Genomic DNA, 112,918 nt, shown 5'->3' with positions numbered 1-112,918 from the left:
CGCTCTCCGGTGTCACCGACCTCACCAAGGCATTCGGCGGCGGCGAGCTGCGCAACTTCGCGGTCGACCGCCAGCTCATCAAAAGTGGTTACACCCAGGTCGTCGTCGATGTGCGTGGTACCGGTTTCTCGCAGGGTGTGTGGGACATGCTGCGCGAGCGCGAGCAGCAGGACACCGTCGAGGTGATCGACTGGGCCTCCCGTCAGCCGTGGTCGAACGGCCGTATCGGGATGAACGGCATCTCGTATTCCGGCATCAACCAGGTGCAGGTCGCCGAGAAGCAGCCGCCCGCGCTGAAGGCGATCTTCCCGGTGGTGCCCGGCAGCGACCTCGTCAACGACGTGCTCGCGCCCGGCGGCGGCTTCGGCTTCAACTTCATTCCGCTGTGGCTCACGGCGATCAACGGCCTCAAGCTGCTTCCGGATCTGGCATCGGTGGTCAACGGCCAGTTCGACACGCAGTGGCTCGCCGATCGGGCGAAGGATCCGCTGACCTTCATGGACGTGCTGCTCAACGTCTACACCACCACCCGCATCGAGGATCTCGATCCGCGCGCGAAGGAACTGCTGACCGGCACCTCGACAGCGCGAGAGGGCTGGCTGGGCGATCCGAGCAAGATCCAGGTGCCGACCTTCGTGACCGGCGGCTGGCACGACCTGTTCACTTACTCGGAATCCAAGATCTACAACGAGATTCCGCTGCCCGCAGGCCAGAAGCAGCTGCTGATGGGCAACACCTATCACATCAATTCCGGCAACGAATACGGCAAGCCCGGCCTGCCGCCGCGGCTGGACGTGTTGCAGCGGGCCTGGTTCGACAAGTGGCTCAAGGGCATCGACAATGGCATCGACAACTACGGCCCGGTCACGCTGCGTCAGCAGGGCGGCGGCTGGATCACCACCGATTCGTTCGCCGATCCGGATGCCGCCGAGGCGTCGCACGATGCGGTGCACCGCAGGATGTATCTGTCCGCCGACCGCAGTGGCACCGCGAACAGCCTGTACGACGGATCGCTGCTGCCGCAGGCGAGCCCCGACTCGGCGCGGCTGACGGTCGCGCCCGGCCTGACTACCCTGTGCTCCAACGACGCAGCGCAGGGTAGCGCGGGCGCGCTCTCGATCATCGACGGCTGCGCCAAGGACTCGCGGGTCGCCGAGACGAACGGGCTGACGTTCACCAGCGCGCCGGTCGCCGACACCACCACGATCTCCGGCCGGATCGCAGTGCGGCTCAACACCGTTCAGGATGGCGCGGACGGCTACTGGGTGACCACCGTGAACGATGTCGCGCCGGACGGGCAGTCGACCGTGCTCTCCTCCGGACAGATCATGGCGTCGCTGCGCGAGGTCGATGCGGCCAACAGCAGCAAGTCCGCCAACGGCGACTACACCGACCCGCGCGCCTACACCTCGCTGGACCGCCGTCAGCCGACGGTGCCCGGCCAGGAGACCACCCTCGACATTGCGCTGCCCGCCACCGAGGCGATCTTGAAGCCGGGTCACCGTCTGCGCGTCGATGTGTTCGCGGGCAACTTCCCGAAGGGTCTGCCGGTACTGCCGATGCTGCTCGACACGGGCTTGAAGCCGCAGCATGTGCAGCTGGATCCGAACCGTCCGAGCTTCGTCAATATCCCGCTCCGCGGTAATTCCGGCTGGTGATATCGGCATCGGAGCACTGAAAAGGACGCCTTCCTCGAATCATTCGAAGAGGGCGTCCTTTTTTCAGGCACTATCGGCCTCGCTCAGTCCTCAACCGCGAAGGCGGCATCCAGCGGCGGGAAAATTGCCCTGGCATCCTGCCCGCTGAACCAGAGGCCGACGGTGAATACCGATGTCGCCTCCAGGTATTTCGCACGGTGCAGGCCACCGGACGAAACCGGTTGCAGCTTCAGGTCTTCGGCCAGGGCGCAGACCTGCCGCACGGCGGCCGGGTCGTCACCACAGATCGGGACACCCAGCCTGCGGCCCTCGAATTCTCTTGCGTCCGAAGCCCATACCTCCGCGGCGCAGACATTGAACGCCTTCACCACGTGCGCGCCGTGTGCGGTCGCCGCAATGCGCTCGGCGACCGCGTCTTCGGAGAGCACGAATGCGGTCACGCCCGCCGGTGCGGCCGCGTCCGGCATGAACGCATTGGTGCAATCGATCACCGTGCGGCCCACCAGTTTTCCGCCGACTTCGCCCAATACCGTGTCAAGGGCGCTTACCGGCAGTGCGAGCAGGACAACCGCACCGAACTCGGCGGCGTCCACCACGCTGCCCGCTCGTGCACTGTGTCCGATCGTGGCGACCAGTTGGTCTGCCGCGGCTTGCGAGCGCGCCCCGATGACGATGTCGTGCCCGGCCGCTGCCCAACCCCCGCCGAGCGCCTGTGCCATCTGCCCGGCGCCGATGATTCCGATTCGCATCTCAACTCCTGTATGTGTCTGGATGTCTTCGGAAATGACGCTAGGAAAGTCGATGGGCACCTCCGGGTGCGCAACGGCGGTGGCAGGCTCGAGTCATGACAGTCGAACCTGCCGCGCCGATCGTCGCGGAACCCGCGCAGTTCGCGCCGTACGGCGATTTCGAAGCCGACTGCCCGGCCAGGATGGCGGTCGACCTCTTCGGCAACTCGTGGCTACCGGTGATCGTGTACATGCTGCGCGAGGGTCCGATGCGGCCGGGCGACCTGCGCACCGCCATCGGCGGCATCAGCCAGAAGATGCTCACCCAGACGCTGCGTCGGATGGAGCAGATGACCCTGATCGAACGCCGCCGCTACGCCGAGGCCCCGCCGCGGGTCGAGTACGAGCTGACTGCGGCGGGACGTGATCTGCTCAATCCGATCTATGCCCTCGGCGAGTGGGTCGATCGACACGGGAGCGCGGTCCGCGCCGCGATGTCGGGCGCCGACGACGAGGACTGAGCGCGGCCCGGGGTCCGGCCGCCACACGAGCTATGTCCGCTGGATATGACCGATTTCCGCTCGTGTCGCGCGCCGCCCTCCGCAGGCCTAACAACGCGTAAACGCGCGGCTAACAGGGCAGGAAGTGCCCATGACCTGCGCGAAACTTCTCGTACCCAGAGTTGGGTTGCCGGTCGGCGACCGTACGATTCAAGGGTGAGTGTTCCGCAGGCCGTACTGTTGGCAGTCCTCGCGGCTGTCGTCGGACTGGCAGTCGGCGGGCTACTGATCCCGTTCATGAACGCCAGGCAAGCCGCGCGCAGGCAGGCCGACTCGGGGCTCACGATGTCGCAGGTGCTCGACCTCATCGTTCTTGCCTCCGAGAGCGGCATCGCAGTGGTCGACGAGTATCGCGACGTGGTGCTGGTGAACCCGCGCGCCGAGGAACTCGGCCTCGTCCGCAACCGGCTGCTCGACGAACGTGCGTGGGCCGCGGTGGAGAAGGTCCTGGCCACCGGTGAGTCCGCCGAATTCGACCTCACCGCGAAGAACCCGATGCCGGGCCGCAGCAGGATCGCGGTGCGCGGCGTGGCCAGGCAGTTGTCGCGCGAGGAGACCAGCTTCACCGTGCTGTTCGCCGACGACGACTCCGAGCAGGCCAGGATGGAAGCCACGCGCCGGGATTTCGTCGCGAATGTCAGCCACGAGCTCAAGACCCCGGTCGGTGCGATGAGCCTGCTCGCCGAGGCCATGCTGGAATCCGCCGACGACCCCGAGGCAGTGCGCCACTTCGGCCAGCGGGTGCTCGGCGAATCCAGGCGCCTGGGCAAAATGGTGACCGAATTGATCGCGCTGTCGCGGTTGCAGGGCGCGGAAAAGCTGCCCGAGCTCGAAGTGGTCGACGTGGACACGGTGGTGATGCATGCGGTCGACCGCTCGCGCACCGCGGCGGAGGCGGCGGGCATCACCGTCAGCACCGACCGGCCCAGTGGGCTCGAGGTGCTCGGCGACGAAACCCTGCTGGTCACGGCCCTGTCCAACCTGGTGGAGAACGCGATCGCGTATTCGCTGGCGGGCTCACACGTGTCGGTAAGCCGGTCGCTGCGCGGCGATCACGTCGCGATGGCCGTGACCGATCGTGGCATCGGCATCGCCAAGGAAGATCAGGAACGAGTTTTCGAACGCTTCTTCCGGTCCGACAAGGCGCGCTCGCGCGCCACCGGCGGTACCGGGCTCGGGCTGGCTATCGTCAAGCACGTAGCCGCCAACCACAACGGTGAGATCACCCTGTGGAGCAAGCTGGGCACCGGTTCGACGTTCACCTTGCGAATACCCGCCCATCTCGAGGCCGACAGCGACGATGAGGTCGACGGCTCCGTGGTGAGCATGAGAGAAATCAGCCCGCGCCCTTCGGGGCCGAGCAGACCCAATGGTGTGGAGGCACGCAGATGACGAGTGTTCTGATCGTCGAGGATGAGGAGTCGCTGGCCGATCCGCTCGCGTTCCTGCTGCGCAAGGAGGGTTTCGAGGTCACCGTCGTCGGTGACGGACCGTCCGCGCTCGCCGAATTCGACCGCTCCGGCGCCGACATCGTGCTGCTGGACCTCATGCTGCCCGGCATGAGCGGCACCGACGTGTGCAAGCAGCTGCGCACCCGCAGCGGGGTCCCGGTCATCATGGTGACCGCGCGCGACAGCGAGATCGATAAGGTGGTCGGGCTCGAGCTCGGCGCTGACGACTACGTGACCAAGCCGTACTCGGCACGCGAACTCATCGCACGCATTCGGGCCGTGCTGCGCCGCGGCGCGGGCGACGAACTCGACGGCGGCAACGAGAGCGGCGTGCTGGAAGCCGGGCCGGTCCGGATGGATGTCGACCGGCACACCGTGCACGTGAACGGCAAGCAGGTCACCCTGCCGCTGAAGGAATTCGACCTGCTCGAATATCTGCTGCGTAATTCCGGCCGGGTGCTGACCCGCGGCCAGCTGATCGACCGGGTCTGGGGCGCCGATTACGTCGGTGACACCAAGACCCTCGATGTCCACGTCAAGCGCCTGCGCTCGAAGATCGAGGGCGATCCGGCCAAGCCGGAACATCTGGTGACGGTGCGCGGCCTCGGCTACAAGCTCGAGGCGTGACGTCCGATTTGTGAGGCGAATCCGCCGAGGCCCCCGCGGCGAAGGAGGGCAAGAACCTGATCATGAGCCCGTACGGCGTCACCCGCACCATCGCCTGCCGCGGCACCAGCGCCGCGGACGTCTACGACTGCATGCAGGAAGACGCCCTCGGCTGGATCAGCCTGCGCAAGACCGACACCCCCGTCGGCCCCACTTGGCTCTACCTGCCCTGAGATCGCGGCGACGCCGAGGTTGTCATTGAGCGCCTCAGGGGTGTTGGCGGGCAGGAAGTCGGCGGTGAAATCGGCGTATTTGGCCGGGTCGCCATTGGGTTCCGCGTGCGCGGCGCCGCTCATGGCAAGGGCGGCTCCGACGGCGATGGTTGTCAGGGTGACGGCTTTCTTCAACATGACCGCACATCAAACCCCATATTGGTGACGCTCGCATGGCGCACAGGTGAACCACCCGCTATGGAAACCTCACGCCGATTGGTCGGAAACCGGTGCGTCTGCCTTTATTCGGTTGGCATGCACGGTCGCCGGATGAATTGCAATCAGGCCGAGTCCTGCTCTGCGCTTGCAGTGCCTGGCCAATTCCTCGTAGGCGGGTTTGCCGAGCAATTCTTTGAGCTCGGGCGCGTAGGACTGCCACACCGGGCGTGCGCCCACGTGAGCGTCGGGGGAGCCGGAGCAGTACCAATCCAGGTCCATGCCGCCGGGGCCCCAGCCGCGGCGGTCGTATTCGGTAACGGTGGTGCGCAGGATCTGTACACCGTCCGGGCGGTCGACCCAGTCCTGGGTGCGCCGGATCGGCAACTGCCAGCACACGTCCGGCTTCACCTCCAGCGGCTCGATGCCTTTGCGCAGCGCCATGGTGTGCAGTGCGCAGCCGACGCCGCCCTCGAAGCCGGGACGGTTGAGGAAGATGCACGCACCGTCGAATCGCCGGGTCCGCAGCGCCGGCTCGTCTTCCAGGTCGTCGAGCTCGAGAAAGCCCTTTTTGACGACTCTGCCTTCGGCATTCTTGGCATGGTCCATCAACTGCCAGTCGCCGGGTGTGAGCATTTTCACAGCGCGTTCGAGGCGCTTGCGATCGTCCTTGTCGGACAGGAAGGCGCCGTGCGAGCAGCAGCCGTCGTCCGGGCGATCGCTGAGGATTCCCTGGCAGGCCGGAGTGCCGAAGACGCACGTCCAGCTCGACAGTAGCCACGTCAGATCGGCGACGATCAGATGCTCGTCGTTTGCTGGATCGACGAACTCGATCCATTCGCGGGGAAAGTCGAGATCGACCTCGGGGCTCGGTTCGATCTTCTCCGCTGGTCGGGGCCGGGCCGGGCCGTTTGCGGATGCTCGTGCCGTCACACCTCGAGACGCTAACAGTTCGGTCGCCTCGTCTAAAGCCCCGGTTCACCCAGTACCGTGTTCATGTGCGGCTTGGGGTACTCGATGTCGGAAGCAATACCGTCCATCTGCTCGTGGTGGACGCCCATCGTGGTGGCCACCCGATGCCGATGAGCTCGACAAAGGCGACATTACGGTTGTCGGAAAACATGGACGGCGCAGGTCGGATCACTGTCCAGGGGGCCGAACGGCTTATCGCGACCGTCGCCGAATTCGCCAGCATCGCCGAGACCTCCAAGTGCGTCGAGCTGATGCCCTTCGCGACCTCGGCGCTGCGCGAGGCCACCAACTCCGAAGAGGTGCTCGCCAGGGTGCTGGCCGAGGCCGGCGTCGAGCTGCGGGTACTTTCCGGCGTCGACGAGGCCAGGTCGACTTTCCTCGCGGTGCGCCGCTGGTACGGCTGGAGCGCGGGCCGCATCCTCAATCTCGACATCGGTGGCGGCTCGTTGGAAATGACCAATGGCGGCGACGAGGAACCCGATGTCGCGCTGTCGCTGCAACTCGGCGCCGGTCGGCTGACTCGCGAGTGGCTACGCGAGGATCCACCGGGCAAGCGCCGCGTCGCCGTGCTGCGCGACTGGCTCGACGCCGAGCTGGTGCTGCCCACCAAACAGCTGCTGGACGCGGGTAAGCCGGACCTTGCCGTCGGCACGTCGAAGACCTTCCGCTCGCTGGCTCGGTTGACCGGAGCGGCACCCTCTTCTGCGGGACTGCGGGTGCGCCGTACACTCACCAGCTCAGGTCTGCGCCAACTGATTGCTTTCATCTCACGAATGACAGCGTCGGACCGTGCAGAATTGGAAGGCGTAAGTTCCGATCGGTCACAGCAATTGGTGGCTGGCGCATTGGTCGCGGAGGCGAGTATGCGGGCACTATCGCTGGATACCCTCGAGATTTGTCCGTGGGCACTGCGTGAGGGGCTGATCCTGCGCAAACTGGATACCGACATGAACGGCGGACCCCGAGCGACGAGCTCACCGGGACCGGCTGCCGAGACCGGCAGGCCCGCACCCGGTGGTGGTGCCGCGCTGTCGGGCCCGATCGAAACGGTGTCGCCATGAGTGATGACTCCAAACAGCTATCGGTCGCCGAACTGCTGGCCCGCAATGGTCAGGAGGGTTCGGCGTCCTCCGGTGGCGGTGGCAGGCGTAGGCGCAGCGGCCGTGGGATCTCGGTCGCGGAGCTGACGGGCGATCTGCCTGTCATCCCGGCAAGCGGCGGTCGCTCCTCGCATGCCGCGCCCGACGAACCGGCGCTCGACGCGCCGTCGTATGAGCCTGCCGCGTATGAACCCGCGTATGAACCGTCGGCCTACCAGCCGTCGGTGCGCGAGCCCGCCGCATACGAACCCGCGGCATATCAGCCGTCGGCGTTCGAAGCGCCTGCACCGGAACCGGTTTCGTACGCCCCCCCGCCGCCCGCGCCGGAGCTGCCGAGCTATTCGCCGATGTCGGGGCCGATCACGCGCTACGACCCGTTGTCGGATTACACTGCGCCCGAGCCGGATCCGTTGCCCGGCCGCTCGAGCCGGGTCATGCCGGGGCGGGACATGCCGGCTTCCCGACATGCCGCGCCCGCCGACCCGTTGTCATCGCATGCCGCGCCCGACCCCTATGCCCCCGTCGATCCGTACGCACCGGTCGATCCCTATGGGGCCGATCCGCTGTCGGGCGACAGCGTGCCGCCGCTCGATTCCGGTCGCACCGGTCGCAGGCGCAGGCACGATCCCGACGAGGTAACCACCGAGGTACGGCCGCGGCGCGAGGCAGGTCGAGCCGACCCGCTCGCCGATCGTGGGTCGCTCAACGGCCATGCGGGAACCAGCGGAGCCAAAACCGGCAGGGCCGCTCGTCGCCGTGCGGAGGAAGCACTCGACGTCCGCCGCGCGGAGGAGGCACTCGACGTCGGGCCGTCGCCCGCGCCGTGGTCGCCCGCGCCCAACGGGTTCGCACCCGAATCGGCGCCGCTGCCGCTTTCGCCGTTGCCGGAGGCCCCGCCGCGAGGCAACCGAGCCCCGAGTCCGGAGCCGCCTCCCGAGCCACCGCGAAGATCATCCCGACGCTCTGCCGATGCCGGCCTGCCCGCGTGGTCGGCACGAAGACACCACGCGCCGACCCCGAATAACAACGATCTCGCGCCCGAATCCGGTGGGATTTCGACTGCAGGATGGTCGCTGGCCAGCCAGGATCAGCAGCTGGTTTCCGGTCAGACGGTGGCGGGTGACCTGCTGCGCGACGAGGTCGAGCGGGCTGAACGCGAGGAGGCCGCGCGCGCGAGTAGACGCGAGGGCGGTCGAGGTAAGCGTGGCCGCGGGAAACGCGATGCGGGCCGCGCCCTCGACATCATCGACCTGGACGATATGCAGGGCCGCACCGATGTGCACCCGCAGTTCGAGGTGGATGCGGACCCGCTGGAGGACGACGAGGACGACCTCGACGAGTATCCGGATTCGGAGCGGTCGGGGATCATGTCGCCGCGCCGTTCGCGGGTCGCGCGCAAGGCCGAGTACGACGCCAATCGGCGGCAGTGGATGATCCTCGGCGGGCAGAGCACCGGCGCCGCGGTCGCCGGCATGTTGCTGTTCAAGGGGTTCGAGCGGATGTGGGAGATGCTCCCCTGGGTGGCGCTGGCCCTGGCGATGATCGTGATTCTCGGCCTGGTGGCGCTGGTGCGGATACTGCGCAGGACCGACGACATCCTCAGCACGGTGATTGCCGTCGTCGTTGGCATCTTTGTCACGCTCGGACCGCTAGCCTTTCTTCTCAGTACGAACTGAGTAGGAGCTGCTGTGGGGAACATCGGGCAGGCAGACGACACACAGGTGGGAAGTGTGGTCGGCGCGGACGTACTGGGTACGGGCGTGCGCACCGAACCCCACTCGCCCGGCGAGCCCGCGTGCGTCGGCGGACAGCGGCAGATATTGGTCGGCCTTTCGACGGCGTCGGTGTATCCGCAGAACACCGAAGCGGCCTTCCGCTACGCGGCCGAACTCGGTTACGACGGCATCGAGTTGATGGTCTGGGCCGAGCCCGCCAGTCAGAGCATCGCCACTGTGCAGGCCTACGCCCGCAAATACTCCATGCCCGTGATCGCGGTGCACGCGCCGTGCCTGCTCATCTCGCAGCGAGTGTGGGGCTCGGATCCGGTCGCCAAGCTGGAGCGCAGTGTGCGCACCGCCGAGGCGCTCGGCGCGAGCACCGTGGTTGTGCATCCGCCATTCCGGTGGCAGCGCCGTTATGCAGAGGGCTTCGCCGACCAGGTCGGTGAGCTGGAGGAGCACAGCACCGTCATCGTCGCGGTCGAGAATATGTTCCCGATGCGCGCGGACACCCTGTTCGGTCGTGGCGCCGGTTCGGTCAAGCGGCTGGAGCGGCGCGGCGGGCCGGGGCTCGGCGTGACCGCGTTCAGTCAGTCCTACGATCCGACCGATGTCGGATACCGGCACTACACCCTCGACCTCTCGCACACCGCGACCGCGGGCGCCGATCCGCTGGCGCTGGCCGGGCGGATGGGGCATGGCCTCGCGCATCTGCATCTCGCCGACGGCCGCGGTGCCGCACACGACGAGCATCTGGTGCCCGGCGAGGGCACCCAGCCCTGTGTGGAGGTGTGCGCGGCCCTGGTGCGCACCGGTTTCTCCGGGCATGCGGTCGCCGAGATCAATACCCAGAGCGCACGCACGACTCAAGACCGTGCGGCGATGCTGCACCGCACGCTCGCGTTCGCCAGAGAGCATCTCAATGGCATGGCGCCTGCTCCCGCGCCCGCGCCGAGCCACGCCGGCCAGGTGTGACGAGGTCGTTCGCCCACCGCTCGCCGGAGGGGAATGCGGACGCCGAATCCGGTCGTTCTACGCTGTACGAACGCCAGGTATCGGATAAGCGTGGTGTCTCGGCTATCGCCGCGGACCGCCGATGCGGCACAGGAACGACAGGAGTGACGATGCCGGAGCTGACCGTGGATCTCGAGCGGGACACCGAGACCGACGCGCCGTTCAGCCGCGTATGCGCGCTGACCGAACTGTCCGCGACCACCCCCGACACCGGTCGCTACCTCGGCGTCATCGACAAGATCTGGACGATCGGCAAAAAGGTGCACGGCGGCACCATGGTCGCGGCCAGCGCCGCGGCGGCCACCAACTGGCTGCGCGCCTCCGATCCGGCACTCGCCGCGATGGCGCCCATCGCGGCCAGCTCCGACTTCCTCGGCGCTCCGGAGCCCGGTGCAGTCGAGTACGAGGTACGCATCCGCAAAGTGGGCCGTCAGATCTGCCTGGCGGATACGACCCTGATCCAGGACGGGCGCAGCCTGGTGCGAACCGCGTTCACCTTCGGCCACCTCGACGACGCCGATCCGCTGTACGCACCGCAGCACGGCGATATGCCCGCCGCGCCGCCCGCCGACGCCGTCGGGTACGAATCCGGCTCACCGATGGGCAGCATCGTGCACGTGGGCCAGGGCGCGGAGCTCTACATCGACCGCGAGTGGGCCAGGTTCCTGGACGGCGAGCAGGCCGAACCGCGGCTGCGGCTGTGGATGCGCCCACGCGCGGGCGATCAGCGCGATCCCGATGTCTCGATGTTCTTCGCGATGATGTCGGCCGACATGAGCCCGCCGGTCCCGATGAATCTCGGCCACTTCGGCTGGGCTCCGACCATCCAGATGACCACCTACCTGCGCCGCCGGCCCGCCCCCGGCTGGCTGCGGATCATCGCGACCACCCACGAGGTCGGCGGCCGCATGTTCGACGAGGATCAGCTGATCCTCGATTCCACCGGTGCGGTCGTCGCGCAAAGCCGCCAGCTGGCGCTGATTCCGCAGCGCTGAGCGCGGTCTAACCTTTACCCCCATGACGAGAATTGCGGTGATCGGTGGAGGTCGCATCGGGGAGGCGTTGGTCGCCGGGTTGCTCGAGTCGGGTCGCGCCGGCAAGGACCTGGTTATCGTCGAGACGCACGCGGATCGCGCCGCGCTGATCGCCGATCGGTTCGGCGTGCGGGTCACCGAGTCGGTGGCCGATGCGGTCATCGGCGCGGATCTGCTGGTGATCGCGGTCAAGCCGGGTGACGTCGACACGGTGCTGACCCAACTGGGCAAGGCCGAACTCGATGCAGACCGGGATCAGGTGCTCGTCTCGCTTGCGGCCGGCGTGCCGACCGCGCGACTCGAGGCCAAGCTGCCCGCAGGCTTTCCCGTGGTGCGGGTGATGTCGAATACCCCGATGCTGGTCGGCCAGGGCATGAGCGTGCTCGCACCGGGGCGCTATGCCAGGCCGGAGCAGCTGGCCGAGGTGGCCGACCTGCTCTGCGCGGTCGGCAAAGTGGTGACCGTCGCCGAGTCGCAGATGGACGCGGTCACCGCGGTGTCGGGTTCCGGACCCGCGTATTTCTTTCTTGTCGTCGAGGCGATGGTGGACGCGGCCGTCGGCCTCGGCCTCGCCAGGGACGTCGCGACCCAGCTCGTGGTGCAGACCATGGTCGGGTCCGCCGCTCTGCTCGACGATGCCGAGCAGAGCGCCGTGGAACTGCGCGCCGCGGTGACCTCGCCCGCGGGCACCACGGCCGCGGCGCTGCGTGAGTTGGAACGGGGCGGGGTCCGGTCCGCGATCCTGGAGGCACTGCACGCGGCCAAGCAACGGTCTGCGGAACAGGGCAGGTCTACCGAGTGACCGCTTGGTTCCCTGCAAGCAAAGCTTATTTCTCACACCCGTCGCAGTAATCCCACTGGTCCCGCTAAGCTTCAAGGAGCACGTGCGTGTCTGTTCCGCCGGTGGGGAAGCCGGCGGCGCGGACGTGCCGGAGGTCAATGGTGCAATGATGTCTAACAAGATGTCTGCAAATAGCTCAGGGACGTCGCCTGGCGGCTCCGGACCATCTACCAGCCGGGCAGGTTCCCGGTCGCAAGGCAGTTCGGTATCTCCAACGCAACCCGTGCTCGGTGGCGGCACCCAGTTCCTCACCGTCGCCGAGGTGGCAAATTTGATGCGGGTATCCAAAATGACGGTCTATCGGCTCGTGCACTCGGGTGAGTTGCCCGCCGTGCGGGTCGGTCGGTCGTTCCGGGTGCATGCCAAGGCGGTCCACGACTACCTGGAGACGTCCTACTTCGACGCTGGATGAGGCGGTTTCGTTCGCCTCGGGGTGTCCCGGTAGGATGAACCCTCGGTTCGTGTTCGCCTGCCGGTGGCACCGTTTCGTGGTGTCCGGTGGCCGTCGGCGGCGCGGATGCCGAGTACGGCGTACGTGATTGACGTGCGCGCCGAGTAGAGAGAACGCGAGGAACAACCCTATGGGTTCTGTGATCAAGAAGCGTCGCAAGCGCATGTCGAAGAAGAAGCACCGCAAGCTGCTTCGCCGCACCCGCGTTCAGCGGCGCAAACTCGGCAAGTAGGCCGCTGCGCGTTAGCTGGGGAGCCCGTCACCGATCTGGTGGCGGGCTTTTCGTTTTGAAACGCTCAAGTTTGAAAACGGTTTGTGTATCGGGTGACTGAAGTCATCGTTAGATCCTCGTTAACAATCTCGGCGCGTCGTATGGCAGCGGTTACGCTTGAACCGCATTAAATGAAATGGGGGCTGTCGAGTTGGGATCCGGTGCTGTGGGATCTGAGATAAGAGACGGACACACACCCAAGGTTGCGCTGGTCACCGGCGCCAGCCGGTTCTTCGGCGGCAATGTGGTGGCCAGGCTCGCCCAGGACCCCGGCATCGAACGCATCATCGCCGTCGACACCATGACCCCGAGCCGTGAGCTCTCCCGCCGCATGGGCCGTGCCGAATTCATTCGCGCCGACATTCGAAATCCGTTGATCCGCAAGGTAATCGATGGCGGCCAGGTGGACACCGTCGTGCATGCCGCGCTGCTGGCGCGGCCACCCGCCGGTTTCAGCAGGGCGGTGATGAAGGACCTCAACGTCCTGGGCGCCATGCAGTTGCTCGCGGTCTGCCAGAAGTCGCCGTCGGTGCGGCGAGTGGTGGTGCGCTCGACGTCGGCGGTGTACGGATGCAGTGCGAAAGACCCTGCGAAATTCACCGAAGAAATGAGTGCACGCATACCGCCGAGCGGCGGATTCGCGCGCGACATGATCGAAATCGAAGGATTCGTCCGCGGGCTTGCCCGGCGCCGCCCCGATATGGCCACCGCGGTTCTGCGTTTCGCGCCGATCGTCGGTCCGCGGCTGGCGGGGCGCGGTGTGCAATATCTGCGTTCGCCGGTTGCACCGACCGTGTTCGGCCGCGATGCCAGGATGCAGCTGGTCCACGAGCAGGACGCAATCGCCGCTTTGGCGCATGCTGCCAAAGTTTCGGCCGTCGGCGCATACAATATTGCGGGTGACGGCGCCCTTGCTCTATCGCAAGCGGTGCGGCGGGCAGGCCGCATCGAGCTTCCGATCCCGTTCCTGGTGTTCCGCACGGCGGGACGCGCGTTGATGGGCCCGCTGATGCGCGAATTCAGCAGCGAACAACTCGATTATTTTCATTTCGGCTGTGGCCTGGACACCACGCGCATGCGCACCGAACTCGGGTTCGTGCCGCGCTGGACGACGGTGCAGGCGTTCGACGACTTTATCGGGGGCGCAGCGTTGCGGCCCGTCATCGATCCCGCATGGATCGATGCCGCAGAAAATAAACTGCTCGGCCTGCTCGGGGCCGGTACGGGAGCACAACCATGAACGATGTCGCGAAAGTCATCCAGCTCCACGACGTGAATATCGAGGCGCGCCCGCGCCCGACCGTGCGTCGCTGGCCGGAGCCCACGGTCGGTGAGTCGTCGTCGGGCCAGGTGACCTCGCTGACCGAACGGCTTGCTGCCACCGAACCGCCAGTGCCGCAATCACTGTCGGACATGTTGCGCGGCGCCCTCGGCAAACAGATCGGCAAGACCGCGGATTTCGCGCGGCGCAGGCTCACCGGCGATTACCAGGTCGACGAGTTCGGCTTCGACGAGCACCTACTCGAATCGCTGCTCCTGCCGTTGCTGCGTCCCATGTCGGATTTCTGGTTCCGGGTGCAGGTCAGCGGGATGGAGAACATTCCAGAGGTGGGTGGCGCGCTGATTGTCGCCAATCACGCGGGCACTGTGCCGCTGGACGGACTGATGCTGCAGCTGGCGGTGCACGACAAGCATCCGAAGCAGCGGGCGCTGCGCTTGCTGGCCGCGGACCTCATTTTCGAGACGCCGGTGCTCGGTTCGCTGGCCCGCAAGGCGGGCCACACCCTGGCTTGCCGTCCGGACGCCGAACGACTGCTGCGCTCGGGTGAGCTGACCGGCGTATTCCCCGAGGGCTTCAAGGGCGTCGGCAAGCAGTACACCGATCGCTACAAGCTGCAGCGCTTCGGCCGCGGCGGATTCGTCGCCGCTGCGGTCCGCACCGGCACCCCGATCATCCCGTGCTCGATCGTCGGTTCCGAGGAGATCTACCCGAAGCTGGCCGATATCAAGCCGCTGGCGAGGCTGCTCAACCTGCCGTACTTCCCGGTGACTCCGCTGTTCCCGCACTTCGGTCCGCTCGGCGCGGTCCCACTGCCGTCCAAGTGGTACATCGAGTTCGGCGCGCCGATCTCGACCAACGGCTACGAGGCCGAAGCCGCGGACGACCCGATGACCATGTTCGAGGTCACCGATCAGGTCCGCGAAACCATCCAGCAGACCCTCTACAAACTGCTGACCAAGCGCCGCAACGCTTTCAGCGGATAGTCAGTGCTCGCGGCGGCGAGTGATTGCCGCTGCCACCGCACCACCGGCGGCGCCCAGCGCCAGTGCGGTCGGCACGCCGATCTTGGCGGCCTTGCGGCCGGTCCGGAAGTCACGGATTTCCCAGCCGCGATTCTTGGCGACCTCCCGCAGATCCGAATCCGGGTTGATCGCCACCGCCGTGCCGACCAGCGACAGCATCGGCACGTCGTTGTGGCTGTCGGAATAGGCGGTGCACCGCTTGAGGTTCAAGCCTTCTCGGACTGCGAGGGTGCGCACCGCGTGCGCCTTGCCGAGGCCGTGCAGGATGTCGCCGACCAGCCGGCCGGTGAACTTTCCGTCCACACTTTCGGCGACGGTGCCGAGGGCACCGGTCAGCCCGAGCCGTTTTGCGATCACCTGCGCCAGCTCGACCGGCGTCGCGGTGACCAGCCACACCTGCTGGCCCGCGTCGAGGTGCATCTGCGCGAGAGCCCTTGTCCCCGGCCAGATCTTGTCGGCGATGATTTCGTCGTAGATTTCCTCGCCGAGTGCGGCGAGCTCCGCGGTCGGGCGGCCCGCGATGAATGCGAGCGCTTTTTCCCGGCCGCTTGCCATATCGGTGCTGTTCTCTTTGCCGGTAACGCGGAATTTGACCTGTTTCCAGGCGACGTCGACCAGGTCGGAGGTCTTGAAGTATTTGCGTGCGGCCAGACCACGGGCGAAGTGCACGATCGACGCGCCCTGCACCATGGTGTTGTCGACATCGAAGAACGCGGCCGCGGTGAGATCGCGCGGCACCTCCGGTCCGGTCGTCTCCTGTTCGGCGGCCGCCAGGTCGGCGTCGTGCAGCGTCAGCGCGGCATCCGCGCTCGCCTCGCCTGCCAGGTTGGCCCGCAGCTCTTCCTCGCTCGGGCCGAAGGGGCTGCGGGAGATCCGCGCAAGCTGGTCCTGGAGGCTCTGGCCGAGCCTGCCCTGGTTCCATCGCACCGGAAACTCGCCGAATCGTCCGGCGATGAATCCGGCCTTCGTCCCTGAACTGTGGGCCACCTTCGATTGTTCCGGCACCAGTACCTCCGCCCGTCGCGCGAACCACGTCCACAGTAGCCGGAAGCGGTGACAGTCACGGGCTTACCGCGCGCACCGAACCGGGCGTGGTGAGGCGATTTAATATCCGTCATGACCAATCCCACACATTCGGTGACTTTGCTGACGAGACCCGGCTGCGGGCTGTGTGTCACCGCACTGGAACAGCTGCGGGTGATTTGTGCCGACTTCGGGATCGAGCCCGCGACGGTGGATGTCGATGCGGCCGCCGTTACCGACCCTGGCCTGCGCGCGGAGTACGGTGACCGGCTGCCCGTCGTGCTGCTCGACGGCCGTGAGCACAGCTATTTCGATGTCGACGAGCCCCGATTGCGGTCCGATTTGACCCGCTGAGGGAAAGCTGATCCTGTCCGTTTCCGCCGCGCTGCTGGTCGCGGCGGAAAATGAGGCCAAATTCACCGACTTTGTGCAGGGCTTCACAAGCGGTTACGGTGGTGGCACGCGACCCCCATGCCCAGGCTGCGGACCCACCGCGTAATGACACCCAGCATTCCGATACTTCGATCATGGCACCGGACCGCCCCGGGCAAGAGGTCGAACAGCGAACCGGACCTGAGCAGTCCGGAACGAGGAGCCGACGACGTGACAGAGCAGCATGAGACGCCAGGCGGCGTCTCCGGCAGGGCTCTGCAGAAGGACATCCCGCAGGCCACTGTTGCGCGGCTTGCCACCTATCTCCGGGTCCTCGCCATGTTGGCCGACGACAGTGTTGCCATCGTATCGAGTGAGGAACTGGCTGTCGCGGCGGGTGTCAATTCCGCCAAGTTGCGCAAGGACCTTTCCTTCCTCGGGCCCAATGGCGTTCGGGGTGTCGGCTATGACGTGGCGAAGCTGCGCAGCAGGATCGAGGATGTGCTCGGGCTGTCGCAGGGACATCGGGTGGTGCTGGTCGGTGCCGGCAATCTGGGCCGGGCACTGGTCGGCTACGGCGGTTTCCAGCGCCGCGGCTTCACCGTCGTCGGCATGTTCGACAGTCACCCCGAGGTGATCGGCCTGCAGGTCGCCGGTCTGGTGGTGCGTGACGTCGCCGAACTCGCAGAGGCCGTCACCGTGCTGCAGCCGACCATCGCGGTGATCACCGTTCCCGACGACGCGGCGCAGGCGGTGTGCGACTGCCTGGTCGGTGCGGGATTGCAGTCGATTCTGAGCTTCGCCCCGTGCGAGCTGACCGCGCCCGACGGCGTCGAGGTTCGCCGGGTGGATCTGGCCGTCGAGATGCAGATGCTTTCCTTCGACGCTTCGCGCAACGCACCGCCGTTGCCCGAAGTGGCACGTGCCGTATCGGGCCGCATCACCCATCGCGCGCATCCGGCACTCAAGCATTCGACCTCGCATTCGGCAACGGAGCCAAGCAGCAAGGGATCGGTGGTTACCCCATGAGTGTTCTTTTGGTCGGGATTTCGCATCGGAGCGCTCCCGTCTCGGTGTTGGAGAAGGTTGCCATCACCGATGCCGACCGCCCGAAGCTGGTCGACCGAATGCTCACTTCCAGCCACGTTTCCGAAGCGATGATCGTCTCCACCTGTAACCGGGTCGAGGTCTACGCGGTGGTCGACGCCTTTCACGGCGGTCTCGCCGAGATCGGCGATCTACTGACCAAGCATTCCGGGCTGCCGCTGCCGGATCTGACCAAGCACGCCTACGTCCGCTACAGCGAAGCCGCCGCCGAGCATCTGTTCGCGGTGGCGAGCGGCCTCGATTCGATGGTGATCGGCGAGCAGCAGGTGCTCAGCCAGATCCGCAGTGCCTACGCCTCCGCCGATTCGCAGCAGGCCGTCGGCCGGACCATGCATGAACTGGCCCAGCACGCATTGCGGGTCGGCAAGCGGGTGCATTCGGAGACCGGCATCGATCGAGCGGGCGCCTCGGTGGTTTCGGTGGCGCTGGATCGGGCCCAGCAGGTGCTGCGGGCGGCTGCCAACGGTTCGCAGGCGGCAGCCTCGGTAACCACGGAAGGATCCGCTGCCGTCCTATCCGGCACCGCGCTCGCGGGCCGGACCGCCGTTGTCGTCGGCGCCGGTGCGATGGGCGGCCTTGCCGTGGCGCATCTTTCGCGCGCGGGCATCGGTCGCATCATCGTGGTGAACCGCACCATCGAGCGGGCCAGCAGGCTTGCGGAGACCGCGGCGTCCTACGGGGTCGATTCGGCGGCGATGGAGCTGTCGCGGCTGACCGAGGCCATGGCCGCCGCCGATGTCGTGATCACCTGTACCGGCGCGGTCGGCGCTGTGGTGACCTTGGCCGACACCCACCGCGCCCTCGCCGATCGCGAACGCGCCGAATCCGCTTCGACCGAACGGCCATTGATCTTCTGCGACCTCGGCCTGCCCCGTGATGTCGAGCACGCGGTTGCCGGGCTGCCCGGCATCACGGTGATCGACATCGAGACGCTGCAGCGCGACCCCGCTGCCGGAGCCGCTGCCGACGACACTGCCGCCGCCCGCGCGATCGTTGCCGATGAACTCGCGAAATACCTTGCCGGCCAGCGGATGGCCGAGGTGACGCCGACCGTGGCCGCACTGCGGCAGCGCGCGGCCGAGGTGGTCGAGGCCGAACTACTTCGTCTCGATTCACGGCTGCCGAGTCTTGCCGACCCGGAACGCGACGAGGTGGCGCGCACGGTGCGCCGCGTGGTCGACAAGCTGCTGCATGCGCCGACGGTACGGGTCAAGCAGCTGGCCTCGACGCCGGGCGGCGACAGCTACGCCGAGGCGCTGCGGGAATTGTTCGAGCTCAAACCTGGTGCGGCGCAAGCGGTCGCCGCGCCGATGGAGATCAACGCGATCGGCGGCGAGCACGGGTCCTTCCGGTTCGCGGGCGACGGCGACATTGTGCTGGCCGACGACTTCACAGCAGGCCACCTCGGCGAAGAACGGGGGCAGTCCGCATGACCATCGTGCAGGAAGAGGACAACGTGACCGCAGGCAGCATTCATGCGCCGTGGCGGATCGGCACGCGCGGCAGTCTGCTCGCGCTCACCCAGTCGGGCACTATTCGCGACGCGCTGATCGCGGCTGGGCAGGCGGCAGAGCTGGTCGTGATCAGGACCGCAGGCGACAACAACGCGACCGACCCGGTCGCGAAGATCGGCGTCGGGGTGTTCACCTCCGCGCTGCGTGACGAGTTGGCCGCCGGATCCATCGATATCGCGGTGCACTCGTACAAGGATCTGCCGACCGCGCTCGACCCCCGTTTCACCATCGCCGCCATTCCGGTGCGCGAGGATCCGCGTGACGCTCTGGTCGCCCGCGACGGCCTCGTGCTCGGTGAGCTGCCTGCCGGTTCCCGGGTCGGCACCTCCGCGCCGCGGCGCGCGGCGCAGTTGCGTGCGCTCGGACTCGGTCTCGACATTGTGCCGCTGCGCGGCAACCTGGACACCAGGCTGCGCAAGGTCGCCGAAGGCGAGCTCGATGCGGTCGTCGTCGCTAGAGCGGGGCTCGCCAGAATCGACCGTCTGGACGCCGTCACCGAGGCGCTGGAGCCGGTGCAGATGTTGTCCGCTCCTGCGCAGGGTGCGCTCGCTGTCGAATGCCGCAGCGACGACACCGCATTGCTCGCGGTGCTTGCCGGACTCGACGACGCCGCCACCCGGGCGGCCATCATCGCGGAGCGGGCCCTGCTCGCCGAGCTGGAGGCGGGCTGCACCGCGCCGATCGGCGCGCTCGCCGAGGTCGTCGAATCGCTCGACGACGACGGCCGGGTTGTCGACGAACTCTCGCTACGCGGATGCGCGGCGGCCATCGACGGTTCCGAGGTGCTGCGGGCTTCCGTGGTCGGCGCCCCGGAGCGGGCGGCCGAATTGGGTCGAGCACTCGCCCGTGAGCTGTTGGAGCTCGGCGCGCGTGAGCTGCTCACCAGCGTGGAACCGGAGACACCCGGTTCCCCCACACAGGCGGTGAATCTGCCCGCCACAGACTTTGTCGATCCCAGCCCAATGGAGAACAGCCGATGAGCAGCCGAGCTACCAAGAAGCATCCCGGTCGGATCCTTTTCGTCGGGTCGGGTCCCGGCGACCCGGCATTGCTGACAGTGCGCGCCCGTGAGGTGCTCGGCCGGGCAGCGCTGGCGTTCACCGACCCCGATGTGGACAAGGGCGTGCTCGCCCTGATCGGGACCGCCGTCCAGGCGGATCAGGACGGTGAGCGTCCCGTCGACGTGCGTCCGGCGCTCGGCGAACCCGCCGAGGTGGCCAAAACGCTGATCGCCGAAGCCCGCAACGGCCATGACGTGGTCCGCGTCGTCTCCGGCGACCCGCTGACCACCGACGCCGTTATCGCCGAGGTCACCGCGGTGACCAGGTCGCACATGGTCTTCGAGGTACTGCCCGGTCTGCCCGGCGGCTCGGCGGTGCCGAGCTACGCGGGCATCGCGCTCGGGTCCGGGCACACCGAGGCAGACGTGCGCGGCGAGGTCGACTGGGCCGCACTCGCGGCCGCGCCCGGCCCGCTGGTGCTGCACGCGTCCTCGGGGCACCTGGCCGAAACCGCCAGCGCCCTTGTCGAACACGGCATGGCGCCGCAGACCCCGGTCGCGGTGACCGTGCGCGGCACCACGCGCCAGCAGCGCACCATCGAGGCGACCCTCGCCACGCTCAACAGCGCCGCTTCCGAGCTGGTCGGCCCGCTGGTGGTGACCATCGGCAAGGTGGTCGCGCAGCGCTCGAAGATGTCCTGGTGGGAGTCGCGCGCGCTGTACGGCTGGACCGTGCTCGTGCCGCGCACCAAGGACCAGGCAGGCGAGATGAGCGAGCGGCTGGTGACGCACGGCGCCATCCCGATGGAGGTGCCGACCATCGCGGTCGAGCCGCCGCGCAGTCCCGCCCAGATGGAGCGTGCGGTCAAGGGTCTCGTCGACGGCCGCTACCAGTGGGTGGTGTTCACCTCCACCAACGCGGTGCGCGCGGTGTGGGAGAAGTTCGCCGAATTCGGCTTGGACGCGCGGGCGTTCTCCGGTGTGAAGATCGCGTGTGTCGGCGAGGCCACCGCGGAGAAGGTGCGCTCGTTCGGCATCAACCCGGAGTTGGTCCCGAGCGGTGAACAGTCCTCCGAGGGCCTGCTCGCCGATTTCCCGCCCTACGACGATGTTTTCGATCCGGTGAACCGAGTGCTGTTGCCGCGCGCGGACATTGCCACCGAAACCCTCGCCGAGGGTCTGCGTGACCGCGGCTGGGAGATCGACGATGTCACCGCCTACCGGACTGTGCGCGCGTCGCCGCCGCCCGCCGAGACCCGCGAGATGATCAAGACCGGCGGCTTCGACGCGGTCCTGTTCACCTCGTCCTCGACAGTGCGCAACCTGGTCGGCATCGCGGGTAAGCCGCATGCCCGCACCATCGTCGCCTGCATCGGCCCGAAGACGGCCGAGACCGCCATCGAATTCGGTCTGCGCGTCGACGTGCAGCCGGAGGTCGCTCAGGTCGGCCCGCTGGTCGAGGCGCTCGCCGAGCACGCCGCACGGCTGCGCGCCGAGGGTCTGCTGCCGCCGCCGCGTAAGAAGAGCCGCCGCAGCCGGTAACCGGATTGTCGGACGAAACGCCCACCGCGCTGTGGGCGTTTCGTTTTTCCACCGGCCGCCGGGTCGAATGCCGGGCAGCTCGGCGGGATCAGCGGCTGTAGCGCATCAGGGTGCGCACCAGCCTGCAGGTGGTGTCCGATGGTGGGCGGATATCGATGAGTTCCGCGGTGCGCCGAATGCGCTCGTTGCTTGCCTGGCTCGGGAGATAGATGCCTGAATCGAGCAGCGCGATGGTCAGCCGCATGGCCTTGAGCCTGCGGTTGTGGCTGACGTACCACTTGCGTGGGCGGCCTGCCGGCAGCGGCCGCTTCTGGAGCGGAACATACGGCCGGTCGATGATGACGGTTTTCGACTTGGGTGCGGTAGCGGGCATCGCCAGTCCTCCCGTAGTGGTGCGTTTTCGAGTGCGAATCTCTCGAACACTTCTTCGATTCTACCTCTGGGCACCGACAAAAACCGCTGGCCACAAGGACTTTCGCGGTTGGTGCAGTAGTGGGAAGAGCGCCGCTGAAACACCAGGGAGGCGGCAGGCGTATCGTGCGGTTCATGACCGGAATGGACCGCCCGCGGCGGTTGCGCCGTACCCCCGCTCTGCGCCGCCTCGTTGCCGAAACGACTCTGCAGCCACGGCAATTGGTGCTGCCGATGTTCGTGGCCGATGGCCTGGAAGAACCGCGGGAAATCAGTTCGATGCCGGGGGTGGTGCAGCATTCGATGGATTCGCTGCGCAAGGCCGCCGTCGAGGCGGTGACCGCGGGTGTCGGCGGGCTCATGCTGTTCGGGGTACCGCGTTCGGAGGACAAGGACGCCACCGGCAGCAAGGCCAGCGATCCGGACGGCATCCTCAACCGGAGCCTGCGTGCGCTGGCCGATGAGGTGGGCGGCTCGACGGTGCTCATGGCCGACACCTGTCTCGACGAGTTCACCGATCACGGGCACTGCGGTGTGCTCGCCACGAACGGTGCCGTCGACAACGACGCGACCCTGCACCGCTACGTGGAGATGGCGCTCGCGCAAGCAGACTCCGGCGCCGACCTGCTCGGTACCAGCGGGATGATGGACGGCCAGGTCGGCGCGATCCGGCGCGGGCTGGACGCGGTCGGGCACACCGACACCGGCATCCTCGCCTACGCCGCCAAATACGCCTCGGCCTTCTACGGTCCGTTCCGCGAGGCCGTCGGCTCCTCGCTGGAGGGCGACCGGCGCACCTACCAGCAGGATCCGGCCAACCGCAAGGAGGCGATCCGGGAGCTCGAGCTGGATCTGGCCGAGGGCGCCGACATCGTGATGGTGAAGCCCGCGATGTCCTACCTGGACATCCTTCGCGATGTCGCCGATCGCTCGTCGGTTCCGGTCGCCGCGTACCAGATCTCCGGCGAGTACGCGATGATCACCGCCGCCGCCCAGCGCGGCTGGATCGACCGCAGGGGCGCGATCATGGAGTCGTTGCTCGGCATCCGGCGGGCGGGCGCGGACATCGTGCTCACCTACTGGGCAACCGAGGCCGCACACTGGCTGTCGTGACGAACCCGATAGGCCCGATGGGCGCTGTGCCGCAGCCGCCCGCACCGCCGGAGGACATCCGGACTGCGCGTCAATTGTGGTGGGGCGTTGTCGTTTTCGGCATTGTGCAACTCGCGGGCTCGATGCTGGCCGCGGTGCAGAATCGGCACGAATTCGCCAAGCAGATGTTCGATCAGATGCAGGAGAGCGATCCGAAATTCACCATGGCCACCGCCGACCTGATGGTGTCTTTGGCGTACGTGGTCGCGGTGCTGCTCGGCCTGACCATCGCGGCGGTCGCACTGGTGCTCGCGCACCAACTGTTCCTCGGCAAGCTGTGGGCGCGGACGCTGCTGACCTTCGTCGGCGTCTGGCTTGCGCTCACGGCGGTCGGCACTATGTTCGCGCTCGGTTCGGGGACCGCGGGTGTGGCCTCCCTGGTGGCGGGCGGCGCGGGCATCGTGCAGGGCGTGCTCGCGGCGGGTGGGATCTACCTGAGTCACCGTCCGGAATCGACCGCGTACTTCCAGCTGAAGCGCAGGTGAACGGGCGGGTCGAGCAGGCGGTCGAGTTTGTCGGGGAAACGCCGGCATGTATCGTGAGGGTTGTCACAGTGGACTTGGGAACCGGTAGTTGCTTGTCAGGCGTTCGCTTACCTTTCGTGAGTGCGTCGACCAGATGGCTCCGGGGGATCGGAGGCATAGATGCGTGTGGTTATCCAACAGCCGCAGAGCATTCGGCGAGAATTGCTCGTCCTCAGCCTGCTGATTCTGTTCGGGGTGCTCACCGTCGCGGTACTGCTGATTCCCGGCATCGTCGGCTGAATCGTCCGCGTTCGATGGTCCTGCCCGTCGGCGCGACCGGGAGCATGACGTGAGCGATGTGGGGGACGGCTCCGGCATTCTGTTCGCCGAACCGGGCGCGCGCTGGCGCTCGGTGTCCTACGGGCCGGGTCTGTGTCTGATCATTCTTTTCATCGAATTGGTGACCGCCACTGCGGTGCACTGGTTCGCCTTGATTTTCTGTGCCGCGCTGATCGCGGGTTTCGTTGTGTTGCAGGTGATCGCGGGTCGACGCCATGTGAGCGTCGAACTTACCGACAGCATCCTGCGCGAGGGCACCGAGACGCTCCCGCTGAGCGCCGTCGCCGCGGTGCTCCCCGAGCGCGACGAGGACTCCTGGGACGATGAGGACTGGGAGTCGGCGCGCGCGCTCGGCGAGCTGAGCGGGGTGCCGCGCCGCCGTGGCGGGATCGGACTGCGGCTGGTCGACGGTAGCTTCGTGCAGGCCTGGGCCAAGGATCACCGTGGATTGCGGGCCGCGCTCACCGAGGCGCTCGACCGGCAGCGCGGCACCCCAGGCATCGACGCCACCGACGGCATTGCCGATAGTGTCGACGAGGTCGATAGTGTCGAAGACCCCGGCGGCGCCGATGACCGACACAGCGAGAACGGAGCAGATCGTTGAGGCGAGAAATCGTAGTGTTCGGTGAGGTAGTCGTTGCGGTGCTGTGTCTGGTCGTTGCGGTGCTCAGCTGGCGAAACGGGTTGGTCACCACGTCATTCGCCGCCGCGGGCGACCTCCCGGCCCACAGTGCGACCCGCTATGTCGGTCCGTGGCTGCTGCTGGCGGCTTTTCTGGTCGCCATAGCCGGTATCGCCGGCATCGACGCGGGCGCACGGGCGCTGCGCGTCGTCGCCGTGCGTCCGTCGCCCCGAGGCTGACCGAGCCGGGCAACCACCGGCGATCATCGCCGCCGCTGCTGTTCTACCGCGCCGACCGCGGGAACATCGAAGCCATGCAGCCGACAAGCCACACGAGGAAGATCGCTCTGGGGGTTGTGGCAGGCGGCACGATCGGCGTCGCCACGATGCCTCCCGCCGCTGCCGTCCCCGCCGAGGTCGCGCCGGTGCCGCCGGCCCTCGGCGCCACTGCGCAGGCGCCGCTGCACCTGTTGCCCCGCGCCGCTGGCCTGTCTGGCGACCAGCGGCTCAGCCGGAGTTCTGCATCGGGATCGCCTGATGCGGCACGCTCTGGCGCGCAACCCGCCGACTCGGTTACCGTGCACGTGCAGCCACGGCTGCTGTGGGCGGTAGCACGGCGCACAACGCTGGATATAGCGAATCTTTGTGTGGCCGTTAGGATTTCGCTGTAATTCATATTGCGTCGATAAAGGAATGCCGATGATCGGATTTGCTGGAAAGCTGGGTGCCGGGGTGGCCATCGCCGCCGCGGTCGGGATCGGTGCCGCGCCGGCGGGCGCCACTACATTGCCGCTGGAGCCCGCCGCGGTCGACACCGCCATGGTCGCGCCGGTCTTCGGGCCGGAGACCGGCTCCGCAGGCATCTACAACGAGATCATGTGCCGGCTGCACACCATCTCGGCCTCGGTGCCGTGCATGTACACCTGAGCCGGAGACCGGCTCGAGTGCATGACCGGCCTCCGCTCAGTTCCACTGCTGGTAGATGTCCAGCACGCGACCGTCGTGGGTGCCGGGGGCGTTGATATACAGCGTGATGGTGCCGTCCGGGTAATTTGCGGCCTCCGTCATGACCTGGCGCAGCGAGGCGTGGACGTTGCCGCTGTCGTCGTGGTAGATCTTGGTGTCGTTCTTGAGGCCCGCGCCGATCCGGTTCGGTGGCACGAGCATGGAGACCAGTGCGGGCAGCGGCCCGTCGGCGATGGCCGCGGTCTCCTGGTGGCTCAGATGCAGACCGACCCGGTCCGGCTGGCCGAACGGTTCCGCGGCAGCGGCGGTTGCTGTGCCGAGCAGTGCGGCGGTGGTGCAGGCGGTGAGAACCGCGGCGGTGAAGATGGCAAACCGCATAGACAGACCCTTCTGGCTGGTAGATGGTGCCCGAATGTGGTGTGAGACGCACCGAGATTACGCATCAGCAATCATTCGGCGACCGATATTCGAGGAAACATGCTCGGCGTGTTGCGCAGGAGCGCCGCATCGGTGCGCGACGCGCGCTGCGGTGTGGATCACTCCACTACACCCTGTCGTCGACTCGATCGGATCGGGCTGAGAGACTGGACGTCGTGAGTTCTTCTCCGCGCGCGACCAGATCATCGGTGCCGGTTTCCGCTCAGCTCTTCGAACGGGCGAGTTCGGTGATCCCCGGTGGTGTGAACTCCCCGGTGCGGGCGTTCAAGTCCGTTGGTGGCACACCGCGATTCATCGCTTCCGCCAACGGCTATACCCTCGTCGACGCCGACGGCCACGAGTACGTCGACCTGGTGTGTTCGTGGGGGCCGATGATTCTCGGCCACGCGCACCCCGCGGTGGTCGAAGCCGTGCAGCGCGCCGCGACCGGCGGGCTGTCCTTCGGCGCACCGACCGAGGCCGAGATCGAACTCGCCGAGCTGATCGCCGAACGGGTCGCGCCGGTGCAGCGGGTGCGGTTGGTGAACTCCGGCACCGAGGCCACAATGAGTGCGGTGCGACTGGCCCGCGGCTACACCGGTCGCGCGAAGATCATCAAGTTCTCCGGCTGCTACCACGGGCACGTGGACGCGCTGCTCGCCGACGCCGGGTCCGGTGTCGCCACGCTCGGCCTGCCGACCTCGCCGGGCGTCACCGGCGCGCAGGCGGGCGACACCATCGTGCTGCCCTACAACGACATCGACGCCGTCACCGCCGCGTTCGCAGCGAATCCCGGCGAGATCGCCTGCGTGATCACCGAGGCGGCCGCGGGCAATATGGGTGCGGTCGCGCCGCTGCCCGGGTTCAACGCGGGCCTGCGCGCACTGACCGAAGAGCACGGTGCGCTGCTGATCATGGATGAGGTCATGACCGGGTTCCGGGTCAGCCGCGCAGGCTGGTTCGGTCGCGAGGGCGTCGCAGGTGACCTCTACACCTTCGGCAAGGTGATGAGCGGCGGCCTGCCTGCCGCCGCGTTCGGCGGTCGCGCCGAGATCATGAATCACCTGGCCCCGCTCGGCCCGGTCTACCAGGCGGGCACCCTCTCCGGTAATCCCGTCGCCGTCGCGGCGGGCCTTGCCACGCTGCGCGCCGCCGACGATGCGGTGTACGCCGCGCTCGACCGCAATGCCGAACGGCTCGGCGGCCTGTTCACCGAGGCCCTCAGTGCCGCGGGGGTCGAGCATCAGGTGCAGTTCGCGGGCAATATGGTGAGCGTGTTCTTCGCCGACCGTCCGGTCATCGACTACGCCGCCGCCAAAGCCAGCCAGACCTGGCGTTTCCCCGCCTTTTTCCACGCCTTGCTCGACGGTGGCGTGTACGCGCCGCCGAGCGCGTTCGAGGCCTGGTTCGTTTCCGCGGCGCTCGACGAGGACGCGTTCGACCGTATTGCCGCCGCCCTGCCCGCCGCCGCACATGCGGCCGCGGCCGCCACACCCGAAGGATCCCGCGCGTGAGCTCCGACCCCGATCAGCCAGATTCCGAAGAGCGCGAAACACCAGCCGCCGCCGATAGCGATCCCGGCGTCGAGACCATCGTGCACGTGCTGCGCCACGGCGAGGTGCACAACCCGAAGGGCATCCTCTACGGCAGGCTGCCCGGCTTCCAGCTTTCGGTGACCGGACGCGCGCAGGCCGGTGCGGTCGCGCGGGCGCTGTCCGATCACGACATCTCGCTGGTGATCGCCTCGCCGCTGCAACGCGCGCAGGAGACCGCCGAGCCGATCGCCGCGCAGCACGACCTGATCGTGCGGACCGATGAGAACCTCATCGAAGCGGGCAACACCTTTGAGGGTCTGCGGGTGTCGGTCGGTGACGGCGCGCTGCGCAAGCCGCGGCACTGGTGGAAGCTGCGCGATCCGTTCACGCCGTCCTGGGGCGAGCCGTACCTGCAGATCGCGCACCGGATGCTGGCAGCGGTGAACAAGGCGCGGGTCGAGGCGGCCGGACACGAGGCCGTGCTGGTCTCCCACCAGCTACCGGTGTGGACGCTGCGCCGGTTCCTGCAGGGGCAGCGGCTCTGGCACGATCCCCGGCACCGGCAGTGCTCGCTCGCTTCACTGACTTCCCTTGTGTACCAGGGCGATACGCTCGTCGACATCGTTTACTCCGAGCCTGCGGGCGGTTCGGACCCCACGGTGCACGGCGCATGAGATCGGCCACCGCGTTCTCCCGGCCCGTGGCCCGGCGCCTCGCGCCGGTCCTGGTCGCCTGCGTGTGCTTCGTCGCCGCGCTGGCCGGCTGCTCGACCGGGACAGACGCGGTGGCCTCCGGCGGCACCTTCGAGTTCGTCTCACCCGGTGGCAAAACCGACATCTTCTACGACCCGCCGAGCGCACGGGGCACCATCGGCACACTGGCCGGCCCCGACCTGATGACCGCAGGCAAAACCACCTCGGTCGAGGATTTCGCCGGCAAGGTGGTCGTGCTCAATCTCTGGGGGCAGTGGTGCGGGCCGTGCCGTGCCGAGGCTCCTGCCCTGGAAGAGGCCTACGAGGCGACCAAGGACAAGGGTGTCGTTTTCCTCGGCATCAACGTCCGTGATCCGCAGCAGGACAAGGCCCAGGATTTCGTGGTGGACAACAAGATCGGCTATCCGTCGATCTATGACCCGTCCATGCGCACGTTGCTCGCCCTCGGCGGCAACTTCCCGACCAGCGTCATCCCGACGACGCTCGTTCTGGATCGTCAGCACCGTGTCGCCGCCGTTTTCCTCCGGTCGCTCCTGGCCGAGGATCTCCAGCCCGTACTCGAACGTATCGCCACAGAGGACTCTCAGTGAACCGCACCCGCAGCCCGCGCTCCTGTCGCCCGCGGCAGGCCGCCCGACTCATCCGTGGAACATGGACCGTCGACGATCGCTGGGCGGGCGTGGCCTCGGTGCCGCGCAGCGCCGCGGCGGCATCGATGATGGATGTCAGCTGGGCCGAGGTCGACCCAGCGCCGGCGGACACCGAACGGCAGGTGCCGATGCGCCGTGACGCGGAGCAGGCCGAGGAGGTGCAGTCGTGAACCGCGATCGCCGGATGCGCGGCGGCCGCGCCTGTCGTCCGCGGCAGGCCGCCCGGCTCGTTCGTGGCACCTGGCGGGTCGATGACCGCTGGGCCGGTGTCGCGATGGTGCCGCGCAGTGCCGCGGCGGAATCGTTGCGGGATGTTGCGCGCGACGATGCGCCGACGGTCTCCGCCGCGCCGGCCGCCGAGCAGGCGACCACTGGCGATCCGCGAGGAGCGGAGTCGGCGTGATCGTGCTTGCCGGAGTGGGGGAGTCGTTCCAGCAGACCGCGGCGACCGGACCGCTGCTGCTTGCGCTCGGCGCCTGCATGCTGGCGGGACTCGTGTCGTTCGCTTCACCGTGTGTGGTGCCGTTGGTGCCCGGCTATCTGTCGTATCTGGCTGGGCTGGTCGGTGCCGAGGCGCCGCCTGTCACCCCTGCCGAAGCCAAAGGTCGCGAGGGTAAGTCCGGTTCGGTGGCCGTTGCCGATCGGGCCGTCGTGTCCGCACCGCAGGTGGCGCGCAGTGGCCGGATGCGGGTCGCGGGTGCGGCCGGTTTGTTCGTCGCCGGTTTCACCGTGGTGTTCGTGCTCGCTACCGCGACGGTTTTCGGCGTGATCCAGACCTTGAACGTGAATCGTGAACTGCTGCAACGCATCGGCGGTGTGGTCACCATCCTGATGGGCCTGGTGTTCATCGGCCTGGTGCCGGCACTACAGCGCGACACCAGGATGGAGCCGCGCAGGCTGACGAGCATCGCGGGCGCGCCGCTGCTCGGCGCGGTGTTCGCGCTGGGTTGGACGCCGTGCCTCGGGCCGACCCTGTCCGGTGTAATGGCGGTGTCCGCGGGCACCGACGGGACGACCGCGGTGCGCGGGGTGGCTCTGATCGTTGCCTACTGCCTCGGCCTCGGCCTGCCGTTCGTGATCCTCGCCTTCGGTTCGGCGAGCGCGCTGCGCGGCGTCGGGTGGCTGCGCCGCAATTCCCGCACCATCCAGATCATCGGGGGCATCCTGCTTGTTGCGGTCGGCATCGCGCTGGTCACCGGCGCGTGGGACCAGTTCGTCGCCTGGGTTCGCGACGCATTCGTCTCCGAGGTGACGCTACCGATATGACCGTGATCGACAGACCGGAGGCGCCGCACACTCCGCCCCGCCAGTCACTGCCGGGTCGGGTGTGGGCGCTGGTGCGCAACACCTGGCGCGGGCTCACCAGCATGCGCACCGCGTTGGTGCTGCTGTTCCTGCTCGCGTTGGCCGCGATCCCCGGCGCATTGCTGCCGCAGCGCAGCCTCAACGAGCAGAAGGTCGCCCAGTACATCGCCGACCGACCGACGCTCGGGCCGTGGATGGACCGGTTCGAGCTGTTCGACGTGTTCTCCAGCTTCTGGTTCACGGCCATCTATGTGCTGCTGTTCATTTCGCTGGTTGGCTGCATCCTGCCGCGCGTGTTCGACCACTACCGGGCGCTGCGCACGCCGCCGGTGCGCGCACCGCGCAATCTGGCCAGGCTGCCGCACCATTACGCCGAGACGGTCGAGCGGTCTGCCGACGAGGTGATCGCGCATGCCCGTCGGCAGTTGCGCGGCTGGCGCACCGAGGTGCGCGCCGGTGGGAGCGTCCGGCCCGGAGGCGGCAGCCTGCCCAACCACGCAGGGCCCGGCGAGCGAAGCATCGAGCAGAGCGGGCGGGCCGGGGAGATCACTCTTTCGGCCGAGAAGGGGTACACCCGCGAGCTGGGCAATCTCGTCTTCCATCTGGCTCTGGTCGGGCTGCTGGTCGCCATCGCGGTCGGCAAGCTGTTCGGTTACGAGGGCAGCGTTATCGTCATCGCGAACAACGGTCCCGGCTTCTGCACCACCTCGCCCGCGGTGTTCGACTCGTTCCGTGCGGGCAATGTGAACGACGGCACCGGCATGACTCCGATCTGTGTGCGGGTCAAGGACTTCAAGGCCGACTACCTGCAGAACGGCCAGGCCGAGATGTTCACCTCGAATATCGAATACCAGGCCGGTGCCGACCTCCAGACCAACACCTGGCGCACCAGCACGATTCAGGTGAACCACCCGCTGCGTGTCACTGGTGACCGGCTGTACCTGCAAGGGCACGGGTTCGCGCCGACGTTCACCGTCACCTTCCCGAACGGGCAGACCAGGACCGAGACCATCCAGTGGCGACCCGAGGACGCCCGGACCTTCCTGTCCAGCGGAGTGCTGCGGATCGATCCGCCCGGCGGCATGTACGCCACCGAGGCCGAGCGCCGCAAGAATCAGATCGCCGTGGAGGGCCTGTTCGCGCCGACCGCCCTGCTCCACGGAAACCTGCTGACCTCGTCGTTCCCCGTCATGAACGATCCGGCCGTCGCGGTGGACGTCTATCGCGGCGACACCGGCCTCGACACCGGAAAGCCGCAGTCGCTGTTCTCACTCGACTCCGAGCAGATCAAACAGGGCAGGCTGACCAAGGAGGCCAGGGTGAACCTGCGCCCCGGCGAATCCACCACCCTGTCCAACGGCGCCAAGGTGACCTTCGACGGTGCACAGGAATTCGTGAACTTGCAGGTGTCGCACGATCCCGCGCAGCAGTGGGTGCTGGTGAGCGCGTTGGCCATGATGGCCGGGCTGCTCGTTTCGCTGCTGGTGAAGCGGCGGCGCGTCTGGATCCGCGTCTACCCCGCCGGTACCGAAGCCGGTACCGTTGACCAACGACGCACCGTAGTAGAAATGGGCGGGCTCGCGCGGACCGATCAGGCCGGCTGGGGTGGCGAGTTCGACACATTGCGTGCGCGCCTGCTGGATCAGCAGTACGGCACCGAGAACACGGGAGAGTGACCATGCCGATCGACGAGAACATCGCGCACTACAGCGATCTCGCCTTCAAGTCGGCGATCGTGGTGTACGCGCTGGTGCTGGTGCTGCTCATCGTGCAGTACGCCTCGGCGCGGACGCTGCAGGTCGTCGAGCGCGAGCTCGTCACCGCGGGCGGTTCCGGCGCGGACCGGCCCGCCGTCCCCGGCCGTATCGAGACGCCGCAGCCCAAGCCGCTCGCGGAGCGCGCAGGCAATATGGCGTTCTCGGTGCTCGTCGTCGCGATCGCACTGCACGTGGCCTCGATCGTGTTGCGCGGCTTCGCGACCCACCGCTTCCCGCTCGGCAACATGTACGAGTTCGTCACCATGGCGACCGCGGCGGCCGCCGTCGTCGGCATCCTCTTCCTGCGTGAACAGCGCTACCGGGCCATGTGGGTCTTCCTGCTCGTCCCGATCCTGATCCTGATGTTCCTCGCGGGCACCATGCTCTACGCCGACGCCGCCCCCGTCGTCCCTGCCCTCAAATCGTTCTGGCTGCCCATCCACGTCACCATCGTCAGCATCGGCAGCGGCGTGTTCCTCGTCTCCGGCATAGCCAGCCTGCTGTTCCTCTTCCGCCTGCGCCAGCCCGAGGGCCAAGAATCCGCCACCATCCTCGGCACCATCGCCCGCCGCCTCCCCGACGCCCGCGCCCTCGACCGCCTGGCCTACAAAACCACCATCATCGGGTTCCCCCTGTTCGGTGCGGGAGTCATCCTCGGCGCCATTTGGGCCGAAGCGGCGTGGGGGCGGTTCTGGGGCTGGGACCCGAAGGAGACTTGCTCCTTCATCGCCTGGGTTCTCTACGCTGCGTATCTGCACGCCCGAGCGACCTCCGGCTGGCGCGATACCAAGGCCGCGTGGATCAATATCGCAGGGTTCGTCGCGATGCTGTTCAACCTCTTCATCATCAACATCGTGATCTCGGGGTTGCACTCGTACGCGGGCCTGAACTGAGCGATTTCGCTGCTGCTTCGCAGGAGGTCGAACGGTACCCTGAGGAGCATGACCGCGGCCTTCGATGACATGAACCTCCGCGACCTCGTCGGCCTATTGACCGAAGAGGAGCAGCAGGATCTGCGACCTGTTGTGCTTCGCTTGGTGGCCAGCCACGGTCAACCGGTCACAGACCGGGAAGCAGCGACCGAATCCAGACGTCTCTCGTTCGCTGGGACAGTCGAGGCCGAACCCGACTTCGCTTCCACGTCCCAGGAAGTGTTGTGGCGTGACCTCGGCGGCCGTGAGCGATCATTTGTGACACCGGGCCGCTTCTCGCAATCGCCAACAAGAACGACAGTGAGCACTCGGCTTGTTACGCCGCCTCGAGCGAAGAGCGGGGCCCGCTGATTGTTCCCTCGACCATAGTCACTGAAGTCTGCTACATGCTCGCCAAGCTCGGCGCGCAAGCCGAGGCCGGTTTCCTCCGTTCTTTGGCGGCCGAAGAACTCCAGGTTGAACAACTCCTCCCCGCCGACTATGCGCGCATGGCAGACCTTGTAGTCCAGTACGGAAGTTTCCCGCTCGGTGCGGCAGACGCGTCGGTCATTGCCATCGCAGAACGGTTCGGGATCAAGAGGGTGGCAACACTTGATCACCGTCATTTCCGTCAGGTAGTTCCAAAACACTGCGCCGCTTTGGAACTCGTGCCGGGCGAAGAGAAATTGACCAGACGTCAACGGTAGTTACGTCGCCGACCGGGCCTGCCAGTATCGATCACAGTTCCAGGTACAGGTGTCACACGTGGCCGGATCTGGTCGATCTGGCTCGGCACGCGGCACTCGTGCCGTTCCAGGTTTCACCGGGCTGGATTCGCTGCGCTGACCAGCGCAACCTCGTGAAACCGCGAGGCAACCGCGGTGAATCCGGGCGGGCGCATTCTTTATCTCGACAGCGACCACGGGGTCGCGGATTCGAGGAGAAAGACATGATGACCAGCCCCCGCCCACCAGCGATCACGGCGACCGGACTGCGCAAGTCCTACGGTGATCACCAGGTGCTCGACGGCATCGATCTGAATGTGCCTGCCGGGACCATCTTTTCGTTGCTCGGCCCGAACGGGGCCGGGAAAACCACCACGGTGCAGATCCTTTCGACACTGATCGGTGCCGACGACGGCGAACTGCGGGTCGCAGGCCACGACGTCACCCGCGAACCCGATGCGGTTCGCGCCGCCATCGGCGTCACCGGTCAGTTCGCCGCGGTGGACAACCTCCTCACCGGCGAGGAGAACCTGGCGATGATGGCGACACTGCACCATCTCGGCCGGGCCGAGCGCAAGCGCCGAATCGCCACGCTGATCGAGCAATTCGACCTGGTGGACGCCGCGAAGAAACCGGCATCGACCTACTCCGGCGGCATGCGCCGCCGGCTCGACATTGCGATGGGCCTGGTCGGCGACCCGCAGGTGCTCTTCCTCGACGAGCCGACCACCGGGCTCGACCCGCGCAGCCGTCGCTCGGTCTGGCGGTTGGTCCGCGAGTTGGTCGCGGGCGGCACCACCGTCTTCCTCACCACGCAGTACCTGGAGGAAGCCGACCAGCTGGCCGACCGGATCGCGCTGATCGATGGCGGCAGGGTGGTCGCCGAAGGCACCCCGGAGGAGCTCAAGCGCCTGGTCCCGGGCGGGCACATCAACCTGCGGTTCACCGAGCCGCGTGCCCTTGCTGTCGCCGCGCAGATGTTCGGCGTCCTCGCCCGCGACGAGGACGAGCTGACGCTGCAGGTGCCGAGCGATGGCGGCGTCGATTCGCTGCACGCCCTGCTGGACAAGCTGAAAGCCGCGTCGATCCACGCAGCCGAACTCTCTGTACACACCCCCGATCTCGATGATGTTTTCCTCGCCCTCACCGGCAAGCCGAAGGAGTCCGTGCGATGAGCACCACCATGAAGTACGCCGTGACCGACTCGTTGATGATGGTGCGCCGCAGCCTGCTGCACATCGTGCGCTATCCGTCGATGACCTTGCCGCTGATCATCTCGCCGGTCGTGTTTCTACTGCTGTTCGTCTACGTCTTCGGTGGCACCCTCGGCGCCGGACTCGGCAGCTCGGGCGGTCGCGCCGACTACGTCAACTACGTGACCCCTGGCATCCTGCTGCTGACCGTGGCGGGTGCGGCGACGGCTACCGCGGTGTCGGTCTGCACCGATATGACCCAGGGCATCGTGGCGAGGTTCCGCACCATGGCCATCTTCCGGCCATCCCTGCTGACCGGGCATGTCGTCGGCAGCGTGGTGCAGACCCTGCTCAGCGTCGCGACGGTCATTGCGGTCGCCGTGGTCATCGGTTTCCGTCCCACTGCGAGCCCGGCCGAATGGCTTGCCGCAGTGGGCATCCTGTCCCTGCTGATCATGGCGATCACCTGGGTCGCCGTCCTCATGGGCCTGGTCAGCGATAGCGTGGAGACCGCGAGCAACCTGCCGATGCTGCTGATGCTGCTGCCCTTCTTCGGCAGCGGGTTCGTCCCCACCGACTCGATGCCGTCCTGGCTGGGCTGGATCGCTGAGCATCAGCCGTTCACCCCCGTCATGGAGTCGCTGCGCGGACTGCTGATGGGCACGGCTATCGGCAACAGCGCGTGGATCGCCATCGCCTGGTGCCTGGCCATCACCGCCGCGAGCTTCTTCGGCGCGAAGCAGCTGCTGAACCGCGAGCCCGGCCGCTAAGCGGCTGTGCCCATCAGGCCCTCCGTTTCCGCAGTGCGGCAAGGGCGGCGGAACGCAAGCCGAGTATGTCCAGGGCGGCGTATGTCGAGACACCCTCGACATACGCCGCCTCATCTGCGTTTGCGGCGCACTCTCTGGCTCGCTTACTCGACATGGTCGGATGGATCTGCCGCGGTGGATCGAACCGTTCGGCCAACGCGATCAGGCGGGCGCCGTCCGCCGTCCGGCCGCGGTCGATATCCACCATCGCCAATGCCAAAAGAACTGCGCCACAAGCTGTCAGCTCCGCCAGATAGCCGCCCGGCTGGGTCACCGGATGCTCCAGTAACGCGGTCACCTGCCAGGGCAGATCTTCGACGAGAGCGCCGACCAGATCCAGCCGGCTGTGGTAGGCGTGTGCCAGGACCATCGCCGACCGAGCCTCCAACGCCCACACCTGCACACCGCGCGGATCGGGACGGTAGAAGGGATGCGAGGTGCTCGCTACCAGCTCGGCAATCCCCCGCCAGCGCCGCAGTCCATCATCGATATCGCCGCGGGCGAGCCGAATTTCGGCATCGGCAATCACCTTGTACGGCTGCGCGAACGGGTCGGCATGGTCGGCAACCTGCGTCAACCACTGCTCGGCGCCTTCGATATCCCCGAGCTGCAGTGACGCCATGACCAGCCCGACAATCAGATCGACGCGATCCGGCCTCGGCCCATGGTCCACGAGCTGCCGCAGCGCTCGTTCCACCTGCTGCCGCGCCAGCTCCCCCTGCTCCGACAGCAGCGCGAGTTTGCCGATCCGGCAACGTGCCTGGAACTGCATCCAGGTATTCGACGTGCGCTCGAAGGCGGCGAGCATCCGCCGGGTCGCCGCGAGTGCCTCGTCGCGGTCACCTGTCTGCTCCGCGCGGAAGCTCGCGACGAGGTGGGCAACGCCGGCGAGCAGCGGTTGATCACTAGCGCACAGCCGATCCAGTGCGGCGGAGTCCGGACCGAGCAGCTCGGGTCCAGCGCGGAAAATCACCGCAACGGCGCGCACCAGGGTGTCCGGCGGCGCCGCGGGCAGGCGGCGCAATACCAGCATCGATCGCAGCTCGAAACCACTCTGGGTGACGGCACTCAACGCGCAGACGGTCGCCGCCGTACGGGTCACCTCCACATAGTCGGGTTCAGGCCGGTAATGCGAGAGCACCCAGGCACATTCGCCCACCAGCTCCACGATCCACGCGTAGTGGGATCCGACGTACCACCAGGCACCCAACGCCGCCCAGGTGGCGGCCACCGTCGGCCCGTCCGAGCGATCCAGCCCGAGCCGCAGGGCCCGCACCAGGTTGTCCTGCTCGGCGCGCACGGGGTTCTTTTCCCCTTGGTCGGTGAAGGCGATCTCGTTGGCGCCGACACCGAATTCGCGTGCCCAGGCCAGGAACCCGGCCAACGCACGCTCGCCCTCACCCGCATCGGCCCGCCGAGCCGCACCGAAATCCCTGACGGTCTCCAGCATCCGGAACCGGGTGCCCGAGCCGACCTCGGTGATCTGGATCAACGAATGGTCGACCAGATGCTCGAGCATCTCCAATGTCTCATCCAGGCCGTCTGTGTCGCCCGAGTCGCCGCTGAGCAATCGGTTCGCCGCGATAGCGGTGAATCCGTTGGGAAAGACCGACAACAACCGCATCGCTGCCTGCGCTTGCTCGTCGAGCAGGTTCCAGCTCCAATCGACCACCGCATGCAGCGTCCGATGCCGTTGTGGCGCATCGCGGGAGCCGCTGCGTAGCAGCGCGAACCGGTCAACCAATCGGCCCGAGATCTCGGCGACCGACATCACCCGCACCCGCGCCGCCGCCAGCTCGATGGCCAATGGCAGCCCGTCCAGCTGGGCGCATAGTGCCGCCACCTCGGCTGGCGGCAGCGCGATGTCCGGCCGCACCGCGCGGGCGCGCTGCCCGAACAACTCGGCCGCCGTCGCAGGCGCCAGCTCAGGAAGCAGATGGACCGCCTCCGAGGTCAATCCCAGCGGCGCCCGGCTGGTGACGAGGATGCGCAGGTCTGCTACCAGTGACACCAGCGGACCGACCAGTGCGCTGACTCCCTCGAGAACCTGCTCGCAGTTGTCCAGGATCAGTAGGGTGGGACCGGACCCCAACGATTTGGCGATGGCGGAGATGACGCTGTTGCCAGTCGATGGCCCGGCCTGCGACGCATCACCCGCTCCCAGCGCACCGGCCACCTCGGTGGCGACCATGCCGTCGTCCTCGACACCGGCGAGCGGGACGAGGTGCACTACCCGCTGCTCGGCCAGCCTGCCGACGGCATGGGCCATGCGAGTCTTGCCGAGGCCGCCGGGGCCGACGAGGGAGACGACTCGCGCGGATCGCAGCAGCGCGGTCACCGCCGCGATGTCTGTTTCGCGGCCGAGCAACGGGTTCGGATCGTGCAGGATGCCGTGGCGAACCACAGGTTCGTTCGCCCTCAGCAGCTGTTTATGAATCGTCTGGAGCACGGTGCCCGGATCCGCGCCGAGCTCGTCGCGCAACATCCGCCGGTAATCGTCGTATCGGGCGAGCGCGGCAGCGGGCCCCGCGGTGTCGGCCTCCGCCCGCAACAGCTCGGCCAGCACCTCCTCGTTGCGTGGCTCGCTCGTCGCGGCGTCGGTCAGCGGCCCGACGGCTTCGGCGTACCTGCCCAACCGGGACAACGCCAACGCGAACACGATCAGCAGGGTCCGATACGCGGGCTGCTTGGCAATGCGCAACTCGGACAACGGATCCGCGCCCGAGGCGTGCTCGACGACCCCGTTCCACAGCGCGAGTCCGGCCGCTGCCTGATCGAGTGCCGCCACGTGGTCAGCTGCCCTGGCATGGCGTTGCGCTGCCGCCGCGTGCACTTCCAGCGCTGTCGCGTCGATCTGCTCGGGACTCAGCGTCAGCCGATAGCCGGTGGGCGTGCTCGCAATAAGGTCGGCGCCCAGCTGCGATCGCGTCCGCGACACCAGCACCTGCAACGCCTTGGCTGGATTCTCGGGCGCGTCCTCCGGCCACACTCCGGCAATCAGCCGAGCGGCGCTGGAGCCGTTGCGTAAATCCATTGCCAGCAGAGCGAGCAACCCGCACGTCCGCGCGCCGCTGATCTCCTGATCACGTAGCGCCACTCCCGACAGCAAGGTCATCTCGATACCCACCCGCACACCGTAATCGCCGGCGCGCCGGGTGGCCCGTCGAGCAAATCCGGACCCGCTACCAGGACGAACTAGTTTTCGCCTGCGGTATCCGGTTGTGCGGGCGCGTTGCGTCGTGGATCGGCCTACCCGTGCGCTGATAAGAGCGGTGTCGAACACGCGGCACCGCTGGCGAGCGAACGGGCAGCATCCTCACATGCGGGCGACGCAGACGACGAATTTGCGCTCTTGGTAGACGATTCCGCGGTCACCCTTCGAGCAGCGGTTGACGTCGACGGTGTTGTGTTTGATCTCCACCACGCGCCCGCCGTTGGGGGTGCCTCGGGCGGCGCAGTCGATGCGTTTCGATTCGTTGGGGACCAGTTCCATGCAGCCGCCTACCACCCAGTCGATGTCCAGGCAGAGGGCGGATTCCGGGGTTTGCTGGAAGGTACGGTCGGCGTCGCTCGGGCACTGGGCAGTTTTGTCGATGACCTTGTAGGTGGAGCTTCCACTGCCGCAGGCGGCTTTGCCGAGGGTGGTGGTGTCGCCCGCGCCGGTGATTTCCACGCAGTCGCCAGGATTCACCTGCAGCCGAATGAGCTGTTTGCCGGTCTCGCCGCGAGCTCCAACGGTGGTGGGCGGCGGGGTCGTCAACGGGAACTCTTCGATGGACGGTGCCGCCGATGTGGCTGCTGTGCTTGTGCTTTCGTTGGCTTGCGCCTGTTCTTTGACATCGGGATCGTGATCGTTCATCGACACCGCGATCATTGCGACGAGGGCTGCCGTCAACGCGGTCGCAGCAACGAAGACCGTCAATACGACGGCGGCACGGATACGTTGGCGCGACACGTGAGATCCTCCAGAGCTGTTGCGCTTCGAACATACCCCGCCGAGGTTCGAAGTTGTGAAACTTGCAGTTTGCAGATCACGCAAATGCATACACTATCCAGCGGGTGCGCGTCGAGTTGTTGTCCGACATCGTATTTCGGCCGGTGCCACAATCTTCGCAAAATCGCGACATTGGTCGAACGACCAGGTCACGATGGGGCAACGATGACCTACGGTAGGTATATCTATTGCCATGTATGGCAACAAGATACTGTCGCTGTACACGTCATCCGGCTGCACGAGCCGGAGGTCTCGTGAGAAGGAAATACCTGAATGAAGTTCGGCATGTTCGCCGCCACCACTGTTTTAGCCATTGCTGCGGTGGGAATCGCTGCGGGAACGGTTAATGCGAAGCCTGCGGAAGAGGTCATCCGAGAGGTTTCGGCATCGGGCGTCGAGCAAGGAATCAGCTACCGTACCGTCCTCTCCGATGTCGCAGGCGTGATCACCACTGCCGTCGACGGCGGCGCCTTCGAGCTTGTCGACAACGGTGCGAAGGTTGCGTTGAAATCCGCAAGCGGCGCGGTGGTCGCCGAGGTGCCGCTGGCCTTCGACATCTCCGGAAGCCGGATGGCGGTCGCACACGAAATCAGTGACAACGGCCGAAAGCTTGCTCTCACACCGCAAGTGAGCGCCAAGAACATCGGCGAGATGCAGTCCATCAGCTCCATGGCCAGGCTTGTCACCGAGCTCAACAAGAACGTCATCGGCCTGGTCGCCGGCGGTCTGATCGGTGGTCTGATCGGCGCCGTGGTCGGCCTCGGTTTCTTCAGCATCATCACCGGCCCGATCGGCCTGCTGGTCGGCGCGATCGCCGGCGGCTACATCATGGGCGGACAGTCGTTCCTGGATGCCATGGGCGCGGTCGTCCGGGGTGAGCCCTGATCCAGGGTGGCGCCTCGATAGGAGGCCGCGTGTGCTGGCGGTGTCCGTGAGTAGGCGGATTCCGACCGACGACATCCGGTGTGCGGGAGTGTTGGGTTACCCGCGCAACGGTTGTCGGGTCGGTGGCGTGGGTGATCTATCCCCGGTACCTCGGGGCGCCGCGCCGAGGTCGCTGACGAGACACGGGCTCGTGGATTTCGAGACGGTCTCCGGATCGACGCAGGACTGACGCCGCGCGGGGACGAACTCCAGCGCGCGATTCTCAGCGCTCGGTGGGACCCGAGTCGCCGTCGCGGTGCTGTCGGGACAGCCGCCACAGGAATTCGGGGTCGTCGTCGGGACCCTTGATGTTCTTACGCTGTGGTGACCGCGTGGGTGGGGTGGTCGTACCCGACTTCTCCGGGCCGAACGCCTTCCAGCACAACACCGCGACAGCCACAACTGCGATGAGTGCCAACAGGTACGTCACGTCGCTCACCTCCTGGTATCGAGGGTAGCCGCGTACGTAGTCTTCGGACACCTGAGATGCGAAATTGGTGCGACAGCCTTGCACGGGCCCCTGGACAGCGGGCCCGAGCGGGGCCTGCGGGTCAGCGTGCGTTGACCGCGGTGCTGGTGGCCTCTGTGGTCAACGACCTGAGTAGTTGCAGAACTTCGGACTCACGGAACCGGCGATGTCCGCCCGGCGTGCGCAGCGACCCGAGACGCCCGGCGTGGGCCCAGCGGGTGACGGTCTTTGGATCGACGTGGAACATGGCGGCCACTTGGCCCGGTGTCAGCAGGGTGTCCTGGCCGCCGACGGTAAGCGCAGTCATAGCAAACCTCTCCGTTCTCGACAGTTCCCTCATCAGTGGCGCCATCGTTGCACTGCGACCCCTACGTAGTCGAACCACCTACAGTTGGTAAAGGGGAAGTAATAGACAAATCGGATACGACATCCACCTTCGGTACGAGGTCTCGCCGAAGGCGGCCGATAGCTTCGCATAGGCTGATCGACGTGAGTGACGCAACTCCACCGGAAGGTGCAACTGGACAGCAAACCGCTGGCGCTGGCCGGCGGCTGGCCCGCAATCTGGCGCTCTACACCCTCGTGAGGCTGGGTCTGGTCGTCGTCATCACGGTGGCGATCGTCGGGATCGCCCGGCTGGTGTCGGTGGACATTCCGCTGGTGGTCGCCGCCCTGTTCGCGCTACTCATCGCGATGCCGCTGTCGCTGACGCTGTTCAAGAAGCTGCGCACCCGCGTCAACGAGGACATCGCGGTGGTGGACGAGAAGCGCCGCAGGGACAAGGCGCAGTTGCGGGCCAGGCTGCGCGGCGAGACCCCGGACGGGGGCAAAGACGGGGGCACGTCCGCATGAAGCAGTGCGACCGCAGCACCCCGCGCGACTGGGTCGACAATGCCGTGCGGTTGATCGACGCCGACACCCAGCGCAGCGCCGACACCCATCTGCTGCGCTACCCGCTGCCCGGCGAATGGCGCGTCCAGTTGTACCTGAAGGACGAATCCACCCACATCACCGGCAGTCTCAAGCATCGGCTCGCGAGATCCCTTTTCTTGTATGCGATTTGCAACGGCTGGGTCGGCGAGGGCACCACGGTGGTCGAGGCGTCGTCCGGTTCGACCGCGGTGAGCGAGGCGTATTTCGCGAAGCTGCTCGGGCTGGATTTCGTCGCGGTGATGCCGGCGAGCACCTCGCCGCAGAAGATCGCGCTCATCGAAGCCCAGGGCGGCCGTTGTCATTTCGTGCAGCGACCACCGGACATGTACACCGAGGCGGCCCGGCTCGCTGCCGAATGCGGCGGCCACTACATGGACCAGTTCACTCACGCCGAGCGGGCCACCGACTGGCGTGGCAACAACAACATCGCCGAATCCGTCTTCGAGCAAATGGCTTTGGAGACCAACCCGGTGCCGGACTGGATCGTCGTCGGCGCGGGCACCGGCGGCACCAGTGCCACCATCGGCCGCTATATCCGCTATCGCAGGCATGCGACGAAGCTGGCCGTCGTCGACCCGGAGAACTCCGCGTTCTACGGCGGCTATGAAACCGGTGACGTGGGCTACGAAACCGGAATGTCTTCGCGCATCGAGGGAATCGGCCGCCCGCGGGTGGAGCCGTCGTTCGTCGGCCAGGTGGTCGACCGCATGATCGAGGTTCCCGATGCCGCGTCCATCGCGACCGCACGGCACGCCAGTGGCGTAATCGGCCGCCGGGTGGGCGGTTCCACCGGGACGAACCTGTGGGGCGCCTTCGCTCTTATTGCCGAGATGATCGCCGCTGGGCGCTCCGGCAGTGTGGTGACGTTGCTCTGTGACGGCGGAGATCGTTATGCCGGAACGTATTTCAACGACGAGTGGGTTGTGGCTCAGGGGATGGGCCTAGCCGAGCCCGCGGCGATCCTGGACAAGTTCCACAGCACCGGCGTCTGGAGCGGATAACGCCGCGTTCCCTTCCGGTCTTGTTCTCGCAACCCCGCCGCCCGAGTTGCCTCGGCCGGCGGGGTTGTCTGTTTCTCCCGTAGTGAACTGCCGGTGTCCGGTGCCGCCGATCGTCAATTTTTATTGACAGAACCGATGTCGTCAATAAAAATTGACGACATGACTGAGGCAACCACACTGGCGGCCGCCGCGGGCAGCCCCGACCCCAAGGTCGGGCTGCGCGCGGTGCTCGCACTGCGTCGGCTGCTCGAACGTCTCGAAGCGATCCAAGTGGCCAATGCCAGGGGACAGGGCTGGTCATGGCAGCAGATCGCGGAGGCGCTCGAGGTCAGCAAGCAGGCGGTCCATTACAAACACTCTCGGAGAGGCGGAAACCGCTGATGTTCGAACGGTTCAGTAGGGCGGCCCGAACGGCCATCGTGATGGCGCAGGAGGACGCCCGTGAGCTGCGGTCCTCGACCATCGACGTGGAGCACGTGCTGCTCGGCGTGCTGTCGCAAGGCGAGCAGGAGTTGCAGGAACTGCTGGCCGAGGCCGGCATCACCCACGATGGGGTGCGCAGCAATCTGGCGCAGCCGGGCAAGAGTCAGCCGCTCGGCGAAGAGGACGCCGAGGCGTTGCGTTCCATCGGCATCGACCTCGATGCGGTGCGCGAGAGCCTGGAGGCCACCTTCGGGGAGGACGCGCTCGACCGGGTGACGCCGGAGCAGCAGCGGCTCGGACCGTTCGGCTGGGGTCGCGGCGGGAACTTCGGGCACATTCCCTTCGCTCGCGACGCGAAGAAGGTAGTGGAGCTGTCGCTGCGCGAAGCCCTCGCCCGCAAGGACAAGACCATCGAATCCGCGCACCTGCTGCTCGGGATCCTGCGTGCCCCCAATGCCACTACCACCCGTTTGCTCGGCGGTTCCGGAGCGATCGCCGAACTTCGACCGAAGGTGCTCGCCCTCCTCGATCGTGCCGCCTGACCCGGTGTGCGGGTGCTGGCACCACAATTCGCGTTGTGGGGCAGCACCCGCGCGCCCGTCGGGCCTAGCATTGGGCCATGCAGCTTCTGATTCGGTTGATCATCAACGGTGTTGCCATCTGGCTGGCCGCGGCATGGGTCGACAAGATCGAGATCCTAAGTCCCGACAACAGTACGACCCAGAAGATCATCACCGTGCTGGTGATCGCCGCGATCTTCACCGTGATAAACGCACTGGTCAAGCCGATCGTCAAACTACTGTCGCTGCCGCTGGTGATCCTCACCCTCGGGCTGTTCCTCCTGGTGATCAACGCACTGATGCTGTGGCTCACCGCAAAGATCACCGAAACCACCGAGTACGGTCTGCGCGTCGACGGCTTCTGGGCCGCCGTCTGGGGCGGCGTCATCATCTCGGTGGTCAACTGGGTGCTGGGAATCCTGGTCCCCGACGGCGACGACTAACGCGCTGAAGTCTCGGAGCGGCTGACGGCTATTGCCGGATGGGGCCCGTGGGCAGCCCTGCGCTCGGCCGAGCGCAGGCTAGAGCTCCGCTCAGCCCGCAATCCCCAGGGCGAGCGCGCTCGCCGCGGACCAGACCAGCAGCGCAAGGCCCGAATCGCGGAGGGCTGGAATGAGTTCCAGCCCGCCCTTGCCCGAGCGCACCGGCGCGTTGGCGCGGACCGCGAGCGGGATCGCGACCAGTCCGACCAGCGCCCACGGTGTCCTGACCACCAGGATCAGCGTGGCGAGGAACGGGATCGCCAGCATCGCCAGGTGCAGGGTGCGGGTGCGCGGGTCGCCCAGCTTGACCGCAAGGGTCACCTTCCCGGATTCGGTATCTGTCGGGATATCGCGCAGGTTGTTCGCTACCAGCACCGCGCTGGAGAACGAGCCGACCGCGACGGCGAGCACCACACCGGCCCAGTCGATCCGGTCGGCCTGCACGAACTGGGTGCCGAGCACACCGATCAGACCGAAGAACACGAACACCGCGATCTCGCCGAATCCGCTGTAGCCGTAGGGCTTGCTACCGCCGGTGTAGTACCACGCACCCGCCAGGCAGGCGGCGCCGACGAGAATCAGCCACCAGGCCGACAGGGCGACGAGCACCAGACCGAACACCGCACCGATGGCCAGACTGATGATCGCGGCGTTGCGGACCGCGGCGGGCGAGGCGAGCTTCTGCCCGACCAGCCGCAGCGGGCCGACCCGCACGTCATCGGTGCCGCGGATGCCGTCGGAGTAGTCGTTGGCGTAATTCACGCCGATGATCAGTGCCAGCGAAACCAGCAGCGCGAGAATCGCTTTCCACCACACCGCGCCATCGATGGACGCGGCGGCACCGGTACCGGCAATGACAGGGGCGATCGCGTTTGGCAGGGTGCGGGGCCGTGCGCCCTCGATCCATTGCGCTGCTGTAGCCATGCCCGCAGCCTAATAGGTACCGGCGCACCGAGTCCGTCGAGCGCCGCCCGATCGGTTCGCCTACGCCTCGGCGACCGCCTTCAGCCGGCCGAGACCCTTCTCGAAGTCCTTGCCGACCATGTTGTCGATCGGGAACACCTTCCCGATCAGCCCCATCACGCCTTGGCGCTGACCGGTCATCCGCCACACCACCTGGGTGCCGCTTTCGACCGGATTCAGCTCGAACGTGGTCTGGTTGACGGCCTTGAACGGCTTCTCGAACGCGAGCCTGATGCCGATTTCGCGAACGTCGCTGGAAGTGATCTCCATGGCGCCGCGCCCGGCTTTGCGGTTGCCGTCCCAGGCGTATTTGGCGCCGACACCGGCGTCGGACCCGGTGTAGCTCCGCTGCAATTGCGGATCGATGTCCTCCCACGGTGACCATTTCGTCCACTCGTGGAAATCGTCGATCAGCCCGTGAATACGCGACGGCTCGGCCGTGATAACGGCCTGCCGAACTACCTCGAACTCAGCCATGTGCTCAGCGTAGGCGACCGACCGGCCGGAATGGAGGCCAAAAACCATGACGACCTGGTCGGTGTCGCTCGCATACGATGACCACGGAATGTTTCCGGATCAGAACGGCCCCGACGGCCGAAGTCGGACTGTGACAACGCCCGCAGGCGAATCGGTCGTGGTGGCCCTGCTGGGCGAAATCGCGCTACGCAGGGACGGTGTGCTCGCGGCGCTGCCCGGCGTCAGGTCGCGGCTGCTGCTGGCCGCCTTGGCCCTGCGGCCCGGCCGCAGCCGCAGCGCGCAGGCCCTCATCGACGACGTCTGGGGTGAACAGCCGCCCCGCTCGCCGATGAACGCGTTGCATACCCAGGTGTCGCGGCTGCGGTCGGCGCTGCCGGACGGTGCGCTGGAGATCGGGCCCGCGGGCTATCGGCTCACCCTGCGCGCCGATCAGGTCGATCTGACGTTGGCCGATGACTTGCTGCGCACGGCACGCCGGCGGCAGTCCGAGGGTGACCACGCCGCATGCTCGGCCGCGGTGGCGCAGGCCAGGTCGTTGTGGCGTGGCGAGCCCGGCGCGGATCTGCCCGCGGGCGAGCTGGCCGGCGAACTGCGTACCGCGGCGGCGCAACGATTCGCCGATCTGGAGGCTGTCGAGGTCTCGGCCCTGGTGTCCGGTGGTGACCTCGACGGTGCGGTGGCGATCACCCGCCGAAGGGCCGCGGCCAACCCCGTCGACGAGGCCACACACGCGATGCTGATGCGGCTGCTTGCCGCGGCCGGTCGGCCGAACGAGGCGCTGGAGGTGTTCGCGTCCATCCGAGGTCGGCTGGTTGAAGAACTCGGCGCAGATCCGGGGCAGGCGCTTGTCGAATTGAATACCGCGATCCTGCGTGGCGACCCGGTCCCCGGTCTCGCCCAGCGCTCCGATCACGCGCCGCGATCGCCCAGCGATGCCGCGGCGAATGGTGCCGTATTCGACGGGCCGACGCGGGACGCGGCTGCCGACCCGGTAGTCACCGGCGGACGAAATTCGGCTGTGTGGTCGGGCGGTTCGGCCCCGAGTGCGGTGACCGCGATCGGGCTGCGTGCGGCACCCAACACCCTGCTCGGCAGGGCCGCCGACCTGGATGCCCTCGAGGAACTGCTGCGCCGGTCGCGGGTGACCACGGTGCTCGGCCCCGGCGGCACCGGAAAGACCAGGGTGGCCAACGAATTGGGCGCTCGGGTGGCGCACGGCATGCCGGTTGTGCTGGTGGAGCTCGCGTCGGTGCGCACCGACGCGGATGCCGATGCCCGTTCGGAGATCGAAGGCGCGGTCAGCACCACCCTCGGCTTGGGTGAGGTCGTGCTGGAATCGGGTCGCATGCGCCCTGGGCAGCCGGTCGATGCGCGCAGACGGCTTCGGGACGCGCTCTCGGCCCGTCCGATGCTGCTGATCCTGGACAACTGCGAGCACCTGATCGACGCGGTCGCCGAGGTTGTCGCAGATCTGGTCGGCAGCTGTGATCAGCTCACCGTGCTGACTACCAGCCGCGCGCCGCTCGCGATCACCGCCGAGACGGTGTATCCGTTGTCGCCCTTGGCGATCGATGCGGCCGGATCGCCCGCCACCGACCTCTTCATGGCGCGGGCCCGTGCGGTGCGACCGGCGGTGCGACTGAATTCGGAGGCGGTCGCCCGGTTGTGCGGCACGCTGGACGGCTTGCCGCTCGCCATCGAGCTGGCCGCGGCTCGCGTGCGCACGATGAGCGTGGAGGAGATCGAGTCCAGGCTCGAGCACCGTTTCGCCCTGCTGCGCAGCGGGGATCGTTCCTCACCCGCTCGGCATCGAACTCTGCACGCGGTGATCGCCTGGAGCTGGAACCTGCTGGACGAACCGCAGCAGGTGACCCTGCGCCGAATGTGCCGGATGCCGGGCGGTTTCACGCTCGCGGCCGCCGAGGCGGTGGCAGGCGGCCCCGAGGTGGACGATGTCGCCGGCGCCGTGGACGGCCTGGTCGGCCAGTCTCTGCTCACGGTGCTCGAGGACGACGACGGCGCGGTCGGCACGCGCTACCGGATGCTGGAGACCGTCCGTGAATTCGGCGAGGAACAGCTCGCGCTCACCAGAACCGAAGCGGTGGCGGGTGTTCCGGGCGCAGTCGACGAGGGCGCGCTCGTCATGCACCGAATGTCACGCTGGGCCCGCGATTTCACGGTCGCCGCGGCGGATCGGTATCGGGCGGGCGAGCAGGTTCCCACGGTGCTTTCGGTGGCGGCGGACCTGGACAACCTGGTCGCAGTACTGCGCTACGCGGTCGAGCGCCGCGACTCGCGCACCGTGTACCGGGTGTTCCCGGTGGTCGCGATTCTCTGGGTGATGCGCGGCGCACATATGGAATTGACGGGTTGGGCACGCAGGATCATGGTGCTGCCGCCCGAAAAGCAGCCGGTGCGCGGTACGGTCGCCGATCTGCAGATGCTCGCTCACCTGGTGATGGCCTTGCACATGTTGTACATGAGCACCGACCTGCGCCCGATTGCCACCGTGCGAGCACGCGCACGCCGATTGGCGCGCACCGGCACCGATTTCAATGCGGGCATTCGATATCTCGGCGAGATCCTGTGTGTGGATCCGTCCGGGGCCAGGGTAGCCAGGCTGCTCGCCGAGGGTGCGCGTTCGCCCGACGACGATGTCCGCGCCGCCGCGCTGATCATCCGGATGAACGCGCAGGAGAATTCCGGGCTGGTCTACGGCTCCGCTCGAGATGCGCTGAAAGTCTTGAAAATCATGGACGGCCGCGATCGGTGGGGCACCTCGATGGTGGTCCAGCATCTGGGGCAGTTGGCCGGGCAGACCGCGCAATACGCCGATTCCGTCCAGTACTACCGCAGGGCCGCAGATCTCTTGCGGGAATTGCACGCCCACGAAGAAATGCTGGAAATGAGTAGCTACCTCGCGATCTCGCTGATCGGCACGGGGCAGCTCGGGCAGGCGCGGCAGGTGCTGGACTCCGCGCTCGGATCCGCGGATTCGGATCCGTCCTATCGATCCCCGGTCGACGGCCCGTCCGTGCGGCGCAATCCACGTTTGGCGGCTGTGGTCGGCGGGGTCGCGGAACTCGAGCTCGCCGAGGGCGATATCGACGCCGGGATGCGCCACTTCTACCGGGCGCTCGACCTGCTCGGCTGGCCGGAGGACTCGATCGCGCCAGGACCCGGTGGACTGATGCTGGCCAGTGGGGTCGTCGACGCGCATATCCTGCACGGCCGTGCGGCGACGGTGTCCGGACTGGTGCACGAGCTCGCGGGCAACGCGGCGGATCGCCTTCCGCAGTTCTTCGATCTGCCGCAAGTCGGTGCGGTCGGATGTGCGGTCGGTTCGTATCACCTCGCCACCGGCGAAGAACCCGGCCGCGGTCTGGAGCTGCTTGCACTGGCCGCCAAGGTCGGTGCCAGACAGGACTATCCCTCGATGGAATGGCGGCGCCACATTCGGTTGCATCGAGCAGTGACCGGTGACGAGCGAATGGACGCGGCCGTGTCCCGAGCGGCGGCGCTGCGGCGCAAAGACGCGGCGCAGCGAATCATCGAATTGCTGCACGACTTTGTCGGGCGTCGCCGCGGATCGAGCGCACACCCTGGTCGATGATCTACCTCGGAAGGGCGCACCGCTCGACATGAAAAAGCCGAATGCCGTGGTGAGTGACTTCGCGTCTCTCACCACGGCATTCGGCTGGAGGGATGCTCACCTCGGGTGCCGGACGCTCACGCCCTGCGCATGTACGCCTTGATGCTCAGCGGGGCGAAGATTGCGATCACGACGACCGAGCCGAGCAGCGACCAGGCCAGGTCACTGCCATAATCGTTCCCGTTCATCAGCGCTCGGGCCGTATTCACCATGTAGTACACCGGGTTTGCGTGATTGATCGCCTGCAACCAGCCCGGCATGGTGCTCACCTGAGCGAAAGCGCCCGACATGAAGGTCAGCGGGAACATCACCATCATCGAGATGCCCTGCACGCCCGCGGCGCTCTTGCCGGTGACACCGACCAGCGCCCAGATCCAGCTGACCGCGAACGAGCACACCACGATGACCAAGCCCGCGACCACCACGCCGATCACGCCGCCTTCGGGCCGGTAGCCCAGGCAGAGGCCGACGAGGATGGTCAGGGTGGTCGCGAGAACGTAGCGCACCATATCGGCGATCAACGCGCCGGCCAGTGCCGAAATACGGGCGATGGGCAGCGATTTGAACCGGTCGAAGACGCCTTTGTCCATGTCCTCACGCAACTGGGTGCCGGTCACCACCGAGGTCAGGATCACCGTCTGCACCAGGATGCCGGGGATGAGGATCGGCAGATAGTCGTGCACGTTGTGGGAGATCGCGCCGCCGAAGATGTAGGCGAACAGCGCGGTGAACAGGATCGGCTGCACCGTCACATCGAACAGTTGCTCAGGATTGTGCTTGATCTTCAGAATGCCGCGGTAGGCCATGGTGAACGAGGTCGACACGGTCTGCCGGATGCTGATCTTGTTGCTGGCCTCCGGGATCGAGAGTGGCGCCGCGTGCCGCCCGGCAGCGGCCGTGCTCGGTTCGGTGATGGTGGTCATGCCGCGCTCCGTTCGGAATCGTTGTCGTCGTCGGCCGGGTGGCCGGTAATGGTGAGGAAGACCTCGTCGAGGGTCGGCTTGCTCACGGTGATCTCGTCGACCGCGATGTCCCACTCGCGCAGGCGAATCAGCAGATCGGCGGTCATGCCCGCGTCCTCGAGCGGAGCCGTGAGCCTGCCGGCCTCCGGCGTGATCAGGGCTTCGGCGCCGAGGAAATCACCGACGATGCGGCGAGCCTCCTCGAGCTGGGCCCGATCGACGAGGGTCAGGTGCAGCGAGGAGCCGCCGACGGAGGCCTTGAGCTCGTCGGCGGTGCCGTCGGCGATCACCCTGCCGTGGTCGATGACCGCGATCCGGTCGGCCAGCTGATCGGCCTCGTCCAGGTACTGCGTGGTGAGCAGCACTGTCGCGCCCCCACGAACCAGTCGGCGAATGGTCTCCCACATCTGGGCGCGAGTGCGCGGGTCGAGGCCGGTGGTCGGCTCATCGAGGAACAGCAGCGGCGGCGTCGCGATCAGGCTGGCGGCCAGATCGAGGCGGCGGCGCATGCCGCCGGAGAAGTTCTTCAGCGGCTTGTTCGCCGCCTCGGTGAGGTCGAATTCCTCGAGCAGTTCGGCGGCCTTGCGGCGGGAGTCGATCCGGTTCAGACCGAGCAGGCGGGAAAAGATGATCAGGTTCTCGGTGGCCGACAGGTCCTCGTCGACGGAGGCGTACTGGCCGGTGACACCGACGAGGGAACGCACGGCCGTCGGTTCGGCGACGACGTCACGGCCGAAGATGCGGGCGCTGCCGCCGTCCGGCCGCAGCAGGGTGGCCAGCATCTTGATGGTGGTGGTCTTGCCTGCGCCGTTCGGTCCGAGCACGCCGTATACCGAGCCCTGCGGAACCGCCAGGCTCACACCGTCGACGGCGCGCTGTTCCCCGAACACCTTGACCAGGCCGTCCGCCTCTACGGCGAGCGCTGAAGTTGGTGCGAAAGAAGTCATGCAGAGAACTGTGGTGGGCCGATCTTGCACGGCCCTTGCATGACGGTGTCACGCGCACTTGCAGCGGCATGCACTGCAGGTCGAGAGCCTATTGTCGCGTCGACTCGGCCAGCAGATAGGCGCGCAGTTCGGTGCGGTTGGGCTTGCCGGGGCCGATCAGCGGTAGCTCGTCGAGCAGCGCCAATTCCCGGGGGGCGGCGATGGAGTCCAGCTCGCGCACGACGTGCTCGCGCAATTCCTCCAGGGTCGGCGTCGCGCCCGCGGCAGGCACCACCACGACGGCGACGCGCTGCCCGAGTCGTTCGTCGGGCAGTCCGAGCACCACGCATTCGCTGATCGACGGATGCGTCCCCAGCACGGCCTCGACTACCTGCGGTATCACCAGCAGGCCGCCGGTCGTGATCGCCTCGTCGAGTCGGCCGCTGATGCTGAGCACGCCGCCGTCGAAGGTCCCCGCGTCCTCGGTGCGGAACCAACCCGGTTCGGCGAACGCGGGATGATCGGGCTGGTTGCGGTAGCCTGCGGCGATCATGGCTCCGCCGAGCAGGACCCGGCCGTCTTCGACGCGCACTTCGGTGCCGGTGAGGGGCACCCCGTCGTAGACGCAGCCACCACAGGTCTCGCTCATGCCGTAGGTGCGAACAACGTTGATACCGGCGGCTTTCGCGCGTTCGTAGAGCGGTAGCGGGGTGGCCGCGCCGCCGACGAGCACCGCGTCCAGTTCGGCCAATGCGGCTGCGGCGGTGGGTGTGTCGAGCGACTTGACCAGCTGAGTCGGCACCAATGCGGTGTACCGGCGTGGTCCACGCATGCTCGAGACCGCGCCCGCCAACGCTTCGGGCAGGAAACCGCCCGAGACGTCGAGCACGGTGGGTTCGGTGCCTGCCTGGATGCTGCGCAGCAGCACCTGGATACCGGCGATGTGGTGCGTCGGCAGGGCGAGCAGCCAATTGCCCGGCCCACCGAGCCGGTCGTGGGTGGCCGCGCCGCTGGCAAGCAGCGCGGACGCGCCGAGCATCGCACCCTTCGGCACCCCGGTGGTGCCCGAGGTGGTCACCACGAGCGCGATGCCGTCGTCGATCGGCTCACCAGGGGAGAGGGCGTCGCTGAGGCGCTGGGCCTCGCGACGATCGCTGGTCGGGATCGGCAACCATGCGGGGCCGTTCCCTTCCAATGCTTCACGCAGGTGTGGCAGCACATCGCCGACCCGGGATCCGGTCGGCATCGGCAAAGTCCGTAAGGTCGTTGTCACGACTCCACCTCGCTGACGCCGGGCTCCGTCGTGCCCAGAGGCGCTGTGCCCATGGCTCGCTCGCTCCGCTCCCTCACGCGTCTGATCGTGTCATGCCGGCGCCACCACCGGCGGAACGGGTCGGTTTGCTGGATCGACGCGCGCGGGGTGGGTGCGCTGCGCGGGAATGGGGTTCGGGTACGCCAGGCATCGAGACTGCGATTCACTCGTCGGACGGGGTACACAGCGGCGGGCCCGGACATCGGCGGTCGGGCAGCCATCCGAGCGTTATCGTCCTCGCCGGACTCGGCATTGGCAACTCGGGCCGCCGGTAGCGGCTGATGGCCTATCCGGCCTTCAGTCCGGTGACCAGCGCGAATCCCGCCGGATCGGATGCTCGGCGGGCACCTCGACCAGCACGATCGGCACGCCGTCGGGGTCTTTCAGCCACATTTCGATCAGGCCCCATGGCTCGCGCACCGGCGGTCGGTCGATCGCGATCCCCTGCAGCGCCAGCTCGGCGGCGGCGTCGGAAACATCGCGGACCTGCAGCCAGATCGCGCCGCTGAAGGCCGTCGAATTTCCCGTTCCGCCGTGCGCAGCCACCTCCACCAGCGACTGTCCAGCGAAGAAAACCGTGCCGCCCGGATACTCCCTGGCAATGGCGAGCCCGAGTCCATCCCGATAGAACGCGAGCGTTTTCGCGTGGTCGGCCGGACGCAGGATTATCCGGCTGCTCAGAATGTCCATTTCACACCATCCGTCCGATTAGTCCGATAAGTGCGACCCGGTGGTGGTCAGAAGTACCAGGGATACGGTGTCCAGTCGGGCTTCCGCTTTTCCAGGAACGCATCGCGGCCCTCGACGGCCTCGTCGGTCATGTAGGCCATGCGGGTGGCTTCACCGGCGAACAGCTGCTGGCCGACCAGGCCGTCGTCGAGGAGATTGAACGCGTATTTCAGCATGCGCTGGGCCTGTGGGGATTTGCCGTTGATATCGGCTGTCCATTCCAGCGCAACGTTTTCCAGCTCGGCGTGATCGACGACCTTGTTCACCGCGCCCATCTGATGCATTTCCTCCGCGGTGTACGGGCGGCCGAGGAAGAAGATTTCCCGTGCGAATTTCTGGCCGACCATTTTCGCCAGATAAGCGCTGCCGTAGCCACCGTCGAAACTGCCGACATCGGCGTCGGTCTGCTTGAACTGAGCGTGTTCGCGACTGGCCAGCGTCAGGTCGCAGACCACGTGCAGGCTGTGCCCGCCGCCCGCGGCCCAGCCGTTGACCAGCGCGATGACCACCTTCGGCATGAAGCGGATCAGCCGCTGCACCTCCAGGATGTGCAGCCGCCCCGCACGCGCCTGATCGACCGTGTCGGCGGTCTCGCCGCTGGCGTACTGGTAACCGTTGCGGCCGCGGATGCGCTGATCACCGCCCGAGCAGAAGGCCCAGACGCCGTCCTTCGGCGCAGGCCCGTTGCCGGTGATCAGCACCGCGCCGACGTCCGGGGTCATCCTGGCGTGGTCGAGCGCGCGATAGAGCTCGTCGACGGTGTTCGGCCGGAACGCATTGCGCACCTCCGGACGATCGAACGCGACACGGACGGTGCCCTGCTCGATATGCCGGTGGTAGGTGATGTCGGTCAGGTTCTCGAACCCGGGAACGGGCCGCCACAGCTTCGGATTGAACGTCACGTCAGTGATTATTGCCCCCGGCCTCGCGCCGGGTGCCAGCGACTTCCCATGGTCGGAGCCCGATCACCGGATTCTTCGACTTGACGGTGTAAAACAACGCGTTACCGTGCAGGTATGAGCGAGCGAGTGAAACCGGTTATCGACCGGAGCGCGGTGGACGAATCCCGGTACGAGAAGCACGGGGGCTTTCCCAAGGTCTCCCGCGCGAAGATCGGGTCCAATTTCGGGCCGTTCGTCGAGGCGATGCGTACGTTGCAGGATCTGGCCGTCTCCGTCGACGCCACCGACGATGTTTTCGGCGAAGCGCTCGCACAAGCGCGGCAGCTGATCGATCTGCTGGAGCCCTACCGCGCGCCCGAGCTACAGGGGCCCGCGGGCCGCGCGGTCGAATTACCAGGGCGCGGCAGCCTTTTGCTGCTGCCGTGGCGGGTGGCCGAGGCCGGACCCGATGGAATCCGGATGGCCGGTGAATTTCGTCGCTTCCATCTCGGCGGCAACGGCGCCGCGCACGGCGGCGTGCTGCCGCTGCTGTTCGACGACCTGCTCGGCATGATCGTGCACTACGCGGGCAGACCGATAAGCCGAACCGCATATCTGCACGTCAACTACCGGAAAATCACTCCGCTGGAGACGCCGCTCACGGTGCAGGGACGGGTCGATCGGATCGAAGGACGCAAGACTTTCATCACCGCGGAGCTGCTCGATGAGCAGGACAATGTGCTCGCGGATTGTGAAGGACTCATGGTCGAGTTGCTGCCCTGGCAGCCCTGAGCCGGGTCAGTACCGTGTGACCTTCCGCACCAGTGCGTATAGTTGCCAGCGCTCGTTCATCGACATCAATCCGGAGGAACCTGAAAGTGGTTGCAGCACTGTCTGAATCCCTGCTCGACGACGCCAAGCGCACGGCCTTCCTTGCCGACGCCAAGGAGGTTCTGGACGCCGAGGTGTCGGACAAGGGTGGTGCGTCTGGCCTGGCAGTCAAGGGTGGATACGCGGCGGTCAAGAAGATCAGCCCGTCCATCGTGCCTGATGCGCTGGAGTCCTTGGCGCCCAAGCTCGTCGCGCAGTTGGAGCCGTTCTGGCAGGAGTACGCGGCCAACGGCGCAGGCACATTCGCCGAGCTGCTGGTCGCCAAGTCAGACGAGGTCGCCGAGGCATTGCTCGTCGTCACCGACGAGCGGGCCGACTCCTCGACCAGGCCCGCGCTGAAGAAGGTCTACTCCTCGATGCGTTCTTCGGCCAAGAAGAACGTCATCGAGGCCCTGCCGCGGCTGGGTGATCTGGTTCAGAAGCACGCCAACTGATTTCGGCAGCGCGCGTCGCACCCCGACCGATATCGGCATCGCCGATTCGGGGTGTGCACGCTTCTGCGCCGCCCGCGTCCGGTGGTGGACGCGGGCGGCGAAAACCCACTCGAACACACGTGTGTGAGCAGGGCGACGGAGACGTCGGGGCAACTGTCTGAGAGGCTGGAGTCGTGAATCCGTCTACAGCACAAGCGCAGGTGGTCGTCGACGAACTCGCGCGCGGGGGTGTGCGGGACGTCGTTCTGTGCCCGGGGTCACGCAACGCTCCGTTGGCCTTTGCGCTCCAAGCGGCCGACGCGGCGGGCCGGCTCCGGCTGCACATGCGCATCGACGAACGGACCGCCGGATACCTTGCGGTCGGGCTCGCGGTCGCGAGCAGGCTGCCCGTCCCGGTCGTCATGACGTCGGGGACCGCGGTGGCCAACCTCGGGCCCGCGGTGCTGGAGGCCAACTACGCGCGGGTGCCGCTCGTGGTGCTCAGCGCGAACCGGCCTTACGAGATGCTGGGTTCCGGCGCCAACCAGACGGTGGAACAGCTCGGCCTGTTCGGTAGCCAGGTCCGCGCCACCATCAGTCTCGGCCTCGCCGAGGACGAATCCGCCAATGCCGACTGCGCGCCCTACGGGCACCAGAACAGCCTGTGGCGCTCGGCGGTCTGCCGGGTGCTCGCCGCGGCCCGCGGCACCCGCTCCGGCAACGCGGGCCCGGTGCATTTCGATATCCCGCTGCGTGAGCCGCTGGTGCCCGACCTTGCGCCGGGCGAATCCGCGCCGGCCGGCCGCGCGGGTGGCCGAGCCTGGACGCTCACCCAGTACGCGACGCTCGATGTGCCGCTCGACATCGACCTGACGCCCGACACGGTCGTCATTTCCGGGCATGGTGCCGGCCTGCGACCCGAGCTGTCCGCATTGCCGACCGTCGCCGAGCCGACGGCCCCGATGCACGGCCCCGCACTGCACCCGCTCGCGCTGCCGCTGCTGAAGCCGCAGCAGGCCATCATCACCGGCCGCCCCACCCTGCACCGGCAGGTCTCGCGGGTGCTCGCCGACCCGGATGTCACCGTCTTCGCGCTGACCACCGGGCCGCGCTGGCCCGATGTCTCAGGCAATGTCGTCGGGACCGGTACTCGCGCGCTGGTGACGGGAGCACCGCGGCCGGAATGGCTGGCACACTGCCGGGAACTGAACGCGCGGGCGAACGAGGTGGTGCGCGCCGAACTCGCCGCGCACCCGAAGCCGACCGGCCTGCACGTGGCCGCGGTGGTGATGGATGCGCTGCGCGAGGGTGATCAACTACTGCTCGGCGCGTCGAACCCGGTCCGCGACGCCGCGCTCGTCTCGTCGCCGCGGCCCGGCGTCCGAGTGCTGTCCAATCGTGGGGTCGCGGGCATCGACGGCACCGTGTCCGCTGCGGTCGGTGCGGCACTGCATCACGAAGGCCGCACGATCGCGTTGATGGGTGACCTCACCTTCTTGCACGACGCGTCCGGCCTGCTGATCGGGCGTGGTGAACCGCGCCCCGCCGACCTCACCATCGTGGTCGCCAACGACGACGGCGGCGGCATCTTCGAACTGCTCGAACAGGGCGACCCGCAGTACGCCGGTGTCTTCGAGCGAGTGTTCGGCACCCCGCACGGGATGGATCTGGCCGCGCTGTGCGCCGCGTACCGCATTCCGCACCGTCAGGTCGATCCGGAGCAGTTGGCCGTAGAGCTGACCGCACGGGCTCACGGAACACGGGTGCTGGAGGTGGTGACCGAACGGTCCAGCCTGCGTGAGCTGCATGCCACGGTGCGCGCCAAGATCGCGCCCTAGCGCGTCAGTAGGCGGGGCCGGTGTCGTGGTCGTCCTCCAGCGGCACCGCGATCAATTGCTCGACGATGTCGGCCGGGTCCGCGCTCAGCGCGTCCCGATCGACCGCTGCGGCAATCTCCTGTTCATCGGTCTCGTCGACGATTTCGTCCGGATAGGCCGGCACGGATTGTTCGGCGAGATCGGCTTCCGGAACCACGTCCATGGCGCGGGACGTGTTGCGATCGGTCATTCGTTCGCTCCTCTCCGCTGGTGCCTCCTGCGTGGATCACCCACGACGGAGTAGGACAACAGTCGGATACGCATCGAGAATGCTCCGCCGCGCGCGATGCGGCAACCCCGCTGTTACTCGCCCCCGATCGCACCGGTTCCGTTCGCCGGGTACTCCACCAGCGCCAGCGTCCGGTTCGCCATGAACCGCGCGGTGCGAACCGCGACTCCGGTCCTCGTCACTTCGCTGACTTCGACAACGCCGCGCGCGATCCGGACGTCTACGCGCCGGCCCGCCCTTGTCGCGACCACTTCATAGCTTCGAGACCCGTCGCCGAAGTCGACGACCACCTCTACACGATCACCCTTCATCTCCCAATTATCCGCTTTTCCAGCACTTTTCGCCGCTACGACTTGGTTGCGACGGCGGGTGCGAGGAACGCGAATCACCGTGCCGGATCACCGCGGGGCGGCCACGAACAGGCCCGCCGCAGCGGCGCTCGTCGCGGCGTGGGCGGCCGTTGTTGCCGCGAGGTCGTCGATGGGGTCGCCCGAGGCGAGCAGACGGTAGTAGAGGGGCGCCGAGACCGCGGAGAGGACCGCGCGTGCGTCGGTGCCTTCGGGAACCTCACCGCGGGTGATCGCGGCCTGCACACAGGGGGACCATTCGGTGAGGCGGATGTCGTAAAAGCGGTGCAGGGCAGTGGCGGCGGTGTCGTCACAGGTCGCGGCGGAGATGACGGCCTGGAAGAGCCTGCCTTGGCGCGTGTCGGTCAATGTCTTGGCTACCAGCCGGGCGTTTGCGGTCAGATCGCCGAGCAGGGAGCCGGTGTCGGCGTGCGGCAGCGACTGTTCGGCCATGTCCACGAGCAGGTCGATGACCAGTCCGGTCGGGGTGCGCCAGCGACGGTACGCGGTGGTCTTGCCGACCTCGGCCCGTGCGGCGACCTCGGCGAGATCCAGGTGGGCGAAGCCGCGTTCGGCCAGCAGATCGCCTGCCGCTTGCAGTACCGCCTCGCGTACGCGTGCGGTGCGTCCACCAGGGCGGACCGAGCCGGGAGTGAGCTCCTCGGACGTCATAACGGGACTCCAGTTTCATTTATGGCGCGACGGGTGTACTGTTCCAGATGTTAACGGAACTATAGACCCTTTAGGAGTCATCATGGAGTACCGGCGGCTCGGCGCATCAGGTTTGCTCGTCCCGGCCTTGAGTTTCGGCGCGGGCACTTTCGGCGGTCGTGGCGAACTCTTCAGCGCCTGGGGCGACACCGATGCCGAACAGGCACGACGCATGGTGGACATCAGCCTGGAGGCAGGCGTCACCATGTTCGACACGGCCGATGTCTATTCCGACGGTGCCTCCGAAGAGGTGCTCGGCGCGGCGATCAAGGGACGCCGCGATCAGCTGCTGCTGTCGACGAAGGCGAGTCTGCCGACCGGTCCCGGCCCCTACGACGCGGGTTCGGGGCGGGCCCGGCTCATCAACGCGGTCGAGGGATCGCTGCGCAGGCTGGGCACCGACTACATCGACCTGTTCCAGCTGCACGCCTTCGACGCGCACACCCCGGTCGAGGAAGTCCTTGCCGCACTGGACGATCTGGTCCGCGCAGGCAAGATCCGCTACCTCGGCGCATCCAATTTCGCGGGCTGGCAGCTGATGAAATCCCTTGCCGCGGCCGATCGGAACGGCCTGACCCGCTACGTCGCGCACCAGGTGTACTACTCGCTGGTCGGCCGCGACTACGAGTGGGAGCTGATGCCCCTCGGCCGGGATCAGGGTGTCGGCGCGGTGGTCTGGAGCCCACTGGGCTGGGGCAGGCTGACCGGCAAAATCCGCCGTGGACAACCGCTTCCGGACGGAAGTCGACTGCACCAGACAGCTGAGGCAGGCCCGCCGGTCGACGACGAGCACCTCTACAACGTGGTCGACGTACTCGACGAGCTCGCCGCGGAAACCGACAGGACGGTCCCGCAGATCGCACTCAACTGGCTGCTGAGCCGACCCACCGTCGCAACGGTGATCGTCGGCGCCCGCAACGAGGAACAGTTGCGCCAGAACCTCGGTGCCGTCGGCTGGCACCTGTCCGCCGACCAGATCTCCCGGCTCGACAAGGCCAGCGCGACCACGCCGCCGTACCCGTACTACCCGTATTACCGCCTGCCCGACTTCGCCCGGCTCAACCCGCCCGCGGTCTAGGAGAAACCCATCGCCGACACCCTCCAGCCGGTGCCCCGAGGCAGGACGTATCAGTAAACGTCGCGGACGTAGCGCTTCTCGGCGATGAGTTGCTTCTTGAAGGCCAGCGCGCCGTCCTCGTCGAGCTTGCCGTGGATCCGGGCAATGCGTAGCAGGGCGTCGTCGACGTCCTTGGCCATCCGAGCGGCATCGCCGCAGACGTAGAAGTGCGCACCGTCGCGCAGCCAGGACCACAGTTCCGCGCCGTGCTCGATCATCCGGTGCTGCACGTAGATTCGCTCACGCTGGTCGCGGGAGAAGGCGAGATCGAGTCGGGTGAGGAAGCCGGAGCGGAACATGTCTTCCCACTCGGCGCGATAGTAGAAGTTCTCGGCGGCGTGCTGGTCGCCGAAGAACAGCCAGTTGCGGCCGGTGCAGCCGAGTGCGCGCCGCTCCTGGAGGAAGCCGCGGAACGGGGCGATGCCGGTGCCGGGACCGACCATGATCATCGGCGCTGTCGGGTCGAGCGGCGGTCGGAAGTGCGGGGACCGGTGCAGGAAGATCGGGACGGCGGTGCCGCGATCGGCCAGGAACGTCGAGCACACCCCGCCGCGGCGGTCGGCGGATCCGGTCGCCGCCGGATCGCCGTAGCGGACGATCCCGACGGTGAGCTGCACCTCGTCCGGGCTGACCAGCGGGCTGGAGGAGATCGAATACTGGCGCGGCTGCAGCTTTTTCATGGCGCCGAGCCATTCGACGAGATCGGCCCGCACCGGGAAGTCGCGCAGCACATCGACGGCTTGCCGGTCCCACAGGTATTTGTCGAGCTCGTTGCGATTGTCGCGGCGCAGCAGCTTGGCGAGCTGAATGCTGTGGTTGCGTTCGGCGATGAAACCGAGCAGATCCTGGCCGACCCTGGTGATGTCGTAGTGGGTTCGCAGCGCATCGACCAGCGGCAGTTCCCTGTTGTCGATTTCGACGATCCTGCGGCCGTCCAGCCCGGTTGTCTCTAGCCACTCCGCGACGAGCGACTCGCAGTTGGCAGGCCACACCCCCAGCGAATCGCCGACCTCGTAAACGGCCTCCAGCTCGCGCAGATCGAACCCGAACTGCCGCACCTCTTTCGATGATCCGGCGCGCGAGAGCGGTTCGTTGCGCACCAGCGGGGCGGCGACCGGCGCATTGCGGGTGAAGGGTGCAGGCTCGGCGCGCTGTGTGCGGTCGAGTGCGGGCGCGGGCGTACGGGTCAGCACCAGCGTGCCTGCTCCGCCTGCGCGCACCGCGGTCCGAGTAGGGGCAGGAGCGCTCGGCCCCGGCGTCGGCGGTGTGTCCGTCTCGGACGGTTCACCGGTCGACGAGCCGCCGAGTGCGGCAAGGACATTGTCGAGCCACTGCGCCGCGGGCTCTTCGAAGTCGGGTTCGGTGTCGATGCGCGTAAGCAGCCGGGTTGCACCATGTTCGGCGAATTTCTGGTCCAGTTTGCGTCCGTGGCCGCAGAAGTCGTCGTAGGAGGAGTCGCCGAGTGCGAGCACCGCGTACCGTACGCCGGTCAGCCGGGCCGCGCTGTCGTCGAGGCGGCTCCAGAAATCGGCGCCGTTGTCCGGTGGTCCGCCGTCGCCGAAGGTGCTGGTAATCAACAACACATCGCCGGTCAGCCCGCTCAGCTCGCACGAGTCCATATCCAGCAGTCTCGGCAGATAGCCGTTGTCGGCGAGGCGGGCAGCCGTGGTCGCCGCGAGTTCCTCGGCATTACCGGTCTGCGAGGCCCACAGGATGGTGATCGGCGGCTGGGCGGCGATGTCGTCGGTCGTCGTCGCGGCCGCGGCGCGGGAGTACATGCCTGCGAGCAGTCCATCGATCCAGAACCGACTGTGCAGGGACAGCGGTGCGGACTCGGGCAGCACCGGCTGTCCGGTGACCGGAATCGATTGCAGCGCCGAGAGGTATCCAGCGAGGTAGATGCGTTCGTGCTCGGTGAGGGTCGGCGTCGTGGCCGCGTCGAGTCCGAGTGCGGTGGCCAACGGGTGGGTGCCGCGGAAGGCGGCTCCTTCGAGCACGTTGAACAGCGCGGGCTGCGCTCCGGAAATGTCGGGCGTCGCGGGAGATTCGGGCGCGGCAGGCGATTCGGACCGCGGCACCGGCGCGACCCGGCGCAACGACACCGCACACGCCTTGAACTCCGGCTGCAGGGATGCCGGGTCGACAGCGTCGTTGGTCACCGCGTTGATGGTCAGGTACTCGCCCTGCTCGTCGTTCCAGTGGAACGGTGCAAAGCAGTCGCCGGGACGCACCCGGTCACTGATCTGCGCGGGTAGCACAGCTCGCCCACGTCGCGAGGCTATTTCGAGCTGATCGCCTGCCTGAATACCGAGCCGTTGCGCATCCGCCGGATGCACCTCGACGAACGGCTGCCCGTTCAACTTGGTCAGTGCGGCGACCTTGCCGGTCTTGGTCATGGTGTGCCATTGATGCTGCAACCGGCCGGTATTGAGCACGAACGGATAATCGTCGTCGGGCATTTCCGCCGGGGCCAGGTGCGGGCGCGGCCAGAACACCGCGCGACGACTCGGCGTTGCGAACGCCAGTCGCGGCCGACGGCCCGCCTCGTCGACGAAAAGCTCTTGGCTGACACCGTCGTTGAGATAACGGATCGGGTTGCGCCGCGCGCCGGGCTCGGCGCACGGCCACTGCATCGGTCCGGCACGCAGCTGCTCGAAGCTCATGCCGCGCAGGTCGTAGCCGGTGGCGGGATTGGCGAACCTGCGGAGCTCGGCGAAAACCTCTGCACTGGAGGCGAAATCGAAGCCGTCGAATCCCATCGCGGTGGCAACCTGCGCGATCAGCAGCCAGTCCGGCCGCGCCTCGCCGATCGGATCGACCGACCGCTGCAACAGCGTGACGTTGCGTTCGGAATTCACCATCACCGCATCGGCTTCGGCCCACAGCGTGGCGGGCAACAGCAGATCGGCGTAGGCATTGGTCGCGGTCTCGGTGTACGTGTCCTGGGCGATCACCAGCTCGGCGGCCTCGAGTCCGGCGATGACCGTCTTCCGATTGGCGACGGTGGCAACCGGATTGGTGCAGATGATCCACGCAGCCTTGATGCTGCCGTCCGACAGCCGACGGAACATATCGATGGTGCCCGGCCCGGCCTCGGTCCGCAGCGTGCCGGGCTCTATGCCCCACGCGGTCTCCACGAAGGCCCGATCGGCGGCGGCGAGCACGCTGCGCTGGCCGGGTAAACCCGGACCCATGTAACCCATTTCGCGACCGCCCATGGCATTCGGCTGACCGGTGAGCGAGAACGGTCCACTGCCGGGACGGCAGATGGCGCCGGTGGCCAGGTGCAGATTGCAGATGGCGTTGGTGTTCCAGGTGCCGTGGGTGGACTGGTTGAGCCCCATCGTCCACAGCGTCATCCATTCACCTGCCTCGCCGATCCAGCGTGCGGCGGTGCGGATGTCGGCCACGGCGAGGCCGGTGATCTCGGCGACCTGCTCGGGGGTGTAGTCGGCGAGGAATTCGGGCATCGACGCCCAGCCTTCGGTGTGCTCGGCGATGAAGTCCTCGTCGATGTCACCGTTGTCGACGAGCAGATGCAGCAGCCCGTTCAGTAGCGCCAGATCGGTGCCAGGCGCGAGCTGCAAGAACAGGTCGGCGCGTGCCGCGGTGTCGGTGCGCCGCGGATCGACGACGATCAGCTTCGCGCCCGCCTTGATCCGATCGACCATCCGCAGATACAGGATCGGATGGCAGTCGGCCATATTCGCGCCGATCACGAAGAACAGATCGGCGTGTTCGAAGTCGTCGTAGGATCCAGGCGGCCCGTCGGCGCCGAGCGACTGTTTGTACCCGGTCCCGGCACTGGCCATGCATAGCCGGGAATTGGCCTCGATGTGGATGGTGCGCAGGTATCCCTTGGCAAGCTTCGTCGCCAGGTATTGCGCTTCCAGCGACATCTGCCCGGACACATACAGCGCGATCGCGTCCGGTCCGTGCTCGTCCAGGATGGCCCGCAGCCGAGCCGCCGCCTCGCGCACGGCCTCGTCGACCGACACCGGCACCGGAGCCTGGTCCCGCGCGGGCCGCCGGTAGGCGGTTTCCATCCGTCCCGGCGCCCGCATCAGATCCAGGTGGGTAGCGCCCTTGGTGCACAGCCTGCCTGCGTTCGCGGGATGCAGTTTGTCGCCGCTCACCTTCGCGATCACCGTCGCACCACTCGCATCGGTTCGCGTCTGCACCGTGATGCCGCAGCCGACGCCGCAGTATGAGCACGCCGTCTTGGCCGTGCCCGGCGCGCTCTCTGTCACTGCGTCCGACATGCCTCGATCATGGCGATCACCGGTTGCGACCTATTTACCCAGCGTTATCGCCAGATGACAATTTTCCTCACAGCGGGAGCCGAGAGCGGTGAGGTGCGCGTCCCGGTGTCTCGATATCGCCCGTCCAGCTGGGTGAATGCCGCATTTCACCGGCGATATCGGCGGTAACCGCACCATAACCACCTCGGCCGGGACGCGGTGTGAGTGCGGTCACCGCACAACCGTCAGAGCTTGTATCCGCGGTGCATCGCGACAATGCCGCCGGTCAGATTGCGCCATTTCACCGCCGACCAGCCCGCGTCGGCGATCCGCACGGCCAGCTGCCGCTGATTCGGCCAGGCGCGGACGGATTCGGCCAGGTACACATAGGCATCCGGATTGCTACTGACCGCTCGCGCCACCTTCGGCAGCGCCTTCATCAGGTACTCCATGTACACGGTGCTGAAGACCGGAATGATCGGCGTGGAGAACTCACAGACCAGCAGCCTGCCGCCGGGCTTGGTGACCCGGAGCATCTCGCGCAGCGCCTGCTCGCTTTCGGAAATATTGCGGAGTCCGTAGGAGATCGTCACCGCATCGAAGGAATTGTCGGCGAAGGGCAGCGCGGTGGCATCGGCCGCGACCATCGGCACATTGCGGAACTTGCCCGCGGCGAGCATGCCCTGGGAGAAGTCGGCCGCCAGACACCAGGCGCCGGATTTCGCCAGGTCGAGCGTGGAGATCCCGGTGCCTGCCGCGAGGTCGAGCACGCGCTCACCCGGCCGTCCCGCCAGCGCCTTGCGCACCGCCCAGCGCCAGTATCTGTCCTGGCCCATGGAAATGACGGTGTTGGTCAGGTCGTACCGCTTCGCGACCCCGTCGAACATCGACGCGACCTCCCGCGGCTGCTTGTCCAGCGAGGCCCGAACCGATTCCCGCTGCTCTGTTTTCGCCACCCCCCGACAGTAACGCGCCGTCCAGTCCGCACCGGCCATGATCCCGGGCACAACTGCCGCGGACCATGCCCGCGCCCGGTTCCCGCGGGTCTGGCGGCTGTCTCGCCTTCGCTCGACCCGGCGCGACTGACGACGGACTCCGTCCGGCAGTGACATCAGGCAGTGTGTGGCAGTCGGATCTGCTGTCCTGTCACGGCCGCGTAGTGGCCCATCAATTCGGTGCAGATCGCGGGCCAGGTGCGGTGCAGTACCGACTTGCGGGCGGCGGCGGCGAATCGGGTTCGTAACGTCGGATCGTGCAGCGCACCGACGGCGCTCGGCAGCAGTTCGGTGAAGCGATCGACCGGGAGCAGGTATCCGTTGCGGCAGTGCGCGATGAGGTCGCGTGGACCGCCCGCGTCCGGGCCGATCACCGGAACCCCGGCGGCCAGTGCTTCCTGCACGCCCTGACAGAACGTTTCGTGCTCTCCGGCGTGCACCATCACATCCAGGCCGGCGTAGGCCTGCGCCAATTCGTCGCCGCCGAGCTCGCCGGTGAACACGGCGGTCGGCATCAGCCGGGCCAGCCGGGCCCGTTCCGGACCGTCGCCGACGATCACCAGTTGGATATCGCGGTCGCCGGCAAGCACCGCGAGCCGTTCGACATGCTTTTCCGGAGCCAGCCGCCCGACGAACCCGACGATCAGCTTCTGCTGTCCCGACAGCCAGGCTGCGCGCAGCTCTTCTCGCCGTGCCGACGGGGTGAACCGGGCGATATCGACGCCGCGACCCCACCGGTGCACCCGCGGAATACCGTGCCGCGCGAGATCTTCCGCGGCCGCCCGCGACGGCGCGAGCGTGCGGGTGGCGCCCTCGTGGATGCGCCGGGTCCAGCCCCAGGCCGCACGACTGGCCAATCCGAGCCCGTAGCTCTTGGCGAACCCGGCGACATCGGTCTGATAGACGGCCACCGCGGGCAGGTCCAATCGCAGTGCGGCGGCCAGGCCACCGGCGCCGAGCAAGAACGGCGAGGCCAGGTGCACCACGTCCGCGTCGAAATCGGCGATGGCGGCGGTGATGCCCGGCTGTGGCAGGCCGACCGGCAGCGAACTGATCTTCGGCACCATCACCGCGGGGACCCGATGCACCGGGAAACGACCGTAGAAGCGCGGGGCGGTGGGCCGCCCGCGCGGGGTGTCGGGGGCGACCACGAGCGCCTCATGGCCGTGCTGGTCCAGATGGTCCAGCACCTTCAGCACGGAATTCACGACGCCGTTCATATTCGGCAGGAACGACTCCGCAACGATGGCTACTCGCACCACTCGAGACTGACCGGTACACCGCGCCGTGCCGTCACGCCGACGTGACCAGGACGGAAAGTTCCGGCGAAATGTCGGGGGCACGGCCGGTCAGCGAGCCGGGACCGGTTTCGCCCTGCGCCGGCCGACGCGCAGCAGTATCCACAGCGTCGGCAGTGCGATCAACCACACCACCACGATCACCGAGAGCGCGGGCAGCACGGCGACGCTCGCGTCGCGTCCCGCCACTCGGACCAGATCCGGATCACTGCGGTTGTACTCCACATTGATCCGCTCGCCCGCGGTCAGATTGGTCGGATAGAGCACCCCGACCTTCGGATTATGCGTCTCCCCATCCGGTGTGACGTACATGACCGCCGAGCGCAACCGGCCCGCGGAGAGCACTTCGGCGGTGGTCACGCCTTTGTCGGAGCTGATCAGATAGTCGTTGCGCCAGGCCGCGAGCACGAGCAGGACAACGAGGGTAGTGAGGACGATCGCGACCGTGAGGATGCTGATCTCGGCCCGCCGCAGGCGGATCGACCGCCTTTCAGACTGGCTGGTTTCCGACACCGCAACAGGCTACTTGCCGCCTCGGATACCGTGTGCGCCCATGTCCCGAAAATTCAGCTTCACCGTGCAATACACAGTCCCGGTCGAAGATCTTCACCGGGCACTCACCACCGATGCCGTCTGGGCCGCGCGCTTCGCGGACGCCCAGACCGCCACGATCGACCTATCGCACCCGGACGGTGCGGGCACGATCCGCATTCACATGACCGAAAAGGCAAGCCGGGACAAGGTTCCCAGCATCGTCGGCAAGGTGCTCAAGAGCGAGCTCGTGCTTTCGCGCACCGATGACTGGCAGGCGCTCGACGGCGAGATCGCCAAGGGCACTTTCGAAGGCGCCACCGGTGGCATCACCACGGAGATGTCGGGGAACTATGAGCTGCGCCCGACTGCCGAGGGGTCGGAGATCGAGGTCGTCGGCACCGTGCAGGTGAAGGTGCCGCTGGTCGGCGCCGCCATCGAGCCGCTTGCCGAGCAGTTGTTCCATCGGGTGCTCAACAGCGAGCGCAAGTTCTGTCAGGAGTGGCTGGCCGCCCAGGCCACTGCCTGATTCGACCCGATCTCCGCCACCCGTCGCCCCGGCGCAAGCCGGGGCCAGTCGAGCCGTCGCGCCACGTTCGCCTACGCGAAGGCCTGCGGGTCGAATTCCTTCGGCTCCACCAGCACCAGCCAGTTGCCGGAGTTGTCGCGAATGATCGCCTCGGTCCCGTAGGGCCGTTCCGCGGGCGGCTGGATGAACTCGACGCCCTTGGCGGTGAGTTCCTCGAAGGTCTTCTGGCAGTCCTCGGTCTTCAGGCCGAGCGCGCCGTGGGTGCCGTTGGCAAGCGCCCGCCTGATCGCCTCGGCGAGGTTGTCGTCCAGGGGCGGGCCGGGAATCATCAGCGTCACTTCGAGTTCGGTGTGATCGGGGTGTGCGACGGTGACCCAGCGAAAGCCATTGTCGCCCATGGTCACGTCGCTGACCTCGATGAATCCCAGCTTATCGATGTACCACTGCTTTGCTGCGTCCTGGTCGGTGACGTACACAGTGACCAGTGAGACGTTCGAAATGCTTGTCATGAGTACAGGCTATTGCCGCACCGTACGCCCCGGCTTCTCCGAAATTGCGGTGTTGGTCAGCTCGGCGGTGTGCGGTCGGACAGCCCGTGCATGAATACGTAGCACCCGGGAATCCGCGGCGCCCCGTCCGCGAATTTGGCCTGGTACTGCGACGGCGTCGAGCCGACCAGCTGCCGGAACTTGCTGCTGAAGGACCCGAGACTGCTGTATCCGACCAGCATGCAGACCTCGGTCACCGTCAGATTCGTTGCGCGCAGCAGATCCTGGGCGCGCTCGATGCGCCGCTCGGCCAGATAGGCCGCAGGCGTCTTTCCGTACACCGCCGCGAACGCCCGCAGGAAATGGAACTTGGAAACCCCTGCCGCAGCGGCCAATTCATCGAGATTCAACGGCTCGGCATAATGCTGATCCGCAAGGTCGCGGGCCCGCCGCAGGTGCGGCAGCAGATACAGCGCGGGCAGGCCGGTCATGGCGTCAGCTGAACGGCGCGAGCTCATCGAAGCGCATGGACGCCCGGCCCGCGGCACGCCAGGCCCGCGCCGTCATGTCCACGTCCTCGTCGGTGACCAGATTGCCCATCACCCGAACCGCGGTGCGCTGCAGATACTTCGACCGCAGCACCGGCGGACCGCCCACCGGAACCATGCGCGGATGAGTGGCAAGCCCGGCAATCCGCCGCGCCACCGAGAACGTCCGCCCGTAGCGGGCGCGCAGCAGCTCCGGCCAGAGCCTGGTGAGGTCCGGCTCGTCGAGCAGCCCGGCAAGCATGTGCCCGCCTTCGAGGCCGTAGTCGATGCCCTCGCCGTTGAGCGGGTTCACGCAGCCCGCCGCATCGCCGATCAGTACCCAGTTGCGCCCCGCCACATTCGAGACCGCGCCGCCCATCGGCAGCAGCGCCGAGGCGACGGCCCGCAGTGAACCTTCGAATTGCCATTCGTCGCGCCGCAGCGAGGTGTAGTGCTCCAGCAACGGTTTCAGTGCGATGTGGGAAGGCCGCTTCTCCGTGGCCAGCGATCCGACGCCGATATTCACCTCGCCATTGCCGAGCGGGAACACCCACCCGTAACCAGGGACCAGTTCGTTGTTCGCGTCGCGCAACTCCAGATGCGAAGTGATCCACTGATCATCGCTGCGGGCGGACTTGATGTAGGCGCGGGCCGCGACACCGTAGGCGTACTTCCGATGCCAGGTGCGGCCGAGCAGTTTGCCGATCGGCGAACGCACACCGTCGGCCACGATCAGAAGGTGGCAGCCGATCGACCGGGTACCCTCGGCCGTCTTGACCGTCACACCGGTGACCCGGTCACCCTCGCGGGCGATATCGACCACTTTCGTGCCGTCCAGCATCCGTGCGCCGGACTTGACCGCGGTCTCGCGCAGTTTGTCGTCGAGTTCGGTTCGGGGAACGGCACTTCCGTAGGTCGGAAAGGAACCGCTCGGCCACGGCAGCAGCGCCTCGCGACCGAAGCCGGTCATGCGAAGCCCATGATTCACCGTGTGCGCTCGCACCCAGTCACCGAGGCCGAGATGCTCGAGCTCCGCCGTCGCGCGCGGGGTCAGGCCGTCGCCGCAGGTCTTGTCGCGTGGGAAGACGGCGGAGTCGGTGAGCAGCACATCGCGGCCCGCCCGCGCGGCCCACGCCGCGGCCGCGGAACCGGCCGGTCCCGCCCCGACGACGAGTACTTCGGTCCTTGCGGGCAGCGCGGCCTGCGCGTCCCCGTCGCGGCCAGCGGGTGTGACATCCGGTGAACCCATGCGCTCAATACTTGCAGGGCAGTCTCGTCGGTGTGCGGCGACCGGGCATTCGCTTATTCGAGCGCGCCCGACACCGCCTGTGTCACGGCCGAACCCCAGCTGAGAGCATGCGGTGCTCGCGCGCGGAAAACAATGTGCCAAAGTGTCTGATACACCGCATAGTGACGGTGTTCATGGGGCCATCGGGCGGGGACACGCTAGGTTCTCTACCGTGGGGTCGGACGCATCGCTGGGAGAAGAAATGAGCACATCTGCAATGAGCGAGCGGAGCGAGCGAATCAATGACGCGGCGCGCCTCGCGAACAGCGGATCCGAGCGCCGGCGAGGAGGAGCTATGAGCGAGGTCAGCACGGTGGTGGCCGGGGTCGATCTCGGTGACACCGAACTCGCGGCGACGGTGCGAAACGGACTGGAAAACGTCGAGAAACTCCTGATCGACGAACTGTCCGACGGCGAGATCTTCCTTCAGGAAGCGGCGCTGCATCTGGCCAAGGCGGGCGGCAAGCGGTTCCGCCCGCTGTTCACCATCCTCACCGGCCAGCTCGGCCCGCGCCCGACCGACCCGGCGCTGGTCACCGCGGGGACCGTGGTGGAGCTGGTGCACCTGGCGACCCTCTACCACGACGATGTGATGGACGAAGCCTCGATGCGCCGTGGTGCGCCGAGCGTGAATTCGCGCTGGGGCAACAACATCGCGATCCTGGCGGGCGACTATCTCTTCGCGCACGCCTCCCGGCTGACCTCCACTCTCGGCCCCGATGCGGTGCGCATCATCGCCGAAACCTTCGCCGAACTGGTGACCGGCCAAATGCGCGAGACCATGGGCGCACAGAACTCCCAGGACCCGGTCGAGCACTACCTGCGCGTGGTGTGGGAGAAGACCGGCTCGCTGATCGCCGCCGCAGGCCGTTTCGGCGGCACCTTTTCCGGCGCCGACGACGAACACGTCGAGCGGCTGGCCCGCCTCGGTGACGCGGTCGGCACCGCCTTCCAGATCTCCGACGACATTATCGACATCTCCTCGGCGTCCGAGCAGTCCGGCAAGACACCGGGCACCGACCTGCGCGAGGGCGTGCACACCCTGCCGGTGCTCTACGCGCTGCGCGACGATGGCGCCGAGGGCGATCGTCTGCGCAAGCTGCTGGCCCGCCCGCTGGAGACCGACGACGAGGTCGAGGAGGCGCTCGGCCTGCTCGCCCGCTCGCGGGGCATGGTGCTCGCGAAGGAAAAGCTGCAGGGTTACGCCGACATCGCACACGCCGAACTGTCCGCACTGCCCGCGGGCCCAGCCAATGACGCACTCGAGCGTTTGGTCCGCTACACCATCGAACGCGTCGGCTGAGCTGCGCTCGTCAGCCTCTGGCGAGAATTCAGGCCGGACTCGGGTGCCACGAGGTTGTCGTCGGCGGTCGGCGGTGAGGTGGCGGCTCAGTGCGCCCGCGCCCGGTGAGTTACCCATGTACGTGCGAGATCAGGTGTTGCCGGCATATCCGCTCGAATGTGGGCGTGGACTCCCTCTGGAACCTGTGTTGCGCTTATATCGTTGAGCTGCTGTAAGGCACTCAATGGACGGGGGAGTGGGCAAGGAGACGTATGCACGGGCACGGGTATGCGAATGGACTGAAGACGTTCGGGCTAATGGTCGGTCTCTCGGCCTTGATCGTGTTCGCCGGGGCGATGTTCCGCAGCCCGACGATTCTGATCCTGGCGATTGTGCTCGCCGTCGGTATGAACGCCTACGCGTACTTCAACAGCGACAAGCTCGCGTTGAAGGCCATGCACGCGCAGCCGGTCAGTGAGCTGGAGGCGCCGGTGATCTACCGCATCGTGCGCGAGCTCGCGACCACCGCGCGTCAGCCGATGCCACGGCTCTACATCAGCCCGACGAACGCTCCGAACGCGTTTGCCACCGGCCGCAGCCCTCGGCACGCGGCGGTCTGCTGTACCAGCGGCATCCTGCAGATCCTCGACGAACGCGAATTGCGCGCGGTGCTCGGCCACGAACTGTCGCACGTCTACAACCGCGACATCCTCATCTCCTCGATCGCGGGCGCGCTCGCCGCGGTCATCTCCGGCTTGGCCAACCTGGCCTTCTTCGCGTCGATGTTCGGCGGCAACCGCAATGGTGGCGGCCCCAACATGCTTGGCGTGCTGCTGATTTCGCTGCTCGGTCCGATCGCGGCGACCCTGGTCAAACTGGCCGTCTCACGCTCACGCGAGTATCAGGCCGACCAATCCGGCGCCGAGCTGACCGGCGACCCGCTGGCCCTCGCGTCGGCGCTGCGCAAACTGGAGCGCGGTGTCCAAGCCGCCCCGCTGCCTCCTGAGCCGCAGCTGACCGCCCAGTCGCATCTGATGATCGCCAATCCCTTCCGCGCCGGCGAGAAGGCCGCTCGCTGGTTCTCCACCCACCCTCCGATGGCCGAGCGCATCGCCCGGCTGGAGGAAATGGCGGGCGGCCCGCGCAACTACTAGCTCGGGGTCCGCTTATCCCAGTTCCTGCTCGTAGGCGCGAAGGGTGTCGACGAACAGCCGGCGTTGCTCGGGGGTCAGCGGCCCCAGGACTGCACGCCAGGCTCGCGCGCTGCCGCCGAGCCAATCGTTGACCGACTTCTCGTGCGCCGCCGCGATACCCACGATGGTGCGGCGCCGGTCGGCTTCGTCGGTGCGTCGTTCCAGCACGCCCTGACGGCTCAGGTCGCCGACCATCAGGCTGACCGTCGTCGGCGCCACCTCCAGGCGCGCCGCGAGATCGTTCACGGTCATCGGTCCCTCGAAGACCAGGTTCGCCAGCAATGACAGATGCCGCGGCGCGAGCGAGAACGATTGCAGCTCTTCGGGAACGCGCATCTTCTTCGCCCGGCCCACTACCCGCGGCATGAGCAGCAGCAGGCTGCGGATGCCTTCTTCCACCGCGATACCTGCGGTGTCGTGCGCGCGCCCGGCTGCGGCGCTGCGCCCATCGGTTGACATCCCGGACACCTCCAAATAATCTTTGGTCGCAAAGTTAATTTGCTTGCAAAGCAAACTCTATTCTCTCCGACAAGGCTATTACCGGCGGCCGCCGATCCGTGGCGGCAGCCCGGAAGGACCAGGACGTGACCGACTCACAGCCGACCTCCGCCGCCGACTTCAACGCGGCGATCATCAACGAGTTCCGCGCCAATGCGGGCAAGGTCGGCGGTTTGTTCGCGGGCGCGCCGCTCGTGCTGCTGACGACGATCGGTGCGAAAAGCGGGCGCAGCCACACCACTCCTCTCGTGTACCACCGAGAGGATGATCACCTACTGGTGTTCGGCTCGAATGGCGGGTCCGACAGCCATCCCGCGTGGTTGTACAACGTGCGGAAAAGCCCCGAGGTGACGGTAGAGATCGGCTCATCCGACGGCGTCGAGACCTTTCAGGCGACCGCAGTCATACTGAGCGGTGCCGAGCGGGATCGTCGCTATGCCGAACAGGCCTCTCGCGACCCGGCCTTCGCGGCGTATCAAGCGGAAACCGAGCGGGTCATTCCGGTGGTCGCCCTGCACAAGGCCCGGCGGCCATCGGTCGGTCGACGCACCATCGTCCTCGGTGCGGTGATCCTTGCCGGCGCTGCCGGGGTCCTCGCCACGCGTGGATTCACCGAGAAAACGACACCCACCACGGCTTCGGCGACTGCCACGGCGCGAACAACGGCGATCGGCGACCATCTCCGGCAGGTGCACGCGCAGCTGAGGCGCGACCTCGGTACGGTGCGCGCCGAGTTGGCGGCGCAGGTGGGCGATTCGGTGACGCTGCCGAGTCTGCCGCGCGATTTACGCGCCCATTGTGTCGCCTTCTGTAGCGCGCTACATGAACACCACACCTCCGAAGACGGTGTCTTTCCGGTCCTTGCGAAGCAGTTTCCGGAATTGTCGCCCGTCTTGGCCCGGCTGCAGCGTGAGCACGGTGAGGTTGCCAGGGTTATCGCCGAGTTGCAGCAGGTGCTCGACCGTGGCGACACCGCCGATCCGGCTCATATCCGAACTGAATTCGACAGGCTCGCAAGCGAATTGGAGGCGCACTTTGTCTATGAGGAGAGCACGATCATCGACGCGCTGAATGCGATGGACACTTCCGCGCTGCCGCCGCGCCCTGGTGCCGACCAGCCCGGTGGCCGCTGAACAAACGAATACATCGCGAATATTGTCCTGCCCGCAGCACGGCGAAAAAGAGAAACCCCCGTCGATCGTGATCGACGGGGGTTTTCGGTGGCAGATGTAGGATTCGAACCTACGTAGGCTTTCACCGACAGATTTACAGTCTGCTCCCATTGGCCGCTCGGGCAATCTGCCTTTGCGCTTCTCGGCGCGCAGAGCAGCTTACAACGAACCCCGACCCCTAATGCAAACCGGCTGGCCAACGGCCGTGCGACGCGACTACGGTCGTGCTTCCGGGTAGAACTGACGATGACCGGGAGCACCCGGCGTGCGTCAGCACCGTAGGACCGTCACCGAACAGGAGCGCAGTGTGGCCGATTCGTCTTTCGATGTAGTCAGCAAGGTCGACCGTCAGGAGGTCGACAACGCTTTGCATCAGGCGGAAAAAGAGCTGACCACCCGCTACGACTTCCGTGGGACGGGCGCGACGATCGAGTGGTCCGGCGAGGACAAGATCGTGCTGACCGCGGAGGCGGAGGAACGGGTCAAGGCTGCGCTCGACGTATTCAAGGAAAAGCTGATCCGTCGTGACATCTCCCTCAAGGCGTTCGATGCGGGCGAGCCCATGGCCTCCGGCAAGATCCACAAGATCACCGGAACGCTGGTGCAGGGCATCGACTCCGAGCATGCGAAGAAGATCACCAAGAAGATCCGCGACGAGGGCCCGAAGGGCGTGAAGGCGCAGATCCAGGGCGACGAGCTCCGGGTGAGCAGCAAGAAGCGCGACGACCTGCAGGCGGTCATCGCGCTACTGAAGGGCGATGACTTCGGCATCGCGCTGCAGTTCGTCAACTACCGGTAGTGCGGTCGGCGGCCTCGGCAGGTCGCCGCAAAACCGCTCTGACCACACGGTTTGGAAGTGCGACCGGTGAGTGTGTAATCTCGTTCAAGACTTCGCCGCGCCGGGGTTACGATTGATAATCTTGGTGCGGAAGTAGTCATGCCCCCTTAGCTCAGTCGGTAGAGCGTTTCCATGGTAAGGAAAAGGTCAACGGTTCGATTCCGTTAGGGGGCTCGCCGGATTGCCGGTGGTGACCGACTCGGCATCTCCTAGGTTGGGCGCGGCACCAGGCAATGCGACCCCGTGGCGGTGTAGCTCAGTCGGTAGAGCAAACGACTCATAATCGTTGTGTCGCCGGTTCAAGTCCGGCCATCGCTACCAAAACCGATCAGACCATCTGGTTGACCCGAAAGAAGGAATATCGTGGCCGCGAAGTCCACCGATGTCCGGCCAAAGATCACCTTGGCCTGCGAGCAGTGCAAGCACCGCAACTACATCACCAAGAAGAACCGGCGCAATGACCCCGATCGGCTGGAACTGAAGAAGTTCTGCCCGAACTGTGGCACGCACCGGGGACACAAAGAATCCCGTTAGTCCGCCACGCGTGCCGCTGCCGCGTGGATCGATTCCGGGAGAGCGAATCCCGGTTACTCGGGCTGTGACAAATGCGAGGGCCGGACGAATGTCCGGCCCTGACGCATTTTCACGGTGCGAGTGCGGTGGTCGAACGCTCCGCCGACTCCGGCAGCGGGGTCAGATAGGTACAGTCCTCCCGTGACAATCAACACCGGTACAGACGAAGCGATCGCCATGGACGAGACTTTCGATCCTGCGGCACACGCGGCCTCCATGGTGGGTCACCACTACCGCGTCGACGACTACTACGAGGTCGGCCGCGAAAAGGTCCGCGAGTACGCCCGCGCCGTGCAGGATTATCACCCGCTGCACTGGGAAGAGGACGTCGCGCAGGAGTACGGCTACGACGGCCTGCTCGCCCCGCTGACCTTCATCTCCCTTGTCGGCATTCTGGCGCAGCGCAAGCTCTTCGAGCAGATCGTCACAGGCTATGACCTGAGCCAGATCATGCAGACCGATCAGATTCTGGAATTCCACCGGCCGATCAAGGTCGGCGACCACCTGACCTGCGATGTCTTCCTGCATTCGTTCCGGCAGGCATTCGGTGGCGACATCATCGTGACGAAGAACATCGTCACCGATCAGAACGACGAGCTGGTGCTCACCACCTACACCACCCTGATCGGGCGCAGCGGCGGCGACATCGACCCGAATCTGCAGGGCGCGGTGCGCAACGTGCTGATGCACGGCATCGGTGAGGATGCGCCCGAGCACCACCCGCGTACGCCTGCCTCGGATGCACCGACGCCCGCGCCGGTGGCCACGATCCCCGATATCGCGCCGAGCAAGCACGCACTCGACTTCGAGCAGGTGTCCGTCGGCGACGAGTTGCCCCCACGCACCGTCCGGCTGACCCGCGGCGACCTGGTGAACTACGCGGGCGTCTCCGGCGACGCGAACCCGATCCACTGGAGCGACGATGTCGTCAAGCTGGTCGGCCTGGAAAACGTGGTCGCGCACGGCATGCTCACCATGGGCCTCGGTGGCGGTTTCGTCACCTCGTGGCTCGGTGATCCCGGTGCGGTCAAGGAGTACAACGTCCGCTTCACCAGCCCGGTCTACGTGGGCTCCGACGAGCCTGCCGAGATCGAGTACACCGGGAAGGTGAAGTCGGTGGATCCGGAGACGCGGACCGCGGTCATCGCCATTGTGGCGAAGTCGGTCGGTCGCAAGATCTTCGGCCGCGCGACCGCAACGGTGCAGCTGGCGTGAGCGGTCGTGGTCCGGAGTGGGACCCAGCCTGACCTGGTCGACTGACCCTGATTGGCAAATGGCGCGGACGGTAACGTACACTCAGGTCTCTGGGGTCACCAGCCGTTGCGCGCTGCTCTGTAGGGCTGGTTCCAGGCGGTCCGGAGGGATGTACTCCGAAGGATCGCCGACGGGGCCGGCAACTGCTGGAGCGGCGCGCGTGTTGTGTGACACCGGAACTGCACAACTGAATACCGAACAGTGGTTGGACAGCCAACACGGTCCAACCAAAGGGGCGTAGCTCAACTGGCAGAGCAGCGGTCTCCAAAACCGCAGGTTGCAGGTTCAAGTCCTGTCGCCCCTGCCCTGGATGCCAGCGACGAAAGGATCGACGTGAGCGACGAGCGGGATACTCGCCACGGCGCGCATGCGGCCGACGATGGCGATGACACCGCCGCAGTGAGTCGGCCGAGCGGCAAGCGGTCCGCCCGGCGGGCCCGCAACGCGTCCGATTCGGGCACGGTCGCCACTATCGAGCGGCCGTCGCTGAGCAAGGCAGCCAAGAAGACCGATCGGGCCGAGCGCAAGACGGGTAACCCGTTCAAGCGCTTGATCAAGTTCCTCCGCGAAGTTGTCGCGGAGCTGCGCAAGGTGATCTGGCCCAATCGGAAGCAGATGGTCACCTATACGAGCGTTGTTCTGGTGTTCGTGATTTTCATGGTCGCGTTCATCAGCGGGTTGGATCTGGCGTTCATCAAGGGTGTCAACTGGCTGTTCGGCTAGCCGAACGTCGCCGGCGACTGCTCGCAGGTCGCTCGAAACGATCGGTCGAAGCCGGTAGCCGATCCCGGGGCGGACACGGGCGGAGCGATTCCGCCGGGCGCCCGGCCCCGGCACGCAGAGGATGTACGTGACGACACAGGAAGCGAGTGCCCCAGTGAGCACCCCGGAGAACGACACAACCGACGAGTTCCCGGTCGACGACGTGGTGGTCGAGGCCACCGACTCCGTCGAGGAATCTGCCACCGACGAAGCGTCGGTGGTCGAGGAATCCGAGCCCGCTGACGAGCCCGCCGCCGAAGCCGCCCCCATCGATGCCGAGCCCGCAGACCCCGTCGCCGAGATGAAGGCTGCGCTGCGGCGCGCCCCTGGCGACTGGTACGTCATCCATTCCTATGCGGGCTACGAGAACAAGGTCAAGGCCAATCTCGAGACCCGTGTGCAGAACCTGGACCTGGAGGAGTACATCTTCCAGGTCGAGGTGCCGACCGAAGAGGTCACCGAGATCAAGAACGGCCAGCGCAAGCACGTCAACCGCAAGGTGCTGCCCGGCTACATCCTGGTCCGGATGGAACTCAACGACGAGTCGTGGGGCGCGGTGCGCAACACCCCTGGTGTCACCGGATTCGTCGGCGCGACCTCGCGCCCGTCGCCGCTTTCCATCGACGACGTGGTGAAGTTCCTGGTCCCGGCCGCGCAGCAGCAGAAGAAGCCCGCTGCCGCCGCTGCCGCGAGCGCCGAGGGTGGCGCCGCCGACATCGTCGCCAAGCCGACCATCGAGGTCGACTTCGAGGTCGGCGAGTCGGTGACCGTGATGGACGGCCCGTTCGCGACGCTGCCCGCCAGCATCTCCGAGGTCAACGCCGAGCAGCAGAAGCTCAAGGTGCTCGTGTCGATTTTCGGCCGCGAGACTCCGGTCGAGCTGGCGTTCACCCAGGTCGCGAAGATCTAAGACCACCTCCGTCGGCCCGGAAAACGATCCGGGATGATGGGATGGATCTGCCCGGGAAACGGGCTGATTCACCAGGACTTGCAAAGAGCAAGGAAAACAGACACCTAGGAAAGAAAGATGCCCCCCAAGAAGAAGAAGCTCGCCGGGATCATCAAGCTTCAGATCCAGGCCGGCCAGGCGAACCCCGCCCCCCCGGTGGGCCCCGCGCTCGGTCAGCACGGCGTCAACATCATGGAGTTCTGCAAGGCGTACAACGCCGCGACCGAGTCGCAGCGTGGCAACGTCATTCCGGTCGAGATCTCGGTGTACGAGGACCGGTCGTTCGACTTCAAGCTGAAGACCCCGCCCGCTGCTCGGTTGCTGCTCAAGGCCGCCGGGATCCAGAAGGGTTCGGCCGAGCCGCACAAGACCAAGGTCGCGAAGATCACCATGGACCAGGTCCGGGAGATCGCCAAGACCAAGGCGGAAGATCTGAACGCGACTGACATCGATCAGGCGGCGAAGATCATCGCGGGTACCGCTCGCTCGATGGGTATCACCGTCGAGGGCTGAGCGAACTCGCTCCTCCACCCGGGTGGGAGGGCCGGCCAGGCCCGATAACCACTTCTGAACCAGAACAAGGACAGAGAATCATGGCAAAACGAAGCAAGGCGTATCTCGCCGCGGCCGAGAAGGTCGATCGCGATCAGCTGTACTCCCCGCTCGCCGCTGCGCGGCTGGCCAAGGAGACCGCCACCACCAAGACCGACGCGACCGTCGAGGTTGCCGTTCGTCTCGGTGTGGATCCCCGTAAGGCCGACCAGATGGTCCGCGGCACGGTCAACCTGCCGCACGGCACCGGTAAGACCGCCCGCGTCATCGTGTTCGCGGCCGGCGAGAAGGCCGCCGAGGCCGAGGCCGCCGGTGCCGACGCCGTTGGCGCCGAGGACCTGATCGAGCGGATCCAGGGCGGCTGGCTCGATTTCGACGCCGCGATCGCCACCCCGGACCAGATGGCGAAGGTCGGCCGGATCGCGCGTGTCCTCGGACCGCGTGGCCTGATGCCGAACCCGAAGACGGGCACGGTCACCAACGATGTGACCAAGGCCGTCAACGACATCAAGGGCGGCAAGATCAACTTCCGCGTCGACAAGCAGGCCAACCTGCACTTCGTCATCGGCAAGGCGTCCTTCGACGACACCAAGCTGGTGGAGAACTACGGTGCCGCGCTGGACGAGATCCTGCGTGCCAAGCCGTCGACCGCCAAGGGCCGCTACGTCAAGAAGGTGACGGTGTCGACGAACACCGGACCGGGCATCCCGGTGGACCCGAACCGCACCCGCAACCTCCTCGACGAGGATGCGTAAGTAGCACCAGGCAGCAACCGCAACGGCGGGAACGCGAATCGCGTTCCCGCCGTTGCGCGTTTTGGGAATCCATCTGGCGCCATTTGAGATATCTAGCTACCCTGGAACTAGATATAAGGAGGGTGGGTCATGCCGAAGACCAGTGTTGAAGTAGATCTGGCGAAGCTGGATCGAGCCAAAGAGATCCTAGGTACCGAGACGCTCCGAGACACGATCGACGCCGCTTTCCGTGAAGTGATCCGGATCGACTCGGTTCGCAGATTGGTGGGCCTGGCGCAGGACGGTGCATTCGCCGTACTCCTCGAGCCGGATGTCGAGGAGCGTCTGTGGGGGTGGTGACTCGCTACCTCGTCGATAAGAGTGCGCTTGCGCGACTGCACCTTCCCTCAGTGCGAGATGTCCTGGTTCCCCTGATGGATCGTGCCCTCGTCCATATGTGCGGTGTTACTGAGCTCGAGATGCTCTACTCCGCGCGTAACTCCGACGACCGGGCTCGGATAAAGGCGATCCTGCACGAATCGCTGGAGTGGGTGGATACCCCAGAGGATCTCTGGGGTATGACGTCCGACCTTCAGTCCTTACTGACTGAGCGCGCGCAACACCGTTCCGCGTCGATCGCAGATTTGGTTGTTGCGGTAACTGCCCAGGCGCAGGGGCTGACAGTTCTGCACTACGACAATGACTTCGACACCATCGCATCGCACACAGCACAGCCGACCTTGTGGGTGGTGCCCGCAGGAACGGTCTGAATGACCGGTGTGCAGCGCCGATGCCGGCTATTCGATGGCAAGTCGGCGTGGTCGCTACCCCTGTTTGCTGTCCGGGGTTTCCGCTGTTTTCCGCCATCCGAGCAGCACCGACTCGCCTTCTTGCACGCCCCACGGCAGGAAGATTGCGACGATCACCGCGCACACGACTACTGCACCGGCGGCCACCAGGGATGCCGCGTGCGAACCCTGCAGCGCCGCGGTCTTCATCGCCGTGATCAGGTTCTCGCGCTGTGCCTCGAAGAATGGGGCCAATTCCCGTTTGCGCATCTCGAGCACGCTGAGCGGGCTCGCCTTCACCAGACTCCGCTCGTTGGCGTCCATCATCCCGGCGGGTATGCGGTCGATGAGCGGCGAAACGCGAGTCGTGTAATACGACGCCACAATTGATCCGAGCACCGCGACACCGAGGGTGCCGCCGATCTCGCGGGTGGTGTCGTTGACCGCCGAACCCGCGCCCGCCTCGTCGAGCGGTAGTGACGACATGATCGATTCGGTGGCCGGGCCCTGCACGATGGCCAAGCCGAGCGCCATCGACACCATGGACGGCAGCACATCGGTGAGGTAAGGGCTGTCGACTGTCACCTGGCCACCGAGGTAGAGGCCGAGGCCGGTGAGCAGCAGGCCGAACACGATGACGGGCGTGGTGCCGAGTCGTTGTGCGAGCAGGGTTGCGATCGGCGCGCCGATCGCAACCGAGAATGCGAACGGCAGTGAGGCGATACCGAATTCGAGTGGTGTGTATTCGCGCACGCCTTGGAAGTATTGCGTGATGAGGAACAGGAATCCGAACATCGAGAAGTAGCCGATCGCAATCGACAAGGCGGGCAGCGAGAATCGCCGATTGCGGAACAGCGTCATATCGAGAATCGGTGCGCTGGTGCGCAGTTCCCAGGTGACGAATGCGGCAAGCAGTGCGACGCCGAATGCGCCGGTGCCGAGCGTGGTCACCGATGTCCAACCGAAGCGCGGTGCCTCGATGATGGACCAGACCAGCAGCGTGATGCCCGCGATAGACAACCCGATGCCTGCCGGATCCAGCCGCCCTACCTGCGAGGAGCGCGATTCGGGCACCCAGATCAGCGTCGCGGTCATGGCCAGCAGCGCCACCGGAACGTTGATCCAGAACACCGAATGCCACGAAAAGTGTTCCAGCAGCCAGCCTCCCGAGATGGGGCCGATGGCGATGGCGAATCCGGCCATGGCCGTCCACGCGGCGATGGCGAGGGCTCGTTCACGACGATCGGTGAAGATATTGATGATGAGCGCGAGCGTCGCGGGGAAGACTGCGGCGGCAAACACGCCCATGGCGGCACGGGCGGTGATGACGCTGCCCATGGAACCCGATAGCGCGCCGCCGATCGACATGACGGCCACGCCGGCCAGACCGATCATCATCACCCGGCGGCGGCCGTAGCGGTCGCCGAGGTTTCCGAAGGCGAGCAGTAGTCCGGCAAAGGTCAGTGTGTAGGCGTCGACGACCCATTGCAGTCCGCTGACGCCGGTCGCCAGCTCGACGCCGAGGGAGGGTAGGGCCACGTTGACGATGGTGTTGTCGAGGACGACCAGCAGCTCTGCCAGGCAGATCACGGCGAGTGCGGCGAAGCGGTGCGTGCGTCGTTCCAGCAGCACCGGTGGCTCGACTATGGAGGTTGCCATAGATCAGCAGTCAAGCAGTATCTGTCACCGTTGGTAACACCTTTTGCCGGAGATGTCGACCACAAAGCGCCGTGAATTGTGAGATGACGCACAACAATTCGACGTCGAGGAGGGGGCGATTCGGCCCCATGGAGAGCCCGTTTTGGCAGATGGTGACCCTGGCAGGTACTCTGGACGACAGTTATCGACGAGTTCGATCGCTACCCAATCCGTTCTACCGAAGACCGTTGGTCGCCGTTCCCGTCTGGGATCGGTCGAAGGTCCGGCACTAGCCGGCGGCCCACGCAGGGAGATCTGAGGCTGGGAATTGGTCCGAGTATTACTCGGGTCGATCCTGTATTGCGCCCCGGAACGCTCTGCGTTCGGGGCGTTTGCTTTATCGCTGGCCCCTGGTGCTTGGTAGTTCGTATATACGAACCGACATCCAGAGAGGAGGCGAAGTATGGCAAAACCCGAGAAGGTCACTGCGGTCGAAGAGATTGCGGAGCAGTTCAGGAGCTCGACCGCCACCGTTGTCACGGAATACCGTGGTCTTTCGGTCGGCAAGCTCACCGATCTGCGTCGCGCGCTCGGCGCGGGCGCCACGTACTCCGTCGCCAAGAACACCCTGGTCAAGCGTGCGGCCGCGGAAGCGGGCGTCGAAGGCCTGGACGACTTGTTCGTCGGACCGACCGCCATCGCCTTCATTCAGGGCGAGCCGGTCGACGCAGCGAAGGCCATCAAGACCTTCGCCAAGGACAACAAGGCGCTCATCATCAAGGGCGGCTACATGGACGGCAATGCGCTGTCGGTAGCCGAGGTCGAGAAGATCGCCGACCTCGAGTCCCGCGAGGTGCTGCTGGCCAAGCTGGCAGGCGCCATGAAGGGCAACATGGCGAAGGCCGCCGGTCTGTTCAACGCTCCCGCATCGCAGGTGGCTCGCCTTGCCGCCGCGCTCGTGGAGAAGAAGCAGGCCGAAGCTGGTGGCGAAACCGCTGCCGCTGAATAACCCCGTGCGGGTGATTCGCGTGCGGCTCGCCCTCATAGACATCAACTACCGAAAGGAACAACATTATGGCCAACGTTGACGAACTGCTCGAGACCTTCGGCAACATGACCCTGCTCGAGCTGTCGGACTTCGTCAAGAAGTTCGAAGAGAAGTTCGAGGTCACCGCCGCTGCTCCGGTCGCCGTCGCCGCTGTCGGCGCCGCGCCGGTCGAGGCCGCCGAAGAGCAGGACGAGTTCGACGTCATCCTCGAGGGTGCGGGCGACAAGAAGATCCAGGTCATCAAGGTGGTCCGTGAGATCGTCTCCGGCCTGGGCCTGAAGGAAGCCAAGGACCTGGTCGAGGGCGCCCCGAAGCCGATCCTGGAGAAGGTCGCCAAGGACGCCGCCGAGGCTGCCAAGGCGAAGCTGGAAGAGGCCGGCGCCAAGGTCTCCGTCAAGTAATTCGCTCGTCTTTTCGAGTAACCCGCGAGCAGTCGCCTGCGACTACTTCGCCGAACGGGCGGTCCCCATTGGGGGCCGCCCGTTTGCTTTGTCCGAACGCACGCGACCGTGGTGCGATTATCGTGAGCGTTTCGGGGTTACTCTTCAGTCAGGTTGGGGTGTGCCGCGTCTCGCCCATGGGTTACAGTGACCGAACCCACTGTGATGCGACACACCGCGACAGCCGAATTGCGTGGTACGCCGGTGGGCTGCTCGCTGAGAATTGTGGAGGTTGGCGTGGGCGTCGAGGTCAGGACCGAGGGTGTTACCAAGTCTTTTGGTTCACAGCGAATTTGGCAGGACGTCTCGCTGACACTGCCCTCGGGCGAGGTCAGCGCCCTACTCGGTCCCTCGGGTACCGGTAAGTCCGTCTTTCTCAAGTCGCTGATCGGTTTGCTGCGCCCGGAGCGAGGCTCCATCTATATCGGCGGCACCGACATCACCACGTGCTCCAATAAGGAGCTCTACGAGATTCGCAAGCTCTTCGGCGTGCTGTTCCAGGACGGCGCGCTGTTCGGCTCGATGAATCTCTATGACAATGTCGCCTTCCCGCTGCGCGAGCACACCAAGAAGTCCGAGTCGGATATCCGCAAGGTCGTCATGGAGAAGCTGGAGCTGACCGGTCTGCTCGGGGCCGAGAACAAGCTGCCCGGCGAGATCTCCGGCGGTATGCGCAAGCGAGCGGGCCTGGCCCGCGCCCTGGTGCTGGACCCGCAGATCATCCTGGTCGACGAGCCGGACTCCGGCCTCGACCCGGTCCGCACCTCGTACCTGAGCCAGCTGCTGCTCAATATCAACGCGCAGATCGACGCGACGATCCTGATCGTCACGCACAACATCAACCTGGCGCGCACGGTGCCGGACAACATCGGGATGTTGTTCCGCCGTCAGCTGGTCATGTTCGGCCCGCGCGAAGTGCTGCTCACCAGCGACGAGCCCGTGGTCAAGCAGTTCCTCAACGGCCGCATGATCGGCCCGATCGGTATGAGCGAGGAAAAGGACGAGGCGCAGATGGCGCGCGAGCAGGCGCTCGTCGACGCCGGCCATCACCACGGCGGCGCCGAAGAGGTCGAGGGCATCATCCCGCAGATGAAGGCCGAGCCCGGCATGCCGGTGCGACAGGCCGTGCATCGTCGCAAGGAGCGGGTCCGCGAGATCATGCACACCCTGCCGCACCAGGCGCAGGTTGCGATTCGTGAGTCACTTGCGGAGAACGACGACACGCAGGTACTGACCTATAACAACGGCGACCCAGCAGGTTATCAAGGTGGCACATACGACACAACCGTGCGCCACAACACAACTAACGGGTAACATCTGCGATCGTGAACTCCACCCTGGCGCGATTGCGGACTCCAATGGAGTCAGGGTTTGCCCAGGCCGGCAACATCTTTGCGCTCTTTATCGACGTGCTGCGCAAGACGTTCAAGCGGCCTTTCCAGTTGCGCGAATTCATCGAGCAGTCGTGGTTTATCGCGAGTGTTTCGATTTTGCCGAGCGCACTGGTGGCAATCCCCTTCGGCGCAGTTGTTGCGCTACAGACCGGCTCACTGATCAAGCAGCTGGGAGCTGAATCTTTCACCGGCGCAACCAGCGTGCTCGCTACCGTGCAGCAGGCCGCCCCGGTCGTCACCGCCTTGATCATCGCGGGCGCGGCCGGTTCGGCGGTCGCTGCCGACCTCGGTTCGCGCACCATCCGCGAGGAGATCGACGCGCTCGAGGTGCTCGGCGTGGATCCGGTCCAGAAGCTGGTGGTGCCACGTGTCCTCGGCATGACCCTGGTGGCCGTGCTGCTCAACGGTCTGGTGTCGGTGGTCGGCATCGCGGGTGGCTATTTCTTCAATGTGCTGCTGCAGGGCGGTACGCCGGGCGCCTACCTGGCCTCGTTCTCCGCGCTGGCGCAGTTGCCGGACCTGTGGATCGGTGAGATCAAGGCGCTCGTGTTCGGTCTGCTCGCCGGCGTGATTGCCTCGTACAAGGGGTTGCATCCCAAAGGGGGCCCGAAAGGAGTCGGTGACGCGGTGAACCAATCGGTGGTGATCACGTTCCTGGTGTTGTTCTTCGTGAACCTGGTGCTGACCCTGGTGTATCTCCAGGTCGTCCCCGCCAAGGGCGCCTGACCCGTGGCCACTTCCTACCGCAGCCCGGCCCTGGCCAAGACTGCCCGCCGGGCGGGCGAAATCGTGCGTATGCCACTGAACATGGTCGATCGCGCCGGTGAGCAGATGTCGTTCTACTCCCGCGCCATCGCCTGGATTCCGCGGACCGCGGTGCATTACCGCAAGGAGGTCATGCGGCTGCTCGCCGAGGTGACCTTCGGCAGCGGCGCGCTCGCGGTGATCGGCGGCACCATCGGTGTCATCGTGTTCATGTCCGGCTCGGTCGGCGTCGTGGTCGGCCTGCAGGGCTTCAAGGCGCTCGACTCACTCGGCAGCTCGGTGCTGACCGGCTTCCTCACCGCCTATATCAATACCCGCGAGATCGCGCCGCTGGTGGCGGCGCTGGCGCTATCGGCAACGGTGGGTTGTGGTTTCACCGCCCAGCTCGGCGCGATGCGCATTTCCGAGGAAATCGACGCGCTCGAGGTGATGGCGGTGCCGGGCGTGCCGTTCCTGGTCTCTACCCGTGTGATCGCGGGATTCCTCGCGGTCATTCCGCTGTACATCGTCGGGCTGCTCGGCACATTCCTGGCATCGCGAATGATCAGCATTTGGTTCAACGGGCAATCCAGCGGTTCCTACGATCACTATTTCAGCCTTTTCCTACCACCAGAGGACGTGTTGTATTCGTTCCTCAAAGTGCTGGTATTCGCGTTCGTGATCATCATGGTGCATTGCTATTACGGCTTCCACGCCACCGGCGGTCCCGCCGGCGTCGGTGTCGCGGTCGGCCGGGCGGTGCGTGCGGCGATCGTGCTCGTGAATGTGCTCGACTTCTTCCTGAGCCTGGCGATCTGGGGAACAACCACGACGGTGCGGGTCGCGGGATGAGCCGCATCCGTGGCGAGCGAAGTGAGGCTCGGTCATGAGTTCCGTTCAAGCCTGGCGGTCTACCGAAAAGGTGCGGGTCCGGGTTCTCGGTATCGCGTTCTTCGTGATCTGCGCGCTGTTCCTCTGGACCACCATCGCGATCTACAACAAGCAGTTCGTGAAGACCGTCGAGGTCGACCTCATCACCGACAGCGTCGGCAACGCGCTCACCCGCAATGCGGACGTCAAGGTCCGCGGCGTCCATGTCGGTGAAGTCCGTTCCAGCCAGTCCGAGGGCGGCAAGGTGACCTTGGCGCTGGCGCTGGATCCCGGCAAGGCCGAACAGATTCCGGTGAACGCGACGGCCCGGCTGCTACCCAAGACGCTGTTCGGTGAGCGGTACGTGGATCTGGTGATCCCGGACGATCCCAGCGCCCAGCATCTGACCAATGGCGTCACCCTGCACCAGGACACCAGCGGCAACGCGATCGAGATCAGCAAGCTGCTCGATGATCTGCTGCCGCTGCTGCAGGCGATTCCGCCGCAGGATCTGGCCGCCACCCTCGGCTCGCTGTCGCAGGCGCTGTCGGGTCAGGGTCTTGCGCTCGGCGAGACGATCGACAAGCTGGACAACATCTTCCGCGAGGTCAACGTGGTGATGCCGGATCTGCAGCAGGATCTTGCGAGCTTTGCCGACGTGGCCGCGACCTACTCCGATGCCGCGCCGCAGCTGATCGACGCGCTGAACAATTTGCGCACCACCAACGCGACCATCGTGCAGAAGCGTTCGCAGATCGACACGTTGATAGCCTCGCTGACCCCCACCGCGGCCACCACCGCCGACTTCTTCCTCGCCAACCACGACAACATCATCGATCTGGCCGTCGACTCCCGGCCCGCGCTCGAACTGCTGGCGACCTACTCGCCCACCTACGCGTGCGCGCTGGCGAACTTCGCGAAGATGAAGCCGCGCATCGACCGCCTCTTCGGCAAAGGCACCGATCGGCCCGGCTCGCGGGTGACCATCGAACTGGTCAACACCCGCGGCAAGTATCTGCCCAACCAGGACGAGCCGCGCTGGCTGGACACCAGGGGGCCGTGGTGCGTTCCGGAGTACCCGCTCGGCGTCGACCCCGGTCAGTACACCGGCGGTTCCGCCAATGAGGGTTCGTATCAGGTGCCGAGCCGGAACCCCGGCGACCAGAACACCGGATACCTGGAGACTCCGCAGTTCGGTGTCTACCCGGCAGGCAGTGCGCCGACCACGGCGAATTCGCCACTGGAGCAGCAGACCCTCGGCGCGATCTACGGTGCGGCCAACGATGTTTCGCCGGAACAGGTGCCCAGCTGGGTGACTCGGATCGGAGCGCCGGCATTCCGTGGAAGTGAGGTGAGCGTGCGATGAAACAGAAGCTGCGTGGCGTGGGATCGCCGCTGACCAAGCTGATCATCTTCGTCATCGTCACCCTTTTCGCGACCACAGTGCTCGGCCTGTCCATCGCGAACTACAGCGGTGGCGGTACCGAGTTCAAGGCCAGGTTCACCGATGTCACCTCGCTGAACCCGGGCGACGAGGTGCGCATCGCGGGTGTGCGGGTCGGCAAGGTCACCGACGTCTCGATTGTGGACAAGCGGCTGGCCGAGGTGAAATTCGAACTGGCCGACCGCAATTGGCTGCCCGCCTCGACTACGGCGACCATCCGCTACCGCAACCTGGTCGGCCAGCGCTATATCGCGCTCGAGCAGGGGGCAGGCGAGCAGGGCCGCAAGATCAACAAAGGCGCGACGATTCCGCTGGAGAAGACGCGTCCGGCATTGAATCTGACCACGCTGTTCAATGGCTTCCGACCGCTGTTCCACACGCTCACCGCCGACGACGTGAACAAGCTGTCCTTCGAGATAATCCAGGTGTTCCAGGGCGAGCAGGGCACCATCAAAGATTTGGTGACCAGCACCGCGAGCCTGACGAACAAGATCGCGGACAAGGACGCCGTCATCGGGGAACTCGTGAAGAACCTGACCGCCGTGCTGGAAACGGTCAACCAGCGCGAGGACAACTTCGACCAGCTGATCGTCAATACCGAGGCGTTGGTCAGCGGGCTCGCCGCCGAGCGTGACACCATCGGACGTTCGGTGACCTCGCTGGGCAACCTGGCCTCGGCGACCTCGGATCTGCTTGTCCCGACCCGGCCGTCGCTGCAGGGTTCGATTGCCGGGCTCAACCAGCTCACCGGCACCCTCAACGAGCGCAAGGACGACGTGAACGAGGTGCTGCACAACCTCCCGATCAAGATGGAGAAGCTCGGCCGCGTCGGCAGTTACGGCTCGTGGTTCCAGTTCTATCTGTGCGGTATCGACATCGTCGTCGGGCCGGGTGTGCCGGATGCGCCGCAGCTCAACCTCCCGGCCGGGATGCCGACGATCAACCAGCCGCTCTACACCAACGCCGCGCCGCGCTGCCACGGGAAGGGCCGCTAGATGGACGACCGGATCCTGCTCGGCAAGCGCAGCCCCGCATTCATGGGTGTGCTCGGCCTCGTGATGGTGCTGCTGGTGACGATCTCCGCGTTCTTCCTGGACCGGCTGCCGATCATCGGCGCAGGCACCAAGTACACCGCCGAGTTCTCCGAGGCGGCGGGCATCAAGAAAGGCAACGAAGTCCGCATCGCCGGCGTCAAGGTCGGTGCGGTGTCGGATGTCCGGCTGGCCGGTGACCGGGTGCTCATCGACTTCCGCACCAAGGACGCCTGGGTCGGCAACGAGACGACCGCCTCCATCCAGATCAAGACCGTGCTGGGGCAGAAGTACCTGGCGCTGGACCCGAAGGGCTCCAAGCCCGCCGATCCGAGCAAGCGAATCCCGTTGTCGCGCACGCTTTCTCCGTACGACGTGGTGGATGCGTTCAGTGATGCGGCAAAGAACATCGACGAGATCGACACCGCGCAGCTGGCCACCAGCATGCGGGTGCTGTCGGAGGCTTTCGCTACCACGCCGCCGGAGATCCGTAGTTCCATCGATGGTGTCGCCAGGCTCTCGGAGACCCTCGGCAAGCGCGACCAGGAGCTCAAGCGGATGTTCGCCGCGACCAAGCAGACCACCCAGGTGCTCGCGGATCGCAACGCCGAGTTCGAGCGGCTGCTCGCCTCGGGCGGGCAGTTGCTGACCGAGCTCAATGTTCGTCAGCAGTCGATCTCGCAGTTGCTCACCGGAGCCAAGACGGTGGCGGCCGAGCTCAGCGCGCTGGTACACGACAACCAGGAGCAGATCGGCCCGGCCCTGACCAATCTGAAGGCCTCGATCGACCTGCTCAATGCCAACCAGCAGAACATCTCCAAGACGTTGGAACTCGCGGCGCCGTTCTACGGCCTCTACGCCAACGTGCTCGGTACCGGTCGCTGGTTCGACGCGGTGGTCGTCAACCTGCTTCCGCCGGGCCTGCCGGAAATTCCCGGTGATCGGCCGCCGGTGCGTTCTTTCGGCCCTCTGGAAGGTAACTGACATGGCGACGAGCTGGCGCGGTGAGCCCTTGACCGCACTGCGGTCCTCCAGTCGCGGCACCAAGGCGGCCATCGCCGTGGTGGTGGTCGCTGCCCTGCTGGCGGCGGGTGTGTTGTGGTGGCTGTTCGATCGGATGACCACCACCAAGATCACCGCCTACTTCGATCGATCGGTCGGCATCTACGAGGGTTCCGACGTGCGGGTGCTCGGGGTGCCGGTGGGACGGGTCGCCTCGGTCGAGCCGCTGGGCGACCAGGTCAGGGTCGTCATGGATGTCGACCGGAAATACGACGTGCCCGCCGACGCCAAGGCCGCGCAGATCACCCCCTCGGTGGTCTCCGACCGATTCATCCAGCTGACGCCGGTGTACACCGGCGGGCCGAAAATGGGCCGCACCGCGACCATTCCGCGGGACCGCACGGTCACCCCGGTGGAGGTCGACCAGCTGTACAAGAGCATCACCGAGCTGTCGGATGCGTTGGGCCCCAACGGCGCCAACGCCGAAGGCGCGGTGAACGAGCTGGTGCGCACGTCGGCGGCGAACCTGGCAGGCAACGGCGAGGCGCTCGCCAACAGCATCACGCAGCTCTCGCGGGCGGCGCGCTACCTGTCCGACGCGCGCGGGGACATCTTCGACACCGTCAAGAACCTGCAGAGCTTCGTGACCATGCTGGCCCAGAACGACTCGCAGGTGCGTCAATTCAACGCGCAGCTCGCGGATCTGTCCGGGTTCCTCGCCGGCGAACGGCAGAACCTCGGTGAAGCGTTGAACCTGCTGTCGGTCGGCCTCGGCGATGTCGCCCGGTTCATCGCCGACAACCGCGACCTGATCGCCGACAACGCGCAGGCGCTCACCGAGCTCACCAAGACCCTCGCCGACAAGCGCGATGATCTCGCCGCCGCGCTTCCGGTGCTGCCGCTGGCGCTGAGCAATCTGATCAATGTGCACAACGGCGAATCGGGCACGCTCGACATGCGCACCAATTTCACCGATCTGCAGGATCCGTTCGGTGCGGTGTGCAAGATGCTCGACCTGAGCAAGCTGATGCCGGGCGATCCGAAGTTCGAGGCCATCGGCAAGCAGATGCGACCGCTGCTCGACCACTGCAAGGAGATCACCGACCAGATCACCGCGGGCGTGAAGACGCCGACGCTGATCCTGCCGTTCGGCATCCTCAGTGGCGAGAACGAGCAGCGCGCCCCGGTGCCGGGGACCGTGCCGGGCACCCCGTCCGATCAGCTTCCGCCGTCGCAGGGAGGTGGCCGGTGATGAGCCGCAACATGATTCGCAGGGGCGCAGCGGCCGTGGCGCTGAGCGCGGTCGGCCTGCTGGTGGCCTCGTGCGCCTCCAACGGCATCTACAGCGTCCCGCTGCCGGGTGGCGCCGATGTCGGCGCGCACCCGATGCACATCGACATCCAGTTCGACGATGTGCTCGACCTGGTGCCGCAGTCGGCGGTCAAGCTCGAAGGCGTGCCGGTGGGTCGGGTGGAGGAGATCGTCATCGGCAAGGACCAGTGGACCGCGAGCGTGCGGACCCTGGTGAACTCCTCGGTCGAGCTGCCCGCCAACGCGAAGGCGGAGGTGAAGCAGACCAATCTGCTCGGTGAGAAATTCATCGAGCTGACCAGGCCCACTGCGGATCCGGACCCGAAGAAGCTCACCGACGGCTCGGTGATCCCGGTCGCCAATACCCGGCACGCCACCGAAATCGAGCAGGTGCTCGGCGCGATGTCGTTGCTGCTCAACGGTGGTGGCGTCGCGCAGCTGCAGCCCATCGTCACCGAGCTGAACCGGACGCTGGGCGGCCGCGAGGACAAGGTGCGTTCGCTGCTCGATCAGGCGAACACGCTCATCGCAGGACTGGACGCGCAGGTCGACAACATCACCAGGGCCATCGATGGCCTCGCGACACTGAGCGGCCGGGTGGCCACCCAGACCGATCAGATCGGCAAGATCCTCGACGAACTGCCCGAGGGTATCAAGATCCTCAATGAGCAACGCCCGCAGCTGATTTCGATGCTGGCCCAGCTCGATCGAGTCGGCCAGGCCGGTTTCGAGGTGCTGGACCGCTCGAAGAACGATCTGATCACCGATCTGCGTGCACTGCGTCCGACACTGCAGGAGCTCGGCCGCGCGGCGCCGGATCTGGTCACGGCGCTGCCGCTGGTGCCGACCTACCCGTTCCCCGACTCGACGCTGGAGGGCACCTTCGGTGGTCAGGTGAACACCTGGCTGTCGGTGGACCAGCAGATCGGCGTGACGCTGAGCAATCTCGGCGTCGGCAAGGGTGATCCGGTGTACATCCCGCCGAAAACGGGCCCGACGCCGGTGATCAACCCGACCAACCCGTACTACAACGGGAACGGTCCGCGACCGGGCTGGCCCACGGTCTCGATCCTGCCGCTGCCGCCGAACATGGCGTTCGCGCCCGCGAACGGCGTTGCGCCGCCGACGAATCCGCTCGGTGCGATTCTCGACCAACTCGGTGTGGGAGGTGGTCCGCGATGACCCGCCTTGTCCGTAATCAGCTGATCCTCTTCGTCGTGGTCGCGGTGGTGGGTGTGGTGCTCGTCAGCGCCAAGTACATCCGCCTGGACAATATGCTCGGCTTCGGTCTGTACACCGTGAAGGTGGAGACGGCGCAGACCGGCGGCATCTACAAGGGCGCCGAGGTGACCTACCGCGGCGTTCCGGTCGGCCGGGTCGGCGATCTGGAGCTCACCGACAAGGGCGTGGTGATGAACCTCGTCATCGACTCGAGCTCGCCGGACATCCCGGCCTCGGCCAAGGCTGTCGTCGCCAACCGCTCCGCCATCGGCGAGCAGTACCTGGACCTGCAGCCCGATTCCGATCGCGGTCCCTATCTGCGCGAGGGCTCGGTGATCACCTCGGCGACGACACCGGTATCGATCGAGGAACTGATCGGCAGTGTGGACTCGTTCACCAGCTCGGTCGACCTGGCCGCGCTGAACACCACCGTCACCGAGCTCGGCAAGGCATTCAATGGCAAGGGTGACGATCTGCAGGTTTTCGTCGACTCGCTGAACAAATTCACCGTCACCTTCAACGAGACACTGCCGCAAACGATTCAGCTGATCAAGGACGGCCGCATCGCGCTCGGCACCCAGGCCGAGCAGGACGGCGCGATCCGCCGATTCAGCAATGGCCTCGATCTGCTGACCGCTCAGCTGCGTTCCAGCGACCCCGATCTGCGCAGGCTGATCGGGACGGGAACGGACGCAAGTGACCAGATCGGCGCGCTGCTCAGCGAGAGTGGCCCCGCACTGACCGAGGACCTGGCGAATCTGCGCCAGCTGTTGCAGTCCATCTCGCCGAAGTTCTACGCGCTGCGGCCGCTGCTGATCATGCTGCCGTCGCTGTCCATCGGCGCCTCCTCCACCGCCCCCGGCGACGGCACCACCCACTTCGGTCTCGTCCTCGAAGCCAATAACCCGCCTGCGTGCACGTTGGGCTACGAGGGGACCCAGCGGATCCTCGAGCAGATGAAGCGGGAGAATCCGGATTTCGACGACACGCGTGATGAGTTCCCGTTCAACCGGGACGCGAAATGCACTGTGCCGTTTGGTAATCCGACCGCGGTGCGCGGTGGCGCTCGGGCCGATCTCGCCGACCCGAGCATCGTGCAGCCGTGGGATTCCAACCCGAAGACCGACCCGGAAAAGCTGAACCTCAACCCGATCGCTGTTCAGATGGCCACCCTGCTGGGGGTCACGCCGAAGCGGTGACCAGGACCGACGCGGCGTCGCCGCAATAATTACTGACGTTAGGGTGTGCAGTCGTGAGTGAGCGCAGCGAGCGAACTATAGGCACAGCGCCACGGGGCACGACGGAACCGAGCGTCAGCGAGGTGCAGTCGTGAGTCCCGATCTTTCCAAGGAACAGCCGGAACCCACCGAGCCCGATTTCACGGAATCCGACGCCACGGCGGCTGTCCCCACGGAGGCCGCCGCCGAGTTGCCGACCGCTGAACAGTTCACAGCGGAGCCGGCGGCGAGTGTGGTCGATTCCGTGCCCGCCGATACCGCGGCGGGGCGGCCGCCGTTCGTCGTCACCGTGGTGGCCGCCGCCGCGCTGGTGATCGCGCTGGTCGCCGCGGCCTGGTTCGGCGGGGGCTGGGTGCGTGCCGTGTTCTTCACCGACGGTCCGCGCACCGAGGCGCGTGATGCCGCGCTCACCGATGCCAGGCAGGCCGCGATCAATCTGATGTCGATCAACCCGGCCGATGTGGACGGCTCGATCGCAATGATCCAGTCCTCGATGACCGGTCAATTGCTCGACGAGGCAACCAAGGGGCAGGAACAGCTGCGGACGACGGCTTCGGAGTCCAAGACCAAGCTGGAGTCGAAGGTGCTCGGTGCCGCGCTGACCTCGTTGAACTCCGAGCGGGACCGGGCATCGGCGCTGGTGGTGCTGCAGGTGACACGCAGCGTGCCCGACACCGCGCCGGTCAGCTTCCGACAGTCCTGGACGCTGAACATGATCAAGGAGGGCGCGGTCTGGAAGGCGGAGAAGGCGGAATCGCTCGGGCAGCCGGTGCCGCTGGACGCACCGAAACCTGGCAGTACGCCCGGTGCGCCGCAAGCGCCCGGTGCCCCCGCACCCGCGCCCCCGACCAAGCCCGGCTCGTAGGAGGACCGATTCATGGCATCCAAACGACCCGTCAACCGGGTAACGCCCAGGAATCGGGCTGCAGCCGACCGGGCGGTCGCAGGCACGGGAGCGCGCAATCGGCGGACCGCAGAGCCTGCCGCGCCGAACCGCAGGCCGACCGGCAAGACCCGGGTCGTCGATGAGCCGCGTACCGCCAGGACTCGCCGTCCTAAAGTCGCCGGCAACACCGAGGCGGTCGAATCCGGCACGCCGCCGCAGCACGACGGCGAGCAGCGGCCTGCTCGGCGGCCACTGCGGCGCTCGAACACCGGCTGGGGGGTCGTCATTGCGGGTGTCGTCGCCACGATGCTGCTCGCCGGTTTCGCGGTGCTGGCGGCCTTCCGGCCCGGCGTCGACGATTCGAACCAGGCGTTCGTGCAGACCAAGGCCACCGAAGAAGTGAGCGCCGCCGCGGAGCACGCGCTGCGCACCGTGTTCGCCTACGACGTGAAGAAGCTCGACGGCTACAAGGATGCGGTGCACCAGGTTGTCACCGGGCAGATGCTGACCGACTTCGACAAGTACGCCGACACCAATATCGCCGCGATCAAACAGGCCCAGACCAGCGCGGATGTCGATGCCAAGCCGATCGGAGTGACCTTGCTCACCGATGACAAGGCCGAGCTGCTCGTCAATATGGTCGTCAGCGCGAACAAAGACGGCGTTGCGCAGGAAAGTGCCTCCGGTCCGATCGTTTTGCGCATGCAAAAAAGGGACGGACGTTGGCTGGCCAGCGACATCGTCGATCGCAATTGAGCCGCTCGACCTGGTGATCTTGTAGCGCGGCAGGCGATCTCGGTGCGCCCCTGGTCGGCGCTGCCACTTGACGAGTTTCGCCCGACCCGTCACGCTATTCACAACAGCGGCAGCTGTCACAGTGGCTCCAAGCGCCCCGTGGCTCCCGACGCAGCCAGCGATTCGGGCCCGGCGCGCCAGCCATATAGGTCACGGCGCGCCGCCACGCGGAGGCTCGCTCTGGTGGTACTTTGACACCTCGGCGTATGTAGGTGTAGGTTTGGACGTTGCGCTGGCTGCCTCCTGTCCATACCTCGATTCGCAAACGTGAGTTCCACCCTTCCGGTGTTACTTCCGCTGTTGCCTGTTCGGGTTTCGTTCGGGTTGTAACCAGCGGAATTCGTAGCAGACAAGCGACGGTCGCGGACCACCACGCGACGCGCGTGAGGTGCTGGAAGGACGCATCTTGGCAGTCTCCACCCAGACCAAGGCACTTGCCGGAATCCCCGGAGCCCCATTGAGGGTGTCTTTCGCGAAGATCCGTGAACCCTTGGAGGTGCCCGGACTTCTCGATCTACAGACGGACTCATTTGCATGGTTGATCGGTTCGCCTTCATGGCGTGAAAAGGCCGCGCTCCGCGGTGACGGCGGACTAACGGGGGGTCTCGAGGAGGTGCTCGAGGAGCTCTCGCCGATCGAGGACTTCTCGGGCTCGATGTCCCTGTCTTTCTCCGATCCTCGTTTCGAGGAGGTCAAGGCCTCCATCGACGAGTGCAAAGACAAGGACATGACCTACGCGGCGCCGCTGTTCGTCACCGCTGAGTTCATCAACAACAACACCGGTGAGATCAAGAGCCAGACGGTCTTCATGGGTGATTTCCCGATGATGACCGACAAGGGCACGTTCATCATCAATGGCACCGAGCGCGTCGTCGTTTCGCAGCTGGTGCGTTCGCCGGGTGTCTACTTCGACAACAGCGTCGACAAGAGCACGGAAAAGGACCTGCACAGCGTGCGCGTCATTCCGAGCCGTGGCGCGTGGTTGGAGTTCGACGTCGACAAGCGCGACACCGTCGGCGTCCGCATCGACCGCAAGCGTCGCCAGCCGGTCACCGTGCTGCTGAAGGCGCTGGGTTGGACGACCGAGGAGATCGTCGAGCGTTTCGGCTTCTCCGAGATCATGATGTCGACCCTGGAGAAGGACAACACCGCCGGTCAGGACGAGGCGCTGTTGGACATCTACCGCAAGCTGCGCCCGGGCGAGCCGCCGACCAAGGAGTCCGCGCAGACCCTGCTGGAGAACCTGTTCTTCAAGGAGAAGCGCTACGACCTGGCACGCGTCGGTCGCTACAAGATCAACAAGAAGCTGGGCATCCACCTCGGCGAGCCGATCACCGCGTCGGTCCTCACCAAGGAAGACATCGTCACCACGATCGAGTACCTGGTGCGCCTGCACTCCGGTGATCGGATGATGACCGCGCCGGGTGGCGCGGAGGTTCCCGTCGAGGTCGACGACATCGACCACTTCGGCAACCGTCGCCTGCGCACCGTCGGCGAGCTGATCCAGAACCAGATCCGGGTCGGCCTCTCGCGCATGGAGCGCGTGGTCCGCGAGCGGATGACGACTCAGGACGTCGAGGCGATCACGCCGCAGACCCTGATCAACATCCGCCCGGTCGTCGCCGCGATCAAGGAGTTCTTCGGAACCTCCCAGCTGTCGCAGTTCATGGACCAGAACAACCCGCTGTCGGGTCTGACCCACAAGCGCCGTCTTTCGGCCCTTGGCCCGGGTGGTCTGTCCCGTGAGCGCGCCGGTCTGGAAGTCCGTGACGTCCACTCCTCGCACTACGGCCGCATGTGTCCGATCGAGACCCCGGAAGGCCCGAACATCGGCCTGATCGGTTCGCTGTCGGTGTACGCGCGGGTCAACCCGTTCGGTTTCATCGAGACCCCGTACCGCAAGGTCGTCGAGGGCAAGGTCACCGACGACGTCGTGTACCTGACCGCCGACGAGGAGGACCGGCACATCCGTGCGCAGGCCAACTCGCCGGTCGACGCCGAGGGACGCTTCCTCGAGGACAAGGTCCTGGTCCGTCGTCTCGGTGAAGAGGTCGAGTTCGTTTCGGCCGCCGAGGTCGATTACATGGACGTCTCGCCGCGTCAGATGGTGTCGGTCGCGACCGCGATGATCCCGTTCCTCGAGCACGATGACGCCAACCGTGCCCTGATGGGTGCGAACATGCAGCGTCAGGCCGTGCCGCTGATCCGGTCGGAGTCCCCGATCGTGGGCACCGGTATGGAGTTGCGCGCCGCCGTCGACGCGGGCGACGTCGTCGTCAACGAGAAGTCCGGTGTCGTCGAGGAAGTCTCCGCCGATTACATCACCGTGATGGCCGACGACGGCACTCGCAAGTCTTATCGGATGCGGAAGTTCGCGCGCTCGAACCAGGGCACGTGTGCCAACCAGCGGCCGATCGTGGACGAGGGTCAGCGGGTCGAGCAGGGGCATGTGCTCGCCGACGGTCCGTGCACCGAGAACGGTGAGATGGCGCTGGGCAAGAACCTGCTCGTCGCGATCATGCCGTGGGAAGGCCACAACTACGAGGACGCGATCATCCTGTCGCAGCGTCTCGTGGAAGAGGACGTCCTCACCTCGATCCACATCGAAGAACACGAGATCGACGCCCGCGACACCAAGCTGGGCGCCGAAGAGATCACCCGGGACATCCCGAATGTGTCCGACGAGGTGCTTGCTGATCTCGACGACCGCGGCATCATCCGCATCGGCGCCGAGGTCCGTGACGGCGACATCCTGGTTGGCAAGGTCACCCCGAAGGGGGAAACCGAGCTGACCCCGGAGGAGCGGCTGCTGCGGGCGATCTTCGGTGAGAAGGCACGCGAGGTGCGCGACACCTCGCTGAAGGTGCCCCACGGTGAGTCCGGCAAGGTCATCGGCATCCGCGTGTTCTCGCGCGAGGACGACGACGATCTGCCTCCCGGTGTCAACGAGCTGGTGCGCGTGTACGTGGCGCAGAAGCGCAAGATCCAGGACGGCGACAAGCTCGCCGGTCGCCACGGCAACAAGGGTGTTATCGGCAAGATCCTCCCCACCGAGGACATGCCGTTCATGCCTGATGGCACCCCGGTCGACATCATCCTGAACACCCACGGTGTGCCGCGTCGTATGAACATCGGCCAGATCTTGGAGACCCACCTCGGGTGGATCGGCAAGGCAGGCTGGGATGTCGGGGCCGACGCGGACGGCACGAACCGTCCGGATTGGGCCAAGGCGCTGCCGGAAGAGATGCTGGCGGCTCCTGCCGACTCCAACATCGCGACCCCGGTGTTCGACGGCGCCCGCGAAGAGGAGCTGACCGGTCTGCTCGCTTCGACCCTGCCGAACCGCGATGGTGAGCGCATGGTCGACGAGAACGGCAAGTCGACCCTGTTCGACGGCCGCTCCGGCGAGCCGTTCCCGTACCCGGTCGCGGTCGGCTACATGTACATCCTGAAGCTGCACCACTTGGTCGACGACAAGATCCACGCCCGTTCGACCGGCCCGTACTCGATGATCACGCAGCAGCCGCTGGGTGGTAAGGCGCAGTTCGGTGGTCAGCGCTTCGGCGAAATGGAGTGCTGGGCCATGCAGGCCTACGGCGCGGCCTACACGCTGCAGGAGCTGCTCACCATCAAGTCCGATGACGTCGTCGGCCGCGTGAAGGTCTACGAGGCGATCGTCAAGGGCGAGAACATTCCGGAGCCGGGCATCCCGGAGTCGTTCAAGGTGCTCCTCAAGGAACTCCAGTCCCTATGCCTCAACGTCGAGGTGCTGTCTTCCGACGGCGCCGCGATCGAGATGCGCGACGGCGACGACGAGGACCTGGAGCGCGCGGCGGCGAACCTGGGCATCAACCTGTCCAGGAACGAAGCAGCCACCGTCGACGACCTGGCGAACTAGGCGGTCGGCCGGATGCCGTTCACTTCGAACGGCATTCGGCCCCGCGTTCCACCAACTAGTGAACTTTTTGCTCGAATTCGACCCGAATAGGGGAAAGGAAGTTACGTGCTAGACGTCAACTTCTTCGATGAACTCCGGATCGGCCTGGCCACCGCCGAAGACATTCGGCAGTGGTCCTTCGGCGAAGTGAAAAAGCCGGAGACCATCAACTACCGCACGCTCAAGCCGGAGAAGGACGGGCTCTTCTGCGAGAAGATCTTCGGTCCGACCCGGGACTGGGAGTGCTACTGCGGCAAGTACAAGCGTGTCCGCTTCAAGGGCATCATTTGTGAGCGCTGTGGCGTCGAGGTGACTCGCGCCAAGGTGCGTCGTGAGCGGATGGGCCACATCGAGCTGGCCGCTCCCGTCACCCACATCTGGTACTTCAAGGGCGTGCCTTCGCGCCTGGGCTACCTGCTCGACCTGGCGCCGAAGGATCTGGAAAAGATCATCTACTTCGCCGCCTACGTGATCGTCGGCGTCGACGACGAGCTGCGCCACAACGAGCTCTCCACTCTCGAAGCCGAGATGGAGGTCGAGAAGAAGGCGGTCGCCGACCAGCGCGACGCCGACCTGGAGGCCCGCGCCCAGAAGCTCGAGGCCGACCTGGCCGAGCTCGAGGCCGAGGGCGCCAAGTCCGACGTCCGCCGCAAGGTCAAGGACGGCGGCGAGCGCGAGATGCGTCAGCTCCGCGATCGGGCCCAGCGTGAGCTGGATCGGCTCGAGGAGATCTGGACCACCTTCACCAAGCTGTCGGTCAAGCAGCTCATCGTTGATGAGGTGCTCTACCGCGAGCTGGTCGACCGCTACGGCGAGTACTTCACCGGCGCCATGGGTGCGGAGTCCATCCAGAAGCTGATGGAGAACTTCGACATCAACGCCGAGGCCGAAAGCCTGCGGGAGACCATCCGCAGTGGCAAGGGCCAGAAGAAGTTGCGCGCGCTCAAGCGCCTCAAGGTTGTCGCGGCGTTCCAGACCAACGGCAACTCGCCGATGGGCATGGTGCTCGACGCTGTCCCGGTGATCCCGCCGGAGCTGCGTCCGATGGTTCAGCTCGACGGTGGCCGCTTCGCCACCTCCGACCTGAACGACCTGTACCGCCGCGTGATCAACCGCAACAACCGCCTCAAGCGACTGATCGACCTCGGCGCGCCCGAGATCATCGTCAACAACGAGAAGCGGATGCTGCAGGAGTCCGTCGACGCGCTGTTCGACAACGGCCGTCGTGGCCGTCCGGTCACCGGACCGGGTAACCGCCCGCTCAAGTCCCTGAGCGATCTGCTCAAGGGCAAGCAGGGGCGTTTCCGTCAGAACCTGCTCGGCAAGCGCGTCGACTACTCGGGTCGTTCGGTCATCGTCGTCGGTCCGCAGCTGAAGCTGCATCAGTGTGGTCTGCCCAAGCTGATGGCGCTCGAGCTGTTCAAGCCGTTCGTGATGAAGCGTCTTGTCGACCTGAACCACGCGCAGAACATCAAGTCCGCCAAGCGGATGGTCGAGCGTCAGCGTCCCCAGGTGTGGGATGTCCTCGAAGAGGTCATCGCCGAGCACCCGGTCCTGCTGAACCGTGCGCCCACCCTGCACCGCCTCGGCATCCAGGCCTTCGAGCCGCAGCTCGTCGAGGGTAAGGCGATCCAGCTGCACCCGCTCGTCTGTGAAGCGTTCAACGCCGACTTCGACGGTGACCAGATGGCCGTGCACCTTCCGCTGTCCGCGGAGGCGCAGGCCGAGGCCCGCATCCTGATGCTGTCCTCGAACAACATCCTGTCGCCCGCCTCGGGTCGTCCGCTGGCCATGCCGCGTCTGGACATGGTGACCGGCCTGTACTACCTGACTCGCCTCGTCGAGGGCGCGAAGGGTTCCTACCAGCCGGCCTCCAAGGACGCTTCCGAGCAGGGCGTGTACTCCTCGCCTGCCGAGGCGCAGATGGCGGTCGACCGTGATGAGCTGACCGTGCGTTCGCTGATCAAGGTGCGGCTCACCGAGCAGCGCCCGCCGAAGGACATCGAGGCGGAGCTGTTCCCGGAGGGCTGGAACCGCGGTGACGCGTGGCTCGCCGAGACCACGCTGGGCCGGGTGCTGTTCAACGAGTTGCTGCCCGCGGACTACGCGTTCATCAACGAGCAGATGCCGAAGAAGCGTCAGGCGACGATCATCAACGATCTGGCCGAGCGCTACCCGATGATCGTGGTCGCGCAGACCGTCGACAAGCTCAAGGACGCGGGCTTCCACTGGGCCACGCGTTCGGGTGTGACGGTCTCGATGTCCGACGTGCTGGTGCCGCCGGAGAAGGCCGAGATCATGGAGCGCTACGAGGCGCTTGCCGATCAGATCGAGAAGAAGTACCAGCGTGGCGCGCTCGATCACACCGAGCGCAACAGCGCCCTGGTCAAGATCTGGCAGGAAGCGACCGAAGAGGTCGGTACGGCGCTGCGTGCGCACTACCCGCCGGACAACCCGATCATCACGATCGTCGAGTCGGGCGCGACCGGTAACTTCACCCAGACTCGTACCCTCGCCGGTATGAAGGGCCTGGTTACCAACCCGAAGGGTGAGTTCATCCCGCGGCCGATCAAGTCCTCCTTCCGTGAGGGCCTGACGGTTCTGGAGTACTTCATCAACACCCACGGTGCCCGTAAGGGTCTGGCCGACACCGCGCTGCGCACCGCCGACTCGGGGTACCTGACCCGTCGTCTGGTGGACGTCTCGCAGGACGTCATCGTGCGTGAGCACGACTGTGGCACCGAGCGCGGCATCATCGTGACGATCGCCGAGAAGCAGGCGGACGGCTCGCTGATCCGGGACGCGCACGTGGAGACCTCCGCGTATGCGCGCACCCTGGCATCGGACGCGGTGGATGCCAAGGGCAACCTCGTCATCGCCAAGGGCGCCGACCTCGGCGACCCGGCCATCGAGGCGCTGCTGGAGGCCGGCATCACCGAGGTGAAGGTCCGCTCCGTGCTGACCTGCACCACCGGCACCGGTGTGTGTGCGACCTGCTACGGCCGCTCGATGGCGACCGGCAAGCTGGTCGACATCGGTGAGGCCGTCGGTATCGTCGCCGCGCAGTCCATCGGTGAGCCCGGTACCCAGCTGACCATGCGTACCTTCCACCAGGGTGGTGTCGCAGGCGAGGACATCACCGGTGGTCTGCCGCGTGTCCAGGAGCTGTTCGAGGCCCGCGTGCCCAAGGGCAAGGCTCCGATCGCCGAGGTCTCCGGCCGCGTGCGGATGGAAGACGACGATCGCTTCTACAAGATCACCATCATCCCGGATGATGGTGGCGAAGAGGTTGTCTACGACAAGCTCTCGAAGCGTCAGCGTCTGCGTGTCTTCAAGCACGACGACGGCACCGAGCGTCTGCTCTCGGACGGTGACCACGTCGAGGTCGGCCAGCAGCTGCTGGAAGGCGCGGCGGATCCGCACGAGGTGCTGCGCGTGATGGGCCCCCGTCAGGTGCAGATCCACCTGGTCCACGAGGTCCAGGAGGTCTACCGCTCGCAGGGTGTGTCGATCCACGACAAGCACATCGAGGTCATCGTGCGCCAGATGCTGCGTCGCGTGACGATCATCGATTCCGGTGCCACGGAGTTCCTGCCCGGCTCGCTCACCGAGCGTTCCGAGTTCGAGGCCTCCAACCGTCGCGTCGTCGCCGAGGGCAATGAGCCCGCGGCCGGTCGCCCGGTGCTGATGGGTATCACGAAGGCGTCACTCGCGACCGATTCGTGGCTGTCGGCGGCATCCTTCCAGGAGACCACTCGAGTCCTGACCGACGCGGCCATCAACTGCCGCTCGGACAAGCTCATCGGCCTCAAGGAAAACGTGATCATCGGCAAGCTGATCCCGGCCGGTACCGGTATCAACCGCTACCGCAACATCACGGTGCAGCCGACCGAAGAAGCCCGTGCCGCGGCGTACGCGGTGCCGTCCTACGACGACACCTACTACAGCCCGGACAGCTTCGGCGCCACCACCGGTGCCGCGGTCCCGCTGGACGATTACGGTTTCAGCGACTACCGGTAATTCGGTAGCCTGCAACAGCATTCGGCCCCCGCTCCTGCTGGAGCGGGGGCCGATGTGCGTTCGGGCCAGCCGGCGTCAGCCCAGGAACGGTTGGGTTCGCCCTTCGATGTGATATCGCAGGCGGAGTCGGACAGTGTCGTGAACCGGTGCGCTATCGAGCTTGCCCAGGTGGTCTCCCAAGCATGGACAACCGCGAACGCCTCGGGGTATGAAAGTAGAACACGTTTCAGTTTGAGGCTGGTGGGAGATTCGATGGACAGCGCAACCATGGGCGAGCTGGTGATGGCCGGGTTTCAGAAGCTGGGTTTCATCCAGTACACCGGCATCGAAGGGGTGGAGTTCGGTCCTGGCCGCAATGTTGTGTCGATTGCGCCGCGCTCGGAGCACTTCAACCACAACGGTGATCTGCATGCCGCGGTGTTGTTCGGGCTGGCCGAGACGGCGGCGATGGGGGCGTCCATCTCCGGCATCGTCGATCTGATGGGGGAAACATTCATCGTCGCCAGGGACGGGCGGATCGAATATCTGGCGCGCGCGAAAGGCGCGGCGGGGCCGTTTCTGGCGACCTCTGAGGTATCGGCCGACACCCTCGCCAAGGTCCGAGCGGACATCGCGGCCCGCGTCGCGATCGAACTGGAGGTTCCGGTGAGCATTGCCGACGACACGGGAAAGGTCGTCGCCACAGCGGCATTCACCGCTGTTATTCGCCCCAAGCGGCAATAGAACGGTGCTCGTGCGAGCCATCGGGAGGGTGCGTCACCAGCGGTGCGTGCATCCTCCCGATGTTCGCACTCAGCGCTTCGTGTCGAGCACCTCAGCGCTCGCTGTCGAGTAGCGCCATCTGTGCTGTGGCGTAGCGGTCGCCCGCGATCTGATCGGCGGGCACCGCCGCCTCGATGACGGCCAGATCTTCTGCGCTGAGCTGCACATCCAGCGCGCCCACGGTTTCGGTCCACCGCTCACGGCGGCGAGCACCGATCACCGGGACGATGTCCTCGCCTCGGGTCAACACCCACGCGATGGCCAGTTGCGCCACCAAAACACCCTGTTGCGCGGCGATTTTCGCCAGCGCATCGACCAGGTTCAGGTTCTGGGTGAAGTTCTCGCCCTGGAAGCGTGGGCTGTGGGCGCGGAAGTCGTTGGCGGCGAAGGTCGTTTCCCGGCGCACGCTGTCGCTGAGCAGGCCACGGGACAGCACGCCATAGGCGGTGATGCCGATGCCGAGCTCGCGAGCAACGGGCAGGATTTCGGCCTCGATGCCGCGGGAGATCAGCGAATACTCGATCTGCAGATCCGCGATCGGATGCACGGCGGCGGCCCGGCGGATGGTGTCCGCACCGACCTCGGACAGTCCGATGTGGCGGACATAGCCGGCCTCGATGAGTTCGGCGATCGCGCCGATGGTGTCCTCGATCGGGACGTTCGGGTCGAGGCGGGCGGGGCGGTAGATGTCGACGTAGTCGACGCCGAGGCGCTGCAGGCTGTAGCCGAGGGAGTTGCGCACCGCGGCCGGGCGGCTGTCGAAGCCGTCCCAGGTGCCGCCGGGACCGCGCATCGCGCCGAACTTCACGCTGAGTATCACGTCCTCGCGGGGACGCCCGGCGATGGCCTTGCCGATCAGCATCTCGTTGTGGCCTGCGCCGTAGAAGTCGCCGGTGTCGATGAGGTTGGCGCCGGAGTCGAGTGCGGCGTGGATGGTCGCGGTCGACTCGGCGTCGTCGGCGGCGCCGTACATGCCGGACATGCCCATGGCGCCGAGGCCGATCCGGCTGACAGTCGGTCCGGTGCTGCCGAGCCGGGTGGTGGAGATCTTCGATGTCGTCATGGGACCAGCCTGACGCCCTGGCCGCGACCGCGGCAGAGATCGCTTATCGGGGGAGCGGCGATCCCTGGCTCGCGGCGTCGGGTTCGGGGACAGTGGAGACATGGACCGATCCGAACTGGCCGATTTCCTGCGCCGCCGCCGCGAGCAATTGACGCCGCCCGACGTCGGCCTGCCGCCGGGCGTCCGGCGCCGCACCCCCGGGCTGCGCCGCGACGAGGTGGCGTTGCTGGCGGGCATGTCCACCGACTACTACACCCGGCTCGAGCAGTCGCGAGGTCCGCGACCCTCCACCCAGGTGCTGGCGTCGTTGGCGCGAGCATTGCGGTTCAGCAGCGATGAGCGCGATCACCTCTACCACCTCTGCGACCACGCGGCCCCCGGCGGCGACCTGGGTGACAAGCACGTCGGCCCCGGCCTGCTGCACGTGCTGGCCAAGCTCGACGACACCGCGGCCGCGGTGGTCACCGACCTCGGCGAGGTGCTCGTGCAGAATCGGATGCACATGTTGCTCGTCGGTGACCACGGAAATCGACGTGGCATGGAGCGGTACTACTCGTGGCGCTGGTTCACCGAGCCGCAGTCCAGGTCGATCTTTCCGGAGGAAGACTGGGATCGGTTGGGCCGCAGTCACGTTGCCGACCTGCGAGCTACCGCGGCGCGTCGCTCCGGCGATGCCGACGTCACCGAGTACGTGAGCAAACTGCGTGCCGCGAGTGCGGAATTCGAGCGGCTGTGGAACGAACACGAAGTGGCGGTGCGGGTTGCCGACACCAAGCGGATTCTGCATCCCCAGGTCGGCCTGATCGACACCGTCTGCGAACCCCTGCTGACGCCGAACTCGGCCCAACGGTTGCTCGTCTATTTGCCGCGCCCGGGCACGGATGCTGCCGACAAGCTGGACCTGTTGCGCGTCATCGGAACCCAGACCCTGGTGTCCGGCGACAACCACCGATAGCTCGTCAGAGTCGGAGCTCAACCCTTTCCGAAGTGCTCTACCAGGCGGGAGTAGCTGTCTCCGGCATGACCGCCTTCGACCGCGTCTGCGACGAGAGACCTGGTGTAGCGCGGGAATTCGGCGTCGATGCCGCGGGATTCACATTCGCGCACCAGGTCTTCCAGGGACGGCAGGTGGTGTTTCAGTGCGCCGAAGGGGGTGGCGTACTCGCCGCTATCGATCTCCTCTCCGAGGAACGGCAGGAACGCAGTCAGGTTGGCTACGGCGGGGCCTGCGTCGGCGAGGAATTGTTTCGCTTCGATACCGGCGTCCGACAGTAATGCGGTTGCATGCAGGAATCCGTTGAGGATTCCCCACATCGTGTCGTGTACCGCCATCCCGTACAGCGCGGGCACTCCGACGTCGCCGGAAACGTAGCGTCCCCTGCCTCCGAGCAGCGTGAGCGCGGAATGGTAACGCTGGTAGGCGGGTTCGGAGCCGCCGTAGAACAGCATGCTTTCCGGCTGACCGACGCCGGGCGCGATGGTCATGATCTGCCCGTGCAGGTACTCCGCGTTGTTTTCGGTGACCCGATCGGCCACTGCCCTCGCTTCCGAGGAGGTTCCGTCCGTCAGGTTCAGCACGGTGCGTCCGGCGATCACCTCGGCTGCCGACTCCAGAATGTCGTGTGCGACGGCATTGCTCTGGACGCTGACAACCACCAACTCGCTCGCCGCTACTGCCTCGCGCGCTGTCGCCGCCTCACGTGCACCGTTGCCGACCGCCGAATTCGCTTTGCCCGGAGTGCGATTCCACACCGTGGTCGGATGTCCGCCGCCGGCAAACGCATTCGCGAGTGCGGAACCCATTTCACCCAGACCGAGTACTGCCACTGCCGTTCGCTGTCCGGACTCGCCCGTCATCGCGCATATCCCTTCGTTGTTGGTCGAGTTCACGCTAAGAGCTCAACCCAACTCGAGGTCAACAGCCGACGGCGGTGACATTCTGGGCGGATGCGGCGACCGGCGGGATTCGAACCCGCGGACGGATCGGAGCAGGACCGCTCGTCTCCATCACACCGGCAGCCGAGGTTCCTCCGGCTGCCGGTCTGCATTGGGCCGCTCTGCCACGGTCCGCATCCTGCGGGATCGCGCGATCCCGCTGACGACATCCTAGGAACGGACCACATCATTTGTGGAGCGATTTTTGCGCGCCGTGTGTCCAGCCTCGCCATACGTGTGTGCTCCACATGATCCGGCCACCGCTGGCCCAGGGGCGGGCGAGCTCGACGGGCGTCAGAACCTGCTCTGCGGAATCTCCGGTGACAAGGGCTCGCCAAGGGTGCCTGAGCCATCCGAAAGATGTTCCTGCACCGAGCAATCCGGCCCTGCGTCATCGATCGAGGCAGGGCCGGGCGGTCGAACGGCGAAATCAGGTGCGAGCAGGTCCGATTCGACGCTTGCGCGGCTTCAGATGCAGTCCGGGCAGGGGCGGCGCCGGGATCCGCTGTTCGGGCGGGTGGCCCGCGATATCGGCGAATCGTTCGATATTCCGATTCTCCCAGTCATTTCGGGCCGTGACGATGTCCTCGTGGCTGCGGCCGACGAAGTTCCACCACATCACCAGATCCTCGCCGAACGGCTCGCCGCCGATCAGCGCGAAGTGTGCGCCGTTCGCGCTGCTGAGCGGAAGTTCGGTGCGCTCGGTGCCCAGGTACAGCAGCGGGCCCGCACCGACCTCGGCGCCCGCGACGGTGACCTCGCCCTCGATCACCAGCACCGCATATTCGAAGCCGGGTTCGAGCGGAAGGGTGGTCTCGGTGCCCGGCTCGATCCGCACGTCCGCGCCGACGAGGGGTGTGTAGGCGATCGCCGGTGAGGTGTGAGCGCCGAGCGAGCCGATCAGCACAATCGCACGCACGCCGGGCGTCGCGTACACCGGTAGTTCGCGATGCTGCTCGAAGTGCGGTTCGATCCCGGTTCGGTCGCCGGGCAAGGCGATCCACAATTGCAGCCCGTGCCCCGAGTGCGCGCCCGCGACCTTGTATTCGGAATGCGCAATGCCACGTCCCGAGGTCATCAGGTTCAGCTGACCCGGCTCGATCTCCACATCCGACCCGACCGAGTCGCGATGCCGGATCCGGCCGTCGAACGGCCAGGTCACCGTTTGCAGGCCGATGTGCGGGTGCGGGTCGATATCGGGGGAAGCCCCCGTCTTAGTGACGGTCGGCGACCCGAAATGATCGAGGAAACACCATGCCCCGACGGTCGGCAGATCACGTTGCGGCAGTACGCGTTCGACGAAAACGCCGCGCACACCGCCGAGCGGCACCTCACGTGCGGGGAAGAACTCGGTCACCGGACCCGGACACGGACCCGCCTCGCACAGCGCTTCCTCGGGGTGCGGATCCAGATCGCTCACCGTGTGATGCCCTTGCCGACCACGTGTTCGTCGTACTGCGGGTGCTTCTCGAGGTAGGCCTTGATGAACGGGCACAGCGGCCGGATCACCCGGCCACGCGCGATGACGTCCTCGATGGCCTGCCCGGCGAGGATGCTGCCGAGGCCCTTGCCGGAGAAAGCGCCATCGATCTCGGTGTGGATGAACACCGTCTCGTCGTCGCGCTCCTCGTACTCACTGAAACCGGCGAGTTCGCCACCGTAGAAGACCTCGTAGCGGTTCTTCTCGTCATTGCGGACGACCTTGCTCTCCGGAGCCGATTCGGTCATGTTCGCCCTCTCCTTCCGCGTGCGCACCGGATGCATGCTCATGATCGACACCCGGTTGAACGCGCCGATCGTCGTCGCGACCCAGATGACGGTGGAAACCTGATCATCCGACAAATGCTTCCGTGCGAAAGCGTACTCACGCTCCATCGTCGGCTGATCCGGCAACGTGGTGGTGAGCTCAGCGAGGGCGAGGGTGGCGCATTCGAGCGGGGTGAACAGCTCGGTGCGGCGCCAGGCCGGCAGTACGGCGAGTTCGCGCTCGGTGGCGCCTGCGGCGATCGCGGCACGATGGTGCACGTCCAGGCAGAAGGCGCAGCCGTTGATCTGCGAAACGCGAACGTTGATCAGTTCGATGAGCCTGCGATCGAGCCCCGCTGCGGCACCCGCGGCACGGACCGCGCTCGCGACGGTGTTGAGTGCGCGAATCGCATCGGGTGTTTGCTTGTCGATCCAGATGTGGTCGTCGTCGTGGCCTCGGGACTCCATGAGCCCGGATAGTAGAGCAGCAGCACGGCGACCTGGTCGGACTGTGCTCCAGATCGCCCGCGCTACCCCCGTATTCGAGCTCAGGAGATCTCGCTGAACCGCCGAATCTGGAACGGCTCGGCCAGGATTTCCGCGAGCGCTGCCGCGCCCTGCTTCAGGTGCGGTGTCGCGAAATGCTCGGCAAGGGCCGCTGCGTCGACCCATTCCTCGAGCAGCACCATCCGGCTCGGATCGGTCGGGTGCAGGTAGAGCTCGTAGCGCAGGCAGCCTGCCTCGGCGACCGTCGGTGCGACAAGGGCCTCCAGCGTCTCGCGCAGGTCGGCCTCCCGTCCCGGCTTCGCGTGGAATCGGACATTGAGCGTCAGCGTGGACACAGATGATCTCCTGCTCTCTTGTGCGGGTCGATGGTCGCGGAGGTCACGCCTTGATCGCCTCGCTGTGGTGCGCGGTAAGAATTGCCGGTCGGATCGCCGAGGCTTTGCCCTCGTACACGTCGATCTTGTAGTCCAGCACGGCCACGGTCTGGCGCAGTTCATCGATCTTGGCGAGTACCTCGGCGCGAGTATTGCGGAACATCTCGAGCCGTTGCGGGAACGTGGAATCGCCTGCCCGGACCAGTTCGGCGTAGCGGACCATATCGGCCACCGACATGCCGGTGGTGCGCAACCTGCCGATCAGCGCGAGCCACTCCAGATCGCGGTCGCTGAACCGCCGCTTCCCGGTGCGATCGCGCCCGATGTAGTTCATCAGCCCGATCCGCTCGTACCAGCGCAAGGTGTCCCGGCTCAGGCCCGAGCGTTCGGCAGCATCGCCGATCGAGTACCTCGGGCGCTCCCTGTCGGCACTGACAACACTCTGACTTGCGGTTTCACTCACTGCACTCGCCCTTCCGTGGAACACCGACGACGCTACTCACCTGGAGCGCACTCCAAGCAAGGCTATTCTTCCGACAAATCGGAACGCCGTCGAAGGGGCGATGCGCCGAGGCGGACGGGTCAGTCGCGCTTCGGCAGTTCCTGGACGGCCCACTTATTGCCGTCGGGATCGGCGAAGAACGTGAACAGGCCCCAGCCCATGTCCTTGACCGGTGATGCCTCCACGCCGGCCGCGACCAGCTGCTGGTAGGCCGCTTCGGCACTGGCGACGACGACCTGCATGCCCTCTACGCTGCCGGGCGCGGCCTCGGTGATGCCCCTGCCGATACAGATCGAACAGCCGGAACCGGGCGGGGTCAGCTGTACGAAACGGATGTCCTCGGTGGGGCTTTCATCGAAGTCGGCATTGAAGCCGATCTTGGTGTAGAAATCCTTGGCCCGGTCGACGTCGGTGACCGGAATGGCGACGAGCTCGATTTTCCAATCCATAGTCCCGAGCATCCCACCGAGGCCCGACAAAGTCCGGGTTTCGCGCCTACGCTGGGGAGCATGCCAGGTAAGGACATCGATCGGGTCAGGGCACGTGCGGCCTGGGCCACGGTCAAGGAAAGCCCGGTGATCACCGCCATCGCGGTGGCGCCGTTCGTCGTCGCGCTCGGTCTCGTCTGGTGGCTGGTCGGCGGGTTCGCCGCCTTCGTGCTGCTTGTTGTGCTCGGCGTTGTCGTTGTCGTCGGCGGCAAGCTGCGGCACTGACATCGAGGCGATGTCGCCGGGTGTCGGCAACGTGGCCGGGGAGTTGGTCAGCGTGGAACCGAGGAACTTCTCAGCGCGGAATGTGGAAGCGCACGAGCTCTCCGGTGCCCGGGTCGACGTCCGCCCACGGGCGGTCGAATTCGAGCACTGCGAGTGCCGAGGTGGGGAACTTCCTGCTGAGCTCGACCGCCTGCATCGAATCGCGGTTGCCCGCCAGCTCCCATGCCGTCCACGGCATTCCGGGCGCATGCCCGATCACCAGCAAGGTCGAGACAGCGTCGTCGCTGAGCTGGACCAGTTCGATGAGAGTCCGCGGCGAGGCCTCGTAGATGCCGGATTCATAGACGACCGGCGCGTCGATCCCGGTGGCGGCCAGCGTTTCCCGGGTGCGTGTCGCGGTCGAGCACCGCACGGCATCGATCGGCGGCTGAGTATCGCGCAACCATTGCCCCGCCAGGCCCGCTTCGCGCTCTCCGCGCGGCGCGAGCGGGCGTTCGTGGTCGGCGACACCGTCCGGATAGGCCGATTTGCCGTGCCGCATGAGGATCAGAGTCCGCACCATAGGGATACCGTAGGGCCTCCGGCCGAGAGGTATGAACCACACTCGAGGCAAACTGAAAGCGGCGTCACAACGCGGCGCCCTGCGGGACACTCCCGCGGGTCCACTGTCGTAACGCTTCTGCCCACCTTCAACCCTTGGGTGGCCTACAGCCCACGCACATTTTCGAGGATCTGCACACTATGGCCTACGTAATCACGCAGCGTTGTTGCAACGACGCCAGCTGCGTCTCCGAGTGCCCGGTCGATTGCATTCGTCCCACACCGGATCAGCCGGAGTTCGCGACGACCGAGATGCTCTACATCGACCCTGACACCTGTATCGATTGCGGTGCCTGTGTCGACGCGTGCCCGGTGGAGGCCATCTTCTCCGAAGATGATCTGACTGCTTCGCTGGCCAGATATCGCGATATCAATGCCGCGTACTTCCAACGGCACCCGCTCGAATCGAACTTCGATCCGATCGTGACGCCTGCGCGGCCGCCGAAGGACCTCGGTACCTTGCGGGTCGCGATCGTCGGCGCCGGACCCGCGGCCTGCTATGCGGCCGACGAGCTGCTGCGCCGCGCCGACGTGGAGGTCGAGATGTTCGACCGGCTGCCGACGCCGTGGGGTCTGGTGCGCGCGGGCGTCGCCCCCGACCATCCCGGCACCAAGACCGTCTCGGGTCTGTTCGAGTCCGCGTTCCGGCGGGAGACGTTGCAGTACTACCTCAATGTCGAGGTCGGCACGCACATCACGCACGAGGAACTGATGGCCCATCACCACGCCGTCATTTACGCCGTCGGTGCTGCCACCGACCGCCACATGGGCGTGCCGGGTGAGAACCTGCCGGGCAGCCACTCCGCGACCGAGTTCGTCGCCTGGTACAACGGCCACCCCGATTACGCGGACCGCGAGTTCGACCTCTCCGGAGAGCGAGCGGTGATCGTCGGCAACGGCAATGTCGCCCTCGATGTCGCGCGTGTGCTGACCGTCGATCCGGACGAGCTCGCCAAGACCGACATCGCCGACTACGCCCTGGACGCGCTGCGCCGCAGCAATATACGCGAAGTGGTCGTGCTGGGCCGGCGTGGCCCACTGCAAGCGGCGTACACCTCGTCGGAATTCCTGGCGCTGGCCCACCTGAAGGGTGTGGACATCGTCGTCGACGAGGCCGATCTTGCCCTCGACACCGGTAGTCAGGCGTTGCTGGACGACCCGAAGGTCGAGCCGTCGCTGCAGCTCAAGTACACCCTGGCGAAGGAGTACGCCGCGGGTCGGCGCGATCCGGCCAACAAACGGATCGTGTTCCGCTACCTGGGCTCGCCGA

114 protein-coding genes, 5 tRNA genes and 1 pseudogene (2 of these 120 cut by a window edge) are annotated in these 112,918 nt (G+C 66.3%); 80 read left to right on the top strand and 40 right to left on the bottom strand.

Annotated elements, in window-relative coordinates; translation table 11 throughout:
* On the top strand, positions 1-1,658 hold the 3' portion of the coding sequence (locus tag OHA42_RS00915; RefSeq protein WP_406233711.1) for a CocE/NonD family hydrolase. 400 nt of this gene lie to the left of the window's left edge; 1,658 of the gene's 2,058 nt are visible here — the last part of the coding sequence; its start codon lies beyond the left edge, outside the window; it ends in the stop codon at positions 1,656-1,658.
* Between the two features lie 83 nt (positions 1,659-1,741).
* Here OHA42_RS00915 and OHA42_RS00910 read toward each other — a convergent pair whose 3' ends face one another.
* Positions 1,742-2,407 carry an NADPH-dependent F420 reductase gene (locus OHA42_RS00910; RefSeq protein ID WP_406233709.1) on the bottom strand — a complete coding sequence of 222 codons (666 nt, stop codon included), beginning with the start codon at positions 2,405-2,407 and terminating at the stop codon, positions 1,742-1,744.
* A gap of 95 nt (positions 2,408-2,502) precedes the next feature.
* On the opposite strand from OHA42_RS00910, the gene OHA42_RS00905 reads away from it, so the two are divergent.
* The 3 genes from OHA42_RS00905 to OHA42_RS00895 all read left to right on the top strand — a co-directional run bounded on the left by OHA42_RS00905 (position 2,503) and on the right by OHA42_RS00895 (position 5,024).
* Positions 2,503-2,907, top strand: coding sequence for a winged helix-turn-helix transcriptional regulator (locus OHA42_RS00905; protein ID WP_406233707.1), 405 nt, complete (start codon positions 2,503-2,505; stop codon positions 2,905-2,907).
* Positions 2,908-3,102: 195 nt separating this feature from the next.
* Complete coding sequence (locus tag OHA42_RS00900) at positions 3,103-4,338, top strand: sensor histidine kinase (protein ID WP_406233705.1); 1,236 nt, start codon at positions 3,103-3,105, stop codon at positions 4,336-4,338.
* Positions 4,335-5,024 (top strand): response regulator transcription factor, encoded by a 690-nt coding sequence (locus OHA42_RS00895; RefSeq protein WP_328406643.1) that lies wholly within the window; start codon positions 4,335-4,337, stop codon positions 5,022-5,024. The genes OHA42_RS00900 and OHA42_RS00895 overlap by 4 nt, the downstream gene beginning before the upstream one ends.
* Here OHA42_RS00895 and OHA42_RS00890 read toward each other — a convergent pair.
* A complete protein-coding gene (locus OHA42_RS00890) occupies positions 5,006-5,413 on the bottom strand; it encodes a hypothetical protein (RefSeq protein ID WP_406233703.1) in 408 nt (135 codons plus the stop codon). The genes OHA42_RS00895 and OHA42_RS00890 overlap by 19 nt on opposite strands.
* A gap of 69 nt (positions 5,414-5,482) precedes the next feature.
* Positions 5,483-6,310, bottom strand: coding sequence for a hypothetical protein (locus OHA42_RS00885; RefSeq protein WP_406238973.1), 828 nt, complete (start codon positions 6,308-6,310; stop codon positions 5,483-5,485).
* A gap of 119 nt (positions 6,311-6,429) precedes the next feature.
* Between OHA42_RS00885 and OHA42_RS00880 the strand changes: the two genes are divergently transcribed.
* The 9 genes from OHA42_RS00880 to OHA42_RS00840 all read left to right on the top strand — a co-directional run bounded on the left by OHA42_RS00880 (position 6,430) and on the right by OHA42_RS00840 (position 15,097).
* Complete coding sequence (locus OHA42_RS00880; protein WP_328406641.1) at positions 6,430-7,464, top strand: Ppx/GppA phosphatase family protein; 1,035 nt, start codon at positions 6,430-6,432, stop codon at positions 7,462-7,464.
* Positions 7,461-9,179, top strand: coding sequence for a hypothetical protein (locus OHA42_RS00875; protein ID WP_406233702.1), 1,719 nt, complete (start codon positions 7,461-7,463; stop codon positions 9,177-9,179). Before OHA42_RS00880 ends, OHA42_RS00875 begins: the two co-directional genes overlap by 4 nt.
* Positions 9,180-9,320: 141 nt before the next feature.
* A complete protein-coding gene (locus OHA42_RS00870; RefSeq protein ID WP_406238971.1) occupies positions 9,321-10,196 on the top strand; it encodes a sugar phosphate isomerase/epimerase family protein in 876 nt (291 codons plus the stop codon).
* A gap of 149 nt (positions 10,197-10,345) precedes the next feature.
* Positions 10,346-11,230 carry a thioesterase family protein gene (locus OHA42_RS00865; RefSeq protein WP_406233700.1) on the top strand — a complete coding sequence of 295 codons (885 nt, stop codon included), beginning with the start codon at positions 10,346-10,348 and terminating at the stop codon, positions 11,228-11,230.
* Positions 11,231-11,252: 22 nt separating this feature from the next.
* Positions 11,253-12,071 carry a pyrroline-5-carboxylate reductase gene (gene proC, locus OHA42_RS00860; protein ID WP_406233699.1) on the top strand — a complete coding sequence of 273 codons (819 nt, stop codon included), beginning with the start codon at positions 11,253-11,255 and terminating at the stop codon, positions 12,069-12,071.
* Positions 12,072-12,231: 160 nt separating this feature from the next.
* Positions 12,232-12,522 carry a helix-turn-helix domain-containing protein gene (locus tag OHA42_RS00855; RefSeq protein WP_328406637.1) on the top strand — a complete coding sequence of 97 codons (291 nt, stop codon included), beginning with the start codon at positions 12,232-12,234 and terminating at the stop codon, positions 12,520-12,522.
* Between the two features lie 169 nt (positions 12,523-12,691).
* Positions 12,692-12,793 carry a 30S ribosomal protein bS22 gene (locus OHA42_RS00850; protein ID WP_003402602.1) on the top strand — a complete coding sequence of 34 codons (102 nt, stop codon included), beginning with the start codon at positions 12,692-12,694 and terminating at the stop codon, positions 12,791-12,793.
* 175 nt (positions 12,794-12,968) lie between these two features.
* Positions 12,969-14,072, top strand: coding sequence for an NAD-dependent epimerase/dehydratase family protein (locus tag OHA42_RS00845; RefSeq protein WP_406233680.1), 1,104 nt, complete (start codon positions 12,969-12,971; stop codon positions 14,070-14,072).
* Positions 14,069-15,097 (top strand): lysophospholipid acyltransferase family protein, encoded by a 1,029-nt coding sequence (locus OHA42_RS00840; protein ID WP_406233678.1) that lies wholly within the window; start codon positions 14,069-14,071, stop codon positions 15,095-15,097. Before OHA42_RS00845 ends, OHA42_RS00840 begins: the two co-directional genes overlap by 4 nt.
* Here OHA42_RS00840 and OHA42_RS00835 read toward each other — a convergent pair whose 3' ends face one another.
* Entirely contained in the window at positions 15,098-16,063 is a 966-nt protein-coding gene (locus OHA42_RS00835) for an HAD family hydrolase (protein ID WP_406238969.1), read from the bottom strand.
* A gap of 189 nt (positions 16,064-16,252) precedes the next feature.
* Here OHA42_RS00835 and OHA42_RS00830 point away from each other — a divergent pair, with 189 nt between their 5' ends.
* The 5 genes from OHA42_RS00830 (at position 16,253) to OHA42_RS00810 (ending at position 21,694) form a co-directional block, all read left to right on the top strand.
* The gene (locus tag OHA42_RS00830) at positions 16,253-16,513 is read left to right on the top strand and encodes a glutaredoxin family protein (RefSeq protein WP_406233676.1); all 261 of its coding nucleotides are present in this window, start codon (positions 16,253-16,255) and stop codon (positions 16,511-16,513) included.
* 249 nt (positions 16,514-16,762) lie between these two features.
* Complete coding sequence (locus OHA42_RS00825; protein WP_406233674.1) at positions 16,763-17,560, top strand: redox-sensing transcriptional repressor Rex; 798 nt, start codon at positions 16,763-16,765, stop codon at positions 17,558-17,560.
* Complete coding sequence (locus OHA42_RS00820) at positions 17,557-19,071, top strand: glutamyl-tRNA reductase (protein WP_406233672.1); 1,515 nt, start codon at positions 17,557-17,559, stop codon at positions 19,069-19,071. The genes OHA42_RS00825 and OHA42_RS00820 overlap by 4 nt, the downstream gene beginning before the upstream one ends.
* Positions 19,068-20,132: a hydroxymethylbilane synthase gene (gene hemC / locus OHA42_RS00815; protein ID WP_406233670.1), complete on the top strand. Its 1,065-nt coding sequence runs from the start codon at positions 19,068-19,070 to the stop codon at positions 20,130-20,132. The genes OHA42_RS00820 and hemC overlap by 4 nt, the downstream gene beginning before the upstream one ends.
* Positions 20,129-21,694 carry a uroporphyrinogen-III synthase gene (locus OHA42_RS00810; protein ID WP_406233668.1) on the top strand — a complete coding sequence of 522 codons (1,566 nt, stop codon included), beginning with the start codon at positions 20,129-20,131 and terminating at the stop codon, positions 21,692-21,694. The genes hemC and OHA42_RS00810 overlap by 4 nt, the downstream gene beginning before the upstream one ends.
* 88 nt (positions 21,695-21,782) lie before the next feature.
* Here OHA42_RS00810 and OHA42_RS00805 read toward each other — a convergent pair whose 3' ends face one another.
* Positions 21,783-22,067 (bottom strand): hypothetical protein, encoded by a 285-nt coding sequence (locus OHA42_RS00805; protein ID WP_328406629.1) that lies wholly within the window; start codon positions 22,065-22,067, stop codon positions 21,783-21,785.
* Positions 22,068-22,240: 173 nt separating this feature from the next.
* Here OHA42_RS00805 and hemB point away from each other — a divergent pair, with 173 nt between their 5' ends.
* From hemB to OHA42_RS00780, 5 genes are all read left to right on the top strand, one after another.
* On the top strand, positions 22,241-23,218 hold the full coding sequence (gene hemB, locus OHA42_RS00800) for a porphobilinogen synthase (protein ID WP_406233666.1): 978 nt from the start codon (positions 22,241-22,243) through the stop codon (positions 23,216-23,218).
* On the top strand, positions 23,215-23,742 hold the full coding sequence (locus OHA42_RS00795; RefSeq protein ID WP_406233664.1) for a hypothetical protein: 528 nt from the start codon (positions 23,215-23,217) through the stop codon (positions 23,740-23,742). The genes hemB and OHA42_RS00795 overlap by 4 nt, the downstream gene beginning before the upstream one ends.
* A gap of 328 nt (positions 23,743-24,070) precedes the next feature.
* Positions 24,071-24,664, top strand: coding sequence for a hypothetical protein (locus OHA42_RS00790; protein ID WP_406233662.1), 594 nt, complete (start codon positions 24,071-24,073; stop codon positions 24,662-24,664).
* Positions 24,661-24,921: a hypothetical protein gene (locus OHA42_RS00785; RefSeq protein ID WP_406233661.1), complete on the top strand. Its 261-nt coding sequence runs from the start codon at positions 24,661-24,663 to the stop codon at positions 24,919-24,921. The genes OHA42_RS00790 and OHA42_RS00785 overlap by 4 nt, the downstream gene beginning before the upstream one ends.
* 459 nt (positions 24,922-25,380) lie before the next feature.
* A complete protein-coding gene (locus OHA42_RS00780) occupies positions 25,381-25,608 on the top strand; it encodes a hypothetical protein (protein ID WP_406233660.1) in 228 nt (75 codons plus the stop codon).
* Positions 25,609-25,644: 36 nt separating this feature from the next.
* Here the strand turns inward: OHA42_RS00780 and OHA42_RS00775 are convergent, their stop codons facing one another.
* Positions 25,645-26,025, bottom strand: a complete 381-nt coding sequence (locus OHA42_RS00775) for a hypothetical protein (protein WP_406233659.1) — start codon at positions 26,023-26,025, stop codon at positions 25,645-25,647.
* A gap of 215 nt (positions 26,026-26,240) precedes the next feature.
* Here OHA42_RS00775 and hemL point away from each other — a divergent pair, with 215 nt between their 5' ends.
* The 11 genes from hemL (at position 26,241) to OHA42_RS00720 (ending at position 35,623) form a co-directional block, all read left to right on the top strand.
* Positions 26,241-27,578, top strand: coding sequence for a glutamate-1-semialdehyde 2,1-aminomutase (gene hemL / locus OHA42_RS00770; RefSeq protein ID WP_406233657.1), 1,338 nt, complete (start codon positions 26,241-26,243; stop codon positions 27,576-27,578).
* 77 nt (positions 27,579-27,655) lie between these two features.
* Complete coding sequence (locus OHA42_RS00765; RefSeq protein ID WP_328412439.1) at positions 27,656-28,273, top strand: histidine phosphatase family protein; 618 nt, start codon at positions 27,656-27,658, stop codon at positions 28,271-28,273.
* A complete protein-coding gene (locus OHA42_RS00760; RefSeq protein WP_406233655.1) occupies positions 28,270-28,902 on the top strand; it encodes a TlpA disulfide reductase family protein in 633 nt (210 codons plus the stop codon). The genes OHA42_RS00765 and OHA42_RS00760 overlap by 4 nt, the downstream gene beginning before the upstream one ends.
* The gene (locus OHA42_RS00755; protein ID WP_406233653.1) at positions 28,899-29,132 is read left to right on the top strand and encodes a hypothetical protein; all 234 of its coding nucleotides are present in this window, start codon (positions 28,899-28,901) and stop codon (positions 29,130-29,132) included. Before OHA42_RS00760 ends, OHA42_RS00755 begins: the two co-directional genes overlap by 4 nt.
* Positions 29,129-29,365, top strand: a complete 237-nt coding sequence (locus OHA42_RS00750; RefSeq protein WP_406233652.1) for a hypothetical protein — start codon at positions 29,129-29,131, stop codon at positions 29,363-29,365. Before OHA42_RS00755 ends, OHA42_RS00750 begins: the two co-directional genes overlap by 4 nt.
* On the top strand, positions 29,362-30,228 hold the full coding sequence (locus tag OHA42_RS00745; protein ID WP_406233650.1) for a cytochrome c biogenesis CcdA family protein: 867 nt from the start codon (positions 29,362-29,364) through the stop codon (positions 30,226-30,228). The genes OHA42_RS00750 and OHA42_RS00745 overlap by 4 nt, the downstream gene beginning before the upstream one ends.
* Positions 30,225-31,943 (top strand): cytochrome c biogenesis protein ResB, encoded by a 1,719-nt coding sequence (locus OHA42_RS00740; RefSeq protein WP_406233648.1) that lies wholly within the window; start codon positions 30,225-30,227, stop codon positions 31,941-31,943. The genes OHA42_RS00745 and OHA42_RS00740 overlap by 4 nt, the downstream gene beginning before the upstream one ends.
* Before the next feature lie 2 nt (positions 31,944-31,945).
* Entirely contained in the window at positions 31,946-32,917 is a 972-nt protein-coding gene (ccsB, locus tag OHA42_RS00735) for a c-type cytochrome biogenesis protein CcsB (protein ID WP_406233646.1), read from the top strand.
* A gap of 290 nt (positions 32,918-33,207) precedes the next feature.
* Positions 33,208-33,642, top strand: coding sequence for a type II toxin-antitoxin system VapC family toxin (locus OHA42_RS00730; protein ID WP_406238967.1), 435 nt, complete (start codon positions 33,208-33,210; stop codon positions 33,640-33,642).
* Positions 33,643-33,884: 242 nt separating this feature from the next.
* On the top strand, positions 33,885-34,835 hold the full coding sequence (locus tag OHA42_RS00725; RefSeq protein WP_406233645.1) for an ATP-binding cassette domain-containing protein: 951 nt from the start codon (positions 33,885-33,887) through the stop codon (positions 34,833-34,835).
* Positions 34,832-35,623 (top strand): ABC transporter permease, encoded by a 792-nt coding sequence (locus OHA42_RS00720; RefSeq protein WP_406233644.1) that lies wholly within the window; start codon positions 34,832-34,834, stop codon positions 35,621-35,623. Before OHA42_RS00725 ends, OHA42_RS00720 begins: the two co-directional genes overlap by 4 nt.
* 13 nt (positions 35,624-35,636) lie before the next feature.
* Here the strand turns inward: OHA42_RS00720 and OHA42_RS00715 are convergent, their stop codons facing one another.
* Positions 35,637-38,789, bottom strand: coding sequence for an ATP-binding protein (locus tag OHA42_RS00715; protein WP_406233643.1), 3,153 nt, complete (start codon positions 38,787-38,789; stop codon positions 35,637-35,639).
* Positions 38,790-38,978: 189 nt separating this feature from the next.
* The gene (locus OHA42_RS00710; RefSeq protein WP_406233642.1) at positions 38,979-39,617 is read right to left on the bottom strand and encodes a hypothetical protein; all 639 of its coding nucleotides are present in this window, start codon (positions 39,615-39,617) and stop codon (positions 38,979-38,981) included.
* 312 nt (positions 39,618-39,929) lie between these two features.
* Between OHA42_RS00710 and OHA42_RS00705 the strand changes: the two genes are divergently transcribed.
* A complete protein-coding gene (locus OHA42_RS00705) occupies positions 39,930-40,541 on the top strand; it encodes a hypothetical protein (RefSeq protein ID WP_406233641.1) in 612 nt (203 codons plus the stop codon).
* 262 nt (positions 40,542-40,803) lie between these two features.
* On the opposite strand, the gene OHA42_RS00700 is transcribed toward OHA42_RS00705, so the two are convergent.
* Positions 40,804-41,010, bottom strand: coding sequence for a hypothetical protein (locus OHA42_RS00700; protein ID WP_406233640.1), 207 nt, complete (start codon positions 41,008-41,010; stop codon positions 40,804-40,806).
* Positions 41,011-41,131: 121 nt separating this feature from the next.
* On the bottom strand, positions 41,132-41,356 hold the full coding sequence (locus OHA42_RS00695; RefSeq protein WP_328406605.1) for a BldC family transcriptional regulator: 225 nt from the start codon (positions 41,354-41,356) through the stop codon (positions 41,132-41,134).
* A gap of 182 nt (positions 41,357-41,538) precedes the next feature.
* On the opposite strand from OHA42_RS00695, the gene OHA42_RS00690 reads away from it, so the two are divergent.
* The 5 genes from OHA42_RS00690 (at position 41,539) to OHA42_RS00670 (ending at position 44,409) form a co-directional block, all read left to right on the top strand.
* A complete protein-coding gene (locus OHA42_RS00690; RefSeq protein ID WP_406233638.1) occupies positions 41,539-41,901 on the top strand; it encodes a DUF4229 domain-containing protein in 363 nt (120 codons plus the stop codon).
* On the top strand, positions 41,898-42,983 hold the full coding sequence (locus OHA42_RS00685) for a PLP-dependent cysteine synthase family protein (RefSeq protein WP_406233636.1): 1,086 nt from the start codon (positions 41,898-41,900) through the stop codon (positions 42,981-42,983). Before OHA42_RS00690 ends, OHA42_RS00685 begins: the two co-directional genes overlap by 4 nt.
* 159 nt (positions 42,984-43,142) lie before the next feature.
* Positions 43,143-43,364, top strand: a complete 222-nt coding sequence (locus OHA42_RS00680; protein WP_406233634.1) for a helix-turn-helix domain-containing protein — start codon at positions 43,143-43,145, stop codon at positions 43,362-43,364.
* The gene (locus OHA42_RS00675; RefSeq protein ID WP_406233632.1) at positions 43,364-43,948 is read left to right on the top strand and encodes a Clp protease N-terminal domain-containing protein; all 585 of its coding nucleotides are present in this window, start codon (positions 43,364-43,366) and stop codon (positions 43,946-43,948) included. Before OHA42_RS00680 ends, OHA42_RS00675 begins: the two co-directional genes overlap by 1 nt.
* 77 nt (positions 43,949-44,025) lie before the next feature.
* On the top strand, positions 44,026-44,409 hold the full coding sequence (locus OHA42_RS00670) for a phage holin family protein (protein ID WP_406233631.1): 384 nt from the start codon (positions 44,026-44,028) through the stop codon (positions 44,407-44,409).
* Between the two features lie 90 nt (positions 44,410-44,499).
* On the opposite strand, the gene OHA42_RS00665 is transcribed toward OHA42_RS00670, so the two are convergent.
* Both OHA42_RS00665 and OHA42_RS00660 read right to left on the bottom strand, forming a co-directional pair.
* A complete protein-coding gene (locus tag OHA42_RS00665; RefSeq protein ID WP_406233629.1) occupies positions 44,500-45,372 on the bottom strand; it encodes a 1,4-dihydroxy-2-naphthoate polyprenyltransferase in 873 nt (290 codons plus the stop codon).
* A 60-nt stretch (positions 45,373-45,432) separates the two neighbouring features.
* Complete coding sequence (locus tag OHA42_RS00660; protein WP_406233627.1) at positions 45,433-45,888, bottom strand: SRPBCC family protein; 456 nt, start codon at positions 45,886-45,888, stop codon at positions 45,433-45,435.
* A gap of 130 nt (positions 45,889-46,018) precedes the next feature.
* Here OHA42_RS00660 and OHA42_RS00655 point away from each other — a divergent pair, with 130 nt between their 5' ends.
* Complete coding sequence (locus OHA42_RS00655; RefSeq protein ID WP_406233625.1) at positions 46,019-49,501, top strand: AfsR/SARP family transcriptional regulator; 3,483 nt, start codon at positions 46,019-46,021, stop codon at positions 49,499-49,501.
* A gap of 116 nt (positions 49,502-49,617) precedes the next feature.
* Here OHA42_RS00655 and OHA42_RS00650 read toward each other — a convergent pair whose 3' ends face one another.
* The 5 genes from OHA42_RS00650 to OHA42_RS00630 form a co-directional block, all read right to left on the bottom strand.
* Complete coding sequence (locus OHA42_RS00650) at positions 49,618-50,463, bottom strand: ABC transporter permease (protein WP_406233623.1); 846 nt, start codon at positions 50,461-50,463, stop codon at positions 49,618-49,620.
* Positions 50,460-51,449 (bottom strand): ATP-binding cassette domain-containing protein, encoded by a 990-nt coding sequence (locus OHA42_RS00645; protein ID WP_406233621.1) that lies wholly within the window; start codon positions 51,447-51,449, stop codon positions 50,460-50,462. Before OHA42_RS00645 ends, OHA42_RS00650 begins: the two co-directional genes overlap by 4 nt.
* Before the next feature lie 88 nt (positions 51,450-51,537).
* Entirely contained in the window at positions 51,538-52,674 is a 1,137-nt protein-coding gene (gene menE / locus OHA42_RS00640) for an o-succinylbenzoate--CoA ligase (protein WP_406238965.1), read from the bottom strand.
* A 363-nt stretch (positions 52,675-53,037) separates the two neighbouring features.
* Positions 53,038-53,430 carry a VOC family protein gene (locus tag OHA42_RS00635; protein ID WP_328406593.1) on the bottom strand — a complete coding sequence of 131 codons (393 nt, stop codon included), beginning with the start codon at positions 53,428-53,430 and terminating at the stop codon, positions 53,038-53,040.
* A 47-nt stretch (positions 53,431-53,477) separates the two neighbouring features.
* Complete coding sequence (locus OHA42_RS00630) at positions 53,478-54,371, bottom strand: 1,4-dihydroxy-2-naphthoyl-CoA synthase (protein WP_328406592.1); 894 nt, start codon at positions 54,369-54,371, stop codon at positions 53,478-53,480.
* 114 nt (positions 54,372-54,485) lie between these two features.
* On the opposite strand from OHA42_RS00630, the gene OHA42_RS00625 reads away from it, so the two are divergent.
* The 3 genes from OHA42_RS00625 (at position 54,486) to menD (ending at position 57,492) form a co-directional block, all read left to right on the top strand.
* Entirely contained in the window at positions 54,486-55,142 is a 657-nt protein-coding gene (locus OHA42_RS00625) for a PaaI family thioesterase (RefSeq protein ID WP_406233619.1), read from the top strand.
* Between the two features lie 86 nt (positions 55,143-55,228).
* Positions 55,229-55,675: a DUF6918 family protein gene (locus tag OHA42_RS00620; protein ID WP_328406590.1), complete on the top strand. Its 447-nt coding sequence runs from the start codon at positions 55,229-55,231 to the stop codon at positions 55,673-55,675.
* 173 nt (positions 55,676-55,848) lie between these two features.
* Positions 55,849-57,492 carry a 2-succinyl-5-enolpyruvyl-6-hydroxy-3-cyclohexene-1-carboxylic-acid synthase gene (gene menD, locus OHA42_RS00615; protein ID WP_406233617.1) on the top strand — a complete coding sequence of 548 codons (1,644 nt, stop codon included), beginning with the start codon at positions 55,849-55,851 and terminating at the stop codon, positions 57,490-57,492.
* Positions 57,493-57,496: 4 nt separating this feature from the next.
* Here menD and OHA42_RS00610 read toward each other — a convergent pair whose 3' ends face one another.
* From OHA42_RS00610 to OHA42_RS00600, 3 genes are all read right to left on the bottom strand, one after another.
* The gene (locus OHA42_RS00610) at positions 57,497-57,721 is read right to left on the bottom strand and encodes a hypothetical protein (RefSeq protein ID WP_406233615.1); all 225 of its coding nucleotides are present in this window, start codon (positions 57,719-57,721) and stop codon (positions 57,497-57,499) included.
* A 113-nt stretch (positions 57,722-57,834) separates the two neighbouring features.
* Positions 57,835-58,071, bottom strand: coding sequence for a hypothetical protein (locus OHA42_RS00605; RefSeq protein ID WP_406233613.1), 237 nt, complete (start codon positions 58,069-58,071; stop codon positions 57,835-57,837).
* Between the two features lie 87 nt (positions 58,072-58,158).
* Complete coding sequence (locus OHA42_RS00600) at positions 58,159-58,779, bottom strand: TetR/AcrR family transcriptional regulator (protein WP_406233611.1); 621 nt, start codon at positions 58,777-58,779, stop codon at positions 58,159-58,161.
* An 82-nt stretch (positions 58,780-58,861) separates the two neighbouring features.
* Here OHA42_RS00600 and OHA42_RS00595 point away from each other — a divergent pair, with 82 nt between their 5' ends.
* Positions 58,862-59,896, top strand: a complete 1,035-nt coding sequence (locus OHA42_RS00595; RefSeq protein ID WP_406233609.1) for an aldo/keto reductase — start codon at positions 58,862-58,864, stop codon at positions 59,894-59,896.
* A 50-nt stretch (positions 59,897-59,946) separates the two neighbouring features.
* On the opposite strand, the gene OHA42_RS00590 is transcribed toward OHA42_RS00595, so the two are convergent.
* The 4 genes from OHA42_RS00590 to OHA42_RS00575 form a co-directional block, all read right to left on the bottom strand.
* Complete coding sequence (locus OHA42_RS00590; protein ID WP_406233607.1) at positions 59,947-64,197, bottom strand: molybdopterin-dependent oxidoreductase; 4,251 nt, start codon at positions 64,195-64,197, stop codon at positions 59,947-59,949.
* Positions 64,198-64,421: 224 nt separating this feature from the next.
* Positions 64,422-65,063 carry a demethylmenaquinone methyltransferase gene (locus OHA42_RS00585; RefSeq protein ID WP_406238963.1) on the bottom strand — a complete coding sequence of 214 codons (642 nt, stop codon included), beginning with the start codon at positions 65,061-65,063 and terminating at the stop codon, positions 64,422-64,424.
* A 224-nt stretch (positions 65,064-65,287) separates the two neighbouring features.
* The gene (locus tag OHA42_RS00580) at positions 65,288-66,430 is read right to left on the bottom strand and encodes a glycosyltransferase family 4 protein (protein ID WP_406233605.1); all 1,143 of its coding nucleotides are present in this window, start codon (positions 66,428-66,430) and stop codon (positions 65,288-65,290) included.
* A 90-nt stretch (positions 66,431-66,520) separates the two neighbouring features.
* On the bottom strand, positions 66,521-66,949 hold the full coding sequence (locus tag OHA42_RS00575; RefSeq protein WP_406238961.1) for a DUF3592 domain-containing protein: 429 nt from the start codon (positions 66,947-66,949) through the stop codon (positions 66,521-66,523).
* Positions 66,950-67,022: 73 nt separating this feature from the next.
* On the opposite strand from OHA42_RS00575, the gene OHA42_RS00570 reads away from it, so the two are divergent.
* Entirely contained in the window at positions 67,023-67,529 is a 507-nt protein-coding gene (locus OHA42_RS00570) for a DUF2505 domain-containing protein (protein WP_406233602.1), read from the top strand.
* Positions 67,530-67,600: 71 nt separating this feature from the next.
* Here the strand turns inward: OHA42_RS00570 and OHA42_RS00565 are convergent, their stop codons facing one another.
* Genes OHA42_RS00565 through OHA42_RS00555 form a run of 3 tightly spaced genes read right to left on the bottom strand, consistent with a single transcriptional unit; the run spans position 67,601 to position 69,793 of the window.
* Entirely contained in the window at positions 67,601-68,038 is a 438-nt protein-coding gene (locus OHA42_RS00565) for a VOC family protein (RefSeq protein WP_406233600.1), read from the bottom strand.
* A 56-nt stretch (positions 68,039-68,094) separates the two neighbouring features.
* Positions 68,095-68,508, bottom strand: a complete 414-nt coding sequence (locus tag OHA42_RS00560) for a helix-turn-helix domain-containing protein (protein ID WP_406233598.1) — start codon at positions 68,506-68,508, stop codon at positions 68,095-68,097.
* Positions 68,509-68,512: 4 nt separating this feature from the next.
* The gene (locus OHA42_RS00555; protein ID WP_406233596.1) at positions 68,513-69,793 is read right to left on the bottom strand and encodes a geranylgeranyl reductase family protein; all 1,281 of its coding nucleotides are present in this window, start codon (positions 69,791-69,793) and stop codon (positions 68,513-68,515) included.
* Positions 69,794-70,127: 334 nt separating this feature from the next.
* Here OHA42_RS00555 and OHA42_RS00550 point away from each other — a divergent pair, with 334 nt between their 5' ends.
* Both OHA42_RS00550 and htpX read left to right on the top strand, forming a co-directional pair.
* Positions 70,128-71,135, top strand: coding sequence for a polyprenyl synthetase family protein (locus tag OHA42_RS00550; RefSeq protein WP_406233594.1), 1,008 nt, complete (start codon positions 70,128-70,130; stop codon positions 71,133-71,135).
* Between the two features lie 251 nt (positions 71,136-71,386).
* On the top strand, positions 71,387-72,268 hold the full coding sequence (gene htpX, locus OHA42_RS00545) for a zinc metalloprotease HtpX (protein ID WP_379066716.1): 882 nt from the start codon (positions 71,387-71,389) through the stop codon (positions 72,266-72,268).
* A 12-nt stretch (positions 72,269-72,280) separates the two neighbouring features.
* On the opposite strand, the gene OHA42_RS00540 is transcribed toward htpX, so the two are convergent.
* Positions 72,281-72,706 carry a MarR family winged helix-turn-helix transcriptional regulator gene (locus OHA42_RS00540; protein ID WP_406233592.1) on the bottom strand — a complete coding sequence of 142 codons (426 nt, stop codon included), beginning with the start codon at positions 72,704-72,706 and terminating at the stop codon, positions 72,281-72,283.
* Between the two features lie 185 nt (positions 72,707-72,891).
* On the opposite strand from OHA42_RS00540, the gene OHA42_RS00535 reads away from it, so the two are divergent.
* Positions 72,892-73,938 (top strand): nitroreductase/quinone reductase family protein, encoded by a 1,047-nt coding sequence (locus tag OHA42_RS00535; RefSeq protein WP_406233590.1) that lies wholly within the window; start codon positions 72,892-72,894, stop codon positions 73,936-73,938.
* 88 nt (positions 73,939-74,026) lie between these two features.
* On the opposite strand, the gene OHA42_RS00530 is transcribed toward OHA42_RS00535, so the two are convergent.
* Positions 74,027-74,109, bottom strand: a tRNA-Tyr gene (locus tag OHA42_RS00530).
* A 175-nt stretch (positions 74,110-74,284) separates the two neighbouring features.
* On the opposite strand from OHA42_RS00530, the gene OHA42_RS00525 reads away from it, so the two are divergent.
* The 12 genes from OHA42_RS00525 to OHA42_RS00470 all read left to right on the top strand — a co-directional run bounded on the left by OHA42_RS00525 (position 74,285) and on the right by OHA42_RS00470 (position 80,409).
* Positions 74,285-74,776, top strand: a complete 492-nt coding sequence (locus OHA42_RS00525; protein ID WP_406233588.1) for a YajQ family cyclic di-GMP-binding protein — start codon at positions 74,285-74,287, stop codon at positions 74,774-74,776.
* Positions 74,777-74,916: 140 nt separating this feature from the next.
* Positions 74,917-74,989, top strand: a tRNA-Thr gene (locus OHA42_RS00520).
* Between the two features lie 71 nt (positions 74,990-75,060).
* Positions 75,061-75,136 (top strand) — tRNA-Met (locus OHA42_RS00515).
* A 42-nt stretch (positions 75,137-75,178) separates the two neighbouring features.
* Entirely contained in the window at positions 75,179-75,349 is a 171-nt protein-coding gene (gene rpmG / locus OHA42_RS00510) for a 50S ribosomal protein L33 (protein WP_014988500.1), read from the top strand.
* Positions 75,350-75,535: 186 nt separating this feature from the next.
* The gene (locus OHA42_RS00505) at positions 75,536-76,603 is read left to right on the top strand and encodes a fused (3R)-hydroxyacyl-ACP dehydratase subunits HadA/HadB (RefSeq protein ID WP_406238959.1); all 1,068 of its coding nucleotides are present in this window, start codon (positions 75,536-75,538) and stop codon (positions 76,601-76,603) included.
* A gap of 270 nt (positions 76,604-76,873) precedes the next feature.
* Positions 76,874-76,946 (top strand) — tRNA-Trp (locus OHA42_RS00500).
* Positions 76,947-76,975: 29 nt separating this feature from the next.
* A complete protein-coding gene (gene secE, locus OHA42_RS00495; protein ID WP_328406572.1) occupies positions 76,976-77,365 on the top strand; it encodes a preprotein translocase subunit SecE in 390 nt (129 codons plus the stop codon).
* A 154-nt stretch (positions 77,366-77,519) separates the two neighbouring features.
* Positions 77,520-78,314, top strand: a complete 795-nt coding sequence (nusG, locus tag OHA42_RS00490) for a transcription termination/antitermination protein NusG (protein WP_406238957.1) — start codon at positions 77,520-77,522, stop codon at positions 78,312-78,314.
* Between the two features lie 117 nt (positions 78,315-78,431).
* Positions 78,432-78,866 carry a 50S ribosomal protein L11 gene (gene rplK, locus OHA42_RS00485; RefSeq protein WP_328406571.1) on the top strand — a complete coding sequence of 145 codons (435 nt, stop codon included), beginning with the start codon at positions 78,432-78,434 and terminating at the stop codon, positions 78,864-78,866.
* Positions 78,867-78,946: 80 nt separating this feature from the next.
* The gene (gene rplA / locus OHA42_RS00480) at positions 78,947-79,660 is read left to right on the top strand and encodes a 50S ribosomal protein L1 (RefSeq protein ID WP_328406570.1); all 714 of its coding nucleotides are present in this window, start codon (positions 78,947-78,949) and stop codon (positions 79,658-79,660) included.
* A 129-nt stretch (positions 79,661-79,789) separates the two neighbouring features.
* Entirely contained in the window at positions 79,790-79,999 is a 210-nt protein-coding gene (locus tag OHA42_RS00475; RefSeq protein ID WP_406233585.1) for a hypothetical protein, read from the top strand.
* Positions 79,987-80,409, top strand: a complete 423-nt coding sequence (locus OHA42_RS00470) for a PIN domain nuclease (RefSeq protein ID WP_406233583.1) — start codon at positions 79,987-79,989, stop codon at positions 80,407-80,409. The genes OHA42_RS00475 and OHA42_RS00470 overlap by 13 nt, the downstream gene beginning before the upstream one ends.
* Positions 80,410-80,463: 54 nt before the next feature.
* Here the strand turns inward: OHA42_RS00470 and OHA42_RS00465 are convergent, their stop codons facing one another.
* A complete protein-coding gene (locus tag OHA42_RS00465; RefSeq protein ID WP_406233581.1) occupies positions 80,464-82,086 on the bottom strand; it encodes an MFS transporter in 1,623 nt (540 codons plus the stop codon).
* Positions 82,087-82,528: 442 nt separating this feature from the next.
* Between OHA42_RS00465 and rplJ the strand changes: the two genes are divergently transcribed.
* The 16 genes from rplJ to OHA42_RS00385 all read left to right on the top strand — a co-directional run bounded on the left by rplJ (position 82,529) and on the right by OHA42_RS00385 (position 104,169).
* Complete coding sequence (gene rplJ, locus OHA42_RS00460) at positions 82,529-83,074, top strand: 50S ribosomal protein L10 (protein ID WP_406233579.1); 546 nt, start codon at positions 82,529-82,531, stop codon at positions 83,072-83,074.
* A gap of 65 nt (positions 83,075-83,139) precedes the next feature.
* Positions 83,140-83,514 carry a 50S ribosomal protein L7/L12 gene (rplL, locus tag OHA42_RS00455; RefSeq protein ID WP_328406566.1) on the top strand — a complete coding sequence of 125 codons (375 nt, stop codon included), beginning with the start codon at positions 83,140-83,142 and terminating at the stop codon, positions 83,512-83,514.
* Positions 83,515-83,790: 276 nt separating this feature from the next.
* Positions 83,791-84,867 carry an ABC transporter ATP-binding protein gene (locus OHA42_RS00450; RefSeq protein ID WP_406233577.1) on the top strand — a complete coding sequence of 359 codons (1,077 nt, stop codon included), beginning with the start codon at positions 83,791-83,793 and terminating at the stop codon, positions 84,865-84,867.
* A 44-nt stretch (positions 84,868-84,911) separates the two neighbouring features.
* Positions 84,912-85,673 (top strand): MlaE family ABC transporter permease, encoded by a 762-nt coding sequence (locus tag OHA42_RS00445; RefSeq protein ID WP_406238955.1) that lies wholly within the window; start codon positions 84,912-84,914, stop codon positions 85,671-85,673.
* A gap of 81 nt (positions 85,674-85,754) precedes the next feature.
* Positions 85,755-86,543 (top strand): MlaE family ABC transporter permease, encoded by a 789-nt coding sequence (locus OHA42_RS00440; protein ID WP_406238953.1) that lies wholly within the window; start codon positions 85,755-85,757, stop codon positions 86,541-86,543.
* A gap of 34 nt (positions 86,544-86,577) precedes the next feature.
* Entirely contained in the window at positions 86,578-87,927 is a 1,350-nt protein-coding gene (locus OHA42_RS00435) for an MCE family protein (protein WP_406233575.1), read from the top strand.
* Positions 87,924-89,000 carry an MCE family protein gene (locus OHA42_RS00430; RefSeq protein ID WP_406233573.1) on the top strand — a complete coding sequence of 359 codons (1,077 nt, stop codon included), beginning with the start codon at positions 87,924-87,926 and terminating at the stop codon, positions 88,998-89,000. The genes OHA42_RS00435 and OHA42_RS00430 overlap by 4 nt, the downstream gene beginning before the upstream one ends.
* Positions 89,001-90,020: an MCE family protein gene (locus OHA42_RS00425; RefSeq protein ID WP_406233571.1), complete on the top strand. Its 1,020-nt coding sequence runs from the start codon at positions 89,001-89,003 to the stop codon at positions 90,018-90,020.
* Position 90,021: 1 nt separating this feature from the next.
* Positions 90,022-91,290, top strand: coding sequence for an MCE family protein (locus OHA42_RS00420; RefSeq protein WP_406233569.1), 1,269 nt, complete (start codon positions 90,022-90,024; stop codon positions 91,288-91,290).
* An 11-nt stretch (positions 91,291-91,301) separates the two neighbouring features.
* The gene (locus OHA42_RS00415) at positions 91,302-92,531 is read left to right on the top strand and encodes an MCE family protein (RefSeq protein ID WP_406238952.1); all 1,230 of its coding nucleotides are present in this window, start codon (positions 91,302-91,304) and stop codon (positions 92,529-92,531) included.
* Positions 92,528-93,769, top strand: coding sequence for an MCE family protein (locus OHA42_RS00410; protein ID WP_406233567.1), 1,242 nt, complete (start codon positions 92,528-92,530; stop codon positions 93,767-93,769). Before OHA42_RS00415 ends, OHA42_RS00410 begins: the two co-directional genes overlap by 4 nt.
* Before the next feature lie 130 nt (positions 93,770-93,899).
* Positions 93,900-94,673 (top strand): hypothetical protein, encoded by a 774-nt coding sequence (locus OHA42_RS00405; protein WP_406233565.1) that lies wholly within the window; start codon positions 93,900-93,902, stop codon positions 94,671-94,673.
* Between the two features lie 12 nt (positions 94,674-94,685).
* Positions 94,686-95,450, top strand: coding sequence for a hypothetical protein (locus tag OHA42_RS00400; RefSeq protein ID WP_406233563.1), 765 nt, complete (start codon positions 94,686-94,688; stop codon positions 95,448-95,450).
* A 427-nt stretch (positions 95,451-95,877) separates the two neighbouring features.
* Positions 95,878-99,387 carry a DNA-directed RNA polymerase subunit beta gene (locus tag OHA42_RS00395; protein WP_328406556.1) on the top strand — a complete coding sequence of 1,170 codons (3,510 nt, stop codon included), beginning with the start codon at positions 95,878-95,880 and terminating at the stop codon, positions 99,385-99,387.
* Positions 99,388-99,492: 105 nt separating this feature from the next.
* Complete coding sequence (locus tag OHA42_RS00390) at positions 99,493-103,446, top strand: DNA-directed RNA polymerase subunit beta' (protein ID WP_406233561.1); 3,954 nt, start codon at positions 99,493-99,495, stop codon at positions 103,444-103,446.
* Positions 103,447-103,698: 252 nt separating this feature from the next.
* A complete protein-coding gene (locus OHA42_RS00385; protein ID WP_406233559.1) occupies positions 103,699-104,169 on the top strand; it encodes a PaaI family thioesterase in 471 nt (156 codons plus the stop codon).
* A 91-nt stretch (positions 104,170-104,260) separates the two neighbouring features.
* Here OHA42_RS00385 and OHA42_RS00380 read toward each other — a convergent pair whose 3' ends face one another.
* Entirely contained in the window at positions 104,261-105,271 is a 1,011-nt protein-coding gene (locus OHA42_RS00380) for an aldo/keto reductase (protein WP_406233558.1), read from the bottom strand.
* A 100-nt stretch (positions 105,272-105,371) separates the two neighbouring features.
* Between OHA42_RS00380 and OHA42_RS00375 the strand changes: the two genes are divergently transcribed.
* The gene (locus OHA42_RS00375) at positions 105,372-106,226 is read left to right on the top strand and encodes a helix-turn-helix transcriptional regulator (protein WP_406233556.1); all 855 of its coding nucleotides are present in this window, start codon (positions 105,372-105,374) and stop codon (positions 106,224-106,226) included.
* A 17-nt stretch (positions 106,227-106,243) separates the two neighbouring features.
* On the opposite strand, the gene OHA42_RS00370 is transcribed toward OHA42_RS00375, so the two are convergent.
* The 8 genes and pseudogenes from OHA42_RS00370 to OHA42_RS00335 form a co-directional block, all read right to left on the bottom strand.
* Complete coding sequence (locus OHA42_RS00370) at positions 106,244-107,128, bottom strand: NAD(P)-dependent oxidoreductase (protein WP_406233554.1); 885 nt, start codon at positions 107,126-107,128, stop codon at positions 106,244-106,246.
* A 94-nt stretch (positions 107,129-107,222) separates the two neighbouring features.
* Positions 107,223-107,342, bottom strand: a tRNA-OTHER gene (locus OHA42_RS00365).
* Positions 107,343-107,636: 294 nt separating this feature from the next.
* Positions 107,637-108,626, bottom strand: coding sequence for a pirin family protein (locus OHA42_RS00360; protein ID WP_406233552.1), 990 nt, complete (start codon positions 108,624-108,626; stop codon positions 107,637-107,639).
* Positions 108,623-108,934: a GNAT family N-acetyltransferase gene (locus OHA42_RS00355; protein WP_406239904.1), complete on the bottom strand. Its 312-nt coding sequence runs from the start codon at positions 108,932-108,934 to the stop codon at positions 108,623-108,625. The genes OHA42_RS00360 and OHA42_RS00355 overlap by 4 nt, the downstream gene beginning before the upstream one ends.
* A 12-nt stretch (positions 108,935-108,946) precedes the next feature.
* Positions 108,947-109,420 (bottom strand): annotated as a pseudogene (locus OHA42_RS00350) (carboxymuconolactone decarboxylase family protein); the annotation flags it as partial.
* A gap of 80 nt (positions 109,421-109,500) precedes the next feature.
* Entirely contained in the window at positions 109,501-109,794 is a 294-nt protein-coding gene (locus OHA42_RS00345) for a putative quinol monooxygenase (RefSeq protein ID WP_328406548.1), read from the bottom strand.
* 43 nt (positions 109,795-109,837) lie between these two features.
* On the bottom strand, positions 109,838-110,296 hold the full coding sequence (locus OHA42_RS00340) for a MerR family transcriptional regulator (protein WP_406233550.1): 459 nt from the start codon (positions 110,294-110,296) through the stop codon (positions 109,838-109,840).
* A 119-nt stretch (positions 110,297-110,415) separates the two neighbouring features.
* The gene (locus OHA42_RS00335) at positions 110,416-110,784 is read right to left on the bottom strand and encodes a VOC family protein (RefSeq protein ID WP_328406546.1); all 369 of its coding nucleotides are present in this window, start codon (positions 110,782-110,784) and stop codon (positions 110,416-110,418) included.
* A 60-nt stretch (positions 110,785-110,844) separates the two neighbouring features.
* Between OHA42_RS00335 and OHA42_RS00330 the strand changes: the two genes are divergently transcribed.
* A complete protein-coding gene (locus OHA42_RS00330) occupies positions 110,845-111,048 on the top strand; it encodes a hypothetical protein (RefSeq protein ID WP_406233548.1) in 204 nt (67 codons plus the stop codon).
* A 70-nt stretch (positions 111,049-111,118) separates the two neighbouring features.
* Here the strand turns inward: OHA42_RS00330 and OHA42_RS00325 are convergent, their stop codons facing one another.
* Positions 111,119-111,610: a SixA phosphatase family protein gene (locus tag OHA42_RS00325; protein ID WP_406233546.1), complete on the bottom strand. Its 492-nt coding sequence runs from the start codon at positions 111,608-111,610 to the stop codon at positions 111,119-111,121.
* A gap of 179 nt (positions 111,611-111,789) precedes the next feature.
* Here OHA42_RS00325 and OHA42_RS00320 point away from each other — a divergent pair, with 179 nt between their 5' ends.
* Positions 111,790-112,918, top strand: partial view of an FAD-dependent oxidoreductase gene (locus OHA42_RS00320; protein WP_406233544.1) — the 5' portion only. Its footprint extends 542 nt past the window's final position; only the first 1,129 of its 1,671 coding nucleotides appear in the window; it begins with the start codon at positions 111,790-111,792; its stop codon lies off the right edge, out of view.

Source organism: Nocardia sp. NBC_01009 (assembly GCF_045208035.1).
Classification (GTDB): domain Bacteria; phylum Actinomycetota; class Actinomycetes; order Mycobacteriales; family Mycobacteriaceae; genus Nocardia.
Note: the sequence above shows the minus strand (reverse complement) of the source record. Positions and strands in the feature narration are given on the sequence as shown.

What these genes read in the sequence shown, in the direction of transcription:
- OHA42_RS00910 (WP_406233709.1), bottom strand. Translation starts at nt 2,407, where the DNA reads ATGCGAATCGGAATCATCGGCGCCGGGCAGATGGCACAGGCGCTCGGC.
- OHA42_RS00905 (WP_406233707.1), top strand. Translation starts at nt 2,503, where the DNA reads ATGACAGTCGAACCTGCCGCGCCGATCGTCGCGGAACCCGCGCAGTTC.
- OHA42_RS00895 (WP_328406643.1), top strand. Translation starts at nt 4,335, where the DNA reads ATGACGAGTGTTCTGATCGTCGAGGATGAGGAGTCGCTGGCCGATCCG.
- OHA42_RS00890 (WP_406233703.1), bottom strand. Translation starts at nt 5,413, where the DNA reads ATGTTGAAGAAAGCCGTCACCCTGACAACCATCGCCGTCGGAGCCGCC.
- OHA42_RS00875 (WP_406233702.1), top strand. Translation starts at nt 7,461, where the DNA reads ATGAGTGATGACTCCAAACAGCTATCGGTCGCCGAACTGCTGGCCCGC.
- OHA42_RS00865 (WP_406233700.1), top strand. Translation starts at nt 10,346, where the DNA reads ATGCCGGAGCTGACCGTGGATCTCGAGCGGGACACCGAGACCGACGCG.
- proC (WP_406233699.1), top strand. Translation starts at nt 11,253, where the DNA reads ATGACGAGAATTGCGGTGATCGGTGGAGGTCGCATCGGGGAGGCGTTG.
- OHA42_RS00855 (WP_328406637.1), top strand. Translation starts at nt 12,232, where the DNA reads ATGTCTGCAAATAGCTCAGGGACGTCGCCTGGCGGCTCCGGACCATCT.
- OHA42_RS00850 (WP_003402602.1), top strand. Translation starts at nt 12,692, where the DNA reads ATGGGTTCTGTGATCAAGAAGCGTCGCAAGCGCATGTCGAAGAAGAAG.
- OHA42_RS00845 (WP_406233680.1), top strand. Translation starts at nt 12,969, where the DNA reads ATGGGGGCTGTCGAGTTGGGATCCGGTGCTGTGGGATCTGAGATAAGA.
- OHA42_RS00840 (WP_406233678.1), top strand. Translation starts at nt 14,069, where the DNA reads ATGAACGATGTCGCGAAAGTCATCCAGCTCCACGACGTGAATATCGAG.
- OHA42_RS00830 (WP_406233676.1), top strand. Translation starts at nt 16,253, where the DNA reads ATGACCAATCCCACACATTCGGTGACTTTGCTGACGAGACCCGGCTGC.
- OHA42_RS00820 (WP_406233672.1), top strand. Translation starts at nt 17,557, where the DNA reads ATGAGTGTTCTTTTGGTCGGGATTTCGCATCGGAGCGCTCCCGTCTCG.
- hemC (WP_406233670.1), top strand. Translation starts at nt 19,068, where the DNA reads ATGACCATCGTGCAGGAAGAGGACAACGTGACCGCAGGCAGCATTCAT.
- OHA42_RS00810 (WP_406233668.1), top strand. Translation starts at nt 20,129, where the DNA reads ATGAGCAGCCGAGCTACCAAGAAGCATCCCGGTCGGATCCTTTTCGTC.
- OHA42_RS00805 (WP_328406629.1), bottom strand. Translation starts at nt 22,067, where the DNA reads ATGCCCGCTACCGCACCCAAGTCGAAAACCGTCATCATCGACCGGCCG.
- hemB (WP_406233666.1), top strand. Translation starts at nt 22,241, where the DNA reads ATGACCGGAATGGACCGCCCGCGGCGGTTGCGCCGTACCCCCGCTCTG.
- OHA42_RS00780 (WP_406233660.1), top strand. Translation starts at nt 25,381, where the DNA reads ATGATCGGATTTGCTGGAAAGCTGGGTGCCGGGGTGGCCATCGCCGCC.
- OHA42_RS00775 (WP_406233659.1), bottom strand. Translation starts at nt 26,025, where the DNA reads ATGCGGTTTGCCATCTTCACCGCCGCGGTTCTCACCGCCTGCACCACC.
- OHA42_RS00760 (WP_406233655.1), top strand. Translation starts at nt 28,270, where the DNA reads ATGAGATCGGCCACCGCGTTCTCCCGGCCCGTGGCCCGGCGCCTCGCG.
- OHA42_RS00740 (WP_406233648.1), top strand. Translation starts at nt 30,225, where the DNA reads ATGACCGTGATCGACAGACCGGAGGCGCCGCACACTCCGCCCCGCCAG.
- ccsB (WP_406233646.1), top strand. Translation starts at nt 31,946, where the DNA reads ATGCCGATCGACGAGAACATCGCGCACTACAGCGATCTCGCCTTCAAG.
- OHA42_RS00725 (WP_406233645.1), top strand. Translation starts at nt 33,885, where the DNA reads ATGATGACCAGCCCCCGCCCACCAGCGATCACGGCGACCGGACTGCGC.
- OHA42_RS00720 (WP_406233644.1), top strand. Translation starts at nt 34,832, where the DNA reads ATGAGCACCACCATGAAGTACGCCGTGACCGACTCGTTGATGATGGTG.
- OHA42_RS00705 (WP_406233641.1), top strand. Translation starts at nt 39,930, where the DNA reads ATGAAGTTCGGCATGTTCGCCGCCACCACTGTTTTAGCCATTGCTGCG.
- OHA42_RS00695 (WP_328406605.1), bottom strand. Translation starts at nt 41,356, where the DNA reads ATGACTGCGCTTACCGTCGGCGGCCAGGACACCCTGCTGACACCGGGC.
- OHA42_RS00685 (WP_406233636.1), top strand. Translation starts at nt 41,898, where the DNA reads ATGAAGCAGTGCGACCGCAGCACCCCGCGCGACTGGGTCGACAATGCC.
- OHA42_RS00680 (WP_406233634.1), top strand. Translation starts at nt 43,143, where the DNA reads ATGACTGAGGCAACCACACTGGCGGCCGCCGCGGGCAGCCCCGACCCC.
- OHA42_RS00675 (WP_406233632.1), top strand. Translation starts at nt 43,364, where the DNA reads ATGTTCGAACGGTTCAGTAGGGCGGCCCGAACGGCCATCGTGATGGCG.
- OHA42_RS00670 (WP_406233631.1), top strand. Translation starts at nt 44,026, where the DNA reads ATGCAGCTTCTGATTCGGTTGATCATCAACGGTGTTGCCATCTGGCTG.
- OHA42_RS00665 (WP_406233629.1), bottom strand. Translation starts at nt 45,372, where the DNA reads ATGGCTACAGCAGCGCAATGGATCGAGGGCGCACGGCCCCGCACCCTG.
- OHA42_RS00660 (WP_406233627.1), bottom strand. Translation starts at nt 45,888, where the DNA reads ATGGCTGAGTTCGAGGTAGTTCGGCAGGCCGTTATCACGGCCGAGCCG.
- OHA42_RS00650 (WP_406233623.1), bottom strand. Translation starts at nt 50,463, where the DNA reads ATGACCACCATCACCGAACCGAGCACGGCCGCTGCCGGGCGGCACGCG.
- OHA42_RS00645 (WP_406233621.1), bottom strand. Translation starts at nt 51,449, where the DNA reads ATGACTTCTTTCGCACCAACTTCAGCGCTCGCCGTAGAGGCGGACGGC.
- menE (WP_406238965.1), bottom strand. Translation starts at nt 52,674, where the DNA reads ATGCCGACCGGATCCCGGGTCGGCGATGTGCTGCCACACCTGCGTGAA.
- OHA42_RS00635 (WP_328406593.1), bottom strand. Translation starts at nt 53,430, where the DNA reads ATGGACATTCTGAGCAGCCGGATAATCCTGCGTCCGGCCGACCACGCG.
- OHA42_RS00625 (WP_406233619.1), top strand. Translation starts at nt 54,486, where the DNA reads ATGAGCGAGCGAGTGAAACCGGTTATCGACCGGAGCGCGGTGGACGAA.
- OHA42_RS00610 (WP_406233615.1), bottom strand. Translation starts at nt 57,721, where the DNA reads ATGACCGATCGCAACACGTCCCGCGCCATGGACGTGGTTCCGGAAGCC.
- OHA42_RS00605 (WP_406233613.1), bottom strand. Translation starts at nt 58,071, where the DNA reads ATGAAGGGTGATCGTGTAGAGGTGGTCGTCGACTTCGGCGACGGGTCT.
- OHA42_RS00600 (WP_406233611.1), bottom strand. Translation starts at nt 58,779, where the DNA reads ATGACGTCCGAGGAGCTCACTCCCGGCTCGGTCCGCCCTGGTGGACGC.
- OHA42_RS00595 (WP_406233609.1), top strand. Translation starts at nt 58,862, where the DNA reads ATGGAGTACCGGCGGCTCGGCGCATCAGGTTTGCTCGTCCCGGCCTTG.
- OHA42_RS00590 (WP_406233607.1), bottom strand. Translation starts at nt 64,197, where the DNA reads ATGTCGGACGCAGTGACAGAGAGCGCGCCGGGCACGGCCAAGACGGCG.
- OHA42_RS00585 (WP_406238963.1), bottom strand. Translation starts at nt 65,063, where the DNA reads ATGTTCGACGGGGTCGCGAAGCGGTACGACCTGACCAACACCGTCATT.
- OHA42_RS00570 (WP_406233602.1), top strand. Translation starts at nt 67,023, where the DNA reads ATGTCCCGAAAATTCAGCTTCACCGTGCAATACACAGTCCCGGTCGAA.
- OHA42_RS00565 (WP_406233600.1), bottom strand. Translation starts at nt 68,038, where the DNA reads ATGACAAGCATTTCGAACGTCTCACTGGTCACTGTGTACGTCACCGAC.
- OHA42_RS00560 (WP_406233598.1), bottom strand. Translation starts at nt 68,508, where the DNA reads ATGACCGGCCTGCCCGCGCTGTATCTGCTGCCGCACCTGCGGCGGGCC.
- OHA42_RS00555 (WP_406233596.1), bottom strand. Translation starts at nt 69,793, where the DNA reads ATGGGTTCACCGGATGTCACACCCGCTGGCCGCGACGGGGACGCGCAG.
- OHA42_RS00550 (WP_406233594.1), top strand. Translation starts at nt 70,128, where the DNA reads ATGAGCGAGGTCAGCACGGTGGTGGCCGGGGTCGATCTCGGTGACACC.
- htpX (WP_379066716.1), top strand. Translation starts at nt 71,387, where the DNA reads ATGCACGGGCACGGGTATGCGAATGGACTGAAGACGTTCGGGCTAATG.
- rplK (WP_328406571.1), top strand. Translation starts at nt 78,432, where the DNA reads ATGCCCCCCAAGAAGAAGAAGCTCGCCGGGATCATCAAGCTTCAGATC.
- rplA (WP_328406570.1), top strand. Translation starts at nt 78,947, where the DNA reads ATGGCAAAACGAAGCAAGGCGTATCTCGCCGCGGCCGAGAAGGTCGAT.
- OHA42_RS00475 (WP_406233585.1), top strand. Translation starts at nt 79,790, where the DNA reads ATGCCGAAGACCAGTGTTGAAGTAGATCTGGCGAAGCTGGATCGAGCC.
- OHA42_RS00465 (WP_406233581.1), bottom strand. Translation starts at nt 82,086, where the DNA reads ATGGCAACCTCCATAGTCGAGCCACCGGTGCTGCTGGAACGACGCACG.
- rplJ (WP_406233579.1), top strand. Translation starts at nt 82,529, where the DNA reads ATGGCAAAACCCGAGAAGGTCACTGCGGTCGAAGAGATTGCGGAGCAG.
- rplL (WP_328406566.1), top strand. Translation starts at nt 83,140, where the DNA reads ATGGCCAACGTTGACGAACTGCTCGAGACCTTCGGCAACATGACCCTG.
- OHA42_RS00445 (WP_406238955.1), top strand. Translation starts at nt 84,912, where the DNA reads ATGGAGTCAGGGTTTGCCCAGGCCGGCAACATCTTTGCGCTCTTTATC.
- OHA42_RS00440 (WP_406238953.1), top strand. Translation starts at nt 85,755, where the DNA reads ATGGTCGATCGCGCCGGTGAGCAGATGTCGTTCTACTCCCGCGCCATC.
- OHA42_RS00435 (WP_406233575.1), top strand. Translation starts at nt 86,578, where the DNA reads ATGAGTTCCGTTCAAGCCTGGCGGTCTACCGAAAAGGTGCGGGTCCGG.
- OHA42_RS00430 (WP_406233573.1), top strand. Translation starts at nt 87,924, where the DNA reads ATGAAACAGAAGCTGCGTGGCGTGGGATCGCCGCTGACCAAGCTGATC.
- OHA42_RS00425 (WP_406233571.1), top strand. Translation starts at nt 89,001, where the DNA reads ATGGACGACCGGATCCTGCTCGGCAAGCGCAGCCCCGCATTCATGGGT.
- OHA42_RS00420 (WP_406233569.1), top strand. Translation starts at nt 90,022, where the DNA reads ATGGCGACGAGCTGGCGCGGTGAGCCCTTGACCGCACTGCGGTCCTCC.
- OHA42_RS00415 (WP_406238952.1), top strand. Translation starts at nt 91,302, where the DNA reads ATGATTCGCAGGGGCGCAGCGGCCGTGGCGCTGAGCGCGGTCGGCCTG.
- OHA42_RS00410 (WP_406233567.1), top strand. Translation starts at nt 92,528, where the DNA reads ATGACCCGCCTTGTCCGTAATCAGCTGATCCTCTTCGTCGTGGTCGCG.
- OHA42_RS00400 (WP_406233563.1), top strand. Translation starts at nt 94,686, where the DNA reads ATGGCATCCAAACGACCCGTCAACCGGGTAACGCCCAGGAATCGGGCT.
- OHA42_RS00385 (WP_406233559.1), top strand. Translation starts at nt 103,699, where the DNA reads ATGGACAGCGCAACCATGGGCGAGCTGGTGATGGCCGGGTTTCAGAAG.
- OHA42_RS00380 (WP_406233558.1), bottom strand. Translation starts at nt 105,271, where the DNA reads ATGACGACATCGAAGATCTCCACCACCCGGCTCGGCAGCACCGGACCG.
- OHA42_RS00375 (WP_406233556.1), top strand. Translation starts at nt 105,372, where the DNA reads ATGGACCGATCCGAACTGGCCGATTTCCTGCGCCGCCGCCGCGAGCAA.
- OHA42_RS00370 (WP_406233554.1), bottom strand. Translation starts at nt 107,128, where the DNA reads ATGACGGGCGAGTCCGGACAGCGAACGGCAGTGGCAGTACTCGGTCTG.
- OHA42_RS00355 (WP_406239904.1), bottom strand. Translation starts at nt 108,934, where the DNA reads ATGACCGAATCGGCTCCGGAGAGCAAGGTCGTCCGCAATGACGAGAAG.
- OHA42_RS00335 (WP_328406546.1), bottom strand. Translation starts at nt 110,784, where the DNA reads ATGGATTGGAAAATCGAGCTCGTCGCCATTCCGGTCACCGACGTCGAC.
- OHA42_RS00330 (WP_406233548.1), top strand. Translation starts at nt 110,845, where the DNA reads ATGCCAGGTAAGGACATCGATCGGGTCAGGGCACGTGCGGCCTGGGCC.
- OHA42_RS00325 (WP_406233546.1), bottom strand. Translation starts at nt 111,610, where the DNA reads ATGGTGCGGACTCTGATCCTCATGCGGCACGGCAAATCGGCCTATCCG.